General features: G+C 65.9%; 91 protein-coding genes, 2 tRNA genes, 3 rRNA genes, 8 pseudogenes and 1 riboswitch (2 of these 105 only partly in view). Of the genes and pseudogenes, 63 read left to right on the top strand and 41 right to left on the bottom strand.

Annotated elements, in window-relative coordinates:
- From ACX5I6_RS01300 to ACX5I6_RS01270, 7 genes are all read left to right on the top strand, one after another.
- Positions 1–312 carry the 3' end of an ABC transporter ATP-binding protein gene (locus ACX5I6_RS01300; RefSeq protein WP_461839186.1) on the top strand. The gene continues 426 nt to the left of window position 1, outside the view, so 312 of the gene's 738 nt are visible here — the last part of the coding sequence; its start codon lies off the left edge, out of view; the stop codon is at positions 310–312.
- Positions 312–3,167 carry a hypothetical protein gene (locus ACX5I6_RS01295; RefSeq protein WP_461839185.1) on the top strand — a complete coding sequence of 952 codons (2,856 nt, stop codon included), beginning with the start codon at positions 312–314 and terminating at the stop codon, positions 3,165–3,167. The genes ACX5I6_RS01300 and ACX5I6_RS01295 overlap by 1 nt, the downstream gene beginning before the upstream one ends.
- 177 nt (positions 3,168–3,344) lie before the next feature.
- Complete coding sequence (locus ACX5I6_RS01290) at positions 3,345–5,642, top strand: carbon starvation CstA family protein (protein ID WP_461839184.1); 2,298 nt, start codon at positions 3,345–3,347, stop codon at positions 5,640–5,642.
- Positions 5,642–5,845: a YbdD/YjiX family protein gene (locus ACX5I6_RS01285; RefSeq protein WP_461839183.1), complete on the top strand. Its 204-nt coding sequence runs from the start codon at positions 5,642–5,644 to the stop codon at positions 5,843–5,845. The genes ACX5I6_RS01290 and ACX5I6_RS01285 overlap by 1 nt, the downstream gene beginning before the upstream one ends.
- A 78-nt stretch (positions 5,846–5,923) precedes the next feature.
- On the top strand, positions 5,924–6,550 hold the full coding sequence (locus ACX5I6_RS01280) for a bacterial proteasome activator family protein (RefSeq protein ID WP_285247436.1): 627 nt from the start codon (positions 5,924–5,926) through the stop codon (positions 6,548–6,550).
- 7 nt (positions 6,551–6,557) lie between these two features.
- Entirely contained in the window at positions 6,558–7,001 is a 444-nt protein-coding gene (locus ACX5I6_RS01275; RefSeq protein ID WP_461839182.1) for a hypothetical protein, read from the top strand.
- Positions 7,002–7,118: 117 nt separating this feature from the next.
- On the top strand, positions 7,119–7,964 hold the full coding sequence (locus tag ACX5I6_RS01270; RefSeq protein WP_109044733.1) for an aldo/keto reductase: 846 nt from the start codon (positions 7,119–7,121) through the stop codon (positions 7,962–7,964).
- Between the two features lie 180 nt (positions 7,965–8,144).
- Here the strand turns inward: ACX5I6_RS01270 and ACX5I6_RS01265 are convergent, their stop codons facing one another.
- The 4 genes from ACX5I6_RS01265 to ACX5I6_RS01250 form a co-directional block, all read right to left on the bottom strand.
- Complete coding sequence (locus ACX5I6_RS01265; protein ID WP_018762367.1) at positions 8,145–8,330, bottom strand: hypothetical protein; 186 nt, start codon at positions 8,328–8,330, stop codon at positions 8,145–8,147.
- Positions 8,331–8,434: 104 nt separating this feature from the next.
- Entirely contained in the window at positions 8,435–9,304 is an 870-nt protein-coding gene (locus ACX5I6_RS01260) for a class II glutamine amidotransferase (protein ID WP_461839181.1), read from the bottom strand.
- Between the two features lie 18 nt (positions 9,305–9,322).
- A complete protein-coding gene (locus ACX5I6_RS01255; RefSeq protein ID WP_285247441.1) occupies positions 9,323–10,723 on the bottom strand; it encodes a glutamate decarboxylase in 1,401 nt (466 codons plus the stop codon).
- Between the two features lie 181 nt (positions 10,724–10,904).
- Positions 10,905–11,237, bottom strand: a complete 333-nt coding sequence (locus ACX5I6_RS01250; RefSeq protein ID WP_461839180.1) for a hypothetical protein — start codon at positions 11,235–11,237, stop codon at positions 10,905–10,907.
- 98 nt (positions 11,238–11,335) lie between these two features.
- On the opposite strand from ACX5I6_RS01250, the gene ACX5I6_RS01245 reads away from it, so the two are divergent.
- The 3 genes from ACX5I6_RS01245 to ACX5I6_RS01235 all read left to right on the top strand — a co-directional run bounded on the left by ACX5I6_RS01245 (position 11,336) and on the right by ACX5I6_RS01235 (position 13,244).
- The gene (locus tag ACX5I6_RS01245) at positions 11,336–11,644 is read left to right on the top strand and encodes a hypothetical protein (RefSeq protein ID WP_461839179.1); all 309 of its coding nucleotides are present in this window, start codon (positions 11,336–11,338) and stop codon (positions 11,642–11,644) included.
- A 61-nt stretch (positions 11,645–11,705) separates the two neighbouring features.
- Complete coding sequence (locus ACX5I6_RS01240; RefSeq protein WP_461839178.1) at positions 11,706–11,840, top strand: hypothetical protein; 135 nt, start codon at positions 11,706–11,708, stop codon at positions 11,838–11,840.
- A gap of 162 nt (positions 11,841–12,002) precedes the next feature.
- A complete protein-coding gene (locus ACX5I6_RS01235) occupies positions 12,003–13,244 on the top strand; it encodes an NAD(P)/FAD-dependent oxidoreductase (RefSeq protein ID WP_285247443.1) in 1,242 nt (413 codons plus the stop codon).
- A gap of 16 nt (positions 13,245–13,260) precedes the next feature.
- Here the strand turns inward: ACX5I6_RS01235 and ACX5I6_RS01230 are convergent, their stop codons facing one another.
- Both ACX5I6_RS01230 and ACX5I6_RS01225 read right to left on the bottom strand, forming a co-directional pair.
- Positions 13,261–13,899 carry a hypothetical protein gene (locus ACX5I6_RS01230; RefSeq protein WP_285247444.1) on the bottom strand — a complete coding sequence of 213 codons (639 nt, stop codon included), beginning with the start codon at positions 13,897–13,899 and terminating at the stop codon, positions 13,261–13,263.
- Positions 13,900–14,021: 122 nt separating this feature from the next.
- A complete protein-coding gene (locus tag ACX5I6_RS01225; protein ID WP_285247445.1) occupies positions 14,022–14,936 on the bottom strand; it encodes a polysaccharide deacetylase family protein in 915 nt (304 codons plus the stop codon).
- A 374-nt stretch (positions 14,937–15,310) separates the two neighbouring features.
- Between ACX5I6_RS01225 and ACX5I6_RS01220 the strand changes: the two genes are divergently transcribed.
- Entirely contained in the window at positions 15,311–16,042 is a 732-nt protein-coding gene (locus ACX5I6_RS01220) for a PspA/IM30 family protein (protein WP_461841644.1), read from the top strand.
- A gap of 482 nt (positions 16,043–16,524) precedes the next feature.
- On the opposite strand, the gene ACX5I6_RS01215 is transcribed toward ACX5I6_RS01220, so the two are convergent.
- From ACX5I6_RS01215 to ACX5I6_RS01200, 4 genes are all read right to left on the bottom strand, one after another.
- Complete coding sequence (locus ACX5I6_RS01215) at positions 16,525–16,665, bottom strand: hypothetical protein (protein ID WP_285247446.1); 141 nt, start codon at positions 16,663–16,665, stop codon at positions 16,525–16,527.
- On the bottom strand, positions 16,662–16,919 hold the full coding sequence (locus ACX5I6_RS01210) for a hypothetical protein (protein ID WP_461839177.1): 258 nt from the start codon (positions 16,917–16,919) through the stop codon (positions 16,662–16,664). Before ACX5I6_RS01210 ends, ACX5I6_RS01215 begins: the two co-directional genes overlap by 4 nt.
- A gap of 468 nt (positions 16,920–17,387) precedes the next feature.
- Positions 17,388–17,522, bottom strand: a complete 135-nt coding sequence (locus ACX5I6_RS01205) for a hypothetical protein (protein ID WP_285247448.1) — start codon at positions 17,520–17,522, stop codon at positions 17,388–17,390.
- Positions 17,523–17,524: 2 nt separating this feature from the next.
- Positions 17,525–17,836, bottom strand: a complete 312-nt coding sequence (locus ACX5I6_RS01200; RefSeq protein ID WP_285247449.1) for a hypothetical protein — start codon at positions 17,834–17,836, stop codon at positions 17,525–17,527.
- A 173-nt stretch (positions 17,837–18,009) separates the two neighbouring features.
- Here ACX5I6_RS01200 and ACX5I6_RS01195 point away from each other — a divergent pair, with 173 nt between their 5' ends.
- Positions 18,010–18,417, top strand: a complete 408-nt coding sequence (locus ACX5I6_RS01195) for a hypothetical protein (protein ID WP_285247450.1) — start codon at positions 18,010–18,012, stop codon at positions 18,415–18,417.
- Positions 18,418–18,534: 117 nt separating this feature from the next.
- Here the strand turns inward: ACX5I6_RS01195 and ACX5I6_RS01190 are convergent.
- The 4 genes from ACX5I6_RS01190 to tmk form a co-directional block, all read right to left on the bottom strand.
- Positions 18,535–18,607 (bottom strand) — tRNA-Thr (locus tag ACX5I6_RS01190).
- Positions 18,608–18,712: 105 nt separating this feature from the next.
- Positions 18,713–20,281 (bottom strand): alpha/beta hydrolase, encoded by a 1,569-nt coding sequence (locus ACX5I6_RS01185; protein ID WP_285247451.1) that lies wholly within the window; start codon positions 20,279–20,281, stop codon positions 18,713–18,715.
- Positions 20,278–21,441, bottom strand: a complete 1,164-nt coding sequence (locus tag ACX5I6_RS01180) for a DNA polymerase III subunit delta' (RefSeq protein ID WP_285247452.1) — start codon at positions 21,439–21,441, stop codon at positions 20,278–20,280. The genes ACX5I6_RS01185 and ACX5I6_RS01180 overlap by 4 nt, the downstream gene beginning before the upstream one ends.
- Positions 21,438–22,130, bottom strand: a complete 693-nt coding sequence (gene tmk, locus ACX5I6_RS01175; protein ID WP_285247453.1) for a dTMP kinase — start codon at positions 22,128–22,130, stop codon at positions 21,438–21,440. The genes ACX5I6_RS01180 and tmk overlap by 4 nt, the downstream gene beginning before the upstream one ends.
- Before the next feature lie 135 nt (positions 22,131–22,265).
- Here tmk and ACX5I6_RS01170 point away from each other — a divergent pair, with 135 nt between their 5' ends.
- Both ACX5I6_RS01170 and ACX5I6_RS01165 read left to right on the top strand, forming a co-directional pair.
- Positions 22,266–23,456, top strand: coding sequence for a trans-sulfuration enzyme family protein (locus tag ACX5I6_RS01170; RefSeq protein WP_461839176.1), 1,191 nt, complete (start codon positions 22,266–22,268; stop codon positions 23,454–23,456).
- Between the two features lie 9 nt (positions 23,457–23,465).
- The gene (locus ACX5I6_RS01165) at positions 23,466–23,819 is read left to right on the top strand and encodes a DUF2516 family protein (protein ID WP_285247455.1); all 354 of its coding nucleotides are present in this window, start codon (positions 23,466–23,468) and stop codon (positions 23,817–23,819) included.
- Here ACX5I6_RS01165 and ACX5I6_RS01160 read toward each other — a convergent pair.
- Positions 23,804–24,658, bottom strand: a complete 855-nt coding sequence (locus ACX5I6_RS01160; RefSeq protein ID WP_461839175.1) for a class I SAM-dependent methyltransferase — start codon at positions 24,656–24,658, stop codon at positions 23,804–23,806. The genes ACX5I6_RS01165 and ACX5I6_RS01160 overlap by 16 nt on opposite strands.
- A gap of 100 nt (positions 24,659–24,758) precedes the next feature.
- Here ACX5I6_RS01160 and ACX5I6_RS01155 point away from each other — a divergent pair, with 100 nt between their 5' ends.
- Positions 24,759–25,505 carry a phosphoglyceromutase gene (locus tag ACX5I6_RS01155; protein ID WP_018762316.1) on the top strand — a complete coding sequence of 249 codons (747 nt, stop codon included), beginning with the start codon at positions 24,759–24,761 and terminating at the stop codon, positions 25,503–25,505.
- Positions 25,506–25,644: 139 nt separating this feature from the next.
- On the opposite strand, the gene phoU is transcribed toward ACX5I6_RS01155, so the two are convergent.
- Positions 25,645–26,307 carry a phosphate signaling complex protein PhoU gene (gene phoU / locus ACX5I6_RS01150; protein ID WP_285245793.1) on the bottom strand — a complete coding sequence of 221 codons (663 nt, stop codon included), beginning with the start codon at positions 26,305–26,307 and terminating at the stop codon, positions 25,645–25,647.
- A gap of 205 nt (positions 26,308–26,512) precedes the next feature.
- Here phoU and ACX5I6_RS01145 point away from each other — a divergent pair, with 205 nt between their 5' ends.
- Positions 26,513–27,754, top strand: a complete 1,242-nt coding sequence (locus tag ACX5I6_RS01145) for a sensor histidine kinase (RefSeq protein ID WP_461841643.1) — start codon at positions 26,513–26,515, stop codon at positions 27,752–27,754.
- Positions 27,751–28,431: a response regulator transcription factor gene (locus ACX5I6_RS01140; RefSeq protein ID WP_026264738.1), complete on the top strand. Its 681-nt coding sequence runs from the start codon at positions 27,751–27,753 to the stop codon at positions 28,429–28,431. The genes ACX5I6_RS01145 and ACX5I6_RS01140 overlap by 4 nt, the downstream gene beginning before the upstream one ends.
- Before the next feature lie 106 nt (positions 28,432–28,537).
- Here ACX5I6_RS01140 and ACX5I6_RS01135 read toward each other — a convergent pair whose 3' ends face one another.
- Positions 28,538–29,101, bottom strand: coding sequence for a hypothetical protein (locus ACX5I6_RS01135; RefSeq protein ID WP_285247477.1), 564 nt, complete (start codon positions 29,099–29,101; stop codon positions 28,538–28,540).
- A 271-nt stretch (positions 29,102–29,372) separates the two neighbouring features.
- Between ACX5I6_RS01135 and ACX5I6_RS01130 the strand changes: the two genes are divergently transcribed.
- The 8 genes and pseudogenes from ACX5I6_RS01130 to ACX5I6_RS01095 all read left to right on the top strand — a co-directional run bounded on the left by ACX5I6_RS01130 (position 29,373) and on the right by ACX5I6_RS01095 (position 36,904).
- Positions 29,373–29,855 (top strand): CarD family transcriptional regulator, encoded by a 483-nt coding sequence (locus tag ACX5I6_RS01130; RefSeq protein ID WP_011690592.1) that lies wholly within the window; start codon positions 29,373–29,375, stop codon positions 29,853–29,855.
- A gap of 107 nt (positions 29,856–29,962) precedes the next feature.
- A complete protein-coding gene (gene ispD, locus ACX5I6_RS01125; RefSeq protein ID WP_461839174.1) occupies positions 29,963–30,742 on the top strand; it encodes a 2-C-methyl-D-erythritol 4-phosphate cytidylyltransferase in 780 nt (259 codons plus the stop codon).
- An 8-nt stretch (positions 30,743–30,750) separates the two neighbouring features.
- Positions 30,751–31,251 (top strand): 2-C-methyl-D-erythritol 2,4-cyclodiphosphate synthase, encoded by a 501-nt coding sequence (ispF, locus tag ACX5I6_RS01120; RefSeq protein WP_285247458.1) that lies wholly within the window; start codon positions 30,751–30,753, stop codon positions 31,249–31,251.
- A 9-nt stretch (positions 31,252–31,260) separates the two neighbouring features.
- On the top strand, positions 31,261–32,727 hold the full coding sequence (gene cysS, locus ACX5I6_RS01115; protein WP_461839173.1) for a cysteine--tRNA ligase: 1,467 nt from the start codon (positions 31,261–31,263) through the stop codon (positions 32,725–32,727).
- A 104-nt stretch (positions 32,728–32,831) separates the two neighbouring features.
- Positions 32,832–33,820, top strand: a pseudogene (gene rlmB, locus ACX5I6_RS01110) (23S rRNA (guanosine(2251)-2'-O)-methyltransferase RlmB).
- Positions 33,821–33,911: 91 nt separating this feature from the next.
- Positions 33,912–36,019 (top strand): annotated as a pseudogene (gene glgX, locus ACX5I6_RS01105) (glycogen debranching protein GlgX).
- 32 nt (positions 36,020–36,051) lie between these two features.
- The gene (locus tag ACX5I6_RS01100; RefSeq protein ID WP_461839172.1) at positions 36,052–36,540 is read left to right on the top strand and encodes a guanyl-specific ribonuclease; all 489 of its coding nucleotides are present in this window, start codon (positions 36,052–36,054) and stop codon (positions 36,538–36,540) included.
- Positions 36,541–36,547: 7 nt separating this feature from the next.
- Complete coding sequence (locus tag ACX5I6_RS01095; protein WP_285247462.1) at positions 36,548–36,904, top strand: barstar family protein; 357 nt, start codon at positions 36,548–36,550, stop codon at positions 36,902–36,904.
- Positions 36,905–36,979: 75 nt separating this feature from the next.
- Here ACX5I6_RS01095 and glgP read toward each other — a convergent pair whose 3' ends face one another.
- Positions 36,980–39,598: an alpha-glucan family phosphorylase gene (gene glgP / locus ACX5I6_RS01090; protein ID WP_461839171.1), complete on the bottom strand. Its 2,619-nt coding sequence runs from the start codon at positions 39,596–39,598 to the stop codon at positions 36,980–36,982.
- A 192-nt stretch (positions 39,599–39,790) separates the two neighbouring features.
- Here glgP and ACX5I6_RS01085 point away from each other — a divergent pair, with 192 nt between their 5' ends.
- The 7 genes from ACX5I6_RS01085 to ACX5I6_RS01055 all read left to right on the top strand — a co-directional run bounded on the left by ACX5I6_RS01085 (position 39,791) and on the right by ACX5I6_RS01055 (position 54,034).
- Entirely contained in the window at positions 39,791–41,833 is a 2,043-nt protein-coding gene (locus ACX5I6_RS01085; RefSeq protein WP_461841642.1) for an alpha-1,4-glucan--maltose-1-phosphate maltosyltransferase, read from the top strand.
- Positions 41,830–43,623 (top strand): maltose alpha-D-glucosyltransferase, encoded by a 1,794-nt coding sequence (gene treS / locus ACX5I6_RS01080; protein ID WP_461839170.1) that lies wholly within the window; start codon positions 41,830–41,832, stop codon positions 43,621–43,623. The genes ACX5I6_RS01085 and treS overlap by 4 nt, the downstream gene beginning before the upstream one ends.
- A gap of 1 nt (position 43,624) precedes the next feature.
- On the top strand, positions 43,625–47,290 hold the full coding sequence (locus ACX5I6_RS01075) for a 1,4-alpha-glucan branching enzyme (RefSeq protein ID WP_461839169.1): 3,666 nt from the start codon (positions 43,625–43,627) through the stop codon (positions 47,288–47,290).
- A gap of 492 nt (positions 47,291–47,782) precedes the next feature.
- Positions 47,783–49,307 (top strand): 16S ribosomal RNA (locus ACX5I6_RS01070).
- Between the two features lie 535 nt (positions 49,308–49,842).
- Positions 49,843–52,969 (top strand): 23S ribosomal RNA (locus ACX5I6_RS01065).
- 195 nt (positions 52,970–53,164) lie between these two features.
- Positions 53,165–53,281 (top strand): 5S ribosomal RNA (gene rrf, locus ACX5I6_RS01060).
- The 16S, 23S and 5S rRNA genes sit together here, the layout of an rRNA operon.
- A 249-nt stretch (positions 53,282–53,530) precedes the next feature.
- A complete protein-coding gene (locus ACX5I6_RS01055; protein WP_461839168.1) occupies positions 53,531–54,034 on the top strand; it encodes an SRPBCC family protein in 504 nt (167 codons plus the stop codon).
- Here ACX5I6_RS01055 and ACX5I6_RS01050 read toward each other — a convergent pair.
- Positions 54,031–55,071: a LacI family DNA-binding transcriptional regulator gene (locus ACX5I6_RS01050; RefSeq protein ID WP_461839167.1), complete on the bottom strand. Its 1,041-nt coding sequence runs from the start codon at positions 55,069–55,071 to the stop codon at positions 54,031–54,033. The genes ACX5I6_RS01055 and ACX5I6_RS01050 overlap by 4 nt on opposite strands.
- Positions 55,072–55,073: 2 nt before the next feature.
- The gene (locus tag ACX5I6_RS01045; protein WP_461839166.1) at positions 55,074–56,816 is read right to left on the bottom strand and encodes a glycoside hydrolase family 13 protein; all 1,743 of its coding nucleotides are present in this window, start codon (positions 56,814–56,816) and stop codon (positions 55,074–55,076) included.
- 151 nt (positions 56,817–56,967) lie between these two features.
- Here ACX5I6_RS01045 and ACX5I6_RS01040 point away from each other — a divergent pair.
- Positions 56,968–58,366 (top strand): annotated as a pseudogene (locus tag ACX5I6_RS01040) (FAD-binding oxidoreductase).
- Positions 58,367–58,369: 3 nt separating this feature from the next.
- Here ACX5I6_RS01040 and ACX5I6_RS01035 read toward each other — a convergent pair.
- From ACX5I6_RS01035 to ACX5I6_RS01020, 4 genes and pseudogenes are all read right to left on the bottom strand, one after another.
- Entirely contained in the window at positions 58,370–59,788 is a 1,419-nt protein-coding gene (locus ACX5I6_RS01035) for a DUF4032 domain-containing protein (RefSeq protein ID WP_461839165.1), read from the bottom strand.
- Positions 59,789–59,915: 127 nt separating this feature from the next.
- A complete protein-coding gene (locus ACX5I6_RS01030) occupies positions 59,916–60,998 on the bottom strand; it encodes an ABC transporter ATP-binding protein (RefSeq protein ID WP_018762103.1) in 1,083 nt (360 codons plus the stop codon).
- A gap of 219 nt (positions 60,999–61,217) precedes the next feature.
- A complete protein-coding gene (gene otsB / locus ACX5I6_RS01025) occupies positions 61,218–62,054 on the bottom strand; it encodes a trehalose-phosphatase (protein WP_461839164.1) in 837 nt (278 codons plus the stop codon).
- A pseudogene (locus ACX5I6_RS01020) lies at positions 62,044–63,545 on the bottom strand (alpha,alpha-trehalose-phosphate synthase (UDP-forming)). Before ACX5I6_RS01020 ends, otsB begins: the two are co-directional and overlap by 11 nt.
- 178 nt (positions 63,546–63,723) lie before the next feature.
- Between ACX5I6_RS01020 and ACX5I6_RS01015 the strand changes: the two are divergent.
- The 5 genes and pseudogenes from ACX5I6_RS01015 (at position 63,724) to ACX5I6_RS00995 (ending at position 68,930) form a co-directional block, all read left to right on the top strand.
- Entirely contained in the window at positions 63,724–64,611 is an 888-nt protein-coding gene (locus tag ACX5I6_RS01015) for a DsbA family protein (protein WP_461839163.1), read from the top strand.
- A 150-nt stretch (positions 64,612–64,761) separates the two neighbouring features.
- Positions 64,762–64,835 (top strand) — tRNA-Thr (locus tag ACX5I6_RS01010).
- A 118-nt stretch (positions 64,836–64,953) separates the two neighbouring features.
- Positions 64,954–65,378: pseudogene (locus ACX5I6_RS01005) on the top strand (ChaB family protein).
- 84 nt (positions 65,379–65,462) lie between these two features.
- On the top strand, positions 65,463–67,634 hold the full coding sequence (locus ACX5I6_RS01000) for an elongation factor G-like protein EF-G2 (protein WP_461839162.1): 2,172 nt from the start codon (positions 65,463–65,465) through the stop codon (positions 67,632–67,634).
- Positions 67,635–67,676: 42 nt separating this feature from the next.
- Entirely contained in the window at positions 67,677–68,930 is a 1,254-nt protein-coding gene (locus tag ACX5I6_RS00995; protein ID WP_461839161.1) for an MFS transporter, read from the top strand.
- A 113-nt stretch (positions 68,931–69,043) separates the two neighbouring features.
- Here ACX5I6_RS00995 and mmsB read toward each other — a convergent pair whose 3' ends face one another.
- From mmsB to chvE, 3 genes and pseudogenes are all read right to left on the bottom strand, one after another.
- Positions 69,044–70,324: a multiple monosaccharide ABC transporter permease gene (gene mmsB / locus ACX5I6_RS00990; RefSeq protein ID WP_461839160.1), complete on the bottom strand. Its 1,281-nt coding sequence runs from the start codon at positions 70,322–70,324 to the stop codon at positions 69,044–69,046.
- A gap of 4 nt (positions 70,325–70,328) precedes the next feature.
- Positions 70,329–71,859 (bottom strand): annotated as a pseudogene (gene mmsA, locus ACX5I6_RS00985) (multiple monosaccharide ABC transporter ATP-binding protein).
- Between the two features lie 104 nt (positions 71,860–71,963).
- Positions 71,964–73,091: a multiple monosaccharide ABC transporter substrate-binding protein gene (gene chvE / locus ACX5I6_RS00980; RefSeq protein ID WP_461839159.1), complete on the bottom strand. Its 1,128-nt coding sequence runs from the start codon at positions 73,089–73,091 to the stop codon at positions 71,964–71,966.
- A gap of 270 nt (positions 73,092–73,361) precedes the next feature.
- Between chvE and araB the strand changes: the two genes are divergently transcribed.
- From araB to ACX5I6_RS00950, 6 genes are all read left to right on the top strand, one after another.
- Positions 73,362–75,110, top strand: coding sequence for a ribulokinase (araB, locus tag ACX5I6_RS00975; RefSeq protein WP_461839158.1), 1,749 nt, complete (start codon positions 73,362–73,364; stop codon positions 75,108–75,110).
- On the top strand, positions 75,107–75,835 hold the full coding sequence (locus ACX5I6_RS00970; RefSeq protein ID WP_461839157.1) for an L-ribulose-5-phosphate 4-epimerase: 729 nt from the start codon (positions 75,107–75,109) through the stop codon (positions 75,833–75,835). The genes araB and ACX5I6_RS00970 overlap by 4 nt, the downstream gene beginning before the upstream one ends.
- Before the next feature lie 27 nt (positions 75,836–75,862).
- Complete coding sequence (gene araA / locus ACX5I6_RS00965; protein ID WP_461839156.1) at positions 75,863–77,383, top strand: L-arabinose isomerase; 1,521 nt, start codon at positions 75,863–75,865, stop codon at positions 77,381–77,383.
- Between the two features lie 4 nt (positions 77,384–77,387).
- A complete protein-coding gene (locus ACX5I6_RS00960) occupies positions 77,388–78,407 on the top strand; it encodes a LacI family DNA-binding transcriptional regulator (RefSeq protein WP_461839155.1) in 1,020 nt (339 codons plus the stop codon).
- A gap of 80 nt (positions 78,408–78,487) precedes the next feature.
- Positions 78,488–78,610 carry a hypothetical protein gene (locus tag ACX5I6_RS00955; RefSeq protein WP_461839154.1) on the top strand — a complete coding sequence of 41 codons (123 nt, stop codon included), beginning with the start codon at positions 78,488–78,490 and terminating at the stop codon, positions 78,608–78,610.
- A gap of 173 nt (positions 78,611–78,783) precedes the next feature.
- A complete protein-coding gene (locus ACX5I6_RS00950; RefSeq protein WP_018762118.1) occupies positions 78,784–79,086 on the top strand; it encodes a DUF4193 domain-containing protein in 303 nt (100 codons plus the stop codon).
- A 153-nt stretch (positions 79,087–79,239) separates the two neighbouring features.
- On the opposite strand, the gene ACX5I6_RS00945 is transcribed toward ACX5I6_RS00950, so the two are convergent.
- Positions 79,240–80,796, bottom strand: a complete 1,557-nt coding sequence (locus tag ACX5I6_RS00945) for an APC family permease (protein WP_461839153.1) — start codon at positions 80,794–80,796, stop codon at positions 79,240–79,242.
- Positions 80,797–81,018: 222 nt separating this feature from the next.
- On the opposite strand from ACX5I6_RS00945, the gene ACX5I6_RS00940 reads away from it, so the two are divergent.
- Positions 81,019–81,498, top strand: a complete 480-nt coding sequence (locus ACX5I6_RS00940; RefSeq protein WP_461839152.1) for a Dps family protein — start codon at positions 81,019–81,021, stop codon at positions 81,496–81,498.
- A gap of 75 nt (positions 81,499–81,573) precedes the next feature.
- Here ACX5I6_RS00940 and ACX5I6_RS00935 read toward each other — a convergent pair whose 3' ends face one another.
- Positions 81,574–83,133 carry an MFS transporter gene (locus tag ACX5I6_RS00935; RefSeq protein ID WP_461839151.1) on the bottom strand — a complete coding sequence of 520 codons (1,560 nt, stop codon included), beginning with the start codon at positions 83,131–83,133 and terminating at the stop codon, positions 81,574–81,576.
- An 83-nt stretch (positions 83,134–83,216) separates the two neighbouring features.
- Here ACX5I6_RS00935 and ACX5I6_RS00930 point away from each other — a divergent pair, with 83 nt between their 5' ends.
- The 4 genes from ACX5I6_RS00930 (at position 83,217) to ACX5I6_RS00915 (ending at position 89,738) form a co-directional block, all read left to right on the top strand.
- Positions 83,217–83,753 carry a TetR/AcrR family transcriptional regulator gene (locus tag ACX5I6_RS00930; RefSeq protein WP_461839150.1) on the top strand — a complete coding sequence of 179 codons (537 nt, stop codon included), beginning with the start codon at positions 83,217–83,219 and terminating at the stop codon, positions 83,751–83,753.
- Positions 83,754–83,863: 110 nt separating this feature from the next.
- Positions 83,864–83,960: riboswitch (glycine riboswitch) on the top strand.
- A gap of 189 nt (positions 83,961–84,149) precedes the next feature.
- Positions 84,150–87,008 (top strand): aminomethyl-transferring glycine dehydrogenase, encoded by a 2,859-nt coding sequence (gene gcvP, locus ACX5I6_RS00925; RefSeq protein WP_461839149.1) that lies wholly within the window; start codon positions 84,150–84,152, stop codon positions 87,006–87,008.
- A 71-nt stretch (positions 87,009–87,079) separates the two neighbouring features.
- Positions 87,080–88,228 (top strand): glycine cleavage system aminomethyltransferase GcvT, encoded by a 1,149-nt coding sequence (gene gcvT, locus ACX5I6_RS00920; RefSeq protein ID WP_461839148.1) that lies wholly within the window; start codon positions 87,080–87,082, stop codon positions 88,226–88,228.
- 70 nt (positions 88,229–88,298) lie between these two features.
- Positions 88,299–89,738 (top strand): L-serine ammonia-lyase, encoded by a 1,440-nt coding sequence (locus ACX5I6_RS00915; protein WP_461839147.1) that lies wholly within the window; start codon positions 88,299–88,301, stop codon positions 89,736–89,738.
- 57 nt (positions 89,739–89,795) lie between these two features.
- On the opposite strand, the gene ACX5I6_RS00910 is transcribed toward ACX5I6_RS00915, so the two are convergent.
- On the bottom strand, positions 89,796–90,338 hold the full coding sequence (locus ACX5I6_RS00910) for a TspO/MBR family protein (RefSeq protein WP_461839146.1): 543 nt from the start codon (positions 90,336–90,338) through the stop codon (positions 89,796–89,798).
- Positions 90,339–90,459: 121 nt separating this feature from the next.
- On the opposite strand from ACX5I6_RS00910, the gene ACX5I6_RS00905 reads away from it, so the two are divergent.
- From ACX5I6_RS00905 to ACX5I6_RS00895, 3 genes are all read left to right on the top strand, one after another.
- Positions 90,460–91,593: a lipid II:glycine glycyltransferase FemX gene (locus ACX5I6_RS00905; RefSeq protein WP_461839145.1), complete on the top strand. Its 1,134-nt coding sequence runs from the start codon at positions 90,460–90,462 to the stop codon at positions 91,591–91,593.
- A 130-nt stretch (positions 91,594–91,723) separates the two neighbouring features.
- Positions 91,724–93,040, top strand: a complete 1,317-nt coding sequence (locus ACX5I6_RS00900) for a peptidoglycan bridge formation glycyltransferase FemA/FemB family protein (protein WP_461839144.1) — start codon at positions 91,724–91,726, stop codon at positions 93,038–93,040.
- A 34-nt stretch (positions 93,041–93,074) separates the two neighbouring features.
- Positions 93,075–94,562, top strand: a complete 1,488-nt coding sequence (locus ACX5I6_RS00895; RefSeq protein WP_285249067.1) for a threonine/serine exporter family protein — start codon at positions 93,075–93,077, stop codon at positions 94,560–94,562.
- On the opposite strand, the gene ACX5I6_RS00890 is transcribed toward ACX5I6_RS00895, so the two are convergent.
- A complete protein-coding gene (locus tag ACX5I6_RS00890) occupies positions 94,559–95,398 on the bottom strand; it encodes a siderophore-interacting protein (protein ID WP_461839143.1) in 840 nt (279 codons plus the stop codon). The two genes, ACX5I6_RS00895 and ACX5I6_RS00890, sit on opposite strands and share 4 nt — an antisense overlap.
- A 9-nt stretch (positions 95,399–95,407) precedes the next feature.
- The gene (locus ACX5I6_RS00885; protein WP_461839142.1) at positions 95,408–96,184 is read right to left on the bottom strand and encodes a uracil-DNA glycosylase; all 777 of its coding nucleotides are present in this window, start codon (positions 96,182–96,184) and stop codon (positions 95,408–95,410) included.
- A 157-nt stretch (positions 96,185–96,341) separates the two neighbouring features.
- On the opposite strand from ACX5I6_RS00885, the gene ACX5I6_RS00880 reads away from it, so the two are divergent.
- The 5 genes and pseudogenes from ACX5I6_RS00880 (at position 96,342) to groL (ending at position 100,908) form a co-directional block, all read left to right on the top strand.
- Complete coding sequence (locus ACX5I6_RS00880) at positions 96,342–96,671, top strand: DUF3263 domain-containing protein (protein ID WP_018762132.1); 330 nt, start codon at positions 96,342–96,344, stop codon at positions 96,669–96,671.
- Positions 96,672–96,722: 51 nt separating this feature from the next.
- The gene (locus tag ACX5I6_RS00875; RefSeq protein WP_461839141.1) at positions 96,723–97,352 is read left to right on the top strand and encodes a LytR C-terminal domain-containing protein; all 630 of its coding nucleotides are present in this window, start codon (positions 96,723–96,725) and stop codon (positions 97,350–97,352) included.
- A gap of 162 nt (positions 97,353–97,514) precedes the next feature.
- Positions 97,515–97,721 (top strand): cold-shock protein, encoded by a 207-nt coding sequence (locus tag ACX5I6_RS00870; protein WP_123059240.1) that lies wholly within the window; start codon positions 97,515–97,517, stop codon positions 97,719–97,721.
- A 5-nt stretch (positions 97,722–97,726) separates the two neighbouring features.
- Entirely contained in the window at positions 97,727–98,983 is a 1,257-nt protein-coding gene (locus ACX5I6_RS00865) for an ABC transporter substrate-binding protein (protein WP_461839140.1), read from the top strand.
- 289 nt (positions 98,984–99,272) lie between these two features.
- Positions 99,273–100,908 (top strand): annotated as a pseudogene (groL, locus tag ACX5I6_RS00860) (chaperonin GroEL).
- 81 nt (positions 100,909–100,989) lie between these two features.
- Here the strand turns inward: groL and ACX5I6_RS00855 are convergent.
- Positions 100,990–102,299 (bottom strand): annotated as a pseudogene (locus ACX5I6_RS00855) (ABC transporter substrate-binding protein).
- A gap of 271 nt (positions 102,300–102,570) precedes the next feature.
- Between ACX5I6_RS00855 and ACX5I6_RS00850 the strand changes: the two are divergent.
- Positions 102,571–103,683, top strand: coding sequence for an RNase H family protein (locus tag ACX5I6_RS00850; RefSeq protein ID WP_461839139.1), 1,113 nt, complete (start codon positions 102,571–102,573; stop codon positions 103,681–103,683).
- A 4-nt stretch (positions 103,684–103,687) separates the two neighbouring features.
- On the opposite strand, the gene ACX5I6_RS00845 is transcribed toward ACX5I6_RS00850, so the two are convergent.
- The 4 genes from ACX5I6_RS00845 to ACX5I6_RS00830 all read right to left on the bottom strand — a co-directional run bounded on the left by ACX5I6_RS00845 (position 103,688) and on the right by ACX5I6_RS00830 (position 106,879).
- Positions 103,688–103,975: a WXG100 family type VII secretion target gene (locus tag ACX5I6_RS00845; RefSeq protein ID WP_461839138.1), complete on the bottom strand. Its 288-nt coding sequence runs from the start codon at positions 103,973–103,975 to the stop codon at positions 103,688–103,690.
- Between the two features lie 102 nt (positions 103,976–104,077).
- Complete coding sequence (locus ACX5I6_RS00840) at positions 104,078–105,592, bottom strand: sensor histidine kinase (protein WP_461839137.1); 1,515 nt, start codon at positions 105,590–105,592, stop codon at positions 104,078–104,080.
- 2 nt (positions 105,593–105,594) lie between these two features.
- On the bottom strand, positions 105,595–106,305 hold the full coding sequence (locus ACX5I6_RS00835; protein ID WP_018762141.1) for a response regulator transcription factor: 711 nt from the start codon (positions 106,303–106,305) through the stop codon (positions 105,595–105,597).
- A gap of 73 nt (positions 106,306–106,378) precedes the next feature.
- Positions 106,379–106,879 carry a DUF427 domain-containing protein gene (locus ACX5I6_RS00830; RefSeq protein WP_461839136.1) on the bottom strand — a complete coding sequence of 167 codons (501 nt, stop codon included), beginning with the start codon at positions 106,877–106,879 and terminating at the stop codon, positions 106,379–106,381.
- A 165-nt stretch (positions 106,880–107,044) separates the two neighbouring features.
- Here ACX5I6_RS00830 and ACX5I6_RS00825 point away from each other — a divergent pair, with 165 nt between their 5' ends.
- Positions 107,045–107,302: a hypothetical protein gene (locus ACX5I6_RS00825; protein ID WP_026264693.1), complete on the top strand. Its 258-nt coding sequence runs from the start codon at positions 107,045–107,047 to the stop codon at positions 107,300–107,302.
- 5 nt (positions 107,303–107,307) lie between these two features.
- On the top strand, positions 107,308–108,177 hold the full coding sequence (locus ACX5I6_RS00820) for an FHA domain-containing protein (protein WP_461839135.1): 870 nt from the start codon (positions 107,308–107,310) through the stop codon (positions 108,175–108,177).
- Between the two features lie 21 nt (positions 108,178–108,198).
- On the opposite strand, the gene ACX5I6_RS00815 is transcribed toward ACX5I6_RS00820, so the two are convergent.
- The 3 genes from ACX5I6_RS00815 to ACX5I6_RS00805 are packed head-to-tail and all read right to left on the bottom strand — an operon-like array spanning position 108,199 to position 112,580.
- The gene (locus tag ACX5I6_RS00815; protein ID WP_461839134.1) at positions 108,199–109,845 is read right to left on the bottom strand and encodes a DNA repair helicase XPB; all 1,647 of its coding nucleotides are present in this window, start codon (positions 109,843–109,845) and stop codon (positions 108,199–108,201) included.
- Positions 109,846–109,858: 13 nt separating this feature from the next.
- A complete protein-coding gene (locus tag ACX5I6_RS00810) occupies positions 109,859–112,336 on the bottom strand; it encodes a helicase-associated domain-containing protein (protein WP_461839133.1) in 2,478 nt (825 codons plus the stop codon).
- A gap of 10 nt (positions 112,337–112,346) precedes the next feature.
- Positions 112,347–112,580 (bottom strand): hypothetical protein, encoded by a 234-nt coding sequence (locus ACX5I6_RS00805; protein WP_026264694.1) that lies wholly within the window; start codon positions 112,578–112,580, stop codon positions 112,347–112,349.
- A 223-nt stretch (positions 112,581–112,803) separates the two neighbouring features.
- On the opposite strand from ACX5I6_RS00805, the gene ACX5I6_RS00800 reads away from it, so the two are divergent.
- Positions 112,804–113,187 (top strand): cold-shock protein, encoded by a 384-nt coding sequence (locus ACX5I6_RS00800; RefSeq protein WP_308932012.1) that lies wholly within the window; start codon positions 112,804–112,806, stop codon positions 113,185–113,187.
- A gap of 6 nt (positions 113,188–113,193) precedes the next feature.
- The gene (locus ACX5I6_RS00795) at positions 113,194–113,718 is read left to right on the top strand and encodes a DUF3027 domain-containing protein (RefSeq protein ID WP_461839132.1); all 525 of its coding nucleotides are present in this window, start codon (positions 113,194–113,196) and stop codon (positions 113,716–113,718) included.
- A 73-nt stretch (positions 113,719–113,791) separates the two neighbouring features.
- Here ACX5I6_RS00795 and serC read toward each other — a convergent pair whose 3' ends face one another.
- Complete coding sequence (gene serC, locus ACX5I6_RS00790) at positions 113,792–114,922, bottom strand: phosphoserine transaminase (protein ID WP_461839131.1); 1,131 nt, start codon at positions 114,920–114,922, stop codon at positions 113,792–113,794.
- Between the two features lie 270 nt (positions 114,923–115,192).
- Here serC and ACX5I6_RS00785 point away from each other — a divergent pair, with 270 nt between their 5' ends.
- Positions 115,193–115,343, top strand: partial view of a metal-dependent transcriptional regulator gene (locus tag ACX5I6_RS00785; protein ID WP_461839130.1) — the 5' end (the start) only. 551 nt of this gene lie beyond the right edge of the window; 151 of the gene's 702 nt are visible here — the first part of the coding sequence; it begins with the start codon at positions 115,193–115,195; the stop codon falls past the right edge of the window.

The following is a 115,343-nucleotide window of genomic DNA, read 5'->3' as shown; positions in this document are numbered from 1 at the left end:
GCCTCCCGGTACATGGACCAGATGTCCGGCGGCCAGCAGCAGCGCGTAGCCATTGCCCGGGCCATCGTGGGCCAACGGCGGCTGATCCTGGCCGACGAACCCACCGGGGCCCTGGACTCCACCACCGGCCAGGGGGTCATGGAGGTCCTGCGGTCCCGAGCCGACGCCGGCGCCGCCGTCATGCTTGTCACCCATGAAGCGCGGCATGCCGCCTGGGCTGACAGGGTGGTCTTCCTCAGAGATGGCCGGATCATCGACCAGGCCACCGCCATGCACGACCCCACCATGCTCCTGACCCAGGCCGGACTCTGATGCCGTTGGACGTGGCTCCGGCGCCCCATGGCCGCCGGAGCAGCCTTCGCGTTGCCGTGCGGCTCGCGCGCCGCGACATCGCCCGCCACAAGGGGCGGTCCCTGCTGATCATCCTGCTGATCATGGTGCCGGTGGCCGGGATGACAGGTGCAGCCACCCTTTACCAGAGCTCCCAGCGGACGCCCGCGGAAATCGTGGACTACGAACTCGGCCGAACGCAGGCCCGGTTCAGCGCCCTCCCGGTTCCCGGCGCCGATTCGCTCCAGGACCCGCTGAACGATGCCATGGTGGCCTCCAGTACCGGCCGCTACGACCCGGACTTCAAGCCGGCCGACCCCCGCGATGTCCTGCCGGCAGGCTACCAGGTCCTGCCACAGCGCCAGCTGCAGCTGACCACCGGGGTTGGGGAAGCCCTGGTAGCACTGCAGGGCAGGGAAGTGGACGCACTCAATCCGGCCTTTGCCGGCAAGTTCACGCTCCTGGACGGACGGCCCCCGCACGGCGCGGCGGAGGTCCTCGCCTCACCCGGGCTCATGGCCCGCTTCAACCTCGCCTTCGGCCAGGAAATCACGACGTCGGCAGGAACCTTCGTGCCCGTCGGCACCATTCGCGATGCCGGGGCCTCGGACGGCAACAGCTTCCTGTACCTGCAGTCCCGCCAGGTGCCCTCGAATCTTGCCGCCGGACCGCAGGCCCATCTGTCGGTGTCGTACTACCTGGTAGGGCCTGAGCCCGTGACATGGGATTACATCAAGGACGCCAACAGCAGAGGCGTCGCCGTGCTGTCCCGCAGCGTGGTCCTGGACCCGCCGCCCCTCGAACAGCGCGTCGTCCCGGGTTCGCAGCCCCACAACGACTCCTCTGCCCTGATGGCCGTCTACGCCACCTTCGGCCTGGTCGGCGCGCTCGCACTCCTGGAAGTTGGCCTGCTGGCCGGCGCCGCGTTCGCCGTGGGAGCCAAGCAGCAGGTGCGGGAGTTGGCGCTCCTGGCATCCTCCGGGGCAGAAAGCCCCACCATCCGTGCGGTAGTCACCGCAGGCGGACTGTGGCTCGGCGGCATCGCTGTTGCCGCGGGGGCCGCGGTGGGGCTGGGGGGCGCTGCCGTCGTCGTCCATCTGGTCCGACTGGCCGGATCCGTCCGGCTGGCGGGCGTGCACCCGGACGTCCCCATGACCGTGGCCGCTGCGGCCATGGGCCTGGCGGCCTGCGTCCTCGCAGCCATGGTTCCGGCCCGGCAGGTGTCACGGCAGGCGGTGCTTGGCGCGTTGAAATCGGGCCGGGCACCGGCTCCGACGACGCGGCGCTCCACTCTTGCTGGTGCCGCGGCTCTGGTGGCCGCGGCGGTGCTCCTGGTGGCCGGCTGGGGGCTGGGCACGTCCACCACCGATCCCGACCAGCGGGCCGCGGAGCTGCCCCTGGTGGTCACTATCCTGATCCTCGGTGCCGTGCTTGGCGTTGCCGGCCTGGTCATGGTCACCGGCTGGCTGGTTCTCCGCCTGACCTCCCGCACGCAGTGGATGACCCTGTCCCTCCGGATGGCGGCACGGGACTCGGCCAGGAACCGGGGACGAAGCGTTCCCGCCGTCGCCGCAGTGCTTGCAGCCGCGGCGCTGGCCAGTGCCGCCATGGTGCTCTCGGCCAGCCAACAAGCGGGAATGCGGCAATCGCACTGGTGGGGTGGGTTGGAAAACCAGGCGTCCCTGCCCCTGGTGGTGGACCCGCCGATGGGTGCCGGCGGCAGCAGGCAGCCGCCCGTGCACGTGGACGCGTCCGCACTGTCCGCCGCCGTGGCCGGGGCCCTGGGCGCGGTGGAATGGACCCATCCCATCACCGCCCCGGAAAGCACCCGCACCTGCATGGACGGCCAGGCCGGCCCCGGGCTGCCGGCCCGGACGTCCTCGTCCAACTGCCTGCAGTATTCGCTGGCCCTGCCAGAGGCCAACGCGTGTCCGCGAACGACGCAGGGGAGGCTGGCGGATCCGGGTGATTGGCGGTGCCGCGGGTCGATGGCCCTTCGGTCGTCCTACGACGGGACGGTCCTGGTGGGCGGCGAAAAGGATATTCGCGCCGTGCTCGGCCGGGACGCCACGCCGGAGGCCCTTGCCGTGCTGAACGCCGGCGGGATGGTGGTAACCAACCCGGTTTTTGTCAGTGACGGACACGTGCTGCTGCAGGCACAGGACGTGCGGACCCATGAGGCGGCGGTGCAAGGGCCCGGCACGGTCCCGTCCACGGTCAGCAGCAGGCCGCTCGCCGCGGCAGTGCTCGAGCCGGTGGTTCCCGTCCCCTATTACGGCGTCGTCTCACCCGAAACGGCGCAGCGGCTCGAGTTGCACCCGGAACCAGCGGCCCTGCTGGTCCAGTTGGCCGGCGCCCCGTCGGAGGCGGAAACGGATGCGGCGTCCGCCGCGGCGGCATCGGTCTACGGGCTGCCGGGCATGACCTTCCGGGCTGAACCGGGCATCTCCCAGGGCAGCCAGTGGACCACCTGGGTCATTGTCGCCGTCAGTGCGCTCATCACCTTCAGCGCTGCGGGGATCACCACAGGCCTGTCAATGGCGGACGCCCGCGCAGACCATGCCACGCTGGCCGGGGTGGGCGCCGCGCCCCGGTTGCGGAAGGCGCTGGCCGGGTCCCAAGCACTGTTCACCAGCGGCGTCGGGGCGGTGCTGGGAACACTGGCTGGAACCGTGCCCGCCGTCCTCCTGGCGCTCTCCACCGACCTGCGGACCGCCGTCGAGGTCCCGTGGCTGCACCTGTCCGTCCTCATGGCGGCGGTGCCGTTGACGGGGGCGGCGCTCGCGTGGGCCCTCACCCGTGCCAGGCTGCCCATGTCACGGCGCAGCCTGGGGTAGGAACAGGCGTCGGCAGCCGCCCACCGCGTTCCCCGTACCCGTTTGCCGCTCGTTCGTCGCCGGTTCGCCGCCGCTCACCGCACAGCCCCGGGGCGCGCCGCACACCGCCGTTCCTGCCCGAGGGAGCCTTGGTAGGGTGCCGGTTAGCAGAAGCGGGAACACTCTCAAGGAGGAGACATGGCCGGAATACCGGACCAGCGGAACAACGGATCCCGGGCGGAGGGCGGGATGGCGACGGACCCGGACCTTCCCCCGCCCGCCGTGGACCAGGCAACGCTCGAAGCCGAAGACCGGAAGTGGACGCCGGGCAAGATCGCGCTCTGGGCGGCGATCGCCCTGCTGGGCGGTGTTGCCTGGTTCATGCTGGCGGTGGTCCGCGGGGAAACCGTCAACGCCATCTGGTTCGTGTTCGCCTCCGTCTGCACCTACCTGATCGGCTACCGCTTCTACTCCAAGGTGATCGAACGCTACATCACCAAGCCTGACGACCGCCGCGCCACCCCGGCCGAGTACAAGGCCGACGGCAAGGACTACGTCCGCACCGACCGCAATGTCCTCTTCGGCCACCACTTCGCCGCCATCGCCGGCGCCGGACCGCTGGTGGGCCCCGTCATCGCGGCCCAGATGGGCTACCTGCCCGGCACCATCTGGATCATCGTCGGCGTCGTCTTCGCCGGTGCCGTCCAGGACTACCTGGTGATGTTCTTCTCCATGCGCCGTGGCGGCCGGTCGCTTGGCCAGATGGCCCGCGAGGAACTTGGCGTCATCGGCGGCACCGCCGCCCTCATTGCCACCCTGCTCATCATGGTGATCATCGTGGCCATCCTGGCGCTCGTCGTCGTCAATGCCCTGGGCGAAAGCCCGTGGGGCGTCTTCTCCGTGGGCATGACCATCCCCATCGCCCTGTTCATGGGCGTGTACCTGCGCTACCTCCGGCCTGGCAAGGTCATGGAGGTCTCCATCATCGGCTTCGTCCTGCTGATGGCCGCCATCATCGGCGGCGGCATGGTCGCCCACACCGAATGGGGCGCCGCGGTGTTCCACCTGGACAAGGTGACCATCGCCTGGGGCCTCATCATTTACGGCTTCATCGCCGCGATCCTGCCGGTCTGGCTGCTGCTGGCGCCACGCGACTACCTCTCCACGTTCATGAAGATCGGCGTGATCGTGATGCTCGCGCTGGCGATTGTGGTGGTCCGGCCGGAAATCACCGTCCCTGCCTTCAGCGAGTTCGCCGGCCGCGAGAACGGGCCGGTCTTCTCCGGCGCGCTGTTCCCCTTCCTGTTCGTCACCATCGCCTGCGGTGCGTTGTCCGGTTTCCATGCCCTGATCTCCTCGGGCACCACCCCCAAACTGGTCGAAAAGGAACGGCAAACCCGATACATCGGGTACGGCGGAATGCTGATGGAATCCTTCGTCGCCATCATGGCGCTCGTGGCAGCCATCTCGATCGACCGTGGCCTCTACTTCGCCATGAATGCACCCGCGGCACTGACCGGCGGCACCGTGGAAACCGCAGCGGCCTGGGTCAACAGCCTGGGCCTGAGCGGGGTGAACATCACCCCCGGGCTGCTGAGCGAAACCGCCGCCAACGTGGGCGAACAAAGCATCGTCTCCCGCACCGGAGGTGCGCCCACCCTGGCCGTGGGGCTGGCGCACATCATGCACCAGTTCGTGGGCGGGACGGCCATGATGGCCTTCTGGTACCACTTCGCCATCATGTTCGAGGCGCTCTTCATCCTCACCGCCGTGGACGCCGGCACCCGCGTGGCCCGGTTCATGCTGCAGGACTCGATCGGAAACTTCGTCCCCAAGTTCAAAGAGGCCTCGTGGCGCCCGGGTGCCTGGCTCTGCACCGCCGTCATGGTCGCAGCGTGGGGTGCCGTGCTGCTGATGGGCGTCACCGATCCGCTCGGCGGCATCAACACGCTGTTCCCGCTGTTCGGCATCGCCAACCAGCTCCTGGCGGCCATTGCGCTGGCTGTCTGCCTGGCCATCGTGGCCAAGCGCGGCACCTTCAAGTACCTCTGGATTGTTGCCCTGCCGTTGGCCTTCGCCGCGGTGGTCACCATTACGGCCAGCTACCAGAAGATCTTCTCGCCCGTTCCGGCCGTGGGGTACTTCGCCAACAACGCTGCGTTCAGCAAGGCGTTGGCCGACGGCAAGACGGAGTTCGGCACGGCCAAGTCCGTGGCAGCCATGGAGGCCGTGGTCCGAAACACCGCGATCCAGGGTTGGCTGTCAGTCATTTTCGTCGTGCTGAGCATCATCGTGATCGCGACGGCGGTACTGGCTACAGCCAAGGCGTTCCGGGACCGGGCGTCCGGGACTGCCACCACGGACAACGAAGACCCCGCCGTGCCCTCCAGGGTGTTCGCCCCCGCCGGTCTGGTACCAACAGCTGCCGAGCGCGGGCTGGGCGCGGAGTGGGACAAGGTGCCCGCCGACGCCCGCCTTGGGCGGGGCGGACACTGATGAGTGCCGGAATCACGGCGGTGGCAAATGGCTTCCGCGGGTTTGCGAGGTACCTGGGCGGTGTCATGGGTGCGGATGCCTACGCCAAGTACCTGGAGCACCACAAGGCCTCCGAGCACCAGGAACCACCCTTGGGTGAGCGGGAATTCTGGCGGGACCGCACGGACCGCCAGGACAGCAACCCGCAGGGCAGGTGCTGCTGATTGAGCCCGCAGCGGACAAGGCCCCGGAGGCGTTCATGGAGTGTCCCGGGGCCCGATGGCGCATGAGAGTATGAACGCATGAGCGATCCCAATGACACTCAGGCAGCTGAGGACCTCCCGGTAGAAGGCACCCCCGTCGAGGACGACCCGTCGCCGCTCCAGGCTCCGCGGGGAACGGACGGAAGGCCGCAGCGCAGCAGCCTGCACGACCTCGTTGACGAGCCGGCCAAGGTGATGCGGATCGGCACCATGATCAGGCAGCTGCTGGAAGAGGTAAAGTCCGCACCCCTGGACGACGCCGCGAGGGGCCGGCTGGCAGCCATCCACAAGCGTTCCATCAAGGAACTCGAGGACGGCCTGGCCCCCGAACTCGTGGCTGAACTGGACCGGATCAACCTGCCGTTCTCCGACAACGCCACCCCGTCGGATGCTGAACTCCGGATCGCCCAGGCCCAGCTGGTGGGCTGGCTGGAGGGCCTGTTCCATGGCATCCAGACGGCCATCGCGGCACAGAACGCTGCCCGGGAACACGCTGCGGCACAGCTGCAGCTTCGCCAACTGCCGCCAGGCACCATGATTGCGCCCGGCGTCGTCATCGGTGAAAACGGTGAGCCCCAGCGGGCGCCGGCCGGGGCACGGCCGCCGGCGCAGGGCACGCCCAACCAGCGTGAAGACCCGGACCACGGTCCCGGGCAGTACTTGTAGGCTGCGCTTGGGCTTTTTCAGCGCCGCCAGGCAGGGGCGCAAAGATGATGCCGAACTTGGCAAGGGGTTGTGGCGCCGGGCGCACGACCGCTTCCACCGGGGTTTGGACCGCTTCCACCAGGTGCTCGAAGGGGTGGAGGATGACCAGCTGTACGGCGAACTGGTAGAGATTGCCAACGAGCTCGCGGCCCTGCTGCAGCGGGTCAGGGCAGTGTGCATGGAGGCCCAGCGCCGTTCGCCCAGTGATGGCCTGGACATCCCGGCTGAACTGGCGGATGTGCACCGCGCCTTGTCCAAGGCAGGCAACTCGCTGGCCACCACCGCCGAGGCGGCAGCAATGCTTCGGCTCGCCATGGGGCCGGTGCCGGTTGGGGCGGCGTCCGTCCGTCGCCGGGCTGAGGCGGTCCACGAGCAGGTTGACGACGCCGAACGCCGGCTCCGCGGGGAGTAGTTCCGCCCTGGGCACGAAAATATTCCCGGTCAGGCGAACGAATATTGCCGTTACGCGTCTGGCTGACAGGGCGGGAAAAAGGGCCTTGTGCGCCTGCGGCTTTGGCAGGATGAACCTATGACTCTTTCACCTACCTTGACTTTCAACGACGGAAACACGATCCCCCAGCTCGGCTACGGTGTGTGGCAGGTTGAGGACGATGTGGCTGAAAAGGTTGTCCGCCAGGCCTTCGAAGCCGGCTTCCGCCACATCGATACGGCAAAGATCTACGGCAACGAGGCAGGCGTGGGCCGCGCCATCGCCAGCTCCGGCCTCTCGCCCGAGCAGATCTTCATTACCACCAAGCTGTGGAACGCGGACCAGGGATACGAGTCGACCCTCGCCGCCTTCGAGGAGTCCATGGACCGCCTTGGCCTGGACACCCTGGACCTGTACCTCATCCACTGGATGCAGCCCAAGCAGGACAAGTACGTCGATACCTGGAAAGCGCTGATCGAGCTGCAAAAGCGTGGCCGGGTCAAGTCCATCGGTGTCTCCAACTTCACGGCAGAAGGCCTGCAGCGCCTTATCGACGAAACCGGAGTGGTTCCGGCCATCCACCAGATCGAGCTGCACCCGTACTTCAGCCAGCGTGAGCTGAGGGCGTTTGGCGCCGACAAGGGCATCCTGACCCAGGCGTGGTCCCCGCTGGGCCAGGGCGGCGAGCTGCTGGAGGACCCTGCCGTGGCGTCCATCGCGGCCAAGCACCAGGCCACCCCGGCGCAGGTTGTCATCGCCTGGCACCTCGCGATCGGCAATGTGGTCATCCCCAAGTCGGTGACCGAGTCCCGCATCAAGGAGAACTTCGCAGCCCTTGAGGTCTCCCTGGACGCCGACGACGTCGAGGCAATCAACGCTCTGGACCGAACTGACCGCGGCGAGGGCCGCATCGGACCGGATCCCGCCGTTTCCGACTTCCAGTAAGCCCGCGGCTTCCACAGATCCGCGACGGCGGCCCACGGCCGCACCCGGCCGGCGGACTACCGCCACTCCAACGTCAGCCCGTGCTGCCGGCAACCGCCGGGCCGCATGGGCTGACGCCTTTAACGCAACCGGCGGCGCGGTCCCCGGGTCACCGCATTGCGTGTTCCCGCGGCCAGGCGGTCAGGCAGCGATTCTGACGTGCTCCACGGTGACGGCATCCACCACGGCCCAGCTGTCCTCGCCCGTGCACTGCCTGCTGGCAAAACGCTCGGCTTCCACCAGGGTGTCGAAGACCTCGGCGCGGGCACGGCCACAATCAGCGTCGAAGTAGGTGACGTGAAATTCCTGTACGGCTTGGTTCTCCATGAATCCAGTGTGCAACCGGGGTCTGACATTCTTTGGAATCCGGCCCGCGTGTTGCCGTCCGGCCCGGAACCGGGGGAGCGTCCGGGCCTGGGCGCCGGCGGCCATCACGGTTTTTGGGACGCTGCAGCTGCTGGTTCAAGGTCGCCCAGCGTCAGCAGGTGCGCAGGATTCGCCGGGAACGGGAAAGTGGAGGTTACCGCCAGCGATGGGTCCAGATGGACCAGCTCTCCGGGCCCCATGGCACGCCAGCGCGGATTGTGGTCCATTGGTTCGGTGGCGAAGACGACGTGCGGAGACACTGACAGATCCGTGCTTCGGGAATGGATCCGCCGGCTTCGGGCATCCAGCGGCGCCGCCGGGGCCGGTTCGGTGGCCGGGTTCCGCTCCAGGACGTACAACTCGTGGCTGGCCGGGTACCGGAGCGCCCAGAGGTCGGTGGCCGTAGTGAGGATGAGGTTCAGGCTGTAGACCGGCAGCTCCGCCGCCACCCACTCGACGGCCCGGACGATGCTTTGTCCGATGTCGCCGCCTGACTTGCGGGCATGGGCCGTGATGAGGGCGAACAGCCGCTCACTGTCCGTCTGTCCCTGCACCAAGTCCGCAACGCCCAGGTCGGCGAGATGGCGGTCAAGGCGGTCGAGGCCGGTGAACGCGCCGTTGTGGGCGAAGAGCCGCCCATCCTGCATGAACGGGTGCGTGTTGGCCACGGTGCGTGCACCGGTGCTCGCGTACCTGACATGGGCCAGGAAGGTCGTGCTCCGCAGCTCCCGTGCTTCGCGGGCAAACGCATGGTCTTCCCAGGCTGCCAGCGGCCGTTTGCTCAGCCTGGCCCGGCCATCCGCGTCGAAGGTCCCGATGCCTGCGCCATCGGGCTCGCGCCGGCTTTGCTCGGTGAGGCTGTCCGGGGCGTCCAGCAGCCAAAATGTCGCCCGGACGGTCCGCGGACCGGCGTGCAGCCCAAACAATCGGCACATGGCGCGTCCTCCAGGGCGCTAGTGGTGGAAGGCGGGCGTCTGCCCCTCCGAGGGCATGGGCGCAGTCAGTGCGTCCAGGTAGGCGACTTCTTTCTTGAGGTCGTCCAGGAAGCTCGCGGCGAGGTCGCGGGTGAAGCCATTGCGGACCACGATCCGTTGCACTGTGGTGTCGCTGAGTCCGTCGGGCAACGGGTAGGCCGGGACAAGCCATCCGTTCATCCGGAGCCGCTCGGACAGGTGGTGGAGGTTCCAGTTCTTGGTGTGGCCTTCGGTGAGTTGCCAGGCAAAAACCGGGATGTCGGAGCCGTCACTCCACAGGGTGAAGGCGTCCATGGCGCCGATCTCCCGGGAGAGATACAGCGCGACGTCACGGGAGGTCGCCTGCACGGACTTGTAGCCGGCGAAGCCAAGCCGAAGGAACAGGTAGTACTGCAGCAGCACCTGGGCGCCGGGCCGGGAAAAGTTCAGGGCGAAGGTGGGCATGTCGCCGCCCAAGTAGCTGACATGGAAGATGAGGTCCTCGGGCAGCGCTTCCTCGTCCCGCCACACGATCCAGCCGAGGCCTGGATACACCAGCCCGTATTTGTGGCCGGAGGTGTTGATCGAGGCTACGCGCGGGAGCCGGAAGTCCCAGTCAAGCTCCGGCTGCAGGAAGGGCGCGATCATGGCTCCGGATGCACCGTCGACATGGATGGGGATGTCCAGGCCGCGGTTTGCCTGGATGCTGTCCAGGGCAGCGGAGATTCCCGCCACGGACTCGTACGAACCGGTGTACGTCACGCCCATGATGGCCACCACCCCAATGGTGTTCTCATCCACGTACTGCTCCAGGTCATGGCCGTCCAGCTTGGGGTGTTCCGCTGACACGGGAACGAAGCGCGCTTCCACTTCCCAGTAATTGCAGAACTTCTCCCAGCACACCTGGACGGCTGAGCTGAGCACGATGTTGGGTTTGTCCGTCGGCTGTCCCGCGGCACGCCGACGATGCTGCCACCGGCGCTTCAGGGCGAGGCCGCCGAGCATGCACGCTTCGGAGGAACCGATGGTGGAGGTACCAACGGTCTTCGCCGGATCCGGCGCGTTCCAGAGGTCCGCAAGCATCCGCCAGCACCGGGTTTCGATGAGCGCCGTCTGCGGGTACTCGTCCTTGTCGATCATGTTTTTGTCGAAGGTTTCCGCGTAGAGCTGTGAGGCCTCGCGTTCCATCCACGTCCCCACGAACGTTGCCAGGTTCAGCCGCGAGTTGCCGTCCAGCATCGCCTCGTCGTGGACCACCTGGTAAGCGGTGGAGGGCAGGGATTCGCCCTCGGGCATCGTGAAACGGGGAAAGAGGGTGGACTCACCCGCCCGGCTGAACAAAGGGTTCAGCTCAACGCTTGTTTCGGGCTCATGCTTCGGTGTCCGGTGTGACCTTGTCATTGCAGGGTTCCTTCGAGCTCGTGAACGCCGGGCAGTGCGGCTGGTGTCCACGTTACAAAGGAACGCCCGCCGCCGCTGTCCCCGCGGGCGCATGTCGCCCAAGCGGTGCTAATCAGCCCCATTCACCAAGCGGGCCGTGGTCCACCCTTGATGACCGGCAACTGGCCCGGGTGCCTCCTGGTCAGTTGCTGCCCAGCCGGAGCACGCGTTCATGCGCCAGCATGGCGGCACGGCCCGCCTTGTCGGCGGCACGGGCGGCCTGCTTGGCTTCGGCGTCCATGGCGGACAGGTTCCTGCGGACCTTCTCCAGCCGTTCCTCGGCGGCCTTCAGTCTCTCCCGGAGCATGACCGTCTCCTGCTGAAGTTCCGCGATCTCGGTTCGTGCCTCCTCGGCCTCCGCCTGCAGGTGCGCCGAACGCCGGGCGGCCTCTTCCTCGGCAGCCCGGGCCTCGGTGTGGGCAGCCTTGGCCCGTTCCAGCGCCGGGGGCGACGCCGGCCGGGGAGTCTGCCGCACGGCCTCAAGGCGGGGTTTGGCGGGCTTGGGCTCGGAGGTGCGTTGCGGCGTCGTCCGCGTCTTTGCTGTCGATGGGTCCGGTGCAGCCAGGGAAGGCGTTGGCCGGGGGAGGACGGCACTGCGGGGAGCGTTCCGGGGAGCGCTACCGCTCCGGCCAGATCCACTTGGTTGACGCCATCGGCGGCCAGGACCTTCAGCAGGCGGCCGCTCGCAACGGCCGCGGCTGCCCCTTTATCTGCGGTCAGCGCCCGCAGCGTCTCCTCCACGTCCGCGGCCATGGGGCCGCTGATGGGGCGTCCCTGCTCCGCAGCGACAGCCCGTGCGGTGTCGACGGCGGCAGCCAGCAGGGTGCGGCGCTCGCGTGCCAGGGCCCGGAGGGCAGCGGCATCCAGCGATTCCTGCGCTGAGCGCATCCTTTCGCCAAGGGCGGCCAGGTCGGCCAGGACGCCAGGCCGTTGGCGGGCCAGCATGTTCACCGCCCACGCGGCCACGGATGGTTTCGCCAGCGCCCTGACCGCCGCCGCCAACTCCTTGTCCTGCCCCGCCGCCTCCTTGGCCGCGGCAGCCCGGGCCGCGATGAAACCGTCAAGATCCCCGGCATAGAGTCTGTCCGCAATGTCCGCCAGGGGTTCGTCTTCCATGCCGCCATCTTAGGCGCCGGCTCCTGCAGGTCCCGGGCCCTCCGGGGCCGGCCGGCCGAGTCCCACCGGACCGCCGTGCCCGGAGTCCCTGTTGCTCGTGGACGGGGAGGGGTATGTTGCTCGAATGGACGATTCATACCAGGTGATTGTGGTTGGCGGCGGTTTCGCCGGAAAGTCAGCAGCCGAGGAATTGGGCCGCAAGGGTATCCGGGTGCTGCTGCTGGACACGAACAACTACCAGCAGTTCCAGCCGCTGCTCTACCAGGTCGCCGCGTCCCAGATCGGCGTCTCCGCGGTCACCCGGCCGCTCCGCTCCGAATTCCGGCGCATCAACAGCGTGCGGGTCCTGACCGCGGAGGTGACAGCCATCGATGCTGCCAACCGCACTGTCACAACCCGTGATGGATCCAGTTACCGGGCCCGTGCCCTGGTGATCGCCACCGGCGCAGTACCCAATTTCTTCAACACTCCGGGCGCTGACGAACACGCCTACCCTCTGTACTCCGTAGCGGACGCCACCCGCCTCAGCGCGGCCATCACGGCAGTGCTGGATGAGGCAGACCGGGAGCCGAACGCCGGGGCCGACGTGATCGTGGTAGGAGGTGGACCCACTGGTGTGGAAACCGCGGGGGCGCTGGCCGAGAACGTCAGATACGTGGTGCCAAAGTACTTTTCGCCGGGGCTGGCCGCACGCTGCCACGTGCATTTGGTGGATATGGTTCCCAACGTGCTGGCCGCCTTCTCTGAGAAATCCCAGGCTTACGCGCGGGACCGACTGACCAAGCTTGGCGTCCAGTTGCACATGGGCCAGGCCGTGGGCGAGGTGAGGCCTGACGGTGTGACGCTCAAGGACGGGACGGTTATTCCTGCCAGGATCGTGGTGTGGGCCGGTGGACTCCAGGCGGGCCGGATCATCGCGGAGTCCGGGCTGCCGCAGGGCCGGGGCGGGCGCGTGGATGTCCAACCGGACCTGACGGTTTCCGGCTTCGAGGGCGTCTACGTGCTGGGTGACTCCGCCAACATCACCGATGCCGCCGGCGATAGATTGCCACAGCTCGGCTCGGTGGCCCAGCAGTCGGGCAAATGGGCTGCGCACAACATCCATGCCGACCTGACCGGCGGCACGCGGGAGCCGTTCCGCTACTGGGATAAGGGATACATGGCCATGGTGGGCCGGGGCGCCGCGGTGGCGGAGCTGGGGCGCCGGCGCCTGCAACTGCAGGGGCCGCTGGCGTTCGTGTCCTGGCTCGCGGTGCACCTTGCCCTGCTGCCCGGATTCCAGCAGAAAGTCCGGGCCCTGTTCTCGTGGGCGAATGGTTACCTCACGCACAGCCCGGCGCAGGTGGTGGTGGGGCGGCCGGACTAGGCGAGGGCCGCCGTCGTTATTCCGTGGTGAAGCCCAGGAGGCGGCCTGCGGTGGTCCAGCCGGACGCCTGGAAGCCGGCGGCTGCATCGGGATCAACCACCATGTGCAGGTTCGCGGCGCCATGCAGGAACGCTTCTTCAGCCATGGCCGCGAACAGTGCACGTGTGAAGACTTCTTTGTCCGGGCCCTCGGGGACTTCGAGGATGGTGACGGCGGCAGCTTCGTCCCGCACCTGGATGCGGCCCTTGGCCACCGGGTGGTCAAAGACAGTGATTTCGACGGCGTCGTAGCTGTCCATGGGTGCCAGGGCCACCTGGGAATTCTCGGGCAGGTCGATGCCGGTGTTCAGTTGCGCTGTCGGGGCGTTCAGCAGAATCCTCTCCGCCGCGGGGGAGAATCCAGGCGGGGAGGGTACCGGCGCTGCGGCTGCGGCGACGACCAGGGTCAGCAGCGCCCCGGGCCTGCCCACCGCCGTGCCGGCAAGCTCTTCCCAATCCGGGCCCTGCCAGCCTGCCACGTACTCCGCGCCCTCAGCGGGGGTACCGGGGGCAGCGTCCAGGATGAAACCGGCGCCGGCCGGTTCGGCGGAGCGGCCCTGCAAGTCGGCCCAGGCCGGGACCCAGCCGAGTGATGGGGCTTCGTGCTGTTCCGGCATTCGGGTTCCTAACGTCAGCGTGCAACCGTTGCCCGCGCGGCCCTGCCGGGCCGGTAGATGCGGGCGTCCCTGCCAACGTAACGGATCAGCGGTGGGGCCGCCAGCGCCTGTGGCGGCGGTGGTCAGGGCAGATGGGTAAAGGACATTCCTGCCGCCAGCAGTTTGTCGAGGGCGTGGGCCACGCCCTCAGCCGTTCCGCCGTTGGGGTGGTTGCCATGGCAGATCACCACATCCCCGGGCCTGGCCTTGCCGATTTCCTTGGCGACGACGGCGGCAGGGTAGGTGGCGCCGCCGTCGCCGTTGATGCTGAAGCCTGCAGGCCTGACACCCAGGGCGTGGAGGATGTCGGCGGCGACGTCGTCCATGTAGGCGGTGCCGGAGCGGAAGTAGCGGGGGCGGGCGCCGGTGATCCCCGCCAGCGACAGGTCGTTGGGCATGACCTCGTCATAGACTTCTCCGGCGTTCTTTGTCCCGGGGATCCCGTAGGCGTTGTTTCCGGTGGTGGACAACGGCTTGTGCGACGTTCCGTGGTTGGCCAGTTCGAACAGCGGGTCGGCCGCCAACTGCCGTGCCGTTGAGGGATTGGCGGTGATCCACCGCGAGTTCAGGAAGAGCGTGGCAGGAATGTGCCGCTGGCGCAGGGTGTCCAGCAGCGCCTGGTCATAGCCGCTGCCGCCGGGTCCGCCGCAGAAGTCGAAGGTCAGGGAGATGCCCTGTGAAGCGGCTGGAAGCCTTGTCAGGACGCCGGGCGCTTCCAGGCCCCAGTAGTGGGCCTGGTGCTTTCCGTAGGCGGCAACAATGTCGGCACGGGACGGCACGGACGGCATTGAGGCGGGGAGGGGAGAGGAATCGTCCGGGTTTATGTCGACAATCCGGGCCGGCGCGTGTGAGTGACCGCTTGACGGTTCCGTGACCGTTTCGGCAGCGTCAGCGGCCCGCCGCCGGTCGGGTTGGAGATCCGGCACGGCAGCTGAAAGTGTGAGCACCGCGGCCAGCAGGACGGTCCTGCGGCCGGGGCCTTTGCCGTCCTGGCTCATGTGGCGTGCGCCTTGTGGTTCCACGGTTAGTTACCCCGCAGGGACTTCAAACCGTCCCATGACTGATCCCCGTTGACCCTGAACCGGAGAGCGCTGGACGTGGCGGGGCAAGGCATTGCCGGCTGTGCGACGGCGCACGGAACTGCAGCCGGAACGAAGGGGGTCATGACGCGATGATACCGCGCCAGCCTTGACATTCCGTGAACACGGAACCGCGGCGGAGTGCCTGCGCGGGTAACCGTCGCAAAGCCCGGAGGAGGACCACAACATCCGGGTACCTGTCCTTGCCGGTGAATCACGGTGATGTGCAGGGAGCGTCCGCGTTCGCCGGGGCCGTCCACATTGAATCCGATGTCCACTACCGATAGAAAGACATTGTGAAGCAGAGTATTTTCGCCCGCGTCGCGCAGCTCGCGAAGGCCAACCTGAACGCCCTCCTGGACTCCGCCGAAGACCCACAGAAGATGCTGGACCAGATGGTTCGGGACTACTCGGAGAACATCCGTGAGGCCGAGGCAGCTGTTGCCCAGACCATCGGCAATCTCCGGATGGCCGAGGACGACTACGCCCGGGCCGTTGAGGACGCCGGCACCTGGGGTCGCAAGGCGGCGGCCGCGTCCCGGAAGGCGGACGAATTCCGGGCCGCGGGGAACAGCGTGGACGCTGACAAGTTCGACGCCCTTGCCAGGCTCGCCCTGCAGCGGCAGATGTCCGCTGAAGCGACAGCCAGGGCGCAGGCTCCTGCCCTGGCAGCGCAAAACGAGGTCGTCGACAAGCTCAAACAGGGGCTGGACCAGATGCGCGGCAAGCTCGGTGAGCTGACCGCCAAGCGCAACCAGCTCGTCAACCGGGCAAGGGTGGCTGCTGCGCAGTCGCAGGTCCACGACGCCCTCAAAGCCTTGGACGCGGGGGACCCAACTTCGGCGATCGGCCGCTACGAGCAGAGGATCCGCCGGCAGGAAGCTACGGTCCGCGGCCAGCAGGAACTCGCTGCATCATCCCTGGACGCACAGTTCGCCTCCCTCGAAGACATCGGGGAGCAGACCGAAGAGGAGGCACGGCTCGCGGCGCTCAAGTCCATGGACCGGAAAGCCATCGATAACTAGGTTGCCGCTACTAGGAGTTGTCGTCTTGGCACTGCTGCCGGCCTTCCGTTGGAACGCTAACGCCGGCGTCTAGGACGATTACCAGCACCAGTCGTCCTGCGAAGGATTTCTTTCTCGACCAAAGCGGACTGGACAAGGCCAGCCAGGCCGACCACGGCCCACAGGATCGTTTGCCACGCGCCATCCCACAGGAGGGACAACGCCAGCCAACAAACACCGATTACATGGCTGCTGGCTTTCATCCCGCGAAGGAGTTCCGTGGACCTTTTCGGGAAGCGGACAGCTCTCCGGACGTAGCCCTGAACGGCTTGGAGCATGGCGCCTCGTTCCGACGGTGGAATGCCTCCATCGTACTGACAGCCACCCAGGCAGGCGACGGGCCTGCCTTAGCGACAAAGGTCCTAAAGAGGTTAGGCGCGCGACGCGCTAAGCCACGTCGTCCAGCCCTCTCTTGCCAGGCAGGCGTCAATCTCAGTGATGCGCTACTCCGCGGGCATTTTCTGCCGACGTTTGTCGGCTTGGAGGATGCCGTCACGGACGGCGGCGCGGATGACGCCGTAGAGGAGGTAGAAGAAGACCGGTGCAAAAACCAGGGTTGGGGCTACGCTGTCGGGGTCAATCATCCCGCGTTTCCTTCCGGCCAGTACTTCTGGGCTCCGGCAGCGGCCTCTCGGAGCTGGGTGCCGTCGAGCGTGATGGACGATTCGGGAATGCCCATGCCGGTCCATTGGGCGACCAGGCGCAGGTCACCGGCCGGCGGCAGCGGCCACAGCCAGATGGTTCCCGACCCTGCCAGCTCGTCACCGCCCCCGCCGCCTCCCCGGTTCTGAAGATAGAGGACCGGTGATTCGGGGCGATAGGTCGAGTCCTCAGGCATGAATGGTGGTGTAATGCTGCCAGTGCTGGCCTTGGATCCGTCGGGGAACTGGACGCCGAAGAGCAAGCTCCGTGCCTTCGCTCGCACTCATGGGGGAGTGCCTTGAATTGAAGAAAGTCGCGTGGGTGATGGCCCATTCCTGATCTGACTCGTCACCGCGCCGCAGCAACCAGGAGACGTCGATGAGACATCCAGTGGGATAAACGTTGGCACCCCTGGCGGCCAGGATACGGGTCGGACTCCGGTGCAGGAATTGGCCAATATGGACAACGGCCGGTAGTTCGTCGTCGGGCGCACCCGACCATTCCGGGCGGACAGGCTTCGGAGCCTTGGGCCATAAAGGTACGTCCGGGGAGGGAAAGTCCTGAAAGAAAGTCACGGTCATCCTTGATGTGCTGGCTTCGACCGACCAACGGAACAACGGCCACAGCCGCGTGGATCCCCCAATCCGTCCTGACCCGGCCCAGTCTAACGGCCAGGCCTATCGAGCCCACCTGCCCGTAGGATCTGCACGACCGCCACAACGGCAAAGGCAACGATGGCCAGCAGGGCCGTCACGCCAAGCGCTATGAACAGGACCGCTCCAGCGTCAACAATGTTCATGTTTACTTCCCGCCTCGCCTGGTTCGCCATCCGATGATCGCGGCCGAGAGCCAGAAGATGACGTATGCGATCCCGCCGATGACGAAAACCCAGTCAATACCGCTCCAACGGCCTCCATTAAGCCGGATCAGGGGCGGTGCGATGAGGCATACCCCCATGACGACGCCGAGCGCCTGGGCCCAGATGCTTCGAAAGTACGGGTCCGCCTGTATTTTCCCCATCCCGCAGTCTCCCACCGGGTCACGGGCCTGGCCAGTCACGGCATTGCTGGCCAGCGTCACACTGGCCCGGGTGTCGATCACTTGGGTGTGCATCCAGTCCCGGAGCGTGCGCTCCTTTGGTCGTCGGTCTCGTTGTGCCGGGGAACTCGTGGCCGACGGCCATGGCATGAAGGGTGTCCGGAGGCCGGGGTCCCCCTTAGACTCTCGCTCATGGGTACCCTGATGCGCGCCGAGGCGCCAGGCATCCGAGACCGGCGCGTAACACGATGATCCCGCTCGCGGTCGCCGCCTCCGCTGTATGGCTCGTCACGGCACTGTTCTGGCAAAGGTGGCGGTTCCCGGCGTTCAGGCGGCCGGGTCCGGCCGAGGAGAAATTCGCTCGCGTGAACCTGTCGGCCGTCGCTGCGCAAGGCTTCCTGGCCGTCGCCGGAACATTCGTTTCTGCTGTTACCGGCACCGGTCATCCTTTGCTAGGCGTCGCCGCGGCAATGTTCATGCTCGGAGCCGTCTATCTCTACCGGATCAAGCTGCCCAGCCCGAGTCTGTGGAGTTACGCGGGCGCGGGGCGCCACGCCGACGCGGACGCGCCGCGGCGTCCCACGTCACGGTGGCCCTACACAATCGCGTACACGATCGGCTACCTTTTGCTGCTTGCGTTCTTCGCGTCCCCGTAAACCGGATCGCCAACCGCCTAAGTCCATCGGTGCCTGCCCCCAAGTGGGCAGCCACCCGTTAACCAGCGAAAAACCCCGGAAACCCCTAAAACAAGGGGCTGTCCGGGGTTTATCCCGAGCTTCCTATCAGAATCGAACTGATGACCTTTTCATTACGAGTGAAACGCTCTACCGACTGAGCTAAGGAAGCACCGCACAAAATCCCGGGCTGAACCGGGCGCTTCATGCAAGAGTCAACTGTAATAGAGTCTCTGCGCCGCGGTCAAAATGGGACAGGCGGAAGCCGCTGAGGCCTTCAGCACACGGTGTTATCGGCCGGAACTTTGCCGCCCACCAGGTAGTTGTCCACCGAATCTTCGAGGCAACTGTTGGCCCGGCCATACGCGGTGTGACCCTCACCCTTCCAGGTGAGCAGCGAGGCGTTCCCCAGCTGTTTGCGCAGGGAGGCGGCCCAATCCACCGGGGTGGCAGGGTCGCCTGTGGTGCCGATGACCACGATCGGGGAGTTCCCCGAGTATTCCACGGCCTGCGGCGTCCGGACGTTCTTGTACGGCCAGTCAGCGCAGCTGGTCCCGCCGTAGGCGAAGAAGTAGCCAAAGGTGGGGGAGTCCTGTTCCAGTCGCTTCTCCTCCGCCCGCATGCCGGCGGTGTCCGAAACCATCGGGTAGTCAAGGCAGTTGATCGCGTTGAACGCGAACGTGGAATTGGACGTGTACGAGCCGTCGGTCGAACGGTCGGCGCTGATGTCGGCGAGGCGCAGCACCAGGCTCACATCCCCGTTCATGGCGGCCTCCAGCGCCTGGGTGAGGGCAGGCCAGCTCTGGTCGTTGTAGAGCGGGGTGATCAGGCCGCTGACGAACGTCGTCGCATTGACCAGGCGGCCGTCCTTGGCGGTGCGGGGGGTCTGCTGAACGGCGTCGATGAGGTCCCGGATCTGCTGCACGCCGGAGTCGACGCCACCGGTCAGCGGGCACTTGCCCTGCCGCTGGCAGCTGGCGACGTAGGTGTGTATGGCCTTCTCGAAAGCGCGGGCCTGGCCGCTGGTCAGGTCCTCGTTGCTGATGGAAGGGTCGAGGGCGCCGTCAAGGACCATCCGGCCCACGTTGTCCGGAAACAGTGAGGCGTAGGTGGAGCCGAGGAAAGTCCCGTACGAGTATCCGAGGTAATTCAGCTTGGTGTCATTGACCACCGCTCGGAGCACGTCCAGGTCCTTGGCTGCGCTGACGGTGTCGATGTGCGCCAGGACCGGGCCGGTTTGCGCCGCGCACTGGGCAGCGATCGCCTTGTTGTCCGCCAGCGCCGCCGCCAGCCCGGTGTCGGTTTCGAGGGCGTAGGTCTTGGCGCGTGCCGCGTCACGCTCCGCGTCGGTCATGCAGGTCACGGGAGCGGAACGCTTGACGCCGCGGGGATCGAAGCCCACGAGGTCGTAGGCATTGCGGACGGCCGCCGAGAAGTGCGTCGCTGCGGCGTCCTTCACGAAGTCATAGCCGGAAGCGCCCGGGCCGCCGGGATTGACCAGGAGGCTGCCCGTTTTCTTGCCGGTGCTGGGAGCCCGCAACGCCGCGATTTGGATGGTGTCGCCGGCCGGGTTGGCGTAGTCCATCGGGACGGTCACCTTGGCGCACTGGAATTCGCCTTCGCAGGGCTGCCAGACGACTTCCTGCGAGTAAAACTTCTCCAGCCCGGCGGGAGCGGACGCCACGATCGAGGGGTCGGCCTTGGCGGTGGCCGCCTCCGGCGGGGTTTTGTCCCCACCGTTGAGGAGGCTGCACGAGGCGAGGACCATGACCAGGGCCATGGCGCCCGCGGCGCGGACGGCGGCCAGCAAGGACCTGTGGCGTGCGGGCAGGGGGCGGGCAGTCATCGGGTCTCCTTGGAGGGCTGGATCAGGCTGGCCGCCATGGACTCGAGGGTCAGCAGCGGGGCAACGTTTGTGGTGGTGATGCGTTCGCGGGCTTTATTGATGGCATCCATCCGGGCAAGAGTGCCTTCCGGAGTGCTGCGGGCGGCGAACTCCTCCAGCTCACTCCTGAGCTCAACGTTGACCAGCTCCACGGCGTTCCCCAGCTGGATGATCAGCACGTCCCGGTAGAAGGACAGGAGGTCGGTGAGGGTCCGGTCCAAGGAATCTGTGATGGACCGCTTGGCCCGCCGCTTCTGGTCGTCCTCAAGCTGTTTCACCTGGCTGCGCATCGACGGGGGAAGCGTGCCGGACTCGGGCGCGCCGAGCGTTGCCAGGAGGGCTGCTTTTTCCGCGGCGTCGCGCTCCTCGTTGGAGCTGGTGGCCTCTGCCGTCGCGATCTTCACCAGCTTGTCCGCCATCATCACCGCCGCCGTGACGCCACGGAGACCGAGCGGGAACCGCACCGTCTCCAGGCGGCGTTCCCGGGCGGCGGAGTCCCGGGCCAGCCGGCGGGCAATCCCCACGTGGCTTTGCGCTGCCCGCGCCGCGCGTTCGGCGAGCTCAGGATCAACGCCGTCCCGCCTGACCAGCAGGGCTGCAACTTCCGAGGCAGGCGGCAGGCGCAAGGCAACACTGCGGCAGCGGGACCGGATGGTCACCAGGACGTCGGCCGGGGACGGTGCGCAGAGCATCCACACGGTGCGCGGGGTGGGTTCCTCGATGGCCTTCAGCAGCACGTTGGTGGTCCGCTCAGCCATCCGGTCGGCATCCTCCACCACGATGATCCGCCAACGCCCCGCGGACGGCCGGTTCCCCGCCGTTGCCACCAGTTCGCGGGCCTCATCAATGGTGATAGTGACCTTCTCCGTGCGGACGAAGGTCACGTCCGAGTGGGTTTCCCCGAGGATGGTGCGGCACGCTTGGCAACGGCCGCAGCCCCGCAGGCCCACGTCCTCCTGGTCGCAGTTCAGCGCGGCTGCGAAAGCCTTGGCTGCGTTGGAGCGCCCGGAGCCCGGCGGCCCGGTAAACAGCCAGGCGTGCGTCAGGCCTTCGCCGCTTGCCGCCTGGCGCAGTTGTTCGACGACGGCGGTTTGGCCCTGGAGGTCATCCCACACAGTCACGAGCCGCCACCGTCCGTCCCCTGCCGGGAGGACGACGCATTGGAAGGAGCCGGCCCGGCAAGCAGAGCGTCGACCCGGTCCCGGATTTGCGCCGCGAGTTCGTCCACCGGCAGTTCTGCGGGCAGGACCAGATACGCTCCGGGGCGGGCGGCAGCGAGGTCGAGGAAAGCCTTCCGAATCCTGGTGTGGAAGTCATCTGCCTCGGACTCCAATCGGTCCTCGGCCGCCTGGCCGGCAGTGCGGCGGCTGCGGCCAAGCCGCGGGTCGACGTCCAGGAGGACTGTCAGGTGGGGCTGCAGGCCCGAGGTGGCCCAGTCGTTGAGGGACTTGACGGCGTCCTGGCCGAGGTCGCGGCCCGCCCCCTGGTAGGCCACTGATGAGTCTATGTAGCGGTCGGTCAGCACGATTTCGCCGCGGCCGAGTGCCGGGCGGATGACCTGGGCAGCGTGGGCTGCCCGGGACGCAGCAAAAATCAGGGCCTCGGTATGGGCATCGATCTCGCCGTTGCCATGGTCCAGGACCAGCGAACGCAGCTTTTCGCCTACCGGGGTGCCGCCGGGTTCACGGGTGCGGCGCACGGTGTACCCCCGTGACTCCAGTTCAGCCGCAAGCCGGAATGCCTGCGTCGACTTGCCGGCGCCATCGCCACCTTCGAATGCGATGAACACGCCCGCCATTTGTTTGCTCACCTCCCAAGCCTACCGAGCCGGACCGACATTTCATGACCCGCCGCCGCACCCTGTGTGGACGGCCGGTGAACGCAAGGCGTCCATACGGCGGCACCCCTTTCAGGCGGATCCCGGCCGGACAGTACGCTGTTGAACATGAGTCTTTCCGAGCACCAGGCCGCGTCCCTTTCCCCCGAGACCGTAGTGGTCGCGGCCGGACGTCCGCCCCGGGAAAGGGACCAGCCGGTCAACCCGCCCATCACCTTGTCCTCCACCTACTTCGGCACCGGTCCGCTGGGCGACGGGGACCGGGGTTATGGCCGGTATTCGAACCCCACGTGGGATCCCTTCGAAGAGGCGCTGGGCCAGCTGGAGGGCTCCGCGCTGCCGGGCCTGCTGTACGCCTCAGGCCTGGCGGCCGTCAGCTCGGCGTTGTCCCTGATCCCGGCCGGGGGAGTGCTGGTGATGCCGGACCACAGCTATTCGGGCTCGCTGGTCATGGCCTCCGAACTTGCCCAGAAGGGCTTCATCGAGCTCCGCACCGTGGACATTGCCGATACCGATGCGGTCAAAGCTGCCCTGGCGCCCACCGGTCCCGCGGCCCGGGCCGCCGCCATGCTCTGGCTGGAAAGTCCCACCAACCCGATGCTGGGGATCGCAGACATGGCGGCCGTCGCTGAGGCCGCCCACGCCGCAGGAGCCATCGTCGTCACGGACAACACCTTTTCCACCCCTCTGGTGCAGCAGCCCATCCGGCTCGGGTCCGACGTCGTGCTCCACTCGGTGACCAAATACCTCGCCGGGCACTCCGACGTCGTCCTGGGGGCGCTTGTCACCTCCAACCCGGACATCCGGTCCGCCTTGCTGCACCACCGCATCATCCACGGCGCCATCGCCGGACCTTTCGAAGCATGGCTGGCGCTGCGCGGACTGCGGACCCTTGCACTGCGGGTGGAGCGGTCCCAAAGCTCCGCGATGCTGCTGGCGGAGCGCCTCTCGGCGCACCCCGCCATTGAATCCGTCCGCTTCCCGGGCCTCCCGTCGGACCCCGGCCATGTGCGGGCCAAGGCCCAGATGAAGGGCTTCGGCTCCATCATCTGCATCCAGGTGGCGGCGGCCGCGGGCCTGGGCGGTGCCGACGCTGCAAACAAGGTGGTGGAGGCCCTCGCATTGTGGCTCCCCGCCACGTCACTGGGCGGCGTTGAGTCACTGATTGAACGCCGTCGCAGGCACGCAGCGGAGCCTGCCAGCGTACCGGACAACCTGGTTCGCCTCAGCGTGGGGGTCGAAAACGTGGAGGATCTCTGGGCGGACCTGAAGCAGGCGCTGGACACGCTGGGCGGCTAGGCTGGGTTCGTGGACGGTGAACTGATTATTCGGCCTGTAGAGCAGGCAGTGTTCTTTATCCTTGGCCTGGTGGCCCTGGGACTGGAATTGTGGGCGCTGGTGGACTGTGCCCGGCACCGCGCCAACGCGTTCGAGGCGACTGGCAAGCGGACCAAGGCCTTCTGGCTCGCGCTGACCGGCGGCGCCACACTGGTGGGCGTGATTTCGTTGTTCGGCGCCGGCGGCGGCATCGTCAGCACCCTTGGCCTGTTTGGGCTCGCCGCGGTGGTGGCCGCCTCCGTCTATCTCGCCGATGTCCGCCCCGCCGTGAAGGACGCCGGCCGCGGCGGCAGCCGCAACGCGGGGCCCTACGGCCCCTGGTAGCCAGGTTCCACGGCGTCCCAGCCCACGGTTAGTTCGCCCAGCCGCCATCTGGCCGGGCCGTCCTGGACCGGCCATCCGGCGTCGCGCAGGCTCCGGCACATGCCCACCCAGCGCTGCCTGTTGCCGAACGAGGCAAGGGGTGCGCATTCCAGCCAGGCCCGGTCCAGGGCCAGCAGGAAGTCATGGATCGGTTCACCGGGAATATTCCGGTGGATGAGGGCCTTCGGCAGGCGCTCGGCCACCTCCGAGGGCAGGTCGAAACTGCCGAAGCGGACCGAAATGCTCAAGGACAGCGGCCGCTCCCGGTCAAGCGCAACCCATGTCACCCGGCGGCCCACTTCGTCGCACGTGCCGTCGATGAACAGGCCGCCCGGTGCCAGCCGGTCCTGAACCAGGCGCCAGATTCCCGGCACGTCCGCTTCCTCGTACTGGCGCAGGACGTTGAAGGCCCGGACCAGGACCGGGCGGCCGGTGACGGGAAGCTCGAAGCCGCCCACGTGGAAGGTCAGTCCCGGACGCTGGAGCGGGATCGCCGCCCGCACGCGCCCGGGCTCGATTTCGATTCCGCACATGCGGACGTCCGCCCGCACTGTGGCGAGGCGTTCAAAGAGTTCGACGGCGGTGGCCGGGGTGGCGCCGTAGCCCAGGTCAACCACGAGGGGGTCGGCCGCGGACCGCAGGCGCCACGCCTGCGGCCCCGTCAGCCACCGGTCTACCCGCCGCATCCGGTTGGGGTTGGTGGTTCCCCGGGTGACGTTGCCTACCGGACGGCCTTGCCGGCCGGCAGCTGTCCTGCCGGAAAGTTGCGGGGAATTCACCCGTTCAGCCTTTTGAACCACGGCCCCAACACTATCCCCGCCGGGGTGGAAGCGGGTCCAAAGCGGGCCCGGCCGTGTAACGCTGGGCGGCCGGCAACACTGCTCGGCTAGGATGAAAATCATGACTTACAAGCTGATTCTGCTGCGCCACGGCCACAGCGAATGGAACGCCAAGAACCTGTTCACCGGCTGGGTGGACGTTGACCTGAACGACCAGGGCCGCGCGGAAGCAGCGCGGGGCGGTGAGCTGCTGGTGGAGAACAACATCCTCCCGGATGTGCTCTACACCTCCCTGCTGAAGCGGGCCATCAACACCGCCAACATCGCGCTGGACAAAGCCGACCGCGGCTGGATCCCGGTCAAGCGTGACTGGCGCCTGAACGAACGCCACTACGGCGCACTGCAGGGCAAGGACAAGGCCCAGACCCTGGCCGAATACGGTGAAGCGCAGTTCATGGAATGGCGCCGGTCCTACGACACTCCGCCGCCGCCCCTGGATGACGATTCCGAGTTCTCCCAGGCCCACGACCCCCGCTACGCCGGCCTTGGTGACGCCCTCCCGCGCACCGAGTGCCTCAAGGACGTTTTGGTGCGGCTGCTGCCCTACTGGGAGTCGGACATCAAGGAAGACCTCAAGGCAGGCAAGACCGTCCTGGTCACAGCCCACGGCAACTCCCTCCGTGCGCTGGTCAAGCACCTGGACGGCATCAGTGACGAGGCCATCGCGGGGCTGAACATCCCCACCGGCATTCCGCTGGTCTACGACCTCGATGACGACTTCAAGCCGGTCAAGCCCGGCGGAACCTACCTGGACCCCGAGGCCGCTGAGCAGGCCATCCTGGCCGTAGCCAACCAGGGCAAGAAGTAAGACTTCGCGGTTCTTCGCCGGGTGATCGGTCGTTCCTCCCTTAGACGCACTCCGGCCGAAGAACGCGCTGCGTCAAATGTGAAACGACGACGGCGGGCTGGTCACCTGGGTGACCAGCCCGCCGTCGTTATCCGCTGGTTTAGCTGTGTTCAGTGGCGTTCGGCTGCCACGCGCCGGTGACCAGATAGGTCACTTTCTGGGCGACGGAGACGCCGTGGTCCGCGAACCGCTCGAAGTAGCGGCTGGCGAGGGCCACGTCCACGGTGGTCGCCGGCGACTCGGTCCACTCAGGTGAGGCGATGGCCTTGAAGACGCTCAAGTGCAGGTCATTGATGGCGGTATTGGCCTTCAGGATGTCCCTGGCAACCTCGAGGTCGCGGCTCTCCAGCAGGACCGTCAACTTGTCGGCGATCTCCTGGTCCAGTTCGGCCATGCGGTTGAAGGTCGCGGTCATGGACTCCGGAATGACCATGGACGGGTACCGGAGGCGGGCCAGCTGGGCGATGTGGCGCGCGAGGTCGCCCATCCGCTCCAGGGAGGCACTCATCCGCAGCGAGCCCACGATCATGCGCAGGTCGCTCGCCACGGGACCCTGCAAAGCCAGGATGTCGATGGCCCGCTCATCGAGGCTGTTCTGCAGGAAGTCGATGCGCGCATCCGCCGCGATGACGTCCTGGGCGAGGTCCACGTCCGCGACCTGGAACGAAGTGGTGGCCTTGTCTATGGCTTCGCTGACCAACCGGGAGATCTCCACCAGCTGGTCACCGACCTGGGTGAGCTCTTCCTGAAAAACCTTACGCACGTAGGCGTCCTTTCCTTGGAACTCCTGCCGGCCGCTCCAGGGCAGCAGGAATCGTGTCGCCATGGGGCGCTCTAACCATTAACTCTGTCATCGCCCGGTAAACGATTATGCCCATGGAGGTGAACGTTAGTTGAACCGTTCGCGGTAAGGGCTTCGAAGCGCCGGCGGCCCCCGGGCAAGAGCATAAAGTGGAGCTGTGGATCCTATGCTCATTGGTCTGGTTGCCGGCCTCGTCGGCCTGGCGCTTGGCACGTTCGGCGTGCTTGCGTTCCGGGTCAGCGAGAAGCAGCGCGAGCTGCTGGAGGTCGACGCCGGGGAACCTGCGCTGCCGGACGGGGCAGCGGAGGTGCTGGCCGTCGTCGGACGTGCCTTCGTGGTCCTGGACGACGTCGACGGCGTTGTCCGCGCCAGCCCGGCAGCCTACGCCTACGGCCTGGTCCGCGGCCACACCGTCGTCCACAAGGAACTCCTGGACATGACGGCGGGTGTGCGGCGCGACGGCGTCATCCTGGAGAAGCAGCTGGAGCTCCCGCGCGGACCGCTGGGGCAGGGGACCATCATCGTCCAGGTCCGGGCCGCCATGCTGGGTGAGGAATACATCCTGCTCCTGGCCGATGACCGGACCGAGATCACCCGCACGGAAGAGATCCGCAACGACTTCGTCGCCAACGTCTCGCATGAACTGAAGACGCCCGTCGGCGCCATCTCCCTGCTGGCTGAGGCCCTCGAGTCGTCCGCGGACGACGAAGAGGCGGTCCGCCGGTTCGCCAAGCGGATGCACAAGGAATCAGCCCGGCTCGCCGCACTGGTCCAGGACATCATCGAGCTGTCCCGGCTGCAGGGCGCCAGTGTGACCCAGCAAGGCGGCCCCGTGGACATCAACGCGGTCATCGCCGAGGCCGTGGACCGGTCGCAGCTGCCCGCCGAGAGCAAGAACATCAGCATCGTGGTGGGCGGCCGCACCGAAGGCAAGGTCTTCGGCGACCAGGACCTTTTGGTCACCGCGCTGCGCAACCTCATCGATAACGCCATCCGCTATTCACCCGCCAACACCAGGGTGGGAATCGGCGTGCGTTCCAGGGAGGGCCTGGTGTCCATCTCCGTGACCGACCAGGGGGATGGGCTCACGCCCGAGGACCAGGAACGCGTCTTCGAACGCTTCTACCGCGTCGATGCCGCCCGTTCGCGCCAGACCGGCGGCACCGGCCTGGGCCTGAGCATCGTCAAGCATGTGGCCTCAAACCATGGCGGCGAGGTGACGCTCTGGTCCCAGCCTGGCCAAGGGTCGACCTTCACGCTGCGGCTTCCCGAGATGGAAGGACAGGACGGCGACCGCCCGGTCCCTGACGCTCCGGCACTGCCGCCGGCACGGCAGCCGGCCGGCCAGCCTGCACTCACCCAAGTACCCCGCGCCGCCGGCGCAACAGAACGAGGAGCTAGCGCTTGAGCAGGATTTTGATTGTGGAGGACGAGGAGTCGTTCAGCGATCCCTTGTCCTATTTGCTGGGCAAGGAAGGATTCGAGGTTGAGGTGGTGGACAACGGCCTCGACGCGATCACCGAATTCGACCGCAACGGCGCAGACCTGGTCCTGCTGGACCTGCAGCTGCCCGGCCTGTCCGGCACCGAGGTGTGCCGCCAGCTCCGGCAGCGTTCCAGCGTTCCAGTGATCATGCTGACGGCCAAGGACTCCGAGATCGACAAAGTGGTGGGCCTGGAGCTCGGCGCGGACGACTACGTCACCAAGCCCTATTCCTCCCGCGAACTGGTGGCCCGGGTCAGGGCGGTCCTGCGGCGCCAGGGCGAACCGGAGGAACTGATTTCCTCAACGGTCCAGGCCGGCCCGGTCCGGATGGACATCGAACGCCACGTAGTGAGCGTGGACGGCGAGCAGGTCCTGCTGCCGTTGAAGGAATTTGAGCTCCTGGAGATGCTCCTGCGCAACTCGGGGCGGGTCCTCACCCGGGGGCAGCTGATTGACCGGGTCTGGGGGTCTGATTACGTTGGCGACACCAAAACCCTTGACGTCCACGTCAAACGCCTCCGCGGCAAGATCGAACCGGATCCCTCCGCACCCCGGTTCCTGGTCACCGTGCGCGGCCTCGGTTACAAGTTCGAACCCTAGGCTCCGGGCGGCAGAGGCTGCCCAGGCCAGTGCAACAACAAAGGGAGGGCCAACCGGCCCTCCCTTTGCTGTACGTTTCGGGGTGCCCGCCGCAGCGGGCCCGCCGCTAGCGGCTGGTGGCTGTTGCCGTTGCGCTTGGCGTGGCGGTTGCCGTTGCGCTGGCGCCGGCGGACGACGACGGCGAAGCCGACGGGCTCGCGGTGGGCAGGTAGTCCTTGTATTCCTTCAACGTGGCATCCAGGACCGGGACCTTGACCGTGCTGGTGACGTTGGTGCCGTTCTCGCTGATCTTGACGTCCACCAGCGAGCCAGGCTTTCCGCCGGTGGTGCTCAGGATGGCGGGATCGGTGTTTTCGTTCAGCAGCGTGTAGGAGTTCGCCTTCACCGGAACTTCGGTCTGCGAGCCCTTGGCGCCGTTGACCGTGAGCTTCACGTCCTTGGAAGAGGAGTTGTAGACCGCGCCGATCAGGCGGCCGGGTCCGTCTTCGCCGCTGGAAACGATGAGCATGTTCCGCAGCTGCAGCGGGCCGAGGTCTGCGCGGATGCCGTCCGAGGCGGAGTACTGGTGGCTGGTCTGCTGGGGCGTGATGTAACCGCAGCCCGCAGTCAGCAGGCTGACGCCAAGGGCAGCAGCCGTCAGTGCCAGTTTGCCGCGCTGGGCCCGGTTCATCGCAGTGGAACGCACGTCACGTACTCCTCGAGAAATTTGAAGTCTTTTGCAGCCATAGCCTATCCGCAAACGGGGTCAAACGAGGATTCGAGGCCGTCATATCGACTGTGGGAACGCTCACCTGATGCACTAATATCCTCATCCGTCAAGGGGGTTGAGGAGGTCGATTGGGCCGATTTTCCGCGTATTTTCGCGGTTCGGAGCCCTTTCTCCGGCCGGTCATATGCCTGAATCGTGATAAACTGGTCTGCGGGAAAGGGGAAATGTCCACATGGTATTTGAGGTCGGCGAGACAGTAGTTTACCCTCACCACGGTGCTGCGAAGATTGAAGAAATCAAGATGCGCACCATCAAGGGCGAAGAGAAGATGTATCTCAAGCTCAAGGTGGCTCAGGGTGATCTGACCATTGAAGTTCCAGCAGAAAACGTAGATCTTGTTGGGGTTCGGGACGTAGTGGGCAAGGAAGGCCTGGAGCACGTGTTTGATGTGCTTCGTGCCGAGTTCACCGAAGAACCCACCAACTGGTCACGCAGGTACAAGGCAAATCTGGAGAAGCTTGCTTCCGGTGACGTCATCAAGGTGGCAGAGGTCGTTCGCGACCTGTGGCGCCGGGATCACGACCGGGGCCTTTCCGCAGGCGAAAAGCGAATGCTGGCCAAGGCCCGCCAAATTCTGATTTCAGAGTTGGCGCTGGCTGAAAAGACCGACGAGGAGAAGGCAGCAAGCGTTCTCGACGAGGTCCTGGCTTCCTAAGAATTTAGCCCCGGCGGCACCCAAGTGCCGCCGGGGCTTCTTTTTGCCCGAAACCGGGCACCGGCCCGGGCATGTCGCGGCCGCCACGGCGTCGTAGGCTAGTCCGCATGAGTGAATCAAAGCCCCTGGTCACGGGAGTCATCGTGGTGGCCGCCGGTTCCGGGCAACGGCTCGGCTACGGGATGCCCAAGGCGGCTGTCCCGCTCGGTGGCGAACCGATCCTGATGCATGCCTTGCGGGGTATCGTCGCCTCCGGTGTTGCGAGCCAGGTCTGCGTGGTGCTGCCCGCAGGAGACGAGGGCCTGCGCCGCCTCTGCGGCGGTTTCCGGGACGAATTGGCCGACGGCGGCCCCCTCCTCACCCTTGTGGATGGCGGCGCCACCCGGGCTGACTCCGTCCGCGCCGGCATGGCTGCCCTGATGGACGGCACAGAAGCGGTCCTGGTCCATGATGCCGCCAGGGCACTGACGCCCGAGTCCGTCTTCCACCGCGTAGCGGAAGCCCTTGCCGCCGGCGCTGCCGCCGTCATTCCCGTTCTCCCCGTCGTGGACACCATCAAGACCGTTGCAGCCACCTCAGGAGAGGGCAGCGTGTTCGCGCCGGAGGTGGTCACGGGAACGGCCCGGCGCGAGGAACTGCGGGCCGTTCAGACACCCCAGGGATTCACCCTCGACACGCTGGTGCAGGCGCACCGGTCCGCCGAGGGACTGGACCGGCAGCAGTCGTCGGCCGTCACCGATGACGCCATGCTCGTGGAGATGCTGGGGACGCCGGTCTACGCTGTCCGCGGCTCAACCCAGTCCCTGAAGATCACCACGCCGCTTGACCTGATCTTCGCCGAAGGGCTCCTTGAGGGCCCGCTTGGCGCCCGGTGGGTGGAAGGGTGAGCGCGGACATGATCCTGCCACGGACCGGTGTGGGAATCGACGTCCATGCGTACGCCGGCGAGGACGAGGACCGCCCGTTGTGGCTCGGCGGACTCTTCTGGCCCGGCGAACGCGGCTTGGCCGGACATTCTGACGGCGACCCGGTGGCCCACGCCGCAGCCGATGCGCTGTTCTCCGCCGCCGGCATCGGCGATCTTGGCACCCACTTCGGCACGGACCGCCCGGAATTTGCCGGCGCGTCCGGAGTGACGCTGCTCGCCGAGGCGGCACGGATCGTCCGGGCTGCAGGTTTCGAGATCGGCAACATCGCCGTCCAGTTCGTGGCCAACCGGCCGAAATTCGGTCCCCGCCGGGAAGAAGCGCAGCACGTCCTCTCAGAGGCTGCCGGTGCACCGGTGAGCGTCACTGCCACCACCAGCGACGGCCTGGGATTCACCGGCCGTGGCGAGGGTATCTCCGCGGTGGCCACCGCCTTGGTGTACCCGCGGACCAGCGAAACCATCGGCTAGTCTGGAGCGGTGACCCTGCGCTTCTATGACACCGCCTCCGCCGAAGTCCGGAACTTCACCCCCATCGTTGAGGGCAAGGTCAGCCTCTATTACTGCGGGGCCACGGTGCAGGGAATGCCCCACGTGGGGCACATCCGCTCCGCCATCGCCTTCGACCAGCTGACCCGCTGGCTGCAATACCGGGGCCTGCGCGTCACGGTGGTCCGCAACGTCACCGACATTGACGACAAGATCCTCGCCAAATCCGAGGCATCTTTCGCGCCGGACTTCATCCCCGAGCCGGGAGAAGTGCCGCGCGAGGAGTGGTGGGCGCTGGCGTACCGCTACGAGAGGGAATTCCTGGCGGCCTACGACACCCTGGGCGTCTCCCGCCCAACGTACGAGCCCCGGGCCACCGGGCACATCCCCGAGATGCACGCCCTGATCCAACAGCTCATTGACCGCGGCCACGCCTACCCCGCGCCGGACGGATCAGGCGACGTGTACTTCGATGTCCGTTCCTGGGAGGACTACGGGGCACTCACCCGGCAAAACATCGACGACATGCAGGCAGCGCCCGACGCCGACCCCCGCGGGAAGAAGGATCCCCGCGACTTTGCGTTGTGGAAGGGTTCCAAAGAAGGCGAGCCGGCCACCGCCAGCTGGGCCTCGCCGTGGGGTGCCGGGCGTCCGGGCTGGCACCTGGAATGCTCCGCGATGGTCACCAAGTACCTGGGCACCGCTTTCGACATCCACGGCGGCGGACTGGACCTGCGTTTCCCGCACCACGAAAACGAGATGGCTCAGTCGCAGGCTGCGGGGCATGGCTTCGCCAACTTCTGGATGCACAACGGCATGGTGACCTACCAGGGCGAAAAAATGTCCAAATCCGTCGGCAACACCATCAGCCCCACCGAAATGCTGGAACTCGCATCCCCCCGGGTTGTCCGCTACTACCTGGGTCAGGCCCACTACCGCTCCGTCCTGGACTACCGGCCCACGTCCCTCCAGGAAGCCGCTGCCGCCGTCGAACGCATCGACGGGTTCCTGGCGAAGGCCGTGGCCCGCTTCGGCACCGATCCCGCATTAGTGGCCGGCGGCTCCGCTGACCCGGCTGAGGCCCTGGATGCTTTTTCAACTGCGATGGACGACGACCTGAACGTTCCCCGTGCCCTGGCGGCGCTGCACGAGGCCGTGCGGGCCGGGAACACGGCCCTGGCGGACGGGGACGACGACGCTGCCCGCAAGGCGATGCACGCCGTCGTCACCATGACGGACGTCCTGGGCCTGAACGCCGTCGCCGGTTCCGGGCAGGCGGGCAGCCGGGAAGCCGACGCCCTGGGTGTCCTGGTGGAGGCGCAGCTGGCCGCCCGGGCCGCCGCCCGTGCCGCCAAGGACTGGGCTGCTTCCGACGCCATCCGGGACACCCTCAACCAGGCCGGCGTCGTGGTGGAAGACGGTCCGGACGGTGCCACCTGGAGCCTCAAACGGGACTGAGCAGCCACTGCCCCTGAGCACGCCCGCAGCCCCAGCGCTTCGATTTTTCTTCGGTCAGTAGACTGGTAGGCAGACTCAGTCAGCACAATCAAGGGTGGAACATCATGGCCAACAATGGTCGCCGATCGGTTAAGCGAAGAAGGGCCCAACCATCGGAACCGGTGGCCATGGCCGCAAGGCCCTCGAAGGCAAGGGCCCCACGCCCAAGGCCGAGGACCGTCCGTACCACAAGGCGCACAAGGCCAAGCAACTGGCCGAGCGCTCCGCAGCCAAGCGCAGCCCGGGTGCACGCAGCGCCGGCGCCGCCAAGTCCGGCCCCAAGGGACGCGCCACCGAAGAAGTGGTCACCGGCCGCAACTCCGTGGTCGAGGCGCTCCGCGCCGGCATCCCGGCCAAGGCCCTGCACGTGGCCATCCGCATCGAGATGGACGACCGCGTCAAGGAGTCCCTGAAGCTCGCCGCCGAACGCGGCATCCCGCTGCTCGAAACCGGCAAGCCCGAACTGGACCGGATGACCGACGACGCCGTCCACCAGGGCCTGGTGCTCCAGATTCCGCCCTACGAGTACCAGGACGCGTACGAACTGGCCGAGGAGACGGTGGAGAAGTGGAAGAAGGGGCACGTCAGCAACGCGCCGCTCTTCGTCGCCCTTGACGGCATCACCGACCCCCGGAACCTCGGAGCGATCATCCGTTCCGTCTCCGCCTTCAGCGGCCACGGCGTCATTGTTCCGGAGCGCCGCTCCGTCGGTGTCACGGCCTCGGCCTGGAAGACGAGCGCCGGCGCCGCCGTCCGCGTCCCCGTTGCCCGCGCCTCCAACCTGAACAACGCCCTGAAGCAGTTCAAGGGCATGGGCATCTTCGTGCTGGGGCTCGACGGCGACGGCGACGTTTCGCTGCCCGACCTCACCCTCGCCACCGAGCCGGTGTGCATCGTGGTGGGCTCGGAAGGCAAGGGCCTGAGCCGCCTGGTCCGGGAAAACTGCGACCAGATTGTCTCCATCCCGATCGACTCCGCCATGGAGTCCCTGAACGCCTCCATGGCAGTGGGCATCTCGCTGTACGAGGTCTCCCGCCAGCGCGCGGCGGGGTAGTGGCCCACCGCCCGCGGTGCGGGCGCACAATTGCCTTGCGGTACCGGGTGAAGGGGCAGGTCAACCGCCCCGGGCGGCTATCATTTAGGTGATGGTCATGCCGCTTTTCGACACCGCATCCACCATGGACGCCTCCTCGGCCGTTCCCCTCGGTGTCAGTGTCCCGCGCGTTGATTCCGGCGGTACGCGCCACCACGCCGGCGGCCGGGCCAATGTTGCCTGTTTCGCGCCAGCCATTGCCAGCCTGGATATTCTGTACTGCCCGCCGGGCGGCCAGTGGCGGTCCCGGACCCTGCCGAACGTGGCGCGCGGCGTCCATCACGGCATCGTCGAGGACCTGCCCTTTGGTTCGCGGTACGGGTTCCGCCCGTCCTCAGACCGCCGGCCCCTGCCGCCGCACGCATCCGCCTCCGGGAACGGGGACGACGCCGGCAACCCGCCGTTGCTGTTGGACCCATACGGCCGGGCGGTGGACGAGCAGGACGGACTCCTGGCCAGCGTCCGCACCGCACCAGACTTCGATTGGGGATCGGACGAGCGTCTGGCCCTGCCGTGGCGCAACACGATCCTGTACGAGGCCCACGTCCGCGGCCAAAGCAAGCTCCATCCCGATGTTCCCGAGGAGCTGAGGGGCACCTATGCCGGCATGGCCCACCCCGCCATCGTGGAACACCTCACCAGCCTGGGCGTCACCTCCGTGCAGCCCTGCCCGTCCACTTCCACATCGACGAACCGCACTTGCAGGACCTGGGGCTCACCAACTATTGGGGCTACAACACCGCCGCATTCTTCGCCCTGCACCCCGGGTACGCCACCCGTGCCGCCCGGGAAGCGGGCCCGCAGGCTGTCCAGGACGAGTTCAAGGGTATGGTCAAGGCCCTGCACGCCGCCGGACTGGAAGTCATCCTCGACGTCGTCTACAACCACACGGCGGAAGGAACCCAGGACGGCCCGGTCATCAGCTTCCGCGGCCTGGGGGAGCAGGCGTACTACCGGATGGACAGCCACGGAAAGTACGTGGACACCACCGGGTGCGGCAACACCTTGAACTTCGGCGAACCGCACGTGGTCCAGCTGGCGGTCGATTCACTGCGGTACTGGGTGGACGAGTTCCATGTTGACGGGTTCCGGTTCGACCTTGCCGTCACCCTCTGCCGGAACGCCGGGAACGAGTTCGACCCCAACCACCCGTTCCTCACCGCCATCGCCGCGGATCCTGTCCTCTCCGGCGTCAAACTGATTGCTGAGCCGTGGGACATTGGCTACGGCGGCTGGCAAACCGGGCGGTTCCCGCCAGGGTGGGTGGACTGGAACGACCACTTCCGGGACGCCGTCCGGACGTTCTGGCTGGCGGACTTGGCAGCCGTGGATGCGGGCGGCCACGGCGGAACCATGGCCAAACTCGCAGATTCGCTCTCCGGTTCGGCCGGCCTCTTCCAAGCATCCGGCCGCTCACGGCTGGCATCGGTCAATTTCGTTACCGCCCACGACGGTTTCACCATGAACGACCTCGTTTCCTTCGACCGGAAGCACAACGAGGACAACGGTGAAGAGAACAGGGACGGGCACGGCGACAACCGCAGCTACAACCATGGCGTGGAGGGGCCCACGGAGAACGGCCTGATCCTGGCCAAACGTGCGCAGTCGCGGCGCAACCTGATGGCGTCGCTGATGGTCTCGCTCGGAGTCCCCATGATCACTGCCGGTGACGAGCTGGCCCGGACGCAACTGGGCAACAACAACGCCTACTGCCAGGACAACGCCATGACTTGGCTTGACTGGACGTTGACCCCGGAGGCGCACGAAATGCTGCGCAGCACCAAGCGCTACATCCGGCTGCGCAAGGAATTCCTGGCCGCCCAGCCCCATGATTTTCCCGTCCGCGACGAGCAGTCCTACCTTTACTGGTTCGACCAGTTCGGGCAGCCGATGTCCGCCGAGCGGTGGAACGACCCGCACCACCGCGTCCTGCAACTCCTGCTGGGCGATGACGGCGGCGCCCTCGCCGGGCTGGTAGTGGTGAACGGGGGCGCCACGGATGTACAAATCACGCTGCCGGACCTCGGGCGGGCGGCGCCGAGCCTCTTCGAGCTGCGCCTGACCACGTCGCCGCTTCACGAGCAGCGGCAGGGCATCCGGGTCGCGTCGGGCGAGACCGATGTTGCCGAGGCCAACTCCATCAGCATCTACCGAACCTAGACCCAAGACAACCGGCCGGCAGGTACACCCCAATGCGCAACCGCTCCATGCTTCCATTGCTCCTTACCGCCCTGGTGGTGCTGGCGCTGGTGGCGTTCAGCGGGGCCGGGCTGTTGGGCGGCAAAGGGGAAGGCACGACGCCGGGCGCGGCTTCCGGCGCCAGCGCGACTCCCGGCGGCCCGGGTTCGCCGGCGCCGGGTAGGAGCGCGGCGCCACACCGGGGAGCCAACCCGTCCAGCCTGCCGGAAATCCGTGAGTCCGCGCTCCCGGTGGATGGACGCCGCGTCCTGGCGCTGATCCGGGCCGGCGGCCCGTACCAGTTCAGCCAGGACGACCAGGTGTTCGGCAACTTTGAGCGCGTCCTGCCCGCGCGGGACCGGGGTTACTACCGCGAGTACACGGTTCCAACGCCCGGCGAACCGGACCGGGGAGCACGCCGGATCGTGGCAGGCGACGGCGGGGAGAAGTATTACACCGGTGACCACTACGCAACGTTCAAGTACATAGCGGAAGGCAGCTAGCGCACCCATGAAAATTCTTTCCGGCGACACCTGGACCCTCGAAGAGCTGAAGGCGCAGGTATCGGACGCCGGGCGCCGCAGCCTTGTGGTTCCGCCTGCCGACAGCAAACGCGCCGTCCTGGAAACCTTTGGCGAGGTCCTGGACTTCCCCGAGCACTACGGTGTGAACCTGGACGCGCTGAACGATTCGCTGCACGACTTCGCGGACAACATCACTGACAACGGCAATCCGCCGGTGACAGTCCTTTGGCAGGTGGCCGCCCCGTTCCGTGGCGACAGGGCCTTCGGCATCGTCTGTGAAATCCTGCAGGACGCCGAGCGCTACGCCGGGAAGGACCTTGCCGTCACGGCTGTCCTGCTCTGAGGCTCCTGCCTCCAGGGGCGGTGGGCTCCCGCAGGCACCTGGTGTCCGGCCGGCCGGGGCAGGCCGTACACCAGGTCAGGCGTTGACGATCAGGCCGAGCTCCGCTTTCGAGGCCAGCGCCTCGTGCCGGGGCAGCACCCGGACCGTGTAGCCGAACGGTCCGGAGCGGTCGATCAGCAGTGAGCCGCTGAACAGGTGGCGGCCGCTGCCCAAGTCTTCCTTCACCTGCAGTTCCATCATGGTGATGTCCGCCAGGGTGTCGTTCTCCTCCGCCCTTCCGTACGCCACCTCAACGCAGACATCTTCCGGAGTCAGTGCGTTCAGCGCCACGTACGCGTTGACCTGGAGGATGTCGCCGATCTGCGGGTCCTCCGAAACGCCCACCGAATCCACATGCTCCACGTGGACCTGCGGCCAGGAGCCGCGAACCTTGGCCGTCCAGGCCGCCAGCGCCCGCGCCTGTGCATATGAATTCGCGGTGGCACTGCGGCCTGCGTCGGCCGCCGGGCGGTAGAGGATGTTTACGTAGTCCCGGAGCATCCTCTCGGCGGACACGGCGGGTCCCAGGTGCGAGAGCGTGTGCTTGATCATGGACACCCAGTGCGTGGGAACTGTCTCGCTCCGGGTGGTGGAGGGGCCGGCGGCCCCCGCACCCTCGGACACCGTGCTCCCGTAGAAGCGCGGCGCCACCTGCGTTTCCAGCAGCTCGTACAGGGCGGCGGCCTCGATGTCGTCCCGCTCTTCCGGGGATGCGTCGTTGTTGGCCGTCGGAATTGCCCAGCCGTTCTCGCCGTCGTACATCTCGTCCCACCAGCCGTCCAGGACGGACAGGTTCAGCGACCCGTTCAGGGCGGCCTTCATGCCGGACGTACCGCAGGCCTCCAACGGCCGCAGCGGGTTGTTCAGCCAGACGTCGCAGCCAGGGAACAGTGTCCTGGCCATCGCGATGTCGTAGTTCGGCAGGAATGCGATACGGTGCCGGACCTCGGGGTCGTCAGTGAACCGCACCAGGTCCTGGATCATCTTCTTCCCGGCGTCGTCGGCCGGGTGGGATTTCCCGGCGATCACCAACTGGATGGGGTGGTCCTTGTGCAGCAGGAGTGCCTTGAGCCGCGCAGGTTCCCGCAGCATCAGGGTCAGGCGCTTGTACGTGGGCACGCGGCGGGCAAACCCGATGGTGAGCACGTCCGGGTCCAGCACGTTGTCCGTCCAGCCCAGTTCGGCGTCGGCCGCGCCGCGCTTCTTCCACGCAGCACGGAGCCGGCGGCGCACGTCATCCACCAGTGCCGCCCGCATTTCGCGGCGCAGCGCCCACACGTCGGCGTCGCTGACGTTGTAGGCCAGGTCCCATTTGCCCAGCGCTTCGGCCTCGGTGCCGAACTGGTCCCGGGCCAGCTTGGAGATCCGGCTGTCCACCCACGTGGGCACGTGGACGCCGTTGGTGACGGAGGTAATGGGAACTTCCGAGTGGTCGAATCCCGGCCACAGGGCAGAGAACATCCCGCGTGACACTTCACCGTGGAGCTTGGCCACGCCATTGGCGCGCTGGGCCAGGCGGAGGCCCATGACGGCCATGTTGAAGACGGCGGGGTTTCCGTCGGCGTAGTTTTCGCGGCCCAGTTCCAGGATCCTGTCCAGCGGGACGGCGGGTGCCAGGCCGGCCTGGAAGAAATGGCTGATCTGGGCGATCTCGAACCTGTCAATGCCCGCGGGGACCGGGGTGTGGGTGGTGAACACCGTGGAGGCACGGCCGGCGGCCAACGCCTCGTCGAACGTCAGGGCCTGTTCCCCTGACATCAGTTCCTGGATGCGTTCGATGCCCAGGAATCCTGCGTGTCCCTCGTTGGTGTGGAACACCTCCGGGGCGGGGGACCCGGTCAGCTTCTGGAACGCCCGCAAGGCCTTGACCCCGCCCATGCCCAGCAGCAGTTCCTGCTGCAGCCGGTGGTCACCGCCACCGCCGTACAGCCGGTCGGTGATGCTCCGCGCGGCGTCGTCGTTGCCGGGCACGTTGGAGTCCAGCAGGAGCAGCGGGACGCGACCGACGTCGGCACGCCAGATATGCGCCAGCAGGCGGCGGCCGTTGGGCAAGGGCAGCGATACCTCCACGGCCTTTCCGTTGCCGTCCGGGGACGGCTCGCGGAGCAGTGTAAGGGGCAGGCCGTCGGGATCCAGGACAGGGTAGGTCTCCTGCTGCCAGGCGTCCCGGGACAATGACTGCTTGAAGTAGCCGGCCTGGTAGAGCAGGCCCACACCCACCAAGGGAACGCCCAGGTCCGAGGCCGCCTTGAGGTGGTCGCCGGCCAGGATGCCCAGGCCGCCCGAGTACTGGGGGAGGACCTCGGTGATTCCGAATTCAGGCGAGAAGTATGCGATGGAGGCGGGTGCATCCGGGCCCAGGCCCTGGTACCAGCGCGGCTCCTCGAGGTACCGGTCAAGGTCCTCTTCGGCCGCTCGGACCCGGTCCACCACGGACTGGTCCGCGGCCAGCCGCTGGAACTCCTCCCGGCTGACCATGCCCAGGAAACCGATGGGGTCCTGCCCGCTTTCCTCCCACAGGCGCGGGTTAAGCCCGGCGAAGAGCTCGCGCGTTGGGCGGTGCCAGGACCACCGCAAGTTGCTGGCCAACCGGGCCAGCGGCCGGATGGGCTCGGGGAGGACTGTACGGACCGTAAACCTGCGGATTGCCTTCACCTGCGCCACACTAACCGACAACATGCCGGGCCGGAACAAGCTTTGGGTTTCTTTTGGGTAAATGACAGGGGCGTGAAGAAAATGGGCGGCGGCGCGATGGATTTTAGGGAGCAGCCTTAGCAATCCTGGGCATTTCTCGCTAACGTCGAGCCTGTGACGACTAACTCAGGAACCAGTGCCGCATCCACCAAAATGCCCCAGCGCCGCATCACCGAGGGTCTGCGGTTCGGACGTTTTCCCATCACCAATGTGCAGCCCGTCGTCGACGGCGGAAAGGTCCCCGCCAAAGCCCTGCCCGGCGAGGCCATCGTTGTGGGAGCCACCGCCTTCAGGGAAGGCCATGACCAACTCGGCGTCAGCGCCGTGCTCCTGGACCCCACGGGTGCCGAGCGGCAGCGGGTCCGGCTTTCCCCGCCCCGCGGGGAACGCGGAATGGGGACCGACCGGTGGGAAGGCGTCCTCACGCCGTCGGAAACCGGCGACTGGTCCTTCGTCATCGAAGCCTGGCACGACCGCTACGGCACCTGGCACCACAATGCCGAGGTGAAGATCGACGCCGGCATCGACGTCGAGCTCATGCTCGCCGAAGGTGCCAAGCTGCTCGGTGAAGCCTCCTCGGAAGACTTCCGGGACGAGGTGGACCAGGCAGCCCTCCGGCATGCCTCCGAAGTCCTGGCTGACCAGTCCCGCAGCACCGAGGAACGCCTCGCTGCGGGGTTCGGCCAGGAAATCGCGGACATCGTTGCCCGCCAGCCCATCCGCGAACTGGTGACCGTCTCGGAGAAGTTCCCCCTTCTGGTTGAGCGGGACCGGGCAGGCCGGGGTGCTTGGTACGAGTTCTTCCCGCGGTCCGAAGGCGCTGTCAAGGACCACAACACCGGCGTCTGGACCTCAGGAAACTTCCGGACGGCAGCCCGCCGCCTGGACGCCGTCGCGGCCATGGGCTTCGACGTCCTCTACATGCCCCCGATCCACCCCATCGGCGTCCAGCACCGCAAGGGGCCCAACAACACCCTCGTGGCCGGCCCGCATGACCCGGGTTCGCCCTGGGCCATCGGCGCCAAGGAGGGCGGCCACGACGCCATCCACCCCGACCTCGGTTCCTTCGAGGACTTTGACGCCTTCGTGGCCCGCGCCACCGAACTGGGCCTGGAAGTTGCGCTGGACCTGGCCCTGCAGGCGGCCCCCGACCACCCCTGGGTGCAAACGCACCCCGAATGGTTCACCACCAGGGTGGACGGCAGCATCGCCTACGCGGAAAATCCGCCGAAGAAGTACCAGGACATTTATCCGCTGAATTTCGACAATGACCCGGAAGGTCTTTCCCGCGAAATTCTCCGCATTGTGCTGCTGTGGGTCAGCCACGGGGTAAAGATTTTCCGGGTGGATAACCCGCACACCAAACCGGTGTGGTTCTGGGAATGGCTTATCGCCGAGGTGAATAAGGCCGTCCCCGGCGTCGTATTCCTCGCCGAGGCATTCACCCGGCCCGCCATGATGCACGCCTTGGGCCGGGCAGGCTTCCAGCAGTCCTACACCTACTTCACCTGGCGCAACACCAAGAAGGAGATCGAGGCGTACTTCGACGAAGTCAGCCACGAATCCCCGGCGTTCTTCCGCCCCAACTTCTTCGTCAACACCCCTGACATCCTCACCGAATACCTCCAGTACGGCGGTCCCGCGGCATTCCGGATCCGGGCGGTCCTTGCCTCCACCGGAAGCCCGCTGTGGGGCGTCTACGCCGGCTACGAACTCTACGAGCACGTTGCCCGGCCCGGCGCCGAAGAGTACATCGACAACGAAAAGTTCGAGTACAAGGCCCGTGACTGGGAAGCCGCCGCGGAGTCCGGGCGCTCGCTGGCACCGTACATCACGCGGCTTAACCACATCCGGCGGGACCACCCGGCCCTCTTGGACCTGCAGAACCTGACGGTCCACCAGAGCACCGACGAATCCACGGTGGTGTACTCCAAGCACAAGACCCTCCCCGACGGGACCAAGGACACCATCATCGTGGTGGTCAACGTGGACCCCCACGTCACCAAGGAATGCAGTGTCGTCCTGGACCTGGCGGCCCTGGAGCTGGACCCGCAAGACCGCACCCCGGGCGGTGGCTTCTACGTGGACGACCTCATCTCAGGCCAAAGCTGGGAGTGGGGCGAGTACAACTACGTGCGGCTCGACCCGCACGTGGAACCGGCCCACATCCTGAGCGTGAGGAGAATGCATTCGTGAGTTTCAATCCGCAGAGTTCCGGCCACTTCACCCCAAAGAGCACGTTCGAGCTAAATGCCCCCGGCCTTCAGCATGACCCCCTGTGGTACCGCAAGGCCGTGTTCTACGAGGTACTGGTCCGGGCCTTTGCGGATGCCAACGGCGATGGGTCCGGGGACTTCTCCGGACTCATCGACCGGCTGGACTACCTGCAGTGGCTGGGCGTCGACTGCCTCTGGCTGCCCCCGTTCTTCCAGTCACCGCTGCGCGACGGCGGCTACGACATCTCCGACTACAACTCCGTGCTGGACGAATTCGGCACCATCAGCGACTTCAAGCGGCTCGTGGCTGAAGCCCATGCCCGCGGCGTCCGGGTCATCATCGACCTGCCGCTGAACCACACCTCCGACCAGCATCCCTGGTTCCAGGAATCCCGGAAAGACCCCGACGGGCCCTTCGGCGACTTCTATGTCTGGAGCGACACGGACGAGAAGTACCAGGACGCACGCATCATCTTCGTCGACACGGAGGAATCGAACTGGACGTTCGATCCCATCCGGCGGCAGTTCTTCTGGCACAGGTTCTTCAGCCACCAGCCGGACCTGAACTTCGAAAATCCCAAGGTGATCGAGGCCGTGTTCGACGTGGTCCGGTTCTGGCTGGACCAGGGAATCGACGGGTTCCGTGCGGACGCCATCCCGTACCTCTTCGAGGAAGAGGGCACCAACTGCGAGAACCTGCCCGCCACGCACGAGTTCCTCCGCAGCCTGCGGGCCATGGTGGACGAAAGCTACCCCGGCCGGGTGATCATCGCCGAGGCAAACCAGCCGCCCAATGAGGTGGTGGAGTACTTCGGGACCGAGGAGGAACCCGAATGCCATATGGCGTTCCACTTCCCGATCATGCCCCGCCTGTACTACGCCCTCCGGGACCAGAAGGCCGCGCCCATCATCGAAACCATGCGCGACACACCGGACATCCCCGACGGTGCCCAATGGGGGACCTTCCTGCGCAACCACGATGAGCTGACCCTGGAGATGGTCACCGCTGACGAGCGCGCGGCCATGCTGGGCTGGTACGCGCCGGACCCCCGCATGCGCGCCAACATCGGCATCCGGCGCCGGTTGGCGCCGCTCCTCGACAACTCCCGGGCCGAGATCGAGCTGATCAACGCGCTCCTGCTCTCACTTCCGGGGAGCCCGTTCCTCTACTACGGCGACGAGATCGGGATGGGGGACAACATCTGGCTCCAGGACCGGGACGCCGTCCGAACCCCCATGCAATGGAACCCAGACCGGAACGCCGGGTTTTCGCACGCCGATCCGGGAAAGCTGTACCTGCCGCCCATCCAGTCGCTGGTGTACAACTACGGCATGGCCAATGTCGAAGCCGAGGCCGCACACTCGGGGTCGCTGCTGCGCTGGACTCGCCAGATCCTGAGCGTGCGCAAGAACCACCCCGCGTTCGGCCTCGGCGGGTTCAAACACGTGGAAGCAGACCACGATGCCGTCCTGGCGTACCTGCGCGAACTGCCGGCCAGCAACCCGGCCGGCGCCCCTGCCGAAACCATTTTGTGCGCCTTCAACCTTTCCCAGCATCCCGTGGCCGCCACCCTGGCCATTCCCGAGTACGCGGGGCGGGGGCTGCGCGATGTTTTCGGCGGCCAACCCTTCCCGGGCATCGGTGATGACGGAAGCCTCACCTTGACCATCGGAAGCCATGACTTCTTCTGGCTCCGGATGCGGACGGCGGGGTCCAACCCGTCTTCGCCCTACACCCAGGCCATGCCCATCCTGTCGATAGAGAACTGAGATGAACCAGCCAATCCTCACTCCCGCCCTGACCGCGCTGCTCAAGGAATGGCTGCCGCAGCAGCGTTGGTTCCCCATCAAGACTCCCGACTTCGCCATGTCCCAAGTAGGCAGCCTGGGCCTGGCGGACCCCACCGGCCACGCCGCTTTGGCCGTGTTCCTCCTCAGTGCCAGCACGGACGGGCCCGACGGCGGCCGCCGCACCACCGTGGTCCAGGTGCCGTTGAGCTTCCGCCCGGCACCGGCCGGTGGCATGGAACGGGCGCTCGTGGGCGAAGCGGCAGGAACCGATCCCTCCCGCCCTTGGGTCTACGACGCCGTGCACGATCCTGATTTCGTCGGCGCCTGGCTGGAGCTCATCCGGCAGGAGGACAAGGCCGCAAGCGGGACCGCCACCGGACACCGCGTGGCCGGCCCATACCGGCTTCCCACCGCCAAAGGCGTGGTGAAAGTGCTGTCCGGAGAGCAGTCCAACAGTTCCGTCATCGTGGACGACGGCGAATCGGCGGCGATGGTGAAATTCTTCCGGGTGCTGTCCGACGGGACGAACCCGGAGATCGAAGTGGGGGCGGCGCTGACCACCGCCGGTACGCCCGAAGTGCCTGCAACCCTGGGCTGGGTCCGCGGAGAATGGCTGGGGCAGGGCAAGCCCGTCCAGGGCGAGCTGGCGGTAGCCCACGAATTCCTGGCCGGCGGCCGGGATGCCTGGCGGCTGGCAGTGGACGCCGCACGCCAGGGTGCCGATTTCACGGCGGAAGCACGGGCCCTCGGTGCCGCCACGGCCAACGTGCACCGGCGGCTGGCGGAGGCGCTGGGGCAATCAGCGGAGCCCAACGCCGGCAAGGGCATCGGACCCGCCGTAGCCCAACGCGTCCGCAGCGCCTGGGCGGAAGCCCGTGCCGCCGTCGGCCCCTATGACGCCGCTTTGGATGCCCTCCTGGCCGGCCTTGACGGGGCACCCACCGGCCCCCTGCAGCGCATCCACGGCGACCTCCATCTGGGCCAAATCCTGCAGGTCGCAGGGCAAACCGGTGGCCAGTCCCGGTGGGCCATCCTCGATTTCGAGGGCGAACCGCTGCGGCCCATCGCCGAACGGAACATCCCCGACGTGCCTCTTCGCGACGTGGTGGGAATGTTGCGGTCCTTCGACTACGCGGCCGGCGCCGCCCAACGCGAGCAGGAGGGCGCCCAGGTCCCCGACACTTGGGTGGACGACTGCGCGGACGCGTTCCTGGAGGGGTACGGGGCCGTCATTCCCGGCACGGTGGACCGGACCTCGCCCTTGTTTGTGGCATTGTGGCTGGACAAGGCGCTGTACGAAGTTGTTTATGAAATGCGTAACAGGCCCGACTGGCTGGCGATCCCCGTGAACGCTTCCAGGCGGCTCCTAAGCGGTAACGGCACCGGCGATCAGGCCGGCGCAGCATCGGAAGGTAACGAAATGACAGGCTCAGCACAAACTGACCGCCCGGGGGGTCCGCTGCACGTGGACGAAGGCACCCTGGGCAAGATCGCGAACGGTGAACACCACGCGCCCCATTCCGTCCTTGGAGCGCACCTGGACGACTACGGTCACGTCACCGTCCGGACCGTCAAGCACCTGGCCGAAGCAGTCGCCGTCGTAACCCAAGCCGGCGACGTACCTATGGAACACGAAGCCCACGGCGTGTGGGTTGCCGTCCTGGAACCCGTGCAGCAGGGCCATGTCCCCGACTACCGGCTCTCGGTCACGTACCCTGGCAACGAGCCGGTGACGGTTGATGAGCCGTACCGCTACCTGCCCACCGTAGGCGAAGTGGACCTGCACCTCATCGGCGAGGGCCGGCACGAGAAACTCTGGGAGGTTCTCGGTGCCCACGTCCAGCACTACAAATCTTCACTCGGAGACGTCAACGGTGTCTCCTTTGCCGTGTGGGCTCCCAACGCCCAGGCTGTCCGCGTCAAGGGCGATTTCAACGCCTGGGACGGACGCGAAAACTCGCTCCGCTCACTGGGATCATCCGGGGTGTGGGAAGTCTTCATCCCAGGGGTTGCAGCGGGCGCCTGCTACAAATTCGAAATCCTGACCCGCGGCGGATACTGGGTGGAAAAAGCCGACCCCCTGGCGTTCGGCACCGAAGTTCCCCCGCTCACGGCGTCCCGGGTGGTGGAACCCTCCTACGCCTTCAAGGACGCCGAGTGGATGGAAGCACGGGCCCAGCGCGATCCCCACAACTCGGCCATGAGCGTGTACGAGGTGCACCTCGGGTCCTGGCGGCTGGGACTTGGCTACCGGGAACTCGCCAAGGAACTGGTGGAGTACGTCAAATGGCTGGGGTTCACCCACGTGGAGTTCATGCCGGTGGCGGAACACCCGTTCGGTGGTTCATGGGGCTACCAGGTCACGTCCTACTTCGCGCCGACGTCCCGCTTCGGCCACCCCGACGAGTTCCGCTACCTGGTGGACACGCTCCACCAGGCCGGAATTGGCGTCCTGCTGGACTGGGTCCCTGCCCACTTCCCGAAGGACGCCTGGGCGCTGGCACGCTTCGACGGCGAGCCCCTCTACGAGCACTCTGATCCGGCCCTTGGCGAGCACCCGGACTGGGGGACCCTGATCTTCGACTTCGGCCGCACCGAGGTCCGGAACTTCCTGGTGGCGAACGCCCTGTACTGGCTGGACGAGTTCCACATTGACGGCTTGCGCGTGGATGCGGTGGCATCAATGCTCTACCTCGACTACTCCAGGAAGGAAGGCGAGTGGCGGCCCAACCGCTTCGGCGGCCGGGAAAACCTGGAAGCCATCTCCTTCCTGCAGGAAGTCAACGCCACCGTCTACAAGACACACCCGGGCGCCGTCATGATCGCCGAAGAGTCGACGGCATTCCCGGGTGTGACTGCCCCCACGAGCCACGGCGGCCTCGGCTTCGGTCTGAAGTGGAACATGGGCTGGATGCACGACTCGCTGAAGTACATCTCAGAGGACCCCTACAACCGCAGGTGGCACCACGGAACGGTGACGTTCTCCCTGGTGTATGCGTTCACGGAGAACTTCCTGCTTCCCATCAGCCACGACGAGGTAGTCCACGGCAAAGGCTCCATGCTCCGCAAGATGCCGGGCGACCGCTGGCAGCAGCTGGCAAACCTCCGCGCGTTCTTTGCCTACCAGTGGGCACATCCCGGCAAGCAGCTCATCTTCATGGGTACGGAATTCGGGCAGGAAGCGGAATGGTCCGAACAGCACGGGCTGGACTGGTGGCTGGCAGACATTCCGGCGCACAAGGGACTGCAGCTGCTGACCAAGGACCTCAACGAGCTCTACAAGTCAACGCCGGCCCTCTACACCCAGGACAACGTCCCGGCCGGGTTCCAGTGGATCAACGGGGGAGACACAGACCGTAACGTCCTCTCGTTCATCAGGTGGGGCACCGACGGCGAACCGATCGTCTGCGCCATCAACTTCTCCGGCGGCCCGCATGTCGGTTACACCTTGGGCGTGCCATCGGCCGGCGCCTGGTCTGAGGTCCTCAACACCGACCACACCAACTACGGCGGATCCGGCGTCCTCAACACTGGGGAGCTGACAGCCACCGCCGAGGGACAGGACGGGCAGCCGGCCACCCTGACGGTGACGCTGCCTCCGCTGGGCGCGTCCTACTTCAAGCCCGGAGCTCCCACCTCGGCCTGAGCACCCAAGGACTCTCCGCAGTGAGTCGGAAGGGCCCGGAATCCGACAGGATTCCGGGCCCTTCGCCTTGGCGAACCTGGCCGGGCGACGGCGGCCCAGGCAGTCGCTGCACGCCGACTGGCGATCCCGAATAAGTGGTGGTAGAGTTTATTTCCGCGCTGCTCCACGGAGTCAGGCGGACAACCGATCCCCCAAGCTTATGCTGAGGAAGATCGCGAACGCCGATTTGACACGCTGGAAGTCAGCCGGTAAGTTTGGAAAGTTGCTCCGGAGCGATCTGCGACTGTTTGTTTGGTTGTGGTGGTGCCGGGTGTGTCTGTTGTTTGAGAACTCAATAGTGTGCCAAGTTTGTTGATACCAATTGTTTTATGGATTGGTTGAATTGACTGGATCCGCCACCCCGTGGTGTGGTCTGGTTTTTACAGCTGGTTTCAAATTTTGTGCAGCCGGGTGTGGTGTTATTTCCACCTGCTTGGTTGTGTCTGTTTGTTTTCAACGGAGAGTTTGATCCTGGCTCAGGATGAACGCTGGCGGCGTGCTTAACACATGCAAGTCGAACGATGAACTGGTGCTTGCACTGGGGATTAGTGGCGAACGGGTGAGTAACACGTGAGTAACCTGCCCTTGACTCTGGGATAAGCCTGGGAAACTGGGTCTAATACCGGATATGACCTTCCATCGCATGGTGGTTGGTGGAAAGCTTTTGTGGTTTTGGATGGACTCGCGGCCTATCAGCTTGTTGGTGGGGTAATGGCCTACCAAGGCGACGACGGGTAGCCGGCCTGAGAGGGTGACCGGCCACACTGGGACTGAGACACGGCCCAGACTCCTACGGGAGGCAGCAGTGGGGAATATTGCACAATGGGCGGAAGCCTGATGCAGCGACGCCGCGTGAGGGATGACGGCCTTCGGGTTGTAAACCTCTTTCAGTAGGGAAGAAGCGAAAGTGACGGTACCTGCAGAAGAAGCGCCGGCTAACTACGTGCCAGCAGCCGCGGTAATACGTAGGGCGCAAGCGTTATCCGGAATTATTGGGCGTAAAGAGCTCGTAGGCGGTTTGTCGCGTCTGCCGTGAAAGTCCGGGGCTCAACTCCGGATCTGCGGTGGGTACGGGCAGACTAGAGTGATGTAGGGGAGACTGGAATTCCTGGTGTAGCGGTGAAATGCGCAGATATCAGGAGGAACACCGATGGCGAAGGCAGGTCTCTGGGCATTAACTGACGCTGAGGAGCGAAAGCATGGGGAGCGAACAGGATTAGATACCCTGGTAGTCCATGCCGTAAACGTTGGGCACTAGGTGTGGGGGACATTCCACGTTTTCCGCGCCGTAGCTAACGCATTAAGTGCCCCGCCTGGGGAGTACGGCCGCAAGGCTAAAACTCAAAGGAATTGACGGGGGCCCGCACAAGCGGCGGAGCATGCGGATTAATTCGATGCAACGCGAAGAACCTTACCAAGGCTTGACATGAACCGGATCGCCGCAGAAATGTGGTTTCCCCTTTGGGGCTGGTTTACAGGTGGTGCATGGTTGTCGTCAGCTCGTGTCGTGAGATGTTGGGTTAAGTCCCGCAACGAGCGCAACCCTCGTTCTATGTTGCCAGCACGTGATGGTGGGGACTCATAGGAGACTGCCGGGGTCAACTCGGAGGAAGGTGGGGACGACGTCAAATCATCATGCCCCTTATGTCTTGGGCTTCACGCATGCTACAATGGCCGGTACAAAGGGTTGCGATACTGTGAGGTGGAGCTAATCCCAAAAAGCCGGTCTCAGTTCGGATTGGGGTCTGCAACTCGACCCCATGAAGTCGGAGTCGCTAGTAATCGCAGATCAGCAACGCTGCGGTGAATACGTTCCCGGGCCTTGTACACACCGCCCGTCAAGTCACGAAAGTTGGTAACACCCGAAGCCGGTGGCCTAACCCCTTGTGGGAGGGAGCTGTCGAAGGTGGGACTGGCGATTGGGACTAAGTCGTAACAAGGTAGCCGTACCGGAAGGTGCGGCTGGATCACCTCCTTTCTAAGGAGCACCTACAGCAGTTGCTGTCCCGTGTATGCGGGGTGGTGGTGTTGTCAGGAGTAAAGGCCCGTTTCACGGACGAGTGTTTCGTGGCGGGTGCTCAAGGGTGGAATATCAGCAAATAGCGGTCGTGGTGTTTTTTGCTTGTCTTAGTACGAGCCAGTGATGGTTCTGGAACGGTGGGTGGGTGATGGCGCGGTTTAGTGTTTGGCACACTGTTGGGTCCTGAGGCAACAGGGCCATGGTCTGTTGGTTGTCCCTTTCGGGGGAGGGCTGGCGGGGTGTGGGTTTGTTTGTTTCTGGTTTCCTGGCTGCATCGATCATGCATGGGTGCGTCTGCTGTTGTGGGCGTGGTGTGTGGGGTGTGTGGTTTGGGGTTGTTGTTTGAGAACTACATAGTGGACGCGAGCATCTTGTATAAGAAGCAATTTCCAAGAATATGAACCTGGATCTGGCTGCGCTGTTGATGCCCTTCGTGGGTGTTGGGGTGTGGTTGGTTTCTGTGGTTCTCTCGAGAAATTTTTTTGATCTTTGTGGTCAAGTTTTTAAGAGCACACGGTGGATGCCTTGGCATTAGGAGCCGAAGAAGGACGTAGGAATCTGCGATAAGCCTGGGGGAGTCGATAACCGGACTGTGATCCCAGGGTGTCCGAATGGGGAAACCCCGCCGAGCGCGCGAGTGACTTGGTGACCCGTACCTGAACACATAGGGTGCGTGGGGGGAACGCGGGGAAGTGAAACATCTCAGTACCCGCAGGAAGAGAAAACAATAGTGATTCCGTTAGTAGTGGCGAGCGAACGCGGATCAGGCTAAACCGTTCCATGTGTGATAGCCGGCGGGCGTTGCATGGTCGGGGTTGTGGGACTTTCCATACCAGTTCTGCCGGGCTGGTGGGGTGTGATGTGCGCGCATAGGTGAACGGTTTTGAAAGGCCGGCCAGAGAGGGTGTTAGTCCCGTAACCGTAATGTGTTTGTGCCGCCTGTGAGAGTATCCCAAGTAGTACGGGGCCCGAGAAATCCCGTGCGAATCTGTCAGGACCACCTGATAAGCCTAAATACTCCCTAATGACCGATAGCGGACCAGTACCGTGAGGGAAAGGTGAAAAGTACCCCGGGAGGGGAGTGAAACAGTACCTGAAACCGTGTGCTTACAATCCGTCGGAGCAGCCTTGTAGTTGTGACGGCGTGCCTTTTGAAGAATGAGCCTGCGAGTTAGTGTTACGTCGCGAGGTTAACCCGTGTGGGGCAGCCGTAGCGAAAGCGAGTCTGAATAGGGCGTTGCAGTGGCGTGATCTAGACCCGAAGCGAAGTGATCTACCCATGGCCAGGTTGAAGCGACGGTAAGACGTCGTGGAGGACCGAACCCACTTCAGTTGAAAATGGAGGGGATGAGCTGTGGGTAGGGGTGAAAGGCCAATCAAACTTCGTGATAGCTGGTTCTCCCCGAAATGCATTTAGGTGCAGCGTTGCGTGTTTCTTGCTGGAGGTAGAGCTACTGGATGGCTAATGGGCCCTACAAGGTTACTGACGTCAGCCAAACTCCGAATGCCGGTAAGTGAGAGCGCAGCAGTGAGACTGTGGGGGATAAGCTTCATAGTCGAGAGGGAAACAGCCCAGACCACCAACTAAGGCCCCTAAGCGTGTGCTAAGTGGGAAAGGATGTGGAGTTGCCCAGACAACCAGGAGGTTGGCTTAGAAGCAGCCACCCTTAAAGAGTGCGTAATAGCTCACTGGTCAAGTGATTCCGCGCCGACAATGTAGCGGGGCTCAAGTACACCGCCGAAGTTGTGGCATTCAAGCATTGGCTAAGCCTTCGTGGTTCAGGTGTTTGGATGGGTAGGGGAGCGTCGTGTGGGCGGTGAAGTCGCGGTGTAAACCAGCGGTGGAGCCTACACGAGTGAGAATGCAGGCATGAGTAGCGAAAGACGGGTGAGAAACCCGTCCGCCGAATGATCAAGGGTTCCAGGGTCAAGCTAATCTGCCCTGGGTAAGTCGGGACCTAAGGCGAGGCCGACAGGCGTAGTCGATGGACAACGGGTTGATATTCCCGTACCGGCGAAAAACCGTCCATGTTGAACAGGGGATACTAACCGCCCGAGACCTGCCTGACACCCCTTGTGGGTGAAGGGTTTTGGTGGAGCGCGGGACCTGATCCTGGGAGGCAAGCGTATTAACAGGTGTGACGCAGGAAGGTAGCCGAGCCGGGCGATGGTTGTCCCGGTCTAAGGATGTAGGGCGAGTGGTAGGCAAATCCGCCACTCATGGTGCCTGAGATCTGATGGGACCCCCGTTTGGGGGGATTTGGTGATCCTATGCTGCCGAGAAAAGCATCGACGCGAGGTTTTAGCCGCCCGTACCCCAAACCGACACAGGTGATCAGGTAGAGAATACTAAGGCGATCGAGAGAATTATGGTTAAGGAACTCGGCAAAATGCCCCCGTAACTTCGGGAGAAGGGGGGCCCCAACCTTGATACACCTTCGCGGTGTGGAGGGGATCGGGGCCGCAGAGACCAGGGGGAAGCGACTGTTTACTAAAAACACAGGTCCGTGCGAAGTCGCAAGACGATGTATACGGACTGACTCCTGCCCGGTGCTGGAAGGTTAAGAGGACCGGTTAGCCTCACGGCGAAGCTGAGAATTTAAGCCCCAGTAAACGGCGGTGGTAACTATAACCATCCTAAGGTAGCGAAATTCCTTGTCGGGTAAGTTCCGACCTGCACGAATGGAGTAACGACTTCCCCGCTGTCTCAACCATAAACTCGGCGAAATTGCAGTACGAGTAAAGATGCTCGTTACGCGCAGCAGGACGGAAAGACCCCGAGACCTTTACTATAGTTTGGTATTGGTGTTCGGAGTGGCTTGTGTAGGATAGGTGGGAGACGTTGAAGCCCGGACGCCAGTTCGGGTGGAGTCATCGTTGAAATACCACTCTGGTCACTTTGGACATCTAACTTCGGCCCGTAATCCGGGTCAGGGACAGTGCCTGATGGGTAGTTTAACTGGGGCGGTTGCCTCCTAAAAAGTAACGGAGGCGCCCAAAGGTTCCCTCAGCCTGGTTGGCAATCAGGTGTCGAGTGTAAGTGCACAAGGGAGCTTGACTGTGAGAGAGACATCTCGAGCAGGGACGAAAGTCGGGACTAGTGATCCGGCGGTACATTGTGGAATGGCCGTCGCTCAACGGATAAAAGGTACCTCGGGGATAACAGGCTGATCTTGCCCAAGAGTCCATATCGACGGCATGGTTTGGCACCTCGATGTCGGCTCGTCGCATCCTGGGGCTGGAGTAGGTCCCAAGGGTTGGGCTGTTCGCCCATTAAAGCGGTACGCGAGCTGGGTTTAGAACGTCGTGAGACAGTTCGGTCCCTATCCGCTGCGCGCGCAGGAAATTTGAGAAGGGCTGTCCTTAGTACGAGAGGACCGGGACGGACGAACCTCTGGTGTGTCAGTTGTACTGCCAAGTGCACCGCTGATTAGCTACGTTCGGATGGGATAACCGCTGAAAGCATCTAAGCGGGAAGCTCGCTTCAAGATGAGATTTCCATACACATTTATGTGTGAGAGGCCCCCAGCCAGACCACTGGGTTGATAGGCCGGATGTGGAAGCGAGGACTAACGACTCGTGAAGCTGACCGGTACTAATAGGCCAACAACTTACACCACACAGATACATACAAATTCTGCTTGCGTCCACTATGTGGTTCCCAACCAACAACCCCCAACACCCGGGGTTTGATACGGCACGGAACCAACAACTGAATACAGCAACACCACAACCACCCCAACAAAAAGGGATGGTAGATGTTGTAACCACAAACTTCCCACCAACCCCCACAGGGTTGGGACGGGTAACAAGGTTACGGCGGTCATAGCGTGGGGGAAACGCCCGGTCCCATTCCGAACCCGGAAGCTAAGACCCACAGCGCCGATGGTACTGCACCCGGGAGGGTGTGGGAGAGTAGGACACCGCCGGACACACACCACTGGTCGAGGCCCCAACCAACATGGTTGGGGCCTCCCACATTTAACACCACCACCACAACCCCACCACCCCCGCTCACACCCGACAGGCAAAACCGCAACCCCCGCTCACATCCGACACGCCACCCACCAACCCCCGCTCACATCCGACACGCCACCCACCAACCCCCGCTCACATCTTGCGCGTCCTCAGGCAACGCCAGCTCACATCCCGGCGGGCGCCCGCAGGTAGAGTTGTTCCCCATGAGCAGCATCTTCAGCCATGCCCAGGACCCCTTCGAGGCGGATGGAAAGCCCGGTGCCGAATCCCTGGAACCGGTGGTCAACACCGTGGTGGTGCCCGGACCTGTCGCCCGGGCATTCGCCGGGTTCACGGACCACGCCCACCTGTGGTGGCCGCTGGAGCCGTATGGCGTCTATGGGGCAGCGTCGTACGTCGAATTCGAGGAGAACCTGATCCTCGAGACTTCAGACGACGGACGCACCAGCATCTGGGGAACCCTTGATGACTGGCAGCCGCCGCTCTCCTTCCACGCCACATGGCACCCCGGCACGACTGCAATGTGGTCCACCGAGCTTCTGGTGGCCTTCCGCGCGGTTGACGGAGGCACGGAGGTCCGGGTGGTCCATGACGGCTGGGAGGGCGCCGAGGACCCTGCTGCCGTCCGGGGACATTACCTGCAGGCCTGGCCCGTAATCCTCGACAAGTATGCCCGCTTCATGGGCGCCGCAGACCCGGCGAACTAGTTCAGGGCCGGCGGTACCGCCGTGCTGGTGCGGATCAGGAACTCGGTGGGGTACTCCTGGTCCTGGACCGGTGAAGGCGGCTGACCGCCGTCGGAATCCTTGCCGGCGTTCAGCAACGCCAGGGCGGTTTTGGCCGCCAGGTTGCCTTGTCCGCGCGGATCCTGCTTGATGGTGGTGAGGCCAAACGTCTCGCTGAGCTCATGTCCGTCCATGCCCACCACCGAGAGATCCTGCGGGATCTGCAGGCCGAAGTCGCGCGCGGCAAGCATGATCCCTATGGCCATCTCGTCGGACGCGGCGAACACAGCGGTGGGTCGTTCCGCGGATGTCCCCAGCAGCTGGCGCCCCACGGCGTACGCGCCCTGGATGGTGAAGTCCGCGTTCACCACCCACTCGTCCCGGACAGGCAGGCCTGCTTCGGCCATGGCTGCGGCAAAGCCTTTCTGCCTTAGCTTGGGAAGCTTGAAGTCCCGGTTCAGCCCTGCATCCCCGGTGATGTGGGCAATCCGGGTATGGCCAAGCCGGATCAGGTGGCCGGCCGCGCCCCTGGCAAGGCCTTCGTCGTCGATGCGGATGGTGGAGGCGCCCCGCAGGACGCCCCCAATGCCCACAATGGGACGATGGACCGCCAGCAACTGGCCTATTTCGTCCTCGCGAAGGACCAGTGCCACTGCGATGACGGCGTCCAGGCGCTTGCGCAGCAGGAAGTCGTTCAGGATGCTGCTGCGCCGCTCGGGTTGCTCCCCCACGTTGTAGAGGGTGAGGTCATACCCGGCGTCCAGGAGGGTTTCCGAGACTCCTTCCAGTACGGAGGAGAAGTACCAGCGCTGGACGTTGGGCACCACCAGCCCAATGTTGCGGTTGCGGCCGGACGCCAGGCTTGATGCGTGGTACGACGGAACGAACCCCAGCTCCCTGGCCGCTTCCTGCGCCAGACGGCGGCTTTTCGACGAGACATTGGACTTGCCGCTCAGGGCCCGCGAAACGGTGGCCACGGACAGGCCGGCCCGGCTGGCAACTTCTTTGATGCCTGCCAAGGTCAGTCTGCCGTGGTGTCAGGTCCAAGCTGCAACCAGGCAGTCTCGCCGGATGCGAGGGCATGGCCCGTGGATCCCGGCAGGCTGCGAAGGAGGACGTGGCCGGCCGGCATCTCCAGCGGCTCATGGTTCAGGTTCATAAGCACCAGCGTAGTGCCGTTCACATAGCCGAGTGAGGATCCGGTGCACCAGTCCTCTGCCCAGGACAGGGATCCCCGGCCCAGATCGAGTTCCCGGCGCCGCGCCAGGGCTTCACGGTACAGGGCCAGGTGCGACGACGGTGACTCCGCCTGCACGTCCCGGGCAAGTTCAGCGAAGGACGACGGAATCGGCAGCCAGGGATCGTTCCCGGAGCCGAAACCCAGGTGCCGGTCGTCGGCACGCCAAGGCAGGGGAACACGGCAGCCGTCGCGGCCAAGGCGCTGGCCGTTGGTCCGGGCGAAGGTCGGGTCCTGCCGCAGATGGCCGGGGATGTCGATGCCGTCAGGCAGCCCCAGCTCTTCCCCCTGGTAGAGGTAGGCGGCCCCGGGCAGGCCCAGCATGAAGAGTGAAGCGGCCGCTGCGCGGCGCCGTCCCAGGTCCTCGTCCGGCTGGGGATCGCCGGTCCCGATGCCGTCGCCGTCGCGCGGGCCGTGGCCGTTGTAGCCAAACCGGCTGGCATGCCGGACTACGTCGTGGTTTGAGAGGACCCAGGTACTCGGGGCACCGACGCCGTCCAGGACTGTCAGCGAGTCCGTGATAACTGACCGAAGCCGGTAGACATCCAGTCCGGCGTGGAGGTACGGGAAGTTGAATGCCTGGTGCATCTCGTCAGGCCGGACCCAGTGGGCCAGCCGGTGGAGGTCAACACTCGCCTCGGCACACAGAATCCGGTCCGGGCCGTATTCGTCCAGGATCTGCCGCCATCTCCGGTAGATGTCGTGGACGGCGGGTTGACCGAACATGGGTGCCTCATGGCCGGGGTAACCGTCGCTGCTGCCGCCGTCGGCACGGCCGCCCCATGCCGGCAGGCCCGGTGCCTTGACCAGTGCGTGGGCCACGTCCACCCGGAAGCCGGAGACGCCGCGGTCCAGCCAGAACCGGAGCACCCGCTCGAATTCTGCGTGAACCGCCGGGTTGTCCCAGTTGAAGTCCGGCTGGGAGGAGTCGAAGAGGTGCAGGTACCACTGGCCGCGCTCGCCGTCAGGTTCCACCACGCGCGTCCAGGCAGGACCGCCGAAGTGGGACTGCCAGTTGTTCGGCGGTTCCTGGCCTTCCGGGCCGGTCCCGTCCCGGAAGATGAACATGTCCCGCTCGGGGCTTCCGGCGGGCGCTGCAAGGGCTGCCTGGAAGGCGGGGTGCTGGTCCGAGCAGTGGTTGGGTACCAGGTCAACGATGACCCGCAGCCCGAGCCGATGCGATTCGGCCATCATGACGTCGAAGTCGCCCAGGGTGCCGAAGATCGGGTCCACATCGCAGTAGTCGCTGACGTCGTAGCCGGCATCGCGCTGCGGCGACCGGTAGAAGGGCGAGAGCCAGACGGCGTCCACGCCCAAGCCTGACAGGTGCGGCAGCTCCTCGGTGATCCCCGCCAGGTCGCCCACGCCGTCGCCGTTCAAATCACGGAATGAACGGGGATAGACCTGGTAGATCACGGCGGACCGCCACCAGCCGGGAATGGCGTCCTCGGCGTGGATCAGCGTCAATGGACCGGCAACGCTTGCAGTGTCCTGGGTCACAGTTTCGACAGACATGACAGTCAGCATAGCGGCTGGGGGCCGTAAAAATGAAAACGCTTCCATAACGTCCAGGCAAGCTTGTTGCTGTCGAAGGCGGGCGTTGCGCGCAACAATCTGGAAGCGATTGCATGCCCCGGAATGCCGGAGCGGCCAAGCGGGCGGCGCCTAGACTTGGTGGATGTGTCCGACGACGGGTGGAGGCTTTGTGGGAAGCATTGTTGAGCAACTGGAAGCCGTCTTGGCGCCCGGGCAGCTGGAACGCGGCGAGGCTGCGCTCCACCGCTACGCCATTGACCAGGCACCGGTCCTGGACTTCCAGCTACCCCTGGCCGTCGTGTTCCCCGAGTCCGTGGCCGACGTCCAGGCGGTAGTGCGGGCCTGCGCGGCCGGGGGAGTGGCGATCGTACCGCGCGGTGCCGGTACAGGAGTGTCCGGCGGGGCGCACGCCACCAGGAACTGCATTGTCCTCTCGCTGGAGCGGATGAACCGGATCCTTGCCCTGAACCCGGACGACGAAACGGCCGTGGTGGAGCCCGGCGTCGTCAATGCCGTCCTCAATGAGGCCGCCGCGGTGCACGGCCTCATGTACGCCCCGGACCCCGCAAGTTTCCGCAGCTCCACCATTGGCGGCAACGTAGCCACCAATGCCGGCGGCCTTCGCTGCGCCAAGTACGGGGTCACCAGGGACTCGGTCCTGGCCTTGGACGTCGTGCTGGCTGACGGCTCCCTGATCCACACCGGCCACCAAACCTTCAAGGGCGTGGCGGGCTACGACCTCACGGGCCTCTTCGTCGGGTCCGAAGGAACACTTGGGATCGTCGTCGGCGTCACGGTGCGCTTGAAGTACCTGCCCCGGGAAGTCCACACCGTTGCTGCGTTCTACCCGGACTTCAGGCTCGCCGCCGCAGGGGTCCTGGCCGTGGGCAAGGCGCGCGTCCAGCCGGCCATCATGGAATTGCTTGACGGCGGCACCCTGGCCCAGCTGGACGACATCCACGGCTCGGACCTCACGGCACGCGGAAAGTCCCTGCTCCTGGTTCAGACAGACGGGTTTGGAGCTTGCCGCCGAAGCAGACGTTGTACGCCAGGTCCTCAGGGCAGGCGGTGCCACCGTCACCACCGAGGCCAGTGCCGAAGCGGAACGTCTGGTGGAGCTCCGGCGGCACAGCCGGGGCACCGAGGTGGACGATGAATTCCGGGTGGGTGAAGACGTTGCGGTGCCTCGGTCCCGGCTGGTGGACTACGTGGCGGCGCTCGAGGCCCTCGCAGCCACCCAACGGGTGCACCTCAAAGTGGTGGCGCATGCCGGTGACGGCAACCTGCACCCCACCTTCTGGATCGACCGGCAGGGGGACAGCGTTGACGCCGACGCCATGGAACGCCTCCAGGCTGCCCTGGATGAGTCGATCACGGCAGCGTTGGCCATGGGCGGTACCATCACCGGGGAGCATGGCATAGGCCAGTACAAGCTTCGCTGGCTGGGCCAGGAGCAGCCCGGGCCGGTCCGGGAACTGCAGCACCGGATTAAGGGCTTGTTCGACCCTGCCGGAATCCTCAATCCCGGGAAGGCAATCTAGGGTTCAGTCGTCCGAGTCCGGGTATTCGTCGTCCGACTCATCGGCACCGTACCGGGACTCTTCGCTTTCCACCTCAAGGATCTTCAACATCTCGGTGTCGGGGTTCAGCATGATGGCTGCCTCGTCCCGCCGGTGCCGGAGGATCGAGTCGATGTAGGACTGCACGGCCTCGGCCAGTGGGATGTGGCGTTCCTGCTTTTCCGACATGTACCAGCGGTGTTCCAGTACTTCGTGGACCACCTCGGCGTGCTCCAGCTTGCCGGAAAGATCGCGCGGGATGGAGCGGACAATCGGCTCGAAGATCTGGCTCACCCACAGGTGGGCGCTGTATTCCTCGTCCATCTCCGGATTGTTGTCTGCCCGGAAGGAGTCCATGTCGTTGAGGAGCCGGCGGGCCTGGTTTTCCTGCGCGTCCAGGCCGGTAAGCCGCAACAGCCGGCGCTGGTGATGTCCGGCATCAACCACTTTGGGCTGCAGTTGGATGGTCGAGCCGTTCTGCGTGGTCTTGATGGCGTATTCCTCGACGTCGAAGCCGAGTTCGTTCAGGCGCCGGATCCGGGCTCCCACCCGCCAGCGTTCGCCAAGTTCGAAGGATTCCTTCTCCGTCAGTTCCGCCCACAGGCGCCGGTAGCTGTCCATGATCAGTTCACTGGTGGCGACCGGGTCCACTTTCTCCTCGATCAACCCGCCATCGAGCAGGTCCATCAGTTCACCGGCGATGTTCACCCGGGCAATCTCGAGATCGTATTCGCGCTGGCCGGTGGACAGGTCCGGGTAGAGCTCGCCGGTTTCGGCGTCCACCAGGTAGGCGGCGAAAGCGCCGGCGTCACGGCGGAACAGAGTGTTGGACAGGGAGACATCGCCCCAATAGAAGCCGATGAGGTGCAGCCGGACCATCAGGAGGGCCTGGGCGTCGATGAGGCGGGTCAGCGTGTCCTTGCGCAGCATCTGGGAAAACAGTGCGCGGTAGGGCATGGAGAACTTCAGGTGGCGGGTCACCAGGACCGGATTGAGCGGGCGCCCGTCCGGGGTGGTGCGTCCGGTGATCACGGCCACGGGCTCCACGCAGGGGACGTCCAGCCGGGCCAGCTTGCGGAGCATGTGGTACTCGTGGCGGGCCACGTGCTCGGACGTTTCCTTAATGGCGATGACCGAGCCGCCCAGGTGGGCGAAGCGCACGATATGCCTGGAAATACCGCGGGGGAGTGCGGCCAGGTACTGTGCGGGCCACTCCTCCAAGGCAATGTGCCACGGCAGGTCCAGCAGTTCCGGGTCGGCCGCTGCGGCCGTGATGTTCAGCGACGACGCTACCGAGGCCGCCTTGTTGTCGTCGGCGCTGGCCGCCACGAACCTCGGCAGTTTACCGATCTGCGCGTAGTCGGTGGGTTCGTCGTGCCACTGGGCGCTGTTTTCCTCGGTCATGGGTCAATTCTTCCGTACGCAGGGCAAGGACGATAAATCTTCGTTAAAGGCCGACGGCGGCCCGCACCTTGATGAAAGGGTGCGGGCCGCCGTCGGTTCCGTGGCTAAGGCCGCTGAGTGCGTGGGATTAGTCGCCCAGGCGCAGGCCGGTCTTGGTGTCGAACAGGTGCACGTGGCCGGACTGCGGGCGGACGTAGATGACCTCGCCCTTCATCGGAGGACGGCGGCCGTCGACGCGGGCCACGATGTCGTGGTCCTTGCCGTCGAGCGTGGTGTGTCCGTAGACGTAGGCGTCGGCGCCGAGTTCTTCGACGACGTCGACCTCAACCTTCAGGCCCTCACCCTGCGGAGCGGTTTCAAGGTCTTCGGGACGGGAGCCCAAGGTGACCGTGGAGCCGTGCGCCTCTTCGAGGACGTCGCGCGGGACGGGGTACACGGTGCCGCCGAACTGCACGCCGCCGTCGACGACCGGGAGTTCCAGGAGGTTCATGGCGGGGGAGCCGATGAAGCCGGCAACGAAGACGTTCTTGGGACGGTCGTAGAGGTTGCGCGGGGTGTCAACCTGCTGCAGCAGGCCGTCCTTCAGCACTGCCACGCGGTCGCCCATGGTCATGGCCTCGACCTGGTCGTGGGTCACGTAGACGGTGGTGACGCCCAGGCGGCGGGTCAGCGACGCGATCTGGGTACGGGTCTGGACGCGGAGCTTTGCGTCCAGGTTGGACAGCGGCTCGTCCATGAGGAAGACCTGCGGGTTACGGACGATTGCGCGGCCCATGGCAACGCGCTGGCGCTGGCCACCGGAGAGGGCCTTCGGCTTGCGGTCCAGGTACTGCTCAAGGTCAAGGAGCTTGGCGGCTTCACGGACGCGTTCGGCGCGCTCTTCCTTGGAGACGCCGGCGATCTTGAGGGCGAAGCCCATGTTGTCCGCAACAGTCATGTGCGGGTACAGGGCGTAGTTCTGGAAGACCATGGCGATGTCGCGGTCCTTCGGCGGCACATCGGTGACGTCGCGGTCACCAATGAGGATGCGGCCTGCGTTGACGTCCTCAAGGCCTGCGAGCATGCGCAGCGAGGTGGACTTACCGCAACCGGAGGGTCCAACGAGGACCAGGAATTCGCCATCGGCGATGTCGATGTTGAGCTTATCGACGGCGGGCTTATCTGTGCCCGGGTACAGACGCGTAGCGTTATCAAAAGTAACTGTAGCCACAGTTATCAATCCCTTCACCGGCAGGTACGTGCCGGACGATCCGTTGTGAATGGTTCATGTTTATTCAGTTGTGTTCCAGCAAAGTGCTCCGGGTCATTGCCCGGAGCACTCAATGACGCCGCACGGTTTTTGTGCGCCACATCACATCAAAGAGTATGCCAGAGCCGGCCGTCTTTTGCGCAAATGTTACGAACGTCACACGCGGCGCTGGTCATTGCCTTAGCCGGAGGCGGCCTCGGGATCTTCCTCAGCCACGGCGATGCTCCGCTCCTGCAGCAGCACCTCCAGCAGTTCGGCGATGTGCACAGGTGCTTCCACCCGGTACTGGGCCTGGGTGAAATCAAGGCCCACCTTGACCCCCACGTCGCCCGGCTCCAACCGGCCGAAAGCGTCCTCGTCCGTCACGTCGTCGCCGGCGAACAGGACGGCTGTGGCCCCGGTGGCCTGCCGAAGGAAGGCGACGCCTTCGCCCTTGGAAGCGTTGACCACCGAGGTTTCCAGGACGCGTTTGCCCTCCTTCAGGAACACACCCTTGCGGTCCTGCAGCGACGCACGGGCGGCCGCCACGGCGTCCTCGGCAACGTCGTCGTCAGCCTGGCGGGTGTGCAGGACGACGCCGGCGGGCTTGTCCTCCAGGGACGTTCCGGGGGCTTCGGCCACGATCTCGGCCAGCACCGCCCGGACGTCGGCGAGAAGCGCTTTCTGGTCCTCCTCCAGCGCCAGCTCAGTGGAACCGGGTCCCAGCCACGCTTCGGCGCCGTGGCTTCCGATGAGAAGGGTGTCCACCGGCGGCGACGCAACCTGCCGCAGGCTGGCGAGGGCACGGCCCGAGATGAGTGCCGTCGTCGTCCGTGGAAGCACCGCAAGGCCGGCGAAGGCTGCTGCCGAGCGTGGCAGCGGCCGGGCGTCCTGAGCGCTGTCCACGATGGGAGCCATGGTGCCGTCGAAGTCCATGGCCACCAGCAGGTGTGCGGTTCCGGCGATCCGGCGCAGCGCCTCCCTCAGCTCGGGGGTCAATGCCAGCTGCCGCTTGGTGGGGCGGCCTTCAGGAGTCATCGCGGACCACCTTTTCGTTCAGCGCGCGCAGGAAGTCCGCGGACCAGTGGTCGACGTCGTGGTCCAGGATCTGGCGGCGCATGGACCGCATGCGGCGCGAGGCTTCCCGGGGCGTCAGTTCCACGGCGTTCATGATCGTGTTCTTGAGCCCTGCGATATCGTGCGGGTTGACCAGGAGCGCCTGCTTGAGCTGGTCCGCTGCACCCGCGAACTCGCTCAGGACCAGGGCGCCGTCATTGTTGTTCCGGGCGGTGACGTACTCCTTGGCCACCAGGTTCATCCCGTCCCGGAGGGCGGTGACCAGCATGACGTCCGCGGCCAGGTAAAGGGCCACCATTTCCTCCACCGGGTAGCTGTGGTGCAGGTAGCGGACCGCGGTGTTTTCGAGGGTGTCGTAGGTGCCGTTGATGTGGCCCACAGTCCCTTCCACCTCCTCGCGGAGGAGCCGGTACTGTTCCACCCGCTCCCGGCTGGGCGATGCCACCTGGATCAGGGTTGCCTCGCCAACGGTGAGCCGTCCGTCCGCCAGGAGCTCTTCGAAGGCCTTCAGCCGGTGGCGGATGCCCTTGGTGTAGTCCAGCCGGTCCACACCCAGCAGGATCGTTTTCGGGTTGCCCAGGTCCTGCCGGATCTGCCGGGCCCGTTCGATGATTTCGGGCCTGGCGGCGAGCTCGGTGATCTGCTTGACGTCGATGGAGATGGGGAAGGCCTGCGCGCGCGCAATGTGCGTGATCACGCCGTCCTGTCCCTTGACGTGCACCTGCTGCTGCTTGACGCTGGCACCGAGGAACCGGCGGGCGGAGCGCATGAAGTTTCCGGCGTCGCTGACGCGTTGGAAGCCCACCAAGTCGGCACCGAGCAGGCCGTCGATGATGGCCTGCCGCCAGGGGAGCTGGCAAAGATTTCCGGCGGCGGGAACGGGATGTGGTTGAAGAACCCAATCCGGAGATCGGGCCGCGCTTCGCGGAGCATTCGCGGAACCAGCTGCAACTGGTAGTCCTGGACCCAGACGGTGGCGCCGTGGTCCGCGTGCCGCACCACTGCGTCGGCGAACCGGCGGTTGACCTTGCGGTAGGCGTCCCACCAGGCCCGGTGGAATTCCGGCGGGGCGATGACATCGTGATAGAGCGGCCAGAGGGTGGCGTTGGAGAAGCCCTCGTAATACAGCTCGACGTCGTCCGTGCTGAGCTGTACCGGGACCAGGTCCATCCCGCCATGGCTGAACGGTTTGACGGTTTCGTCAGGTGCTCCGTGCCAGCCCACCCAGGCGCCGTCCGTCTTGGTCATCATCGGTGCGAGGGCAGTCACGAGGCCACCGGGGGACCGCCGCCAGCCGGATCCGTCGTCACCTCCGTCGGCGGGCGCCACGCGGTCAACCGGCAGCCGGTTCGAGACCACCATGAAGTCGTACTTCGTGTGCCCGGCTTGGCGGGAATCGGTACCTGCGGCCTGTGCCGTGCCGGTGGGTTTTTCCTGGACGGGTGTTTGCATTGCGGCCCCCTGGGGTTGCTTGTGCCTCTAAGCCACACTAGCCGGACGGAATCATCGGGGCTATTCGTCCGTTGGTCAACCCGGAGGAATGGTTGAAACCGCAAGCTCCCAGATTTCTCCCCTAAAATGTGGGGGTGCCACCTAGTGGTCCCCCTTCGTCGACCGACCCAAGGAATTCATGAGCCCCGCAAACGAAGTACGTAAGTCCAAGGCTGAGCGAACCGCGGAGGCGCGCGAAAAGGCGCGCCTGATCCGTGAAGCACAGGCAAAAAAGGACAAGCGCAACAAGCTGCTGATCGGTTGGGGCATTGTCGCGGCTGTGGTGGCCATCCTGGTGGTGGTGGCCCTGGTGGTCACCAGCAGCTTGAAGCAGAATGCCCCGATTGCGGATCAGGGACCCACGCCGGCCAACGCCAACATCCATGGCGGCGTGACCCTGCTGGCCAACTCGGGCGTGGCCAAGAGCGACCCGGCAACGGTGGACGCCAATTCCGTGGGCGATGCACCGAAGACTCCGCCGGCGGAGGTAGTGGCACCGGGCGCGGAGGCGGAAGCCGGCAAACCGGTCAAGGTGGTCCTCTACGTCGACTTCATCTGTCCCATCTGCAAGAACTTCGAAACGCAGTACAACGACCAGCTCACGTCCCTGCGCAACGACGGCAAGATCACCGTGGAGTACCGGCCGCTGGGCTTCCTGGACAGCCGGTCCACCACCAACTACTCATCGCGTGCGGCCAATGCGGCGGCCTGCGTTGCCAATACGGCTCCGCAGAAGTACGCCGACTACTTCAACGCCCTGTACGCCCAGCAACCGGCTGAAGGCAGTGCCGGACTCTCGGACAACGACCTGAAGAAGATGGCCTCCGACATGGGCGTGGACATCGGTTCCTGCGTGGATGACAAGACCTACCGCCCGTACGTGAAGTACGCGACGAAGGAGGCCTCGGCCATCGGTGTGACGGGGACGCCGACCGTCTTCGTTGACGGCAAGCAGTGGGGCAAGGGAGACAGCGCCCAGACGCCGTTCCCGGACTTCCTGCAGGCAGCCATCACCGCCAAGGGCTAAGGGCGGGAATCCTCGCAAGGGCCCGTTTCGGAACGTATCCGGGGCGGGCCCTTTCGGTGTCCGCTGCCGGTGTGGGCGGCGTTTTTACCCCCGGCGGGAGTTGGGCTAACCTTATCTAGCGCCTTGACGGCGCCGGCCCCCAGGGGCCATGCCTCCTTAGCTCAGTTGGCCAGAGCACCGCTCTTGTAAAGCGGGGGTCGTCGGTTCGAATCCGACAGGGGGCTCCGGTGCGACGGCCCCGGCTCGAGGTTCCAGGAACTTCGGCCGGGGCCTTGCCTTTCTCCGGGATTATGCTGGACCCATCCCAATAATCAGCCTGCTGACTAAAGGAGGATGGGTGCCATGCCCAAGACCGGCAAGAATGCCCACGCCCGCAAGGAAGAACTCCCTTCGACCCTGCAGCGGTCCGGGCGAAAAGCCCAGGACACGTTCGCCAAGACCTACGATTCGGCCCTCGGGTCCTACGACCATGACGAGGAACGGGCGGCCCGCACGGCGTACGCGGCCGTCAAACACAGTTACGAAAAGGTGGGCGACCACTGGGAGCCCAAGGAAAACGCGGTCCTTCGGACAAGCACGCCGAGGAGGGCGTGCGATCAACCGAACCCACTGCCGGAGGTGTTGACGCCAACGCCTCCAAGGAACACCTCTACAAACTGGCCAAGGAACTGAACGTCAAGGGCCGCTCGACGATGGACAAGGCCCAACTGGTGGAGGCACTCCAAAAGGCGAACACCAAGGCAACCCGCAAAGCCCGCAGCAAATAGCCTGCACTCTTGCCGTCCCGCCGCCCAAGGTGTCGAATCAGAGGATACGTCCGGTCCGGCCGGCAATGATGCCAGGAGGTTCCCATGTCGGTGAAGAGCACCAAGGAGTCAGTGCGGGCGGCGGGCGGCAGGAATGGCCCCGATGCACGCCGGGCAGATCAAAACGCCGGCATTGCCGCCTCGGACCCCGGCCGGATCCGCAACGTGGCCCTGGTGGGGCACTCCGGCGCCGGAAAGACGATGCTGATCGAGGCCTTGCTCGCCGCCAACGGCATGATCACCCGTAAGGGCTCCATCGTGGACGGAACAACCGTCAGTGACTCCGACCCGGCGGCTGTGCACCAGCAGCGCTCGGTCACGCTGTCCCTGGTGCCGCTGATGGTGGACGACGTCAAAGTGAACCTGATGGATACCCCCGGCTACCCGGATTTCATCGGGGAGCTGCGGGCCGGGCTGCGCGCCTCCGATGCTGCACTGTTCGTGGTCTCCGCGGTGGACGGAATTGATGCCACCACCACCGCGCTGTGGGGCGAGTGCGAACACGTGAGGCTCCCGCGCGCCGTCGTCATCACCCGGATGGACCATCCGCGCGCAGACTACGGGCGGACCCTGGCCGCCTGCCAACAAGCCTTCGGCGACGGCGTTTTGCCGCTGTGCGTGCCAGTGCAGGGGGAGGGGGCGGATGCCGGTTTGCTGGGCCTGCTGTCCCGCGAGGTCACCGATTACTCGTCGGGTGACGCCTCGCCCGCAACCCGCCCGGCTGACGCTGCCGAGCTCGAGGCAGCAGGGCCGGCCCGCGGAACCCTGATCGAGGGAATCATCGCCGAAAGTGAAGACGAGACTCTCATGGACCGCTACCTGGACGGTGAGGACGTCGACCAGGCAGCGCTCGCAAACGACCTGGAAACCGCCGTCGCCCGCGGCTCATTCTTCCCGGTGCTGCCTACCTCCGCCGTCACCGGGCTGGGCACCGCCGAACTGCTGGAACTGCTGGTCCGTGCTTTCCCGCCGCCGGGGGAGCGCAGCCTGCCTGACCTGACCGACCTCGCGGGAGAGCCGGCCGGAACCCTGTCCTGTGACCCGTCCGGTCCTCTGGCCGCGGAGGTGGTACGGACATCCAATGATCCCTTCCTGGGCCGCATCTGCCTGGTGCGGGTCTTCTCCGGGACCCTGCGTGAAGATTCGCCCGTGCACGTGGGCGGCCACGGACTGGCCGACCGGGGCCACCAGGACCACGACACCGACGAACGCGTAACCCACATCTACTCGCCGTTGGGGGCCAGCCTGCGGCCTGTGCCCTACTGCGTGGCGGGGGACCTGTGCGCCCTTGCCAAGCTGGGGAGCGCCGAAACAGGGGACACCATTTCGGCGCGGGACACGCCGCTGCTGCTGGCCACCTGGGAAATGCCCGAGCCGCTGCTGCCGGTTGCCGTGGAAGCGGACTCCCGGAGTGACGAGGACGCGCTGGCCCGCAGCCTGGGCAGGATTGCGGCGGGCGATCCCACCCTGAGGGTGGACCGGAACGCCGAAACGCACCAGCTGGTGCTGTGGTGCATGGGTGAGGCGCATGCGGAGGTAGTGCTCGACAGGTTGCGCGAGCAAGGCGTGAAACTCCACACCGTTGACGTGGTGACGCCGCTGCGGGAAACCTTCGCCGCGCCCGCCACAGGCCATGGCCGCCACGTCAAACAATCCGGCGGCCACGGCCAGTACGCCGTCTGCGACATCGAAGTGGAACCCCTGGACCGGGGTGCTGGGTTCGAATTCGTGGATAAGACCGTGGGTGGCGTCATCCCGGGAACGTTCATCCCGTCGATCGAGAAGGGCGTCCGGGCGCAGATGGAGCGGGGTGTCTCCGCAGGCTTCCCCGTGGTGGACCTGCGCGTGACCGTAGTTGGCGGCAAGGCCCACAGCGTGGATTCATCCGACGCCGCCTTCCAGTCGGCGGGGGCCCTGGCGCTCCGCGAAGCTGCGTCCGCGGGAAAGATCCAGCTCCTCGAACCGGTGTCCGCGGTGGCCATCACGGTGTCGGATGAGCACGTGGGGACGGTCATGAGCGACTTGTCCGGCCGGCGCGGCCGCCTGACCGGCACCACTTCCTCCGGCCAGGGCCTCACCGAAATCAGTGCCGAAGTTCCGGACCAGGAACTCCTGAGGTACGCGGTGGAACTGCGTGCCTTGACCGCCGGCACCGGCAGGTTCCGCCGGCACTACCTGCGCCACGAACCGGTGCCATCGAATTTCAGCCCCTCCTGATCCCGCCCGGGCAGGAACATCGCCAAGGAACGCCGGCCACCCGTGAACGCCGCTGCACGAAAAATCCAGAACATCTACCTGACGTTGACGCTGGGCAACACCCTCGCGGCATCCTTTATCTGGGGCATCAACACACTGTTCCTGCTCGATGCGGGCCTGAACAATTTTGAGGCCTTCGCGGCGAACGCGTTCTTCACGGCAGGCATGGTGCTCTTCGAAGTACCCACCGGGGTGGTCGCGGACAGCTGGGGGCGGCGGGTGTCGTTCCTGCTGGGCACTGTCACCCTGGCCGGGTCCACGTTCCTTTACTACCTGCTCTGGCAGTTGTCCGCGCCATTCTGGTGGTGGGCGGCCGTTTCGGCGCTGCTGGGGCTCGGCTTTACCTTTTTCTCCGGCGCGGTGGAGGCCTGGCTGGTGGATGCCCTGCACTTCACCGGCTATGAGGGCACCCTCGAGGCCGTCCTGGGCCGCGGCCAGATGGTTTCCGGCATCGCCATGCTGGGCGGTTCGGTGGCAGGCGGGGTGATCGCGCAGGCCACCAACCTGGGGGTGCCGTTCCTGCTGCGCGTCGCGGTACTGGTGGCCATGTTCGCCGTCGCCTTCCTTCTCATGCACGACGTCGGCTTCACGCCTGAGCGCTCGGCCCACCCGTTGCAGGCCACCCGGGCAGTCCTTCGGGCTTCGCTTGACGGCGGGCTGAGGAATCCGCCCGTGAGGTACATGATGCTGGCCGCGCCCTTTACCGAAGGCGTCGGCTTCTACGTCTTTTATGCCCTCCAGCCCTACCTGCTGCAACTGTTCGGCGATCCGAGGGCCTACGCCATTGCGGGCCTGGCCGCGGCCATTGTGGCCGGGGCCGACATTGTGGGCGGCTGGCTGGCGCCGCAGGTCCGGAAGCTGGTGCACCGGCGCACCTCCGTGCTGATTGGCTCCAACATCATCAGTTCCGTGGTTTTGGTGGTGCTGCTGGCAACCAACGTCTTTTGGCTGGCGCTGGTGCTTCTGGCGCTGTGGGCCGTGGTGGCTTCCGCCGGCACCCCGGTCCGCCAGGCCTACCTCAATGACATGATCGCCTCCCAGCAGCGGGCCACCGTCCTCAGCTTCGCTTCGCTCATGGGTTCAAGCGGCGGGGTGGTGGTGCAGCCGCTGCTTGGCAGGGCCGCGGACCTTTATGGCTACCCTGCTTCCCTGGCCATGAGTGGTGTTGTGCAGCTGCTGGCGGCACCATTCATCCTGCTGAGCCGGCGCCGGCGCTCGCCGGCCGATGCCGGGGCCGGCCTCCCGGCCGCGCCCTGAGCAGGCCCGGGGCACAGACCGGCCGACATGCAGCGAAGGCCCCTGGCCACGGACGGTACGCGTCCGGGGCCAAGGGCCTTCGAAGAACTGCCTGCTGGTGGCCGAAGCCGGTATTACTTGATGCCTGCCTCTACCGGTTCGCTGGCCACCGGCGTCAGTTTCTCCGCGGCGGGCGGAGGAGTGGTCTTCAACCTGAACCGTTTTCCAAGGTCGCTGCCGCCGCCGCTGCGGTTCTTGTTGAAGATGTCGAAGCCGACAGCGACCAGGAGCACCAGGCCCTTGATCAGCTGCTGGTAGTCCGTGCCCAGGCCCAAGATGGACATGCCGTTGTTGAGCACACCCATGATGAGTCCGCCGATCATGGCCCCGGCAACAGTGCCGATGCCGCCGGTGACGGCCGCACCGCCAATGAATGCCGCAGCGATCGAATCGAGTTCGAAGCCGGTTCCGCCTGCCGGCTGGGCCGAGTTGAGCCGGGCCGTGAAGACCAGGCCCGCCAAGGCAGCGAGCACGCCCATGTTCACGAAGAGCCGGAAGGTCACGGCCTTGGTCTTGATGCCGGACAGCTCAGCTGCGTGCAGGTTGCCGCCGATTGCATAGGTGTGGCGGCCAAACACGCTGTTGTTCATCAGTGCCGTGTACGCGATCACCAGGGCGGCCAGGACCACCAGGACGATCGGCGTGCCCCGGTAGGACGCCAGCAAGAAGGTGATGATGAGCATGAGCAGGGCGGTGAAAGCGGTTTTGATGACGAACCAGACCAGGGGTTCGCTTTCGAGGTCGAACTTCCTGCGGATGCGGCGTTCCTTCAGGGCCTGGATCAGGAGTGCCACGGTGGCACCCACGCCAAGGATCACCGTGAGCCATTCCAGTACGGACGTGCCGCCGGAAATGTCCGGAAGGAAACCTCCGCCCAGGGCCCGCAGTTCCGCGGGGAACGGCGTGATCTGCTGGTTCTTCAGGGTGATGAGCGTCAGGCCGCGGAAGATCAGCATGCCTGCCAGCGTGACGATGAAGGCCGGAATTCCCACGTAGGCGATCCAGTACCCCTGCCATGCCCCGACGAGCGCACCGACCAGCAGGCACGCAGGGATGGCAGCCCACCATGGCCAGCCCCAGTGCACGATCATGACGCCGGCGACGGCACCGATGAATCCCGCCACCGAGCCGACGGACAGGTCGATGTGGCCCGCGATGATCACCATCACCATGCCGATGGCCAGGATGAGGATGTAACTGTTCTGGACCACCAGGTTGGTGACGTTCTGCGGCTCGAGCAGGATCCCGCCGGTCAGTCCCTGGAACAGGAGGACGATCAGGATCAGGGCAACGAAGATGCCAACTTGGCGGAGGCGGCTTGTGAGGAATCCGAGCGATTCTCTTAAGGCTGACATTTCGCTATTCCTTCTCTTTGGTCATGTAGTGCATCAGTGATTCCTGGGTGGCCTCGGCAATGGGCACTTCACCGGTGACGTGGCCGGCGGCGAGGGTGTAGATGCGATCGCAGATACCCAGGAAGCTCGGGAAGCTCCGAGGAAATGACAATGACGGCCTTTCCTTCGGCCGCGAGCCTGGCAATGATCGTGTATATCTCATACTTGGCGCCGACGTCGATCCCTCGGGTGGGTTCATCGAGGATGAGGACGTCCGGGTCCGAGAACATCCACTTGCTCAGCACCACCTTCTGCTGGTTGCCGCCGGAGAGCTTCCCGGTGATGGCGGCCACCGAGGGTGCCTTGATGTTCATGCTGGTGCGGTAGCCGTTGGCCACCACGGTCTCCTGGTTCTTGTCGACGAAGCCGCGCTTCGCGAGCTTGCGCAGCGATGCCAGAGAGATATTGCGCTTGATGTCCTCGATCAGGTTCAGGCCGTAGTGCTTGCGGTCCTCGGTGGCGTAGGCAATGCCGTGCCTGATCGCGTCCGAGACGGTGGACGTATTGATCTCCTCGCCGTACTTGTAGACCTTGCCTGAGGTGGCCGTGCCGTAGGTGCGGCCAAATACGCTCATGGCCAGTTCCGTCCGGCCGGCGCCCATGAGCCCGGCAAGGCCCACGACTTCGCCCTTCCGGACGTGCAGGTTGGCGTTGCTTACCACCATGCGGGCGTGGTCCTGCGGGTGGCGGACGGACCAGTCTTCGATCCGGAGGACTTCTGCGCCGATGTTCGGCTCGCGTTCCGGGTAGAGGCTCTCGAGGTCGCGGCCCACCATCCCGCGGATGATCCGCTCCTGGGTGATCTGGCCTTCATCGAGCCGAAGGGTCTCGATGGTCTTGCCATCGCGGATGATGGTGACAGCGTCTGCCACCTTGCGGATCTCGTTGAGCTTATGGCTGATGATGATGCTGGTGACGCCTTGGCCCTTCAAATGGAGGATCAGGTCCAGCAGGTGGCCGGAGTCCTCGTCGTTGAGGGCGGCCGTGGGCTCGTCCAGGATGAGCAGCTTCACTTCCTTGGACAGCGCCTTGGCGATTTCCACGAGCTGCTGCTTGCCTACGCTGATGTGCTGTACCGGGGTGACGGGGTTTTCATCGAGCCCCACGCGGGCCAGCAGTTTTGCTGCCTCCAGGTTGGTCTTCCGCCAGTCCACCCATCCCTTGGTGGCCTGTTCGTTGCCGAGGTAGATGTTCTCGGCGATGGAAAGGTACGGGCTCAGGGCGAGTTCCTGGTGGATGATCACGATGCCCCGCTTCTCACTGTCCGAGATGCTGGCGAAATTGCAGGGTTCGTTTTCGAACAGGATTTTCCCGTCGAACGTGTTGTGCGCATACACGCCGGACAACACCTTCATGAGCGTTGATTTTCCGGCGCCGTTCTCACCGCAGATGGCATGGACTTCTCCACGGTTCACATCCAGCGTGACATCCTGCAGCGCCTTCACGCCCGGGAATGTCTTGGTGATTCCTCGCATTTGAAGAATGGGTGTGTTCATCGTCAATTCCCACTGACTGGTCGAATCTTGGCCTTCCTGCTGCTGCAGGAGGTTGCGGGAGGGGCTGCTGCCGGACCGGACGTCCGGCAGCAGCCCCCGGCTGTCTACTTGACGTCGGCGTCGGTGTAGTAACCCGAGTCGATCAGTTCCTTCTTGTAGTTGTCCTTGGTGATGATCACGGACTTCAGCAGGTAAGCCGGGACAACCTTGACCTTGTTGTTGTACGTCTTGGTGTCATTGGTTTCCGGTTCCTGGCCCTTGAGGACGGCGTCCACCATCTTGACCGCCTGGGCACCCAGCTGGCGGGTGTCCTTGAAGATGGTGGAGTACTGCTCGCCGGCAATGATGGACTTCACGGAGCCCTTCTCGGCATCCTGGCCGGTGACGACCGGCAGGCTTCCCTTGGCGTAGCCGCCGGTGCTGGTGAGGGCGGAGATGATGCCGATGGACAGTCCGTCATACGGGGACAGGACGCCGTTCAGCTTGGTGCCCGAGCTGTACGCGGAGGTGAGGATATCCTCCATGCGCTTCTGCGCCACGGGTGCCTGCCAGCGAAGGATCGCGGCCTGCTCGAACTTGGTCTGGCCGCTGGGGACCTTCAGGGTGCCCGCATCCAGGTACGGCTTGAGGGTGTCCATGGCGCCGGTCCAGAAGAAGTTGGCGTTGTTGTCGTCGGGGCTTCCGGCGAAGAGTTCGACGTTGAACGGACCCTTGCCGTCCACTTTCTTGCCACTGGCGTCGAGGAGCCCCAGGCCGGTCAGCAGCGAAGTGGCCTGCTGGACGCCCACCGTGTAGTTGTCGAATGTGGTGTAGTAGTCCACGTTCGGGGTGCCGTTGATGAGGCGGTCGTACGCGATCACCTTGACGTTCTGCTCCTTGGCCTTGGCCAGGACATCGGTCAGGGTGGTGCCGTCAATGGCGGCGATGATCAGCGCCTTGGCGCCTTTGGTCAGCATGTTTTCGATCTGCGAGACCTGGGTGGGGATGTCGTCATTGGCGAACTGGAGGTCTGTCTTGTAGCCAAGGTCCTTGAGCGACTTCTCGACGTTGGCGCCATCGGCAATCCAACGCTCGGATGTCTGTGTGGGCATCGAGATCCCAACAAGCGAGTCGGCGGGCTTTGCCGCGCCGCTGGATTCTGTTGCCGCGCCACGTGAGCCGCAACCGGTGGCGCCCACCGTCAGCGCGAGGACAAGGGCCACCGCGCCCACGATTTTTTTGATTCTCACCATTTTCTCCTTCCGCGGCAGCATTGCCGCGAAGTGTTATTGGACGAGGCAGCAGCGATGCTCCCTGGTCCTGGTCACATTGTTGATGTGTCGGTTCAATATAGACTGATTTGTGAACGCTAACAAGAGGTGGGTATCAAGTGCTTGAAACCTGCTCCAAATTCATTGACTTCTGCTTTGTTAGCGTTCACACTTGCTGCAGCGCTTAGCTTGACCTTGACCCCTAGACAACCCCGGCAATGAGGCCCCTGCCTCCCGGGCGGAGGCAACCGAATGCCAGATACACCCTTCAGTTCCAGCCCTGACCACTGCGTCATCGGCGTGGATTACGGAACACTTTCCGGCCGTGCCGTGGTGGTGCGTGTCCGCGACGGGAAGGAACTCGGCAGCGCGGTCCATGCATATCCGCACGCCGTGGTCACCGACGTCCTGCCGCGTGACACAGCGGGCGACGACGGGGCCCGGCTTCCCGGGGAATGGGCGCTCCAAGTGCCCAACGACTACCGGGAGGTCCTTCGCACTGCCGTCCCGGCAGCAGTGGCTGACGCCGGAATCGACCCGGCGGACGTCGTCGGTATTGCCACCGACTTCACCGCCTGCACCATGGTGCCGGTCAAGGCCGACGGCACCCCGCTGAACGAACTGCCGGGCTATGCCAACCGGCCGCACGCGTACGTGAAGCTGTGGCGCCACCACGCCGCCCAGGGGCAGGCCGACCGGATCAACCGGCTCGCCGCCGAACGGGGCGAGGACTGGCTTCCCAGGTATGGGGGGCTGATTTCCTCGGAGTGGGAATTCGCCAAGGGGCTGCAGCTTCTGGAAGAGGACCCCGAGGCCTACGCCGCAATGGACCGCTGGGTGGAGGCGGCGGACTGGATCGTCTGGCAGCTGTGCGGCAGGTATGTCCGCAATGCCTGCACGGCCGGCTACAAGGGCATCTACCAGGACGGGCGCTACCCCTCGGAGGACTTCCTCGCTGCCCTGAACCCGGAGTTCAAGGACTTCGTCAGCTCCAAACTCGAGCACACCATCGGACGGCTGGGTGACGCCGCCGGCACACTGACCGCGGAGGCCGCAGCCTGGACCGGGCTGCCGGAGGGCATCGCCGTGGCGGTGGGAAACGTTGACGCCCATGTGACTGCCCCGGCAGCGAAGGCGGTGGAACCCGGCCAGCTGGTGGCCATCATGGGCACCTCCACCTGCCACGTCATGAACGGCACGGAACTGCGCGAAGTACCGGGAATGTGCGGGGCCGTTGACGGCGGCATCGTTCCCGGCCTGTGGGGCTACGAGGCGGGCCAGTCGGGCGTGGGAGACATCTTCGGCTGGTTCACGAAATACGGAGTGCCGCCCGAATACCACCAGGCGGCCGAAGCTGCAGGTCTGGGGATCCACGAATATCTCACTGAACTGGCTTCCAGGCAGGTTATCGGCGAGCACGGCCTGATAGCCCTGGACTGGCACTCGGGCAACCGCTCGGTGTTGGTGGACCACGAGCTCTCCGGCATCGTGGTGGGCCAGACCCTCGCCACCAGGCCCGAGGACACCTACCGGGCGCTGTTGGAGGCCACCGCGTTCGGCACCCGCACGATTGTTGATGCGTTCCGTTACGCCGGGGTTCCGGTCAAGGAATTCATCGTGGCGGGAGGACTCCTGAAGAACAAGCTGCTGATGCAGATCTATGCGGACGCCACCGGCCTGCCGCTCTCCACCATCGGCTCGGAACAGGGCCCGGCCCTGGGGTCGGCGATCCACGCCGCCGTCGCGGCCGGCCACTATGCGGATATCCGCCAGGCCGCAGCCGCCATGGGCGCCGAACCCGGGGAGGTCTACACTCCAATCCCGGAAAACGTGGCCGCGTACGAGGAACTCTTCCAGGAGTACAAAACCCTCCACGACTACTTTGGCCGCGGCAGCAACGATGTCATGCACCGGCTCAAGGCCATCCAGCGCAAGGCCGCCAGTACGGTGCTGCCCGGTACCGGGTCCGCCGTCCACTCTGTCGTGGAGGTGTCCGCATGAGCGTCCGGCAAGGAACCGAAGCCGCAATCCTGGAAACCATCGCCCGGATCCGGGAAGACGTATGCGCCCTGCACGCTGAGTTGACGCGGTACGAACTGGTGGTGTGGACTGCGGGCAACGTCTCGGCCCGGGTGCCGGGCACCGACCTGATGGTCATCAAGCCGTCCGGCGTCAGCTACCAGGACCTGACCCCGGAGCAAATGGTCGTGACCGACCTGCACGGCACGCCGGTGAGGGGCACCAACGTTGGTGGCGGCGGCACGGTCGATTGGGGCAACCCGCCGCTCTCGCCGTCGTCCGACACCGCCGCGCACGCCTATGTGTACCGGCACATGCCCGAGGTGGGCGGTGTGGTGCACACGCACTCCACCTACGCCACCGCGTGGGCTGCACGGGGTGAGGCCATCCCCTGTGTGCTCACCATGATGGGCGACGAGTTCGGCGGCTCTATCCCGGTGGGCCCGTTCGCGCTGATCGGCGACGATTCGATCGGCCACGGCATCGTGGAGACCCTCAAAAACTCGAACTCACCGGCGGTCCTGATGCAGAACCACGGCCCCTTCACCATCGGCAAGGACGCCCGCTCCGCCGTGAAGGCCGCCGTGATGTGCGAGGAAGTGGCCCGCACCGTCCATATCTCGCGGCAGCTGGGTGAACCCCTCCCGATCGACGCAAGCCATATCGACTCGCTCTACGCCCGGTACCAGAACGTCTACGGGCAGTAAACCCCCAAACCTTCAACAGGAGTACGCATGAACACCGCAGCAAACACCACCCTGGACGGCTACGAGGTCTGGTTCCTCACCGGCAGCCAGCACCTCTACGGCGAAGAAGTCCTCAAACAGGTGGCCGCCCAATCCCAGGAGATCGCCAACCAGCTGAACGCCAATTCCGCCGTCCCGGTGCGGATCGTGTGGAAGCCGGTCCTGACCGACTCCGATGCCATCCGCCGGACCGCGCTGGAAGCGAACGCCGATGACTCAGTCATCGGCGTGACGGCCTGGATGCACACCTTCAGCCCTGCCAAGATGTGGATCTCCGGCCTGGATCTGCTGCGCAAGCCTCTGCTGCACCTGCACACCCAGGCCAACCGCGACCTGCCTTGGGCGGACATCGACTTCGACTTCATGAACCTGAACCAGGCCGCGCACGGCGACCGGGAGTTCGGGTACATCCAGTCCCGCCTGGGCATCGCCCGGAAGACCGTCGTCGGCCACGTCTCCAACCCCGAGGTGGCACACCAGGTGGGGTCCTGGCAGCGTGCGGCCGCAGGCTGGGCCGCCGTCCGCACCCTGAAGCTCACCCGCTTCGGCGACAACATGCGCAACGTCGCCGTCACCGAAGGCGACAAGACCGAGGCCGAGCTGCGCTTCGGCGTCGCCGTAAACACGTGGTCCGTCGACGAGCTCGCCGACGCCGTGCACGGCGCGGGGGAGGCCGACGTCGACGCCCTGGTGGCCGAGTACGAGGACCTTTACGACGTGGCGCCGGAGCTCCGCGCAGGCGCGGCCAGGCATGAATCGCTGCGGTACGGCGCCCGGATCGAGCTGGGCCTGCGCAGCTTCCTTGAAGCCAACGGGTCGGCCGCGTTTACCACCTCCTTCGAGGACCTGGGGGCCCTCCGCCAGCTGCCCGGCCTCGCGGTCCAGCGGCTCATGGCGGCCGGGTACGGCTTCGGCGCGGAAGGGGACTGGAAGACCGCCATCCTGGTGCGCGCCGCGAAGGTGATGGGTGCCGGCCTGCCCGGCGGGGCGTCCCTGATGGAGGACTACACGTACCACCTGGAACCTGGCGCGGAGAAGATCCTGGGCGCGCACATGCTGGAGGTTTGCCCCTCGCTCACGGCGTCGAAGCCGCGCCTGGAAATCCACCCGCTGGGCATCGGCGGCAAGGAAGACCCCGTCCGGCTGGTGTTCGACGCGGACGCCTCCCAGGGCGTCGTCGTCGCCCTGTCCGACATGCGTGACCGGTTCCGCCTGGTGGCCAACGCCGTCGACGTGGTCCCCCTGGACCAGCCGCTGCCCAACCTGCCCGTGGCCCGCGCGCTCTGGCAGCCGAAGCCGGACTTCGCCACGTCCGCCGCCGCCTGGCTCACCGCCGGCGCCGCCCACCACACCGTACTCTCAACGCAGGTGGGCATGGATGTGTTCGAGGATTTCGCCGAGATCGCCAAGACCGAACTCCTGGCCATCGACGAAGGCACCACGATCCGCCAGTTCAAGAAGGACCTGAACTGGAACGCCGCCTACTACAAACTCGCCGGCGGGATCTGATTCCGTGGCGCAGCCCGGCTCCCGGCCACGGCGGCTGCCAAGGCTCGAGGACGTGGCGGGGCTGGCCGGGGTCTCGCACCAAACCGTCTCGCGGGTGGTCAACAACCACCCCAACGTCAGCAAGGAGACCCGGCACAAGGTGGAAGCGGCGATTGCCGAGCTCGGCTACCGCCGCAACACCGCCGCCCGCAGCCTGGTCACCCGGCGCTCGCAGACTATCGGCGTCCTGGGCAGCGAGTTGTCGCAGTACGGCCCGGCCAACACCATGCTGGGAGTCGAACGGGCCGCGCGGGACGCAGGATACTTCGTCAGCGTCGCTGCGCTGCGCGAGGTCAGCAGGGACCCCATCCTGGACGCCGTCAGGCACTTCCTGGACCAGGCGGTGGACGGCATCGTGGTGATTGTTCCGCATTTGGCCACGTTGGCGGCCTTGGCGGAACTCCCTATCGGGGTGCCGGTAGTGGCCGTTGGCTCCGACGGGAATGACGCTGTTGGCGGTGTCCGGGTGGACCAGCGCAAGGGTGCCGAACTGGCCGTCCGGCACCTCATTGCGCAGGGCCACCGGCGGATCGGGCATGTCGCCGGGCCGCAGGACTGGATTGACGCGGTGGCGCGGTCCGGCGGCTGGCGGTCCGCCCTGGAGGCCGCCGGGCTCGAGGCGGATCTCCTGGTCGAGGGGGACTGGAGCGCCGGCAGCGGCTACGCCATTGGCCGGCGGCTGGCGGCTGACCGGCGCGCCACGGCCCTCTTCGTGGGCAACGACCAGATGGCATTGGGGATCCTGCGCGCCTTCAACGAAGCAGGCCTGGGGGTGCCGAAGCACGTTTCCCTGGTGGGCTTCGACGACCAGCCCGAATCCGCATACTTCAGCCCTCCGCTGACCGTGGTCCGGCAGGACTTCGAAGAACTGGGCCGGCGCTGCATGGACATGATGCTCGCGGTGCTCGGCGGTGCGGCAGGACCCCGGACGCTGGTGGTGGAACCTGAGCTCATCCTGCGCAGCAGCACGGCCCAGCCCTGCTGAAGGAGCAGGCAGGCGCCGGAATTAATCCGGGGAGACCGCCGCGAAACGTGGCCACAACAATTGCTGCGTAGGTTTCAGGCATGACGGCTACCTTGCTCACCCGGCTCCGCGACTGGGCCATTGATACCTTTACCTGTGAATCAGAGTCCGAGGCCGCCGGTGCCATGGCCGATGCCACCCGGTGGGGGTGGCTTCCGCCTTGAGCGGCGTCTCCGTCGGCGCCGACCATGCCCGCTCCGAACACCTGGGAAGGGTGTCCGGCGGCAACTGAATGTCTGCTTGGCCACACTATTGCGCCGGGGCCGGGATGATGCCCTAAACTGCTTCACTGAGGTGCCTGAAATGGCGCTGTGCAGCAACGAAAGTGAACATGCTAATGGCTACCGATTACGATGCTCCACGCAAGCAGGAAGAGGAGTCTCCCGCTGACTCCCTGGAGGCCCTCCAGGCGTCCCGGAGCGGCAACGCGCAGACCGCAGTCATCGATGTCGACGAGAATGACACCGCTGAAGGCATCGACCTCCCCGGCGCCGATCTGTCCAACGAGGAACTCACCGTCATTGTGGTTCCCGAGCAGTCCGACGAGTTCACCTGCTCTTCCTGCTTCCTGGTCCGCCACCGGTCGCAGGTGGCCCGCGAAAAGGACGGCCTGAAGTACTGCCGCGACTGCGAGGGCTGAGCCCCACCCGTTCTTCCCGGCGCCGGTTGCCCCTTCGGGGCGGCCGGCGCTGCTGTGTCTCCGGCCGCCGTCGTTACCAAAATACCCCTCCGTGACAACGGAAAAGGTGCCGTGCCCCGGTTGGGGGCACGGCACCGTTTTGGACGCTTCGCCCTATTCCGGCACTACCAGGGCGGGCGTGTCCTTCTTGAGCGTTTCGCCGCGGAAGAAGCCCGGGTGCGTGCGGGACATGACCAGCATGACGACGGCGCCCAGGGCCAGGATGCCCACGCCCAGGATGAATACAAGGCCCACGCCGAAGACCTCGGAACCGCTGCCGAACTCGGGCGCCAGGCTGTCCACGGCGGTCTGGACGAACACCACGAACAAGCCCACGCCGCCCACCACCGGGCAGACCAGCCTGAACACGAAGTGGCGCATGCTGTTGAACAGGCTGTGACGGAAATACCAGGTGCAGGCCAGTGCGGTGAGGCCGTAGTAGAAGCAGATCATCAGGCCCAGCGCCAGGATGGTGTCGTTCAGGACGTTGTCGCTGACCACATGCATCACCGCGTAGAACCCGGCGGAGACGACGCCGGCAGCAATGGTGGCGTAGCCCGGCGTCGCGAACTTCCGGCTGATCCGGCTGAAGGGTTCCGGCAGTGCGCCGTAATGGGCCATCGCCAGCAGGCTGCGGGACGGTGACATGAACGTGGACTGCAGGGAAGCCGCCGAGCTGGAGAGCACCGCCAGGGACATTAGGATGGCGAACGGGCCCATGATGGGGGAGGCCAGCGCCGTGAAGATGTTCTCGTGGTTTTCGGCGTTGTTCAACCCGTTGCCGGTATCTCCCACGCCGGCGAACATCATGGTGGCGATGCTGACCAGGAGGTAGATGGCCAGGACGATCACCGCGGTGAGGGTGCCCGCCACGCCGGCGGTCTTCTTGCCGTTGGCGGTTTCCTCGTTGACTGTCAGGCAAACGTCCCAGCCCCAGTACACGAAGATCGACAGGGAGATGCCGGCGGCAACCTGGCCGAAGGTCTCGATTTTGGTGACGTCGAACCAGTCCCAGCTGAACGGGATGGCGGTCTCGGAGGTGGACCAGTTGGCGAAAGCCATGACGACGAACAGGCCCAGGACCAGCAGCTGGAATCCCACCAGGCTGTACTGCACCATTTTGGTGGTGTGCATGCCGCGGTAGCTGACCCAGACGGCCAGTGCCACGAACACGAAGCATGTGATGACGTTGAGCGCCTTGTTGTCCGCCAGGTCTGCCAGCTCGGGGGAGCCTGTGACCTGGGACAGGAAGAGATAGAAGAAGTCGACGGCGACGCCGGCCAGGTTGGACAGCACGATGATGTTGGCGGCCAGCAGGCCCCAGCCGCCCATCCAGCCGATCCAGGGGCCGAACGCTTTGGTGACCCAGGTAAAGGTGGTGCCGCTGTCCGGGGAATCGGCGTTGAGTTCCCGGTAGGCGAGCGAGACCAGGATCATGGGGATGAAACCGATCAGGAAGATGACTGGCAGTTGGAGCCCGGCTTCGTTGACGGTGGGTCCAAGTGCGCTGGTAAGCGTGTAGGCGGGGGCAATGGTTGAGATGCCCAGGACGACGACGGCCAGCAGGCCGAGCTGCCCGCCTTTGAGTCCCTTGGCGCTGACGCCGTCCGTGGACGGTGCGTGGGCATGGGGACCGGATTTGGAGGTACTGGTGCGGATTGTCTCTGTCATGGCACCACTTTCTGGAAGGCTGTGAGACGGAGGTCACTATATGAATGGCGTTCATTTAGTATGGGGGCGCCGGCCCTGTGATGCAAGACGCAATATGAATCACATTCGTTTATGACTGGATTCCGGAAATTAGTAAGCTCACTGAGAAATTCCCGGGCTGCCCGCCGCGGGGCGGTCCATGGCTGGTAGCGTCGGCCCTACTGGACCAATCGAGGAGGATGCATGAAAGCTTCACCGACACTGACCAACAACCTGCAGGCAGTCCTGGCGGACCTGATCGAACTCCACATCCAGGGCAAGCAGGCGCACTGGAATATCGTGGGCACCAATTTCCGGGACCTGCACCTGCAGCTCGATGAGATCGTTGACGCTGCCCGCCAGTTCGCCGACGATACGGCCGAGCGCATGCGTGCCCTGCACGCCCTGCCGGACGGCCGCAGCTCCACCGTTGCCGAGACCACCAGCCTGGCCCAGTTCCCTGACGGGCTGATCAGCACAGCGGACGCCATTGAGCGGATCGTCGCCGCCATGGAAGCCGCCGTGGGCACCATGCGCAAAGTCCACGACGAGGTGGATGAGGAAGATCCCACCTCCGCGGACCTTTTGCACGAGTTCATCGCCCGGCTGGAGCAGTTTGCCTGGATGGTGCAGGCCGAAAACATGAAGCCAACCGCCAAAGTGACTGCCGCCGACTCCAAGTAGGCCAAGCGTCCCGCTCTCGGGCGCCCGGTACCGGAATTGATCCGGCGCCGGGCGCCCTTTGCGGTCCCGTGCGGGTCAGGTGGCCTTAGGTACCTTCCGGAGCACGACGGCGGCGAGGACTGCCGCCGTCGCCATCAGTACCAGCCCGATTGCCGCGGTGATGTGCACGCCGGAATCGAATGCCGCCGCCGCAGCGTCCCGGACCGCGTCCGCCAGCGGTCCCGGCAGGATGGCGGCCGCTTCCATGGCGCCCGCCAGCGTTTCCCCGGCGTTGTGCAGTGCGGAGCCCGGGAGCATGCCATCCAATCCTGCCGGGAGGCGCAGGTTGTGCTGGTAGGAGGCCGTCAGGATGGAGCCCAGGACCGCCGTCCCCAGCAGTGAGCCCACCTCGTATCCTGTTTCGGAGATGGCCGCTGCGGCGCCTGACTTTTCCGGGGGCGCGGAGCCCAGGATGAGGTCATTCGAAATGGTTTCCGCCGTCCCCACGCCCAGCGCCAGGACCAGGAGCGCTGCCAGCAGCAGTGCAGGTCCGCCGTCGTGGTTTCCGAACGCCACCAGGGTGTAGCCCGTGGCACTGAAGGCCAGCCCCGCCGCCACCACGTACCCCGGACGGACCTTGCGGACCAGCGGCACCACCACAAGGCCGGCCACCACCGTGGCTGCCAGCGCCGGAATCATCGCCACGCCCGCGGCTGACGGGCTCAGGCCCTCAAGGAGCTGGAGGTGCTGGGCAAGGAACAGGATGAAGCCATTGAAGGAAAACAGGGCCAGGATGTTGGCGCTGATGGCCATGCTGAACACCCGGTTCCGGAACAGCGACATGTCCAGCAGGGGGTGTTCCAGGCGTTGCTGGCGCCGCACGAACACTACGCCCATCGCCACGCCGAACGCCATGCTGCCAAGGCCTGCCGGGCCCGGACCTTCGGTGGCAACATCCTTGATGCCGTAGACCATGGGAACCATCACCAGCATAGACAGCAGGATGCTGGGGACGTCCACCCTGCCCGGCGATGGGTCCTTGGATTCCGGGATCAAGGTTCTCCCCAGTGCCAGCAGGGGAAGCATCAGGGGTACCGCCACCAGGAACACGGCGCCCCACCAGAAATGCTCCACCAGCCAGCCGCCGAAGATTGGGCCCAAGGCCGCGCCGCCGGAGAATCCGGCAGCCCAGACGGCGACGGCCATCCGCCGGCGGTTGGGTTCAGGGAAGATGTTGCGGATCAGCGACAACGTGGAGGGCATCAGCATCGCCCCGAAGAACCCCAGGGTGGCCCGCCCGGCGATCAGCCACTCCGCGGTGGGCGCAAAAGCCGTCGCGGCGGATAACCCGGCAAAGCCCGTGCTGCCGATAATGAGCAACCGGCGCCGCCCGATCCTGTCGCCAAGGCTTCCCATTGAGACCAGGAGTCCGGCCAGTACCAGCGGATAGGCGTCGATAATCCACAGCAGGTGGACGCCGGAGGGTTCCAGGGCGCGGGTGATGGCGGGCAGGGCGAATGTCAGTGCGGTGTTGTCCACGGCGACGAGCAGCACTGGGAACATCAGCAGCCCCAGTGCGAGCCAGTCGCGCCGCGGGGAGCGCGCGGCCGCTCCGCCGGTGCGTGCGGGCGCCAGGGTCGAAGGGGAAGTCGTCATGAAATAACTATACCGTCCAGACGGTACAGTTTGAAACTTTGCCGTTTCCCGTTTCCACACCGGCGGAGGGCATGATGGGAAGCATGCCCCGAAAGCCTGTAGCCCGAGACGCGGTCCTTGACGCCTTCGAAACCCTCCTGATCGAGGTGGGGGAGCGGGCGGCCACGCTGGATGCGGTGGCCAGGAAGGCTGGGGTGTCCAAAGGTGGACTGCTCTACCACTTCCCCAACAAGGAAGCGCTCATCGAAGTGCTCCTGGACCGTTTGGACGGGCTGGCCAAGGAGGACGCCGACGCCATGGCCGGGGCCGCCGAGGGGGCGGCCGCCTACTTCATCCGCTCTTCCGTCTGGGCGGACACTCCGCTGGATCGGGCCATCGTCGCCGCCACCAGGCTGGCGGAAGTAGCGCACCAGGAAACCCGGCGCCGTTTCGCAGCCATCCAGCAGCGGTGGCTGGATGAGATCGCGGCCGACGTCGGGCCCGGACTGGCCAAGGCGGTCCTTTACATGGGGGACGGGCTGTATTTCAACGCCATGCTGTCCGTTGGCCCGGCGCCGCAAGGGGGAGCGGCCGCTGACGTGGAGGAACTCCTGGCGGCCCTGGAGCGGCTCCGCAGGTAGCCTCCGCCATTTGCCGTGAAGGGTTGCGGCATAGGACAATTGAATGTTGTGAGGGCTGTCACCGGCCCGCATGATCCAGCACATGGCTGGTTTAACAAGTGAATAGCCTTTGATCTGCGGCGGGAGAGTTCTGCCGGTGTACAGGCAGGCGCCGTAGGAGCAAATCCTCCCCAGGAATCTCGCAGGCCCCCGTACCGCCGCGGCGAGGCGCCTCTGGAAAGCAGCAGGCGGTTCCCATGGCCCCCAATCGGGGGTCTGGAGCCGGTGTGCTCACCGACGGTGCAAGCGGGTCCTGCCAGGCAGGCACCGCGGAATCTCTCAGGTCCAATACAGAGCGGGGAGGAACCCGAATCGCTGTGGCGTACCCTGCGCCGCCTGAGTAAATGGAGTTCCTTCGTGCCGGTTAGCCCAGCCTCCACCACCTTCGTAGACCGCCATATCGGCGCGCGCCGCCAGGACGACGTCGACACCATGCTCAAAGCCGTTGGCTACGACACTGTCGACTCCCTGGTTGACACCGCCGTCCCCAAGGTCATCCGCCAGGAAACCGCCCTCCGCCTGCAGGACGCCCTCAGCGAGGTGGAGGTCCTGGCCGAGCTGCGCAAGCTTGCCGCGAAAAACAAGACTGCCGTGCAGATGATCGGGCAGGGTTATTACGACACCGTGACGCCGCCGGTGATCCGCCGCAACATCCTGGAATCCCCGGCCTGGTACACCGCCTACACCCCGTACCAGCCGGAAATCTCGCAGGGCCGGCTCGAGGCGCTGCTGAACTTCCAGACCATGGTCCAGGACCTGGTGGGACTGCCCATCGCCAACGCCTCGCTGCTGGATGAATCCACCGCCGTGGCGGAGGCCGTCCTGCTGATGCGCCGCGCCAACAAGTCCGCGGCGGCCAAGGACGGCAAGACCGTCCTGGACATCGACGTGCTCCCGCAGACCATCGCCATTGTCAAGGGCCGCGCCGAGGCGCTCGGCTTCGAGGTGGAGGTCGCCGACCTCTCCCAAGGCCTGCCCGACGGCGACATCAATGGCGTCGTGCTGCAGCAGCCCGGCGCCTCCGGCCGCGTGTGGGACCAGTCCGCCGTGATCGCCGCCGCCAAGGACCGGGGCGCGCTGGTGACGGTGGCCGCCGATTTGCTGGCGCTGACCCTGATCACCCCTCCGGGCGAACAGGGCGCGGACATCGCCGTCGGCTCGGCCCAGCGTTTTGGCGTGCCGTTGTTCTTCGGCGGCCCGCACGCCGCCTACATGGCTGTCCGCAAGGGCCTGGAACGTTCCCTGCCCGGCCGCCTGGTTGGGGTGTCAAAGGACGACGCCGGTGTTCCCGCCTACCGTCTGGCTTTGCAGACCCGCGAGCAGCACATCCGCCGCGAGAAGGCCACGTCCAATATCTGCACGGCCCAGGCGCTGCTGGCCATCGTTGCGTCCATGTATGCCGTGTACCACGGCCCGGAGGGGTTGAAGGCGATCGCGGAAACGGCGCATGGCCACGCCCGTACCCTCGCCGCGGCGCTCAAGGCCGCCGGCCTGGACGTCCTGCACACCTCCTTCTTCGACACCCTGACGGTCCGCGTTGCCGGCCGCGCGTCAGCAGTGATCTCCGACGCAGAGGCCCGCGGCATCAACCTGCGGCGCATCGACGCCGACACCGTAGGCATCTCCCTCGACGAAACCACGACGCCGGCCATCGTCGCCCAGGTTGCCGACGTCTTCGGCGCCCCGGTTGCCGAGGTCCACGGCGAGGGCCAGGGCTTCGGTCTTGAGGCCGCCGTCGTGCGTTCCTCGGCCTATCTGCAGCATCCGGTGTTCAACACGCACCGGTCCGAAACCCAGTTGTTGCGTTATATCCGCAAGCTCTCTGACCGTGACCTGGCGCTGGACCGGACCATGATTCCGTTGGGTTCGTGCACCATGAAGTTGAACGCCACCGCCGAGATGGAAGCGATTTCCTGGCCGGAGTTCGCCTCGATCCACCCGTTCGCCCCGGACTCCCAGACCGAGGGCTGGCGCGAACTCATCACCGGCCTGGAAGCGGACCTTGCCGAGATCACCGGGTATGACCAGGTCTCCATCCAGCCCAACGCCGGCTCCCAGGGCGAACTCGCCGGCCTGCTGGCGATCCGCGGCTACCACCACTCCCGGGGCGAGCAGCAGCGCACCGTCTGCCTGATCCCGGCCTCGGCGCACGGCACCAACGCCGCCTCCGCCGTCCTCGCCGGCATGAAGGTCGTGGTCGTGGCCACCGCCGCTGACGGGACGATCGACCACGAGGACCTGACGGCCAAGATCGAGGCGAACAAGGATGTCCTGTCGGCCATCATGATCACCTACCCCTCCACCCACGGCGTGTTCGACGGGGATGTGAGGGAGGTCTGTGACGCCGTCCACGCCGCGGGGGGCCAGGTCTACATTGACGGGGCCAACCTGAACGCCCTGGTGGGCCTGGCCCAGCCGGGCCGGTTCGGCGGGGACGTCTCGCACCTGAACCTGCATAAGACCTTCTGCATCCCGCACGGTGGCGGGGGACCCGGTGTGGGCCCGGTCGCTGCGAAGGCGCACCTGGCACCGTTCATGCCCGGCGATGCGAACAAGGCCGCGCACGAGCCCGGGCACGGGGTGGCGATTTCGGCGTCCCGGTTCGGTTCGGCCGGGGTGCTGCCGATCTCGTGGGCGTACGTGAAGCTGATGGGCGGGCAGGGCCTGACCGAGGCCACCAAGTCCGCGCTGCTGGCCGCGAACTATGTCGCGTCCCGCCTGAACGAGTACTTCCCGGTCCTCTACACCGGTGAGGGCGGGCTGGTGGCGCACGAGTGCATCCTGGACCTGCGCGAACTCACCGCGAAGACCGGGGTCACGGCCGAGGACGTGGCCAAACGGCTGATCGACTTCGGGTTCCACGCCCCCACCCTGTCCTTCCCCGTCGCGGGCACCCTCATGGTGGAACCCACCGAGTCCGAGGACCTGGCCGAGATCGACCGCTTCATCGAAGCCATGATCACCATCCGCCAGGAAATCGACCAGGTGGCCAACGGCGACTTCGCCGTCACCGACTCACCCCTGCGCCACGCACCCCACACGGCTGCCGCCGTCGTCAGCTCCGACTGGGACCGCGCCTACCCGCGCGAGCAGGCCGCGTTCCCGGCCCACCACAAGCAGGACAAATACTTCCCGCCGGTGGGACGCATCGACGGCGCCGCCGGCGACCGCAACCTCATCTGCTCCTGCCCGCCGCTGTCCGAGTTCGAGAACTAGACCGCTCCGGTGGTTGAGCCGGCCGGCACCCGGTTTCGGCCGGCTCAACCACCGCTCCCAAAGGACTTTCAATGACTGAGAAGTACACCGCGCTCTACGACGAGCATAAAAAGCTCGGCGCCTCCTTCACGGACTTTGGCGGCTGGCAGATGCCGCTCAAGTACAGCTCCGAACTGGCCGAGCACCACGCCGTCCGCCAGGCCGCCGGGCTGTTCGACCTCTCCCACATGGGAGAAGTCTGGGTCACCGGCCCCGACGCCGCCGCCTTCCTGGACTACGCCCTGGTGGGCAAGATCTCCGCCATGGCAGTGGGCAAGGCCAAGTACTCGCTGATCTGCAACGAAGACGGCGGCATCATCGACGATCTCATCACCTACCGCCGGCCGGCAGCAGCGGATGGCACCGACGTCTTCCTGGTGGTCCCCAACGCAGGAAACGCAGACACCGTCGCAGCAGCTTTGCAGGAACGTGCCGCACGGTTCGACGTGAAGGTGGAGGACGCCTCAGCCCGCACGTCACTGATCGCCGTCCAAGGCCCGGCAGCAGAATCGATCCTGCTGCGGCTGGTTCCGGCAGCGCGGCATTCCCTGGTGACAGAGCTGAAGTACTACGCCGCCGTCGAGGTCCCCTTCCTGGTGGGCGGTGCGGGCCTGGACCTGCTGCTGGCCCGGACCGGGTACACCGGCGAGGACGGCTTCGAGATCTTCGTGGACAACGGGGACGCCCCGGGCCTCTGGCAGGCGCTGATCGCCATAGCCGACGAGGGCCAGCTCACCCCCGCAGGGCTCGCCTCCCGCGACTCCCTCCGCCTCGAAGCGGGAATGCCGCTCTACGGCAACGAACTCTCGCTGGAAGGCGACCCGTTCGCCGCCGGCCTGGGCGCCGTCGTCGCGCTGTCCAAGGAAGGCGACTTCGTCGGGAAGGCCGCGCTTGCAGCCAAGAAGGAGGCCGGTGCGGGCAGCACCTCCGGCCGCCGCCTCGTGGGGCTCACGGGCCGGGGACGCCGCGCCGGCCGCGCGCACTACCCGGTCCTGAAAGACGGCGCCACCGTCGGTGAAGTCACCTCCGGCCAGCCTTCGCCCACCCTGGGCTACCCGATCGCCATGGCCTACGTCGACGTCGAGCATTCGGCGCCGGGAACTTCCCTCGAAGTCGACCTGCGCGGTAAGGCCGAACCCTTCGAAGTCGTCGGCCTCCCGTTCTACAAGCGCCAAAAATAGCGCCGGACAGCCGGTGGTTTCGCTTGTCGAAACCCCGCCCCACCACCCGTTTTAGTTAGGAACCAATCGCATGGCTGTTGGCGTTTTTGATCTGTTTTCGATCGGGATTGGGCCTTCGTCCTCTCATACTGTGGGGCCGATGCGCGCTGCTGCCGTTTTTGCGGAGGAACTCAAGGCCTCGGGTGCGCTGGCTCACGTGGCGTCGTTGCGGGTGGATTTGTATGGCTCGTTGGCGGCCACGGGTCATGGGCACGGGACGATGACCGCGATCCTGTTGGGCTTGGAGGGGTTTCACCCGGAGTTGATCCTCCCGTCGGAGGTGGAGGAGCGGCTGGCCGCGATTGCCGGGACGGGGACCTTGCACCTCGCCGGCGCCGTGCCGCTGCCGTATGGGGTGAAGGACATGGTGCTGCGGCCCCTGACGGTATTGCCCCGGCACACGAACGGGATGACGTTCACCGTCACCGATGCTGCCGGTGCGGTGGTGCATGCCGCGACGTTCTTCTCGGTCGGTGGCGGGTTCATCGTCCGGGAGGGTGAGGAAGACGCGGCCCGGCAAGAACTGGAGGAGTCCAAGAAGGAGCTTCCGCTGCCGTTCCGGACCGCGGCGGAACTGTTGGAGCATTGCGCAGTGACCGGGTTGGGAATCGCCGACGTGATGCTGGTGAACGAAAAAGCCTCCCGCGGCGAGGAGGAGATCCGGGCCGGGTTGCTGCACATCTGGTCCGTGATGGAAGCCTGCGTCGCGGCCTCGCTGAAGCGTGAGGGCGTGTTGCCGGGCGGCTTGAAGGTCCGCCGCCGCGCCCCTGACTGGTTTGAGCGGTTGAAGAAGGAATGCGCCGACGGACAGGACACGGACCAGGACGCCGCGTGGGACGCGGGCCCGTTCGATCCCCGGTATTGGCAGGAATGGGTTAACTTGGTGGCGCTGGCCGTGAACGAGGAGAACGCATCCGGTGGCCGCGTGGTCACCGCCCCGACGAACGGGGCGGCCGGGATCATCCCTGCCGTGTTGTTCTACGCCCTGCATTTCGCTCCCGGCATGGACAAAGCCACCGGCGCTGACCGCGACGACGTCGTGGTCAAGTTCCTGCTCGCCGCCGCCGCCGTGGGGGTGCTGTACAAGGAACAGGCCTCGATCTCCGGGGCCGAGGTCGGCTGCCAGGGCGAGGTGGGTTCCGCGTCCTCGATGGCCGCCGCGGGCCTGGCCGAGGTCATGGGCGGGACCCCGGCGCAGGTGGAGAACGCCGCTGAAATCGCGATGGAACACAACCTGGGCCTGACCTGCGATCCGATCGGCGGGCTGGTGCAGGTGCCCTGCATCGAACGGAACGCGATCGCGGCCGCGAAGGCGATCAACGCCGCGAAGATGGCGCTCTGGGGTGACGGGACCCACCGGGTCTCCCTGGATGAAGTCATCATCACCATGCGCGAAACCGGCAAGGACATGTCCCACAAATACAAGGAAACCGCCATGGGCGGCCTCGCCGTCAACGTCGTCGAATGCTGACCACAGCCGCCGCTTTCCGGAACCCGGGCGGCGCTTCCTAGTTGTGGGCGGCGCTTCCTAGTTGTGGGCGGCGGCCCACCAGTTCAAGGAAGCGGCAAACACCAGCCAGGAAATGTATGGCAGCAGGAGTATCCCGGCGGTCCGGCTGATGGGACCAAAGAAGAGGACCGTGACCGCAACGGCGGAAATGAGTGCCAGGATGATGCCAAACCCAAGCCACAGGGCAAGAGTTCCAAGGGCAGGGTAGAGGGCGAAGAACGCAGGGGTCCAGGCAAGGTTGAGGAGCAACTGGATCCCGTAGGCGGTGAGGGCGCTCCGGGTCTGTTCCGTCCGCTTGCGCCACACCAGCCAGCCGGCAACAGCCATCGCCGTGTAGAGGATTCCCCAGACCGGGCCAAACACGCCGTTGGGCGGGGACCAAGGCGCCTTGTCCGCCGTCGCATACCAGCCGTTGACGTTGCTGGCCGACGCCAGTCCGCCCAACGCCGCCACCAGCAAGGATGCCACCAGGAAGGCGGCGAGCCCGGCGATTTGGATCCCGGCGCCATAGGGCCGCCCGCGCTCCACGGAAGTGCTGCTCTGGTCCCGGTCCGGCCTCATCCTCCAACCCTTGCCGACCCCGGGCAGCCCCGTCAAGGCGCCGCCCCGTGGACGGTCGGCGCCATGCCAGGCAGCGCCGGGAGAAGGGCTCCAGTGGCTGAGGCTTTAGACTTGATGCTGCATGTCCGCACGCATCCAGACCCACCGAAACCGCGCACAAACCCGATTGGACACGGCCCCCTTGCGAGAATTCACCGCACGTTTTGCCACAGCCGAGGAAATTGAGAACTGGGACAAGCACGTCACGGCCAACCCCAACGGCGGCAACATGCTGCAGTCCGCTGCCTACGCATCGGTCAAGAACGGGACCGGCTGGAAAGTCCGCTTCCTTGTCCTGGAAGCCCCGGGAAGCTCCAGCTACAACCTGGTCCTGGAAAAGTCATTTCCCATCCTCGGACGGCTCTGGTACCTCATCAAGGGCCCTGATGTTACGGCCGCCACAGACCTGAAGGCTGCCCTCGAAGCCTGTGCGGCTTTTGTCCGCAGCCGGAAACTGAACGTTTTCACCATCAAGGTGGAACCGGACATCATCGACACCGCCGGGGCGCAGCAGGACATCCATGCGGCGGGCCTTGTCAAAGCCCCCAACATCCAGTCCAACGACTCCACCGCGCTGCTGGACATCTCCGGCAGCACCGAGGACGTGTTCAAGGCGATCTCCTCGCGCGCCCGCAACGCCGTCCGGCGCGCCGAGCGCGAGGGCTGCCAGGTGGTACGGCGGGAACAGGGCCCGGAAACCTACCGCGCCCTCTACGACCTGATGGCAGACACCGTCAACGCCAAAGGCTCCATGCCCCTGCGCAGCTACGACTACTACGCCAAGTTCTGGGACGAATTCTGCAACCGTGGCCAGGGCAACTTCTTCTTCGTCTATGAGGATGGAAGGCCCAGCGTCGGAGCCTTCGTGATCAACTACGGTGCCAAGGCAACCTACAAGGACGGCGGGTCCACCCAAAACCGCAAGCAGTACGGGGACTCGCACCTGGTGCAGTGGGAAGCCATACGCCGCATGCAGGAACTCGGCTGCACCGAATACGACTTCTGCGGCACGCCGCCGGCGGCCCGGATCAAGGACAAAACCCACAACCTGTACGGGATGGGCATGTTCAAGACCAGCTTCACCAAGACCGTCACCGACTTTGTGGGCTGCTACGACTACGTCCTGTCCCCGCTGCGGCACAAGCTCTGGACCAGTGGCGGCGAAAAGGTCCTCCGCCGGATTGAAACCGCCCGGACCGGCCAGCAGTTCTACTGACCGGCATCTCCAAGGGATCCAACCCCACCGCAGCCCACGGCCGGACCGTACGCCCGTGCAGCCCGCCCCGAACACCGTCCGCCCAGCGCGTGCCCACCAGGCCGCGAAGAGTCCCGAAGAAGGTCACCCCTTGAATCCCGTTTCCGCCGCTACCGGACTTGAATACGCCACGCTCAGCGACGCCGAGTTTGAGGCCTTCGCCGTAAAGCACCCGCAAAACAGCTTCCTGCAGTCCATCGATTTTGCCCGTTTCCAGCGCGCCCGGGGCCAGCAGGTGGAACTCTTCGGCGTCCGGCGCAGCGGCGAACTCGTCGCCGCCGGCAAACTCAACTACTCGACCACCAGGTTTGGCTACACCATCTGCGAGTGCGCCAAGGGACCCCTCATGGACTACGGGGACCGCAACCTGGTGAGCGGCGTCGTCGAACTCCTCCGCAAGCACGCCGCCGGCCGCAAGGCCGCTGAACTGCGGATCTCGCCGAACATCAGGTACATCGCACGGGACGCTGACGGCGCTGAGCACCCGGACGTCGAGGACAACCGCCCGCTCGTGGCGGACTTGGAACGGCTCGGGTTCCGGCACCAGGGCCTGGACATGAACTTCGTCAACGTGAACTGGATGTTCATCAAGAGCCTCGTGGGAATCCAGGACGCTGAAGAACTCATCATGGGCACCAGCTACCGGACCCGTAAGGCCATCCGCAAGGCCGAAAAGAACGGTGTCTTCCTGGAACAAGCCACGCTGGAAACCCTGGACGATTTCTACGGGGCGTTGAGCCGGGCCGGGGACGAAAAGGGATTCACCTACCGTGAGCGCGCCTATTATGAGCACCTGCTCCGGACCACCTCGGCGCAATTCACCAAGCTCATGATGGCCAAGATCGACATCCCCGCGTACCGGAAATCCATCACCGAGCGCCTCGCGGCGGAGTCGGCCACCGCCGCGGAGCTCCGGCGTGAGGTGGACGAAACGGGCAGCAAGAAGAAGGCCAACCGGCTCAAAGTGGTCCAGGACCTGGTGGACAGCTACGAGCGGAGCCTCAAGGACATCGAACGGTTCCCGGATTCGGTGGGGACCGCCACCGTGGCAGCCATCCACTTCGTCTGCTACGGCGATGAGGTGGTGTGCGTGATCGGCGGCACCGTCCAGGACTACATCTACTTCAACGGGGCCACCTCACTGTACTGGGGCATGATGCTGCACGCCCTGGAAAAGGAGTACCCGAGGTACAACTTCTACGGCACGTTCGGCATCTCCGGCCAGGACGAGGAGGGGCACGGCGGCTACGAATTCAAGAAGGGATTCGGCGGCGAAGTGGTCCAGCTGGTGGGCGACTTCACCATGCCCGTACGGCCCGTGGTCTTCCACGCCAACCGGCTGGCCAGATCAGCCGCCGCCGCGGCCCGCTCATTGCTTGGCAAGCTGCCGCTGAAGCGCGCAGCCTGACCGTCCACACACCGCGCAGAGGGAGGAACCGGGCATGACTGACCGGCACGAACGGCCAGGGTCCAGGCCGAAGACTGACGGCTTGCCCAAGACTGAGCCGCTGACCCCTGCCCAGATGCGGCAGGACGCAGCCGCCCGGAGGATGCTGCGACGCCTGGTGCAGGGCGAGAACCCGCCCACCGCCCCCTTGAGCATCGTGGACCGCCTGGCGGGCAGCCCCTACGCCAACCCCACCATCCAGGTGGGCGGTGTTGACACATCGGCCCGCAAGACCCTGGACTTCGCGCTCCACCTGGCAGAGACCATGTTCCGCTACGGGGCGGGTGCCCTGGAGGTGGAGACCAGCATCATCGCCGTCACTGCCGCCCTGGGCCTGAAGAACATCGAGGTGGACATCACCAACCAGTCCGTGGGCATCAATTACGCCCCCAAGGACCAGACGCCCATCGCCCTGCTGCGGGTGGTGCGGTCCTGGACCAACAACTATGCGGGCCTGGCCAAGGTCCACCAGTTGGTCACGGACATCGTGGCCGGCGGCGTGGGCCGCGAGGAAGCCATCCGCCGGCTCAACGAGGCCATCACCAGCCCCAAACCGTATCCGCGCTGGATGGTCACCGCTGCATTCGGTGTCTTCGCCGCGGTGTTCGTCGGTGTGCTGGGCGGCGGTGTGGTGTCCTCCGCCATCGCGTTCGTCGCCAACATCGGGATCAGCCTGCTGGCCCGGCAACTGGGCCGCTGGCGGGTCCCGGACTTCTTCACCACGGCCAGCTGCTCGTTCGTCGTCACCATCCTTGCCTTGCTGCTCTGGCAGTTCGGGCTCACCGCATCACCGTCGATCGTGGTGGTGGGCGGCATCCTGCTGCTGCTGCCCACCGGACGGCTGGTCTCGTCCGTGCAGGACGCCATCAACGGCTTCCCGGTCACCGCCGCGGGCCGGTTCCTGTCAACCCTGCTGACCTTCGGTGCGATCGTGGCCGGTATCGCCGTGGCGTTCGTGGTGGGGGAGCTGACCGGGTTGCAGCGGATCGACGTCACGCAGACCTTCCCGCCCGCCTACGATTTGTGGGTCCTCGTCCTGTTCGTGGCCGCCGCTGTAATGGCCATCGGCATCACCGAGCAAACCACCTGGCAGCTCCTGCTGCCAACGGCGGGAGTGGGCGTTGCAGGCTACCTGGTGCTGCTGGGCGGCGGACTGCTGGGGATCGGGGACCGCTTCGCGCCGGCGCTGGCGGCCGTTGTCATCGGGCTCCTGGCGCGGGTGGTGGCACTGCGGATGGGCGCGCCGCAGCTGGTGGTGGCTGTGCCCGCGGCGCTGATCCTGCTGCCGGGGCTCACCATCTTCCGGTCCATGTATGTGCTCACGGTCGAGGAATCGGAAATCCTGAACGGCGCAGGCGGTATGCTCAGCGCCGGCGCCATCGTGCTGGGAACGGCCGGCGGGATCGTCCTGGGCGACGTGCTGGCCAGGCCGTTGACCCGGAGCCTGGCGAGCAACGAGCGCCGCCGCGCCCGGCGGCGCTAGATTTGCCCTACCGGCAACTTTTTCTCTGCCTGGAACACGTCCTCCACGCGGCCCTGCGCCCAGTACCCGGACAATGACACCTGGCGCCGCTCCAGGCCGCGCTGCTTGAAGAAGACCTCGCGCAGGGACTTCATGTAACCCCGCTCGCCGTGGGCAAAGACATCCACCGTGCCGGCCGGCCACTCCGCTCCCGCCACGGCATCCACCAGCGCCGTGCTGGAGCCTGCCGGGACATCGCCGCGGACCAGCCACCGGACCTCGAGCCCGGCCGGAGAGTTCAGGGGCTGGATGTCGGCCTCGGCGCCGACTTCCAGGAAGGCCAGCCCCACCGCGGTGGGAGGAAGCGCCTCGATGGACGCGGCAATGGCCGGCAGCGCCGCCTCATCACCGGCGAACAGATACCAGTCAGCCTCGGGATTGGGGTTGTACGCACCGCCGGGGCCGGTGAACGTGAGCGTTTCGCCGGGCCGGGCGTTAGCCGCCCACGGACCGGCCAGGCCTTCGTCGCCATGGACCACGAAGTCGATGGCGAGCTCCTTGGCCCCGGGATCCACCCAGCGCAGCGTGTAGGTGCGGGTATACGGCCACTGCTCGCGCGGCATGGTTTCCCGGACCGTCCACAAATTCAAGGGGGAGGGGTAGTCCACGCCGGGCTGCGGGAACACGATCTTTACGTAACGGTCCACGAAGGCGTTATTGACGAAGTCCCTGAATCCGTCCCCACCTGCGATGATTCGGACCATGTGCGGGGACAACTGCTCTTTACGCAGTACCGTCAGGTTGACCTGGGGGCGGTTGTTCTTCGTAGCGCTGGTGGCGGCGGGGACAGTGCTCATCAGGCAAGCCTAAGCCAGGGGCACCGCCGGGAGCTCCCAGGTTACGTCCGGCGCACCCTGTTCCCGCAGCAGCTCATTCACACGGCTGAACGGGCGGGAACCAAAGAAGCCGCGCGAGGCGGACAAGGGACTGGGATGCGCGCTGGCGACGACGGGCGCATCGGCCAGGAGGGGCCTTACCCCCTCCGCCTCCTTGCCCCACAAGACGGCGACCAAGGGCGTTCCGGACCCGTCCGCGGCGCGGCGTCCGGCCACGGCCGTGACTGCCGCCGTCGTAATGTCCTCCCAGCCCTTGCCCCGGTGGGAGCCCGCGGACCCTGCCCGGACGGTGAGCACCCGGTTCAGGAGCAGGACTCCCTGATCCGCCCAGGCGGACAGGTCGCCGTGGACCCGCGGGGGAATGCCCAGGTCCGATTCGAGTTCTCGGTAGATGTTGGCAAGGCTGCGGGGGAGCGGGCGCGTGCGCGCGTCCACGGAAAAGGAAAGGCCGACGGCGTGCCCCGGTGTGGGGTAGGGGTCCTGCCCCACAATGAGGACCTTCACGCCGGCGAGCGGCTGGCGGAAGGCGCGCAGGACGTTCGACGGCGGCGGCAGGATCTGGTGCCCGGCCGCCTCTTCACCGGCAAGGAAGGCCAGCACCGACCGCAGCTTCGCTTCGACGCCCCGCAGCGCCGACGCCCAATCCGGCGCCATGAGCTCCGCCAGGGGCAGCTTGGCCAGGTCGCTGAAGCTGGTGCCGTCCGCCGGGTCCTGCTGCAGGTCGAACAACGCATCCGATTCAAACATCGGTCCATTCTTGCAGCAGGCGCCTGCCGGCCGGGAAGTGCGTCGACGGCCGGGCCGAATGACACTCCTGTGAGACGGCCGGGCCGAATGACACTCCTGTGATTCGCCCGGTAGCATGGGGGTAAGACATTTACCGTAACCAGCGAAGGAGTGTGGCGTGGCGGAACCGGCCCGGGAACACCTGCCGGAGCAGGATCCACGGAATTCCCTGCTGGCGGATTTTCTGCTCCGTGACTCCTCCCTCACCGAGCGCGAACAGCAGATGCTGGCGCTGGAGCGGCAGTGGTGGAAGTACGCCGGGGCTAAGGAACAAGCCATCCGGGAGCTGTTCGACCTCTCCGCAACCCACTACTACCAGCTCCTCAATGCCCTGATCGACCGCGAGGATGCCTTGGCCCACGATCCCATGCTGGTCAAGAGATTGCGTAGACTACGTACGTCGCGCCACCGTGCACGCACCGCCCGCCGCCTGGGATCCGACGCTTAGCACGCCCCAGGCCGGGACCCTGGCAGCAATCAACAAGGATGTCCTTCCACCATGACCAAATACGCCCGCGATGAATTCGACAAGGTCCCCGAGGCCGCGTCGCGACAAGGTGTCCACCGGACGGCCTCGGCCCCGTCCCGGGTGCGGCTGTGGCCCATCCTCGCAGTGGGCGTGGCGGCGCTGGCCATCGGGCTGGTGTCTTTCCTGCTCCTCCCCAAGCTCGGCTTCAACGCCACGGCAACCGAGGCCTCTGCCAGCGTGGAATCCACCGCCTTGGCGGGTACCGGAGCCACCGCTTCCACACAGGCAACCACGCCCCCGGCTGCCTCAGAATCCTCGGCCACTGCCGGGCCGTCTCCAAGCAGCAGCCCGGAGCCGACGCCGTCCGCCACCCGGCAGGCCGTCGTCGACCGGACGCAGCCAGTGGCCGTCTACAACGCGGCCGGTACCGCCGGGCTGGCCAGCCGCATTGGCGGAACAGTCCAGGCTGACGGCTGGAAGCTCGGACAGGTAGGCAACTGGTCCGGTGCGCCGCAGAAATCCTCCGTGATCTATTACGCCGGTCCCCAGCAGCTGGCCAGCGCCCAGGAGCTCGCCGCGCTGTTGAACATCCCCACGGTGGTCAGCAGCACCGAGTTCCAGGTGCCGCTCGTAGTGGTCCTGGGCCCCGGGTACCGGTAGCCGGGCGGCCTCAGTTACGCCTGCATAACGTTCCCTGCCCGGGGCATGCCGCAGCCGTCGACCTGTGGCGGCCAGTGGCTAGAGTGATTCCAGGCCACGGCCCGCGGGGCTGCACGCAACAGCACCGGCCCACCCGGCCGCAACGGAAAAGAGTTGGTCACCATGGCACTGGGAACCGTCAAATGGTTCAACGCTGAAAAAGGCTACGGCTTCATCACTGTTGACGGCTCCAGCGATGACATCTTTGTCCATTGGTCTGCGATCCGGGGCGAAGGCTACCGGGCCCTCGAGGAAGGCCAACGGGTGCAGTTGGAGGTCGGCGAGGGGGACAAGGGCCCGCAGGCGGAAAACGTCCGGCCCGCCGAGTGAAGCCGATGCACCGTCCCGCCGTCCGCACTGCCCTCGCCGTTTCCCTGGCGGCCGTTCTCGGCAGCACAGCCTGCTCCGGGACAGGCGGAAACGCCCGGGTGGAATCCGCCGAGGCATCCGGCGACGGCGTCCTCCGGGTTGGCCTGGTCCTGGACAACGCCGGCGACAGTGCCTTCCTGAACCAGCCACAGGTCGCCGCCGCCAAGCTGGCCGTCCAGGACATGAACGCGGCCGGAGGACACAAGGGCCGTCCCGTCGAACTATTGCCCGCACATCCGGAACAGGACACCGCCGGGCAGGCGAAAGCCCTGCTGGCGGCCAAGGCGGACGTGGTCATCGGACCCACCGACTCCAGCCACGCGGAGGCAGCCGTCGATGTTCTGTCCCGTGCGCACATACCGCTCATTTCACCGGCCAACACGGCTGCCGGCCTGACCGGAATGGCCAGCGGCGGCTACTACTTCCGCACCGCGGCGGCCGATGTCGCGCAAGGCCCGGTGTTGGCCAAACTCGCCAAGGACGCCGGGGCTGCCACCGTCAGCGTGCTGTACCAGGAAGGCACCTACGGCAAGGACCTGCAGGCCGCCGTCACGGAAGCGGCAAAGCAGTCCGGGCTTACCGTCCTTCCCGGTGCCGGCTTCACGACCGGGGACGCCGCCGCGGCGGCAAGCTCCATCGCCAAAACCAAGCCGGACGCCGTCGTGCTGATAGCCCGTGAGGGTGCCCAAGGCGCGCTGGGCGCGCTGAACGATGCCGGCATTGGCGGTTCACGCATCATCATGAGCGACGGCGCTTTCGCCCGGTACGGCTCCGGTCTCGGTTCCAAGGTCCTGGATGGTGCCCGCGCAGTGGTGCCGGGACAGCTGCCTTCAGCTGGTTTCCAGCAAAAACTCCTGGCGGTGGACCCGTCGCTGAAGGACGTCTCCTACGCTGCCGAGACCTACGACGCCGTGACCCTGGCCGCGCTGGCAGCGGCCCGCGCGCAGGACGACGCAGGCCGCTCGATCGCCGCCAACCTGATTCCGGTATCGGGCGGGACAGCGGCACCAGACGCCGGAACGGCCGCTGCGCCGTGCGTGAGCTACAAGGCGTGCCTGGGCGGCCTGGCTGCCGGTCCCGAGATCAATTACGACGGCGAGTCGGGCCCCATTGCCTTCGACGCGAACGGTGATATCACCGTGGCGTCCTTCTCCGTGTTCACTTACGGGCCGGACAACCTGCCCACTCCGAGCGGCCGGGAGAGAGCCGGACATCCGGGCTGATCGCCCTCGGCGAAGCGACCCCCGCCAGCTGCCCGTCCGGGGTCTTTTCGCTTGCACTCTCACCGGGGGAGTGCTAATTATGGAGTTAGCACTCTGACGTACCGACTGCTAAGCAACGCCCGGTTCCGGCCGGCCGCGCAAGGCACCGGTCGAAGAGCGAAAGAAACACCTCACTTCAGTGAGATCCCCAGCCGGAGGCATACAGAGGCCGCTGTCGAAGGATCGTCCGTCGCGGGCACTGCAGCGAAGGTTCATTCTTAACGACTGTCCCGAAAGGACTACTGCCGTTATGGCCAAGATCATTGCATTTGATGAAGAGGCACGCCGCGGCCTTGAGCGTGGCCTGAACACCCTCGCCGACGCCGTTAAGGTCACCCTCGGCCCGCGTGGACGCAACGTCGTCCTCGAAAAGAAGTGGGGCGCCCCCACGATCACCAACGATGGTGTTTCCATCGCCAAGGAGATCGAGCTGGACGACCCGTACGAGAAGATCGGCGCAGAGCTGGTCAAGGAAGTTGCCAAGAAGACGGACGACGTCGCCGGCGACGGCACCACGACGGCGACCGTGCTGGCCCAGGCACTGGTCAAGGAAGGCCTGCGCAACGTTGCCGCCGGCGCCGACCCGCTGTCCCTCAAGCGCGGCATCGAGAAGGCCGTTGAAGCTGTCACCCGCGAACTCCTGGCCTCCGCCAAGGAAATCGAAACCAAGGAAGAGATCGCGGCCACCGCCTCCATCTCCGCCGGTGACGACGAAATTGGTGCCCTCATCGCCGAAGCCCTGGACAAGGTCGGCAAGGAAGGCGTCATCACGGTCGAGGAGTCCAACACCTTCGGCCTGGAGCTTGAACTCACCGAGGGCATGCGCTTCGACAAGGGCTACATCTCCGCGTACTTCGTCACCGACGCAGAGCGCCAGGAAACGGTCCTCGAGGATCCGTACATCCTGATCGTCAACTCCAAGATCTCCAACGTCAAGGAACTGGTTGCTGTCCTCGAAAAGGTCATGCAGTCCAACAAGCCGCTGCTGATCATCGCCGAAGACATCGAGGGCGAGGCCCTGGCCACCCTGATCGTCAACAAGATCCGTGGCACCTTCAAGTCCGTCGCCGTCAAGGCCCCGGGCTTCGGTGACCGCCGCAAGGCACAGCTGGCAGACATCGCCGTCCTCACCGGCGGCCAGGTCATCTCCGAGGAAGTCGGCCTCAAGCTCGAGACCGCAGGCCTCGAACTGCTGGGCCAGGCCCGCAAGGTTGTTGTCACCAAGGACGAGACCACCATCGTCGAGGGTGCAGGCGACGCCGACCAGATCGCCGGCCGCGTATCCCAGATCCGCGCCGAGATCGAGAACTCGGACTCCGACTACGACCGCGAGAAGCTGCAGGAACGCCTGGCCAAGCTGGCCGGCGGCGTTGCAGTCATCAAGGCCGGTGCCGCCACCGAGGTTGAGCTCAAGGAACGCAAGCACCGCATCGAGGACGCCGTCCGCAACGCCAAGGCTGCGGTTGAAGAAGGCATCGTCGCCGGTGGCGGTGTTGCCCTCATCCAGGCCGGTGCCAAGGCATTTGCCAACCTGCAGCTTCTCCGGCGACGAAGCAACGGGCGCCAACATCGTCCGCGTTGCCATTGACGCCCCGCTGAAGCAGATCGCCTTCAACGCCGGCCTCGAGCCCGGCGTGGTGGTCGACAAGGTCCGCGGCCTGCCCGCAGGCCACGGCCTGAACGCAGCCACCGGCGAGTACGTCGACCTGCTGGCAGCCGGCGTGAACGATCCGGTCAAGGTCACCCGCTCTGCCCTGCAGAACGCGGCGTCCATCGCCGGCCTGTTCCTCACCACCGAAGCCGTGGTGGCAGACAAGCCCGAGAAGGCTTCTGCCCCCGCCGGTGGAGACGACATGGGCGGCATGGGCGGCATGGGCGGCTTCTAAGCCCACTGCCGGGACCTGTCCCGCTGACATGAAATGCGGCCCCCTCCGTTTGGAGGGGGCCGCATTTTGTGGTTCCGAGGGCTACTTCCTGGCGGAAGCCAGCATTCCTTCGACCTCCTTCTTGAAGGCATCCGCGGCTGCCTGCGGGGTCAGGCGGTCGTACAGTACTTCATCCGTGTAGCGCTTGATGACGTTCTGGACGCTGCCCGCACCCACCGGCGGGACCGGTGGCGAGCCCTTGATGTCCGGCGCTATGTCCTTGAGGAAGCCCACCACCGTGGTGTCAGCCGGCTTGAGCGAGGGAGTAATGCCCGCGACGATCGCGCTGTTGGTGGGCACGCCGCGGTCCGTCATCAGGATGCCGCCTGCCTCCGGACTGTTTGTGAGGTAGTCGATGAATTCAGCCGCCTGCTGCGGGTGCTTGGACCGGGACGAAGCCGACCAGAACATGGTGGGCTTGTAGTACATCCCGTTGCTTGCCGATGCGCCGCTGATGCTCGGTGCCCGCAGCATCTTGATGCTGCTGCCCGTGGTGGACTCCAGGGACCCCAGCTGGTTGGTCCACCACCAGGCCATGGCCACCCGGTTGGTGCCGAACAGGCTCTCCTCCAGCCCCGCGCCGGCGTCCTCGGTGGCGACGGTGGCAGGAGGACTGGCCTTTGAGTTGCGCTGGTCCTTGAGCCGTTCCCAGAAAGACGCGGCGGTCGCCGTCTCGAAACCGAGGCCCCCGTCACCCGTGTACAGGTCTTGTCCGTGCTGGCGCAGCCAGATGATCAGGTCTGCTTCGTTGCTGCCGTAGGCGGCGCCGTAGCTCTTCCCGTCACCAGCGGCGCTGATCTTGGCTGCGGTGTCCGTGAAGTCTTTCCACGTCCACGTCTTGTCGTCCGGCAGCGGAATGCCTGCAGCGTCGAACACCTTGGTGTTGGCCATGATGACGTAGGCATTCTGGCCGGTGCTGAGACCATACTGGGCGCCGCCATACTGGCCGGAGGCCAGGGCTTCCTTGTCCAGCTTCGAGGTGTCGATGCCGCTTTGCTTGGACAGGTCCATGAGCGCCCCGCGGCCGCCGTATTCGGCGATGTACTTCTGGTCCATCTGGATAACGTCCGGGGCATCATTGGCAGCTGTCTTCGTTGCCAGCTTGTCCCAGTAGCTGGCCCATTCGCCCGGCTCCGCCTTGATCTTGATGTTCGGGTGCGACGCTTCAAAGGCGGCGATGACCTTTTGGGTCTGGGCGTTCAGGTACTCGTTGCCCCACCACGCGAACCGCAGGGTCACCTGCCCGTTGTCCCCGAGCCGCCGGCGGCTCCGCAGCCTGTTGCCAGCAGGGAGAGCGCCATGGCGGCGGCGCCGAGCTGGAAACTGCGCCGGCTGAAGACTGGACTCGTCATTGATGTTCCTTCCGGATGTGTAACCGTGGGTCGATCCCACGTCATTGCGGGAAGCCCGACTGCGTGGGAAAGCGTTTTCTCATTGTGATTCTGCGATTGTTTCGCGAGCGGAAGGGGTGAGTCAAGAGTTTCGGTAAACGTTTTCCTGGATGATATCCAGGCTGGCGGCCACGGCACGTGCGGGAGCTGTACACCGTGCGGCGGACTGCCGAGATGGCCTGTGCCGCTGCGGTGGCGGCCCATTGTCGCTGGCTTCTGGCAGGATGGACCGGTGACGATTACTGCAGCGGCTGACGGTTCGGCCTTGGGAAACCCGGGCCCGGCCGGCTGGGCCTGGTACGTGGATGACAACTGTTGGCGGGCCGGTGGCTGGCCCCACGGGACCAACAACCAGGGGGAGCTGATGGCTGTCCTGGATCTCCTGCGGGCCACCGCGCATCTTCCGGGGGAGGACCTTCGCATCCTCTGCGACAGCCAGTACGTCATCAACTCCATTACCAAATGGATGCCCGGGTGGAAGCGCAAGGGATGGCGCAAAGCCGACGGGAAGCCCGTCTTGAACGTTGAACTGCTGAAGGAACTTGACCGCGAACTGGCAGGCCGGACATACACCTTCGAATGGGTCAAGGGTCATGCCGGCCACAGCCTGAACGAGGCCGCCGATGAACGCGCCCGGGCCGCGGCAACCGCCTACCAGCAGGGCGTGGCCGCCCGGTCGGGTCCGGGATTTCCGGGGGCGCACCATCCGGGCGCCTCCGGGCACAGCTTTGAGGCGCAACCGCAGGCTGGCAGTGGCCTCCAGCCGGCCACCCTCGACATCCCCGCCCCTGCACCCGCCCGCGCGGCCGCAGCCGGCCGCCCGGAGGCAGGCCCTACCCGTGCGGACACCCGCCCGGCCGCCGGTCAACGAGTCCCTGCAGCGGGAACCAGCAAGCCACTGGCCATGCCCCAACCGGTGTCGGCTTATGACGAGCTCGACCTGTTCAGCGAGTTGGACACGGAAGCCCAGGAGGTTGCGGAGGCAGCGCAGCAGGCCGGTGCGGTCGCGCCCGAGGCCCTGGTGGAGCAACTCGAACGTGAGCTGTTGGGCCCGCTGGTGCGCGGCGACATCGGCCGGACCGCAGTCCTCCTCCACCCGGACTTCATGGAAATCGGCAGTTCGGGAAGGGTGTGGACCCGGGATGCCATGATGATGGCCCTGGAGGAGGACCCCGGCGAACGGACCGACATCGAGGTTCTGGGCGCTGAGCGTATTGGTGCCGGTGTTGTCCTGCTGACGTATCGGAGCTTTGCACGCGCCGGAAGCACGCTGCGAAGCTCGTTGTGGGTCCTTGACGGCGAACGGTGGCGGCTGCGGTTCCATCAAGGAACCCCGGAAGCCTGACCTGTCAGCTGAAGCGCTGCGCGTTGCCCTGCTCGGCCTGGGCGTACGTGGCCGCGGCGGAGGCCAGGGCCGCGTTGATGGACGCCAGCGACGCCTCCACCCGGCCTTGGGTGATGGTCCACTCGGTGACCAGCGCATGGAAGTTGCTGGCCGCCGAGCCGCGCCACGAGCCCTGCAGCTCGTCCAGGCCACGCTTCATGGCCTGCACGTCAGCACTGATCCTGTCCACGGTTGCCTGTACGTTGGCGGACTTCAGCTGCAGTAGCTCGGTGTCGACGGAAATGATGCTCATGGCTATGCCTTTCGGTACGGCGGAAGACGCCTCCGGCCCGGCGGTTCCGGGCTGCTGAAACGAGCCTAGGCAGCCGCGCGGGCGGGAGTCATGGCCTGAGCCTTATATGTGGATAACCGAGCTGCCACTGCCTGCGCCACGCTGGGCGGCGCCCGCGTCCGCCGCTTCCTCCCCATCTACCGCGTCAGCTGCGGGTGCTTCGTCATGGTGCGGCAGGCTGACTACCAGCGTGGCCCCGCCGCCGTCGGTCTTCTCCACCCGCACTGAACCGCCGTGCGAACCGACGATGGCGGCCACGATGGCCAGGCCCAGGCCGCTGCCGCCCGTCTCCCGGGTACGGGACGTATCGGCACGGTAGAACCGTTCGAAGACCTTGGCCGCGTCCTCTTCGGAAATGCCGGGCCCGTGGTCCCGAACCTCGATGACGGAACGGGCCTCACCATCCGTGCCGCGGACCCCTACAGCCAGTTCGATGGGGCTGCCTTCCGGGGTGTACCGCAGCGCGTTGCCCACGAGGTTTCCCACCACCTGGCGCAGCTTGGCTTCGTCCCCGAGGACCGGGGCAGGCGTGGCCGGGCCGCCGCTAAGGCCCGCCAGCGAGATGGTCCTGGAGCGGTCGCTGGCCTGGGTGTCCACCATGGCGTCGTGGGCGATCAGCTGCAGGTCCACGGGCTTTTGCTGCAACGGCCGCTGCTCGTCCAGGCGGGCCAGCAGGAGCAGGTCCTCAACCATGGAACCCATGCGCTTGGCCTCGCTTTCGATCCGGCCCATGGCGGTGGCCACGTCCTCGTCCGTGGACAGGGCGCCATGGCGGTACAGCTCGGAGAAGCCGCGGATCGTCACCAGCGGTGTGCGGAGTTCATGCGAGGCGTCCGCGGCGAAGCGGCGCATCCTGGCCTCGGACGCGGTCCTCGCCGCAAACGCGGTCTCAATGTGCGCCAGCATGGCGTTCAATGAGCTGCTCAGCCGGCCCAGCTCGGTGGCAGGGTTCTCCACCTCAACGCGGCGGGAGAGGTCACCGGCGGCGATGGCGGCCGCTGTCTTCTCCACTCTCGCCAGGGGCCGGAACGAGCGCGATACCGTCCAACTCGCGATGAGGGAGGCCAACAGCAGCGTCAGCAGGCCCACCCCGGTCACCACCAAGGTGGCGTGCTTGAGGACGTCGTCGACGCTCGCCAAGGGCAGCCCGATGACCACCACGGCAGTCGTTTGGCCGTTTTGGACGGTCACCGCCACCACCCGCCAGCTTTGCCCGTCCGTCCCGCGGACCTGGAACGGGGCAAGCCCCCGGGCCAAGGCCTGGTCGACGGTGAGGGACGTGATGTCCGGGTGGTCGTCCGGGTCGCCGCCGAACGTGTAGGGCTGCTCGCCCGGGGCGAAGAGCATCAGCGAATAGTCGGTGGGGATGGGGCTGGGCGCCTGCAGCTGCGTGAACGAGCGCTGTTGCCGGGCAGAGTCGACGGCGGCGTTGAGTTTGTCGTCCACCTGGCCCTGGAGGTAGCTGTGCAGCAACGTGAGGGTGACGGCGCCGGTCACCGTCAGGGCCACGATGAGCAGGGCCATGATCATGGCCACCAGCTGCGACCTGAGCGAGGACGACTTCCACCGCTTCAACAAGGTCAGCGCTTTTCAGCCGTCCGCAGCACATAGCCCACGCCGCGCTTGGTCTGGATCAGGGCCGGGGCTTCGGGATCGATGTCCACCTTCCGCCGGAGGTAGGAAATGTAGGACTCCACGATGGAGGCATCGCCGTTGAAGTTGTACTCCCACACGTGGTCCAGGATCTGGGACTTGGACAGGACCCGGTTGGGGTTGAGCATGAGGTAGCGCAGCAGCTTGAACTCGGTGGGGGAGAGTTCGATGACGGTGCCGCCGCGGCGGACCTCGTGGGCGTCGTCGTCGAGCTCAAGGTCGTCGACACGGATGATCGCGTCGTCATCCAGCAGCGGCTGGGTCCGGCGCAGCACTGCGCGGATCCTGGCCACCACCTCATCGAGGCTGAATGGCTTGGTGACGTAGTCGTCGCCGCCAACGGTCAGGCCGGTCACCTTGTCTTCCGTGTCGTCCTTCGCTGTCAGGAAAAGGACAGGGAAGTGCTTTCCGGCGGCGCGCAGGCGGCGGGTAACGGTGAACCCGTCCATATCCGGGAGCATGACGTCCAGTACGGCCAGGTCAGGCGCCTGCGTGTCAGCGGCAGCGAGGGCGTCGCGCCCATTGGCTGCGGAGACAACTTCAAAGCCTGCGAACCGGAGGGACGTGGAGAGAAGCTCGCGGATATTGGGTTCATCATCGACGACGAGCAGCCTGGCTTCGGGACCGTTCTTGTTCATGCTCCCATCATGCTCCCAGTGTCTGGGAGTTGTCTGGATATTCGTTGTGAGCATGATGGTGAGGTGCTTGTGTTCACCAGCCCATTGTTCCCGGCTCCCCTTTGAAGGGGCCGACGATCCGCTGGGTGATCCAGCCGCCGTAGAATCGGCCAGGCTGCGGAAGCACGCGTTCACCGTCCACCTCGCAGTAATCCATCCTGCCCGCGTAGACGGCCACCCAGCCTGCCAGGGCCTCGAATCCGGACGACGGTTCGGGATAGGACCAGGCGGCGCCGTCGGCTTCCTCCCCGCCGCCGCGGACGGTCAGGTACTCGGCGGACCCCTTGAACTCACAAAAACTGCTGCCTGCCGCCGGTTCCAGTGACCCAGGCACGAACGCCGACCGCGGCAGGTAGTAGACCGGCGGATGGCTGGTCTCCAGGACGCGCAGTGAGTCGGTGGTGTCGGCGATCAGCTCACCGCCCAGGACGATCCTGATGTGTTCGGTACTGGGTTCGATCCGTGGCGGGCGGGGATAGTCCCAGACCGATTCCTGGCCGGGCCCGGGGACGGCGGGAATGATGCGCATGCTCATGCATCCAGTGTCCACCCGTTCGCCGGCTTGCGGCACACGCCGGCGGGAACCGAAATCAGGGTGAGAACGTTCAGCGCTCCATCTCTTTCGCCGTCAGGGGCTCGGGAATACAGTGTTGATTCCAGGGTTCCATCGCTCCTGCCCCATGTGAAGGGATTGACCATCATGACTGATCTGAGCGCATCTGAAAACACCACATCCACGGACCGCAGCATCCGCGACTGGGCGGACTTGGCGGAGGAAATGTGGTCATATCTCACCGGCAAGGGTGCCGCCATCAACTACCAGTTCGTGGACATGACCATCGAGGTGCCCCGCGACATTGGTCCTGACGCGCCGAGGGCCACCTGGAAGCTCAACGGCAGCCTGCGGGTCACCACCAGCGACAAGGACGCCGCCGGATCCGATCTGAACCGCGGCTGAAAGTCATGGCTGAGTACCGGTTGGATGTGGACCTTGACTTCTCCTTCTCGGATGAGTCCGGGGCAGTCACCCGGGGAAGTGCCAAGGCCGCCGGCACGGAGGTGACGGTATCCCTCGCGGACCTGGCCCCGTTGTCGGGAGGCGGGCTTCCGTCCCTGGACGAAGTGAAGCCCCTGGCCGAGGTGCTGGCCAGGAAAGGCATCAGTGTCCACGTTTCCGGTCCGGACGGAAACCTCATCAGCCTGGGAGCCGTGGAAAGTCCTGCATCGCAGCGGCTCGTCACCAGGTCCCCACATATCAAACTCGGGAAGCTCGGAACCCTCCTGCCGCTCCTCCGGCAGGGACGGCGCCGGCCAAAGGGCATTCCCCTGCTTCCGCCGACCACGCCGTTGCCGCTGCTCCCCACGGTGCGCCGGCGTATTCCCCGCCGCATCACCACCACCCACTACACCCGGGGGAGCGGCCGGCCGCGGCTCATCTTTGTCCAGGACGCAACCACCTGGACCGGCCAGGTCCCGCGTGAAGTGGCTTTGTCGGGCGAGGTCACCACGATCGGCAGCAGCCCGGAGTCCGATATCCGGCTCGAGGGCCTGGAGGGACTGCACGCGGAGATCAGGCACGACGAGCAGGACGAGTATGTCCTGGTGCCGCACGGCACCGTCAGCGGTAGCGTTGCCACCTCCGGTCCTTCCCTGCTCAGGACCGGCGCCCGGATGCAGATGGGCCAATGGTGCCTTGCGTTCTTCCGGGAAGAATTCGCAGACCACGGCCGGCCTTACGGCGGCCGGAGCGGTGGGGAACTGGCTTACGAGCGGCCGCAGTTCGATCCGCGCACGGGAACCATGGAACGCGACAGCTCGTACGGCGTGAGCTGACGGTGTGGAGGCTGCCGGACCCTAGCCGGCAGCTTCCACGTCCTTGGCGTCCATGATCCGGTAGGCATACCCCTGTTCGGCCAGGAACCGCTGGCGCTTCGCGGCGAACTCCTGGTCCAGGGTGTCGCGGGCCACCAGCGAGTAGAACCTGGCAGCCCGGCCGTCCTTTTTGGGCCGCAGCAGGCGCCCCAGCCGCTGGGCCTCCTCCTGGCGGGAACCGAACGAGCCCGATACCTGGATGGCCACCGAGGCTTCGGGCAGGTCGATCGAGAAGTTGGCCACCTTGGACACCACCAGGGTCTGCAGCTCACCGGTGCGGAACGCGTCAAAGAGCTTCTGGCGCACTTTCACCGAGGTGTCGCCCTTGATCACCGGTGCCTGGAGGCGCTCGCCGAGTTCGTCCAGCTGGTCAATGTACTGGCCAATCACCAGCAGCTGCTCGCCGGTGTGGCGTGCCACCAGCTGCTCCACCACCTGCGTCTTGGACTCGGAGGTGGCGCACAAACGGTACTTGTCGGCGTCATCGGCCATGGCGTAGGCAACCCGCTCGTCCTGCGGCAGGTCGACGCGGACCTCGACGCAGTCCGCCGGTGCGATGTAGCCCTGCGCTTCGATGTCCTTCCAGGGCGCGTCATAGCGTTTGGGCCCGATCAGGCTGAATACCTCGCCTTCGCGCCCGTCCTCCCGGACCAGGGTGGCTGTCAGCCCAAGGCGGCGGCGGGCCTGGAGGTCGGCCGTCATCCTGAAGATCGGAGCCGGCAGGAGGTGGACCTCGTCGTAGATGATCAGCCCCCAGTCGTGGCCGTCCACCAGTTCCAGGTGCGGGTAGATGCCGCCACGCTTGGTGGTGAGCACCTGGTAGGTGGCAATGGTTACGGGACGGACCTCTTTCATGGCGCCCGAGTATTCGCCCACCTCCTCTTCCGTGAGGGAGGTGCGCCTGATGAGTTCGTCCTTCCACTGTCGCGCGGCAACGGTGTTGGTGACCAGGATGAGCGTGGTGGTGGAACCGGTGGCCATGGCTGCGGCGCCCACCAGCGTCTTGCCGGCGCCGCAGGGCAACACCACCACCCCGCTGCCGCCCGCCCAGAAGTTTTCGCTGGCCAGGCGCTGGTAGGGGCGCAGCTGCCAGCCGTCCTCGGTGAGCGAAATCAGGTGCGGCGTGCCGTCCACGTAGCCGGCCAGGTCCTCGGCCGGCCAGCCGATCTTCAACAGCAGTTGCTTGAGCTGGCCGCGCTGGGATGCGTGCACCACCACGGTTTCGCCGTCGATCCGGGGCCCCAGCAGCGGCGCTATTTTCTTCGCCCTGATGACTTCCTCGAGCACGGGGTAGTCGTCGGTCCGCATCACCAGCCCGTGGCGCGGGTCCTTCTCCAGGCGCAGCCGGCCGTACCGCGACATGGTTTCTGCGACGTCGACCAGCAGCGAATGCGGGACCGGGAAACGCGAGTATTTCAGCAGGGCGTCCAGTACCTTTTCCGCATCCAGCCCGGCGGCGCGTGCGTTCCACAGTCCCAACGGGGTCAGCCGGTAGCTGTGCATGTGTTCCGGAGCCCGTTCCAGTTCGGCGAAAGGCGCGATGGCGTGCCGCGCTTCGGTGGCCAGCTCGTGGTCCACTTCGAGGAGGATGGTCTTGTCGCTTTGGACGATCAGGGGTCCGTCGGTCACGCGGGGAAGTCCTTTACTGCCGCAGTTCCTCGGCGGCTTCGATATCGATAATGCGGTGGACGGACAACACCCGTTCAGTTTCCTTGGCGGGATCGAACACCCGGACCCGTCCTCCGCTGACAGACAGCGGAACAACCACTTCCACGCTGGCATTCCCCAAGCTGTCCACCACGTTCATGTGGATCCGCTGCTTCAGCCGGATGGCCCGCTGCAGCGCCTCCAGCCCCAGCTGCGTGGCGGCTTCGCTGCCCGCGGCAGGTCCCGGGGAGTGTCCGACGGCGTCACGCGCCTGCCGCAGCAGGTGCAGCTGGGCATCCACGTCCTCCGCCGCAGGTGCCAGCCGCGGAGCGGTATAGACAGGGCGGAGGCTTTCCTGCGGGGAGGCAGCGCGGCGAAGGTGGCCGGCGGGTTCGGCGCCGTCCACCGAGGGGGAGAGGCCCAGGCTGTGGAGCGCGGCGGCAACGTCGCGTTGCGGGGCCGAGGACGCCACGACGGTGGGGGCAAGCCGGACCAGCCCAAGCTGCGCCGCTTTCGGGCCGGTCAGCAGCCCGGCGAGCATTGCCTCGTCGTCGCTCTGGATGAAGCTCGCGGCCTGCCCTACCCGCAGCCTGCCGTGCCGGGAGGCGGTGTCCTCCACCAGGTACTCCAACGGTTGCGGCACTGCGGTGGCCGAGTGCTCACGCAGGAAGCGCAGCAGGGCGGGGGCGTCGTAGCCGCCGTCGAGCGCCCGTTTGATGGACTCGGCGGAGAACCGGTAGATGGTGGCAGGTCCCTGCCCTTCGGCATCGGCCATGGCCAGCAGTTTTTCCGTGAGTGCGGGGGCCAGGTAGCCCGGCGCGACGGCGGTAAGGTCCGCCTGAAGCAGCACATGGTTCAGCGCTGCCGGGAGGTGCTCGCCAAGGATGGCCAGGGCGGCGTCGGGATTGTCTTCGGCGAAAGCGCTTCCCAGCTGGCTCAGCGCCCCGGATCCCACGAGGCCCAGCAGTTCGGCCTCTGCCAGGACGCCGCGGATCAGGGAACTGAACCGCCTGGCCATCCGCGGCTGTGACCATTCCGCCCGCTGGAGGACCGCGGCGGCATCGAGTACCGGGGCAGCGCCGTCCGGGGCTGATGCCTCGCACGTGAGTTCATGCAGGATTTCCAGGATGCGTTTACGGACCACCGGGGCATCGGGCCGCTGTGCTCCGGCGGACAATGCGGCGATGGTGGTACCCGACGCGGACCGGGCAGCAGGTGTGCCGGGCGATGTACTCACTGGTTGGCCCACCATTGAGGGGACGCGCTCGCTGGCCAGCCAGGCGTTGACCAGCCACAGCCATTGTTCCTGCCTCGGCAGGAGGAGCCACTCGAGCTGGGGCGGCTGCACCCAGCACGAAGAGTCGACGTCGAGGCGGATCAGGCCGGCCAGGCCACACAGTTCCAGAAGCCGCCCCACCGCGCCCTGGTCGATCCGCAGCTGTTCGGAGAGGCGGCGCATTTCGCGTACCCCCACCCCGCCGCTGCGCAGAGTGGCCAGCGGCTGGTCCCGGACGGCATGCAGCAGTTCGGAGACAAGCCGCAGGGTCTCCGAAATCGCGCTCAGGGCCGCGTTCCTTCGCAGTGCTGCGGTGGTGCGGCCGAGTTCGGGGACAGGGGGCGCAAGGGTGAAGTCGTCGATGATGGCACCGCCGCGGAGAGCCAGCCCCACGCTGTGCGGCAATTCGACGTGCGCGGCGTCGAGCGGGACCAGCAGGCCGCGGGCAAGGAGCCAGTCCACCGGGCCGACATCGGCCGGTTCCGTCAGGACCGAGGCCTTCCGTTGCGCCTGGGGGACGGCACCCATGGCCCAGTTCCGGAACCTGGCGAGGAGCGCCGTCGTCCGCTCCGGGGCTGCGGCGAGGATGTCCCGCAGCGCCTCCGGAGATGATGTCCAGTGCTGGAGGGCCAGTGCCGCTTCCATGGGTGTCGTGGCATCCTGGACGGCGAAGCCGCTGCGGTGCAACTCCGCAACCAGCGGTACTGCCCGTTGGGCGAACGCCGGCTGGAGGCGCACCAGTTCCGTGTAGCTGCGGCCCAGTCCGGCGGGGTAGATTCCCACCACGTCCTTGAGGGCGCCCGCCGGGAGGTAGAAGGCATGTCCGGATGTTGCGGGCGGGGCGCCGTGCGGTGGTGGGGCCGGGTGCACCAGGGCAAGTTCCTGCAGGGTGTCAAGGATCTGCTGGACGGTGGCCAGGGACGAACCCCGGATCAGTTTTTGCAGGCTTTCCGCGGACGCGCTGTGGCCGGTGTCGGTGTTGGTGCACAGATGCAGGGTTTCGAGCACCTGCATCTGGGGCCGGTTGAGCCGTTCAAGGGCGCGCTGGACGCTGACGCGCGAGCTCGCCCGCGCCGCGAGTGCCGCGAAGTCCGGCACGGCGGGGGAGATCAGGTCCGGCCGCGCGGCGAACAGTGCCCGCAACGAGTCGTCGCTGCGTGCCTCCAGGTCCTTGCCGAGCGCACGAATGAGGGACATCAGTCCAACGTTACCGCGGCTCCCGCCTTCCCGCCCGCCGCCGGGCGGCCACGCCATCGAGGACCAGCAGGAGCATCAGGATGAAGGCCACCGGGAGGCCGTACAGCGCCGAGTACGTGACCCAGGTGGGAGCGACGGACCCTGCGAAGGCAAGCGCCATGACCGTTCCCACCGCTACCAGGGAAAGGAGGGCAATAACAGCTGCGAGCACCATCAGGGGCCGGCGGAAACGCAAGGGTGTCATGGGGGTAACGCTACAGCGGCGTCCGACGTGCCGCTAAAGCCCGGGGCTGGCGCCCGGGGCGGAACAGTACGGCCGGAAGCATGATTAGGGCATGCGGCAGGATAACCTTGAAGCATACAGACCAACACGGTTTGCAGGGGCCATACCTTGAACCCGCACAACAATGCGGACGCGGTGGCACCTGGCCGTGTCTCATGACAGCAGAACGAAGAAGGTTGATTACGTGCCTACCGGCAAGGTCAAGTGGTATGACAAGGACAAGGGCTTTGGGTTCCTCGCGGGCGAGGACGGCCAGGAGGTCTTCCTGCCCAAGTCGTCGCTGCCCGAGGGTGTAACGGAGCTCAAAGCCGGCACCCGCGTGGAGTTCGGCGTCGCGGACGGCCGCAAGGGCGCCCAGGCACTGGGCCTGCGGGTGCTGGACAAGACTCCGTCCATTGCCAAAGCAAAACGTCCCAGCGCCAAGGACCTCGCGCCGCTGGTGCAGGACCTGGTTTCCGTCCTGGACAACCTCTCCGGGACGCTGTCCAAGGGCAAGTACCCGGACGGCAACAAGGGCAAGGCAATCGCGGCCGCCCTGCGCAAGGTTGCCGACGAGCTGGACGTCTAGGCGCCGATGAACCCCCAAGCTGAACAACCGGGCATGGCTCCACAGGAGCAGGCTGCCAAGGCTGCGCCAAAGCGCAAGGCCGGGGTTCCGGTATGGCGGACGGGCAAGCCTGACGCGTTCCTGGCGGCCGCTGTCGATGTTGCACGGGCCGCGGTTGAGGGCATCACGCCCCCCGCCACCATCGGGCCGCACCTTGGTGCCAAGAGCGAGGGCGACCGGCTGGTCACGCACTTGTTCGAGTCCCGCTTGGCCGGCTACGGCGGCTGGCAGTGGTACGCGGTGCTGACCCGCAACTCCCGTTCCAAGGTGGTAACTGTCGATGAGCTGGGCCTGCTGCCGTCTGAAGATTCGATCCTCGCCCCGGAATGGGTGCCGTGGGCCGAACGCGTGCGCCCCGAGGACGAGCAGCAGCAGGAACCCGAACAAGCCCGCCGGGACGAGGCGCCCGCAGCGGAGCAGGGGTCCGGGGATGAAGAAGCTGCCGACGACAGGGCGGAGCCTGCCGCCGGCGACGCGGAACCTGAAGACTAGGCGCGGAGTTCCCGCCACACACGAAAGGCGCCGCCCGGGAATTCCCGGGCGGCGCCTTTCGTGTGTGCCTGGACTACTTGCGGAGCTCGCCCACCACATAGTCGATGCTGGACAGCAGTGCCGACACGTCGCTGGGCTCGATGGCCACGAAGGTGGCGATGCGCAGCTGGTTGCGGCCCAGCTTCCGGTAGGGCTCGGTGTCCACGATGCCGTTGGCGCGCAGGACCTTCGCCACCGTTGCGGCGTCCACCGACTCGTCAAAGTCGATGGTGGCGATGACGTTGGAGCGCTCCTCCGGGTTGGCCACGAACGGGGTGGCGAACTCCGAGGCGTCAGCCCAGCTGTAAATGCGGCCGGCGGAATCCGCGGTGCGGGCAGAGGCGAAGTCCAGGCCGCCGTTGGCGTTCAGCCACTGGACCTGGGCGTCAAGGGTTACCAGGGTGGACAGCGACGGGGTGTTGTACGTCTGGTTCAGCCGTGAATTGTCGATGGCGGTCTGGAGGTCCAGGAAGTCCGGGATCCAGCGGCCGCTTGCCTTGATGGCGGCAGCGCGCTCCAGGGCGGCCGGGGAGAACAGGCCGAGCCAGAGGCCGCCGTCGGAAGCGAAATTCTTTTGCGGGGCGAAGTAGTAGACGTCGCTTTCGGCGACGTCGACGTCCAGGCCGCCGGCAGCGGAGGTAGCGTCCACCAGGACCAAGGCATCCTTGTCGGCGCCCGGCACCCGCTTGACCGGGGCGGCGACGCCCGTGGAGGTCTCATTCTGCGGCCACGCATAGACGTCCACGCCGGCCTCCGCCTGTGCTGCAGGTCGGGTGCCCGGCTCGGACTTGATGATCGAGGACGCTTCCAGGAACGGCGCTTTGTTGGTGGCGGAAGCAAACTTGGAGCCAAACTCCCCGAAGGACAGGTGCTGTGCCTTCCTGGACACGAGGCCGAAGCTGGCGATGTCCCAGAACGCGGTGGAGCCGCCCACGCCGAGCACCACCTCGTAGCCCTCGGGGGCTCGGAAGAACTGGCTGAGTCCTTCGCGGACGGAGCCCACCAGGTTCTTGACGGGGGCCTGCCGGTGGGATGTGCCGAGGATAGTCTTCGACGCGGCGGACAGGGCATCGATCTGTTCCGGCCGGACCTTCGAGGGGCCGGCCCCGAACCGCCCGTCCTGGGGCAGGAGGTTGGCGGGAATCGTGATGCTGGTGTCGCTCACAGGTGCTCCATTCGGCGGGGACGAAAGCTGTGGTTCGGGTGGTGGTGGCCGGGAGCCGGCCATGGCTGCAGTGCAAACCTCCCCCAATTCTGCCTGAAGCGCGCAGGGTGGCGGGAGCGGGCGGCGCCAATGTCCAGCCAATGAGACGCAGCAGGCCGTGGCCCCTATTCGGACTAAATCAAAATAGGCTAAACTCTTCCCGGACTACGTCGCGGGAAGAGGCGATACGGTGGGACAACGTAAGGTACTGCGCTCGAGGAGCTGAGCTGGATGACGGATCTGATCGACACTACGGAGATGTACCTCAGGACCATCCTGGAGCTTGAGGAAGAGAACATCGTTGCCCTCCGGGCCCGTATCGCCGAACGCCTGCGCCACTCGGGACCCACCGTTTCCCAGACCATCGGCCGGATGGAGCGTG

The sequence above is a fragment of the Arthrobacter sp. MMS24-T111 genome (assembly GCF_054888995.1).
Note: the sequence above shows the minus strand (reverse complement) of the source record. Positions and strands in the feature narration are given on the sequence as shown.

Excerpts from the sequence above, each read along its gene's own strand:
- ACX5I6_RS01295 (WP_461839185.1), top strand. The coding sequence starts at position 312 with ATGCCGTTGGACGTGGCTCCGGCGCCCCATGGCCGCCGGAGCAGCCTT.
- ACX5I6_RS01290 (WP_461839184.1), top strand. The coding sequence starts at position 3,345 with ATGGCCGGAATACCGGACCAGCGGAACAACGGATCCCGGGCGGAGGGC.
- ACX5I6_RS01285 (WP_461839183.1), top strand. The coding sequence starts at position 5,642 with ATGAGTGCCGGAATCACGGCGGTGGCAAATGGCTTCCGCGGGTTTGCG.
- ACX5I6_RS01280 (WP_285247436.1), top strand. The coding sequence starts at position 5,924 with ATGAGCGATCCCAATGACACTCAGGCAGCTGAGGACCTCCCGGTAGAA.
- ACX5I6_RS01270 (WP_109044733.1), top strand. The coding sequence starts at position 7,119 with ATGACTCTTTCACCTACCTTGACTTTCAACGACGGAAACACGATCCCC.
- ACX5I6_RS01265 (WP_018762367.1), bottom strand. The coding sequence starts at position 8,330 with ATGGAGAACCAAGCCGTACAGGAATTTCACGTCACCTACTTCGACGCT.
- ACX5I6_RS01260 (WP_461839181.1), bottom strand. The coding sequence starts at position 9,304 with ATGTGCCGATTGTTTGGGCTGCACGCCGGTCCGCGGACCGTCCGGGCG.
- ACX5I6_RS01255 (WP_285247441.1), bottom strand. The coding sequence starts at position 10,723 with ATGACAAGGTCACACCGGACACCGAAGCATGAGCCCGAAACAAGCGTT.
- ACX5I6_RS01240 (WP_461839178.1), top strand. The coding sequence starts at position 11,706 with ATGTTCACCGCCCACGCGGCCACGGATGGTTTCGCCAGCGCCCTGACC.
- ACX5I6_RS01235 (WP_285247443.1), top strand. The coding sequence starts at position 12,003 with ATGGACGATTCATACCAGGTGATTGTGGTTGGCGGCGGTTTCGCCGGA.
- ACX5I6_RS01230 (WP_285247444.1), bottom strand. The coding sequence starts at position 13,899 with ATGCCGGAACAGCACGAAGCCCCATCACTCGGCTGGGTCCCGGCCTGG.
- ACX5I6_RS01225 (WP_285247445.1), bottom strand. The coding sequence starts at position 14,936 with ATGAGCCAGGACGGCAAAGGCCCCGGCCGCAGGACCGTCCTGCTGGCC.
- ACX5I6_RS01215 (WP_285247446.1), bottom strand. The coding sequence starts at position 16,665 with ATGATTGACCCCGACAGCGTAGCCCCAACCCTGGTTTTTGCACCGGTC.
- ACX5I6_RS01210 (WP_461839177.1), bottom strand. The coding sequence starts at position 16,919 with ATGCCTGAGGACTCGACCTATCGCCCCGAATCACCGGTCCTCTATCTT.
- ACX5I6_RS01205 (WP_285247448.1), bottom strand. The coding sequence starts at position 17,522 with ATGAACATTGTTGACGCTGGAGCGGTCCTGTTCATAGCGCTTGGCGTG.
- ACX5I6_RS01200 (WP_285247449.1), bottom strand. The coding sequence starts at position 17,836 with ATGCACACCCAAGTGATCGACACCCGGGCCAGTGTGACGCTGGCCAGC.
- ACX5I6_RS01195 (WP_285247450.1), top strand. The coding sequence starts at position 18,010 with ATGATCCCGCTCGCGGTCGCCGCCTCCGCTGTATGGCTCGTCACGGCA.
- ACX5I6_RS01185 (WP_285247451.1), bottom strand. The coding sequence starts at position 20,281 with ATGACTGCCCGCCCCCTGCCCGCACGCCACAGGTCCTTGCTGGCCGCC.
- ACX5I6_RS01170 (WP_461839176.1), top strand. The coding sequence starts at position 22,266 with ATGAGTCTTTCCGAGCACCAGGCCGCGTCCCTTTCCCCCGAGACCGTA.
- ACX5I6_RS01155 (WP_018762316.1), top strand. The coding sequence starts at position 24,759 with ATGACTTACAAGCTGATTCTGCTGCGCCACGGCCACAGCGAATGGAAC.
- ACX5I6_RS01145 (WP_461841643.1), top strand. The coding sequence starts at position 26,513 with ATGCTCATTGGTCTGGTTGCCGGCCTCGTCGGCCTGGCGCTTGGCACG.
- ACX5I6_RS01135 (WP_285247477.1), bottom strand. The coding sequence starts at position 29,101 with ATGAACCGGGCCCAGCGCGGCAAACTGGCACTGACGGCTGCTGCCCTT.
- ACX5I6_RS01130 (WP_011690592.1), top strand. The coding sequence starts at position 29,373 with ATGGTATTTGAGGTCGGCGAGACAGTAGTTTACCCTCACCACGGTGCT.
- ispD (WP_461839174.1), top strand. The coding sequence starts at position 29,963 with ATGAGTGAATCAAAGCCCCTGGTCACGGGAGTCATCGTGGTGGCCGCC.
- ispF (WP_285247458.1), top strand. The coding sequence starts at position 30,751 with ATGATCCTGCCACGGACCGGTGTGGGAATCGACGTCCATGCGTACGCC.
- ACX5I6_RS01100 (WP_461839172.1), top strand. The coding sequence starts at position 36,052 with ATGCGCAACCGCTCCATGCTTCCATTGCTCCTTACCGCCCTGGTGGTG.
- ACX5I6_RS01095 (WP_285247462.1), top strand. The coding sequence starts at position 36,548 with ATGAAAATTCTTTCCGGCGACACCTGGACCCTCGAAGAGCTGAAGGCG.
- ACX5I6_RS01085 (WP_461841642.1), top strand. The coding sequence starts at position 39,791 with ATGCCCCAGCGCCGCATCACCGAGGGTCTGCGGTTCGGACGTTTTCCC.
- ACX5I6_RS01075 (WP_461839169.1), top strand. The coding sequence starts at position 43,625 with ATGAACCAGCCAATCCTCACTCCCGCCCTGACCGCGCTGCTCAAGGAA.
- ACX5I6_RS01055 (WP_461839168.1), top strand. The coding sequence starts at position 53,531 with ATGAGCAGCATCTTCAGCCATGCCCAGGACCCCTTCGAGGCGGATGGA.
- ACX5I6_RS01045 (WP_461839166.1), bottom strand. The coding sequence starts at position 56,816 with ATGCTGACTGTCATGTCTGTCGAAACTGTGACCCAGGACACTGCAAGC.
- ACX5I6_RS01035 (WP_461839165.1), bottom strand. The coding sequence starts at position 59,788 with ATGACCGAGGAAAACAGCGCCCAGTGGCACGACGAACCCACCGACTAC.
- otsB (WP_461839164.1), bottom strand. The coding sequence starts at position 62,054 with ATGACTCCTGAAGGCCGCCCCACCAAGCGGCAGCTGGCATTGACCCCC.
- ACX5I6_RS01015 (WP_461839163.1), top strand. The coding sequence starts at position 63,724 with ATGAGCCCCGCAAACGAAGTACGTAAGTCCAAGGCTGAGCGAACCGCG.
- ACX5I6_RS01000 (WP_461839162.1), top strand. The coding sequence starts at position 65,463 with ATGTCGGTGAAGAGCACCAAGGAGTCAGTGCGGGCGGCGGGCGGCAGG.
- mmsB (WP_461839160.1), bottom strand. The coding sequence starts at position 70,324 with ATGTCAGCCTTAAGAGAATCGCTCGGATTCCTCACAAGCCGCCTCCGC.
- chvE (WP_461839159.1), bottom strand. The coding sequence starts at position 73,091 with ATGGTGAGAATCAAAAAAATCGTGGGCGCGGTGGCCCTTGTCCTCGCG.
- araB (WP_461839158.1), top strand. The coding sequence starts at position 73,362 with ATGCCAGATACACCCTTCAGTTCCAGCCCTGACCACTGCGTCATCGGC.
- ACX5I6_RS00970 (WP_461839157.1), top strand. The coding sequence starts at position 75,107 with ATGAGCGTCCGGCAAGGAACCGAAGCCGCAATCCTGGAAACCATCGCC.
- araA (WP_461839156.1), top strand. The coding sequence starts at position 75,863 with ATGAACACCGCAGCAAACACCACCCTGGACGGCTACGAGGTCTGGTTC.
- ACX5I6_RS00955 (WP_461839154.1), top strand. The coding sequence starts at position 78,488 with ATGACGGCTACCTTGCTCACCCGGCTCCGCGACTGGGCCATTGATACC.
- ACX5I6_RS00950 (WP_018762118.1), top strand. The coding sequence starts at position 78,784 with ATGGCTACCGATTACGATGCTCCACGCAAGCAGGAAGAGGAGTCTCCC.
- ACX5I6_RS00945 (WP_461839153.1), bottom strand. The coding sequence starts at position 80,796 with ATGACAGAGACAATCCGCACCAGTACCTCCAAATCCGGTCCCCATGCC.
- ACX5I6_RS00940 (WP_461839152.1), top strand. The coding sequence starts at position 81,019 with ATGAAAGCTTCACCGACACTGACCAACAACCTGCAGGCAGTCCTGGCG.
- ACX5I6_RS00935 (WP_461839151.1), bottom strand. The coding sequence starts at position 83,133 with ATGACGACTTCCCCTTCGACCCTGGCGCCCGCACGCACCGGCGGAGCG.
- ACX5I6_RS00930 (WP_461839150.1), top strand. The coding sequence starts at position 83,217 with ATGCCCCGAAAGCCTGTAGCCCGAGACGCGGTCCTTGACGCCTTCGAA.
- gcvT (WP_461839148.1), top strand. The coding sequence starts at position 87,080 with ATGACTGAGAAGTACACCGCGCTCTACGACGAGCATAAAAAGCTCGGC.
- ACX5I6_RS00915 (WP_461839147.1), top strand. The coding sequence starts at position 88,299 with ATGGCTGTTGGCGTTTTTGATCTGTTTTCGATCGGGATTGGGCCTTCG.
- ACX5I6_RS00910 (WP_461839146.1), bottom strand. The coding sequence starts at position 90,338 with ATGAGGCCGGACCGGGACCAGAGCAGCACTTCCGTGGAGCGCGGGCGG.
- ACX5I6_RS00905 (WP_461839145.1), top strand. The coding sequence starts at position 90,460 with ATGTCCGCACGCATCCAGACCCACCGAAACCGCGCACAAACCCGATTG.
- ACX5I6_RS00895 (WP_285249067.1), top strand. The coding sequence starts at position 93,075 with ATGACTGACCGGCACGAACGGCCAGGGTCCAGGCCGAAGACTGACGGC.
- ACX5I6_RS00890 (WP_461839143.1), bottom strand. The coding sequence starts at position 95,398 with ATGAGCACTGTCCCCGCCGCCACCAGCGCTACGAAGAACAACCGCCCC.
- ACX5I6_RS00885 (WP_461839142.1), bottom strand. The coding sequence starts at position 96,184 with ATGTTTGAATCGGATGCGTTGTTCGACCTGCAGCAGGACCCGGCGGAC.
- ACX5I6_RS00875 (WP_461839141.1), top strand. The coding sequence starts at position 96,723 with ATGACCAAATACGCCCGCGATGAATTCGACAAGGTCCCCGAGGCCGCG.
- ACX5I6_RS00870 (WP_123059240.1), top strand. The coding sequence starts at position 97,515 with ATGGCACTGGGAACCGTCAAATGGTTCAACGCTGAAAAAGGCTACGGC.
- ACX5I6_RS00865 (WP_461839140.1), top strand. The coding sequence starts at position 97,727 with ATGCACCGTCCCGCCGTCCGCACTGCCCTCGCCGTTTCCCTGGCGGCC.
- ACX5I6_RS00845 (WP_461839138.1), bottom strand. The coding sequence starts at position 103,975 with ATGAGCATCATTTCCGTCGACACCGAGCTACTGCAGCTGAAGTCCGCC.
- ACX5I6_RS00835 (WP_018762141.1), bottom strand. The coding sequence starts at position 106,305 with ATGAACAAGAACGGTCCCGAAGCCAGGCTGCTCGTCGTCGATGATGAA.
- ACX5I6_RS00830 (WP_461839136.1), bottom strand. The coding sequence starts at position 106,879 with ATGAGCATGCGCATCATTCCCGCCGTCCCCGGGCCCGGCCAGGAATCG.
- ACX5I6_RS00825 (WP_026264693.1), top strand. The coding sequence starts at position 107,045 with ATGACTGATCTGAGCGCATCTGAAAACACCACATCCACGGACCGCAGC.
- ACX5I6_RS00820 (WP_461839135.1), top strand. The coding sequence starts at position 107,308 with ATGGCTGAGTACCGGTTGGATGTGGACCTTGACTTCTCCTTCTCGGAT.
- ACX5I6_RS00810 (WP_461839133.1), bottom strand. The coding sequence starts at position 112,336 with ATGTCCCTCATTCGTGCGCTCGGCAAGGACCTGGAGGCACGCAGCGAC.
- ACX5I6_RS00805 (WP_026264694.1), bottom strand. The coding sequence starts at position 112,580 with ATGACACCCTTGCGTTTCCGCCGGCCCCTGATGGTGCTCGCAGCTGTT.
- ACX5I6_RS00795 (WP_461839132.1), top strand. The coding sequence starts at position 113,194 with ATGAACCCCCAAGCTGAACAACCGGGCATGGCTCCACAGGAGCAGGCT.